The 97,167-nt window shown below is 44.2% G+C and carries 92 protein-coding genes and 1 riboswitch; of the genes, 55 read left to right on the top strand and 37 right to left on the bottom strand.

Features of this window, described 5'->3' with window-relative positions; translation table 11 throughout:
- On the bottom strand, positions 1 to 326 hold a 326-nt coding region (locus tag F0232_RS20010), incomplete at its 3' end, for an alcohol dehydrogenase catalytic domain-containing protein (RefSeq protein WP_171750665.1).
- Positions 327 to 650: 324 nt separating this feature from the next.
- On the opposite strand from F0232_RS20010, the gene F0232_RS20005 reads away from it, so the two are divergent.
- Positions 651 to 995 (top strand): multidrug efflux SMR transporter, encoded by a 345-nt coding sequence (locus F0232_RS20005; RefSeq protein WP_105058799.1) that lies wholly within the window; start codon positions 651 to 653, stop codon positions 993 to 995.
- Positions 996 to 1,087: 92 nt separating this feature from the next.
- Here the strand turns inward: F0232_RS20005 and F0232_RS25115 are convergent, their stop codons facing one another.
- Complete coding sequence (locus F0232_RS25115) at positions 1,088 to 1,621, bottom strand: helix-turn-helix domain-containing protein (RefSeq protein WP_253821974.1); 534 nt, start codon at positions 1,619 to 1,621, stop codon at positions 1,088 to 1,090.
- 906 nt (positions 1,622 to 2,527) lie between these two features.
- On the opposite strand from F0232_RS25115, the gene F0232_RS19995 reads away from it, so the two are divergent.
- The 5 genes from F0232_RS19995 to F0232_RS19975 all read left to right on the top strand — a co-directional run bounded on the left by F0232_RS19995 (position 2,528) and on the right by F0232_RS19975 (position 8,608).
- Positions 2,528 to 2,839: a hypothetical protein gene (locus F0232_RS19995; RefSeq protein ID WP_105058800.1), complete on the top strand. Its 312-nt coding sequence runs from the start codon at positions 2,528 to 2,530 to the stop codon at positions 2,837 to 2,839.
- Between the two features lie 163 nt (positions 2,840 to 3,002).
- On the top strand, positions 3,003 to 4,271 hold the full coding sequence (locus F0232_RS19990; protein WP_105058801.1) for an HlyD family secretion protein: 1,269 nt from the start codon (positions 3,003 to 3,005) through the stop codon (positions 4,269 to 4,271).
- A gap of 3 nt (positions 4,272 to 4,274) precedes the next feature.
- Complete coding sequence (locus F0232_RS19985) at positions 4,275 to 6,410, top strand: peptidase domain-containing ABC transporter (RefSeq protein ID WP_105058802.1); 2,136 nt, start codon at positions 4,275 to 4,277, stop codon at positions 6,408 to 6,410.
- 72 nt (positions 6,411 to 6,482) lie between these two features.
- Positions 6,483 to 6,833, top strand: a complete 351-nt coding sequence (locus F0232_RS19980; protein ID WP_105058803.1) for a DUF6404 family protein — start codon at positions 6,483 to 6,485, stop codon at positions 6,831 to 6,833.
- 860 nt (positions 6,834 to 7,693) lie between these two features.
- Positions 7,694 to 8,608, top strand: a complete 915-nt coding sequence (locus F0232_RS19975; protein ID WP_105058805.1) for a hypothetical protein — start codon at positions 7,694 to 7,696, stop codon at positions 8,606 to 8,608.
- A gap of 25 nt (positions 8,609 to 8,633) precedes the next feature.
- On the opposite strand, the gene mpaA is transcribed toward F0232_RS19975, so the two are convergent.
- Complete coding sequence (gene mpaA / locus F0232_RS19970) at positions 8,634 to 9,341, bottom strand: murein tripeptide amidase MpaA (protein WP_105058806.1); 708 nt, start codon at positions 9,339 to 9,341, stop codon at positions 8,634 to 8,636.
- A 173-nt stretch (positions 9,342 to 9,514) separates the two neighbouring features.
- Between mpaA and F0232_RS19965 the strand changes: the two genes are divergently transcribed.
- The 8 genes from F0232_RS19965 (at position 9,515) to F0232_RS19930 (ending at position 18,954) form a co-directional block, all read left to right on the top strand.
- On the top strand, positions 9,515 to 11,140 hold the full coding sequence (locus F0232_RS19965; RefSeq protein ID WP_105058807.1) for an ABC transporter substrate-binding protein: 1,626 nt from the start codon (positions 9,515 to 9,517) through the stop codon (positions 11,138 to 11,140).
- A 172-nt stretch (positions 11,141 to 11,312) separates the two neighbouring features.
- The gene (locus F0232_RS19960) at positions 11,313 to 12,197 is read left to right on the top strand and encodes a LysR substrate-binding domain-containing protein (protein WP_046224776.1); all 885 of its coding nucleotides are present in this window, start codon (positions 11,313 to 11,315) and stop codon (positions 12,195 to 12,197) included.
- Between the two features lie 102 nt (positions 12,198 to 12,299).
- Positions 12,300 to 13,184: a carbohydrate ABC transporter permease gene (locus F0232_RS19955; protein WP_048611732.1), complete on the top strand. Its 885-nt coding sequence runs from the start codon at positions 12,300 to 12,302 to the stop codon at positions 13,182 to 13,184.
- A 23-nt stretch (positions 13,185 to 13,207) separates the two neighbouring features.
- Positions 13,208 to 14,155, top strand: a complete 948-nt coding sequence (locus tag F0232_RS19950) for a carbohydrate ABC transporter permease (protein ID WP_105058808.1) — start codon at positions 13,208 to 13,210, stop codon at positions 14,153 to 14,155.
- A gap of 6 nt (positions 14,156 to 14,161) precedes the next feature.
- Complete coding sequence (locus F0232_RS19945) at positions 14,162 to 15,442, top strand: extracellular solute-binding protein (protein ID WP_048613018.1); 1,281 nt, start codon at positions 14,162 to 14,164, stop codon at positions 15,440 to 15,442.
- A gap of 103 nt (positions 15,443 to 15,545) precedes the next feature.
- Entirely contained in the window at positions 15,546 to 17,042 is a 1,497-nt protein-coding gene (locus F0232_RS19940) for a CehA/McbA family metallohydrolase (RefSeq protein WP_105058809.1), read from the top strand.
- A complete protein-coding gene (locus F0232_RS19935) occupies positions 17,032 to 17,775 on the top strand; it encodes an HAD family hydrolase (RefSeq protein ID WP_105058810.1) in 744 nt (247 codons plus the stop codon). Before F0232_RS19940 ends, F0232_RS19935 begins: the two co-directional genes overlap by 11 nt.
- Before the next feature lie 48 nt (positions 17,776 to 17,823).
- On the top strand, positions 17,824 to 18,954 hold the full coding sequence (locus F0232_RS19930; RefSeq protein WP_105058811.1) for an ABC transporter ATP-binding protein: 1,131 nt from the start codon (positions 17,824 to 17,826) through the stop codon (positions 18,952 to 18,954).
- 149 nt (positions 18,955 to 19,103) lie between these two features.
- Here the strand turns inward: F0232_RS19930 and F0232_RS19925 are convergent, their stop codons facing one another.
- Entirely contained in the window at positions 19,104 to 19,844 is a 741-nt protein-coding gene (locus F0232_RS19925) for an amino acid ABC transporter permease (protein ID WP_105058861.1), read from the bottom strand.
- Between the two features lie 124 nt (positions 19,845 to 19,968).
- Here F0232_RS19925 and F0232_RS19920 point away from each other — a divergent pair, with 124 nt between their 5' ends.
- The gene (locus F0232_RS19920; protein WP_105058812.1) at positions 19,969 to 20,745 is read left to right on the top strand and encodes a transporter substrate-binding domain-containing protein; all 777 of its coding nucleotides are present in this window, start codon (positions 19,969 to 19,971) and stop codon (positions 20,743 to 20,745) included.
- Positions 20,746 to 20,820: 75 nt separating this feature from the next.
- Here the strand turns inward: F0232_RS19920 and F0232_RS19915 are convergent, their stop codons facing one another.
- The 4 genes from F0232_RS19915 to F0232_RS19900 form a co-directional block, all read right to left on the bottom strand.
- On the bottom strand, positions 20,821 to 22,236 hold the full coding sequence (locus F0232_RS19915) for a fructose-specific PTS transporter subunit EIIC (protein WP_105058813.1): 1,416 nt from the start codon (positions 22,234 to 22,236) through the stop codon (positions 20,821 to 20,823).
- A gap of 13 nt (positions 22,237 to 22,249) precedes the next feature.
- Positions 22,250 to 22,690: a PTS sugar transporter subunit IIA gene (locus F0232_RS19910; RefSeq protein ID WP_105058814.1), complete on the bottom strand. Its 441-nt coding sequence runs from the start codon at positions 22,688 to 22,690 to the stop codon at positions 22,250 to 22,252.
- Positions 22,691 to 22,938: 248 nt separating this feature from the next.
- Positions 22,939 to 24,156 (bottom strand): mannose-6-phosphate isomerase, class I, encoded by a 1,218-nt coding sequence (manA, locus tag F0232_RS19905; RefSeq protein WP_105058862.1) that lies wholly within the window; start codon positions 24,154 to 24,156, stop codon positions 22,939 to 22,941.
- Positions 24,157 to 24,246: 90 nt separating this feature from the next.
- Positions 24,247 to 26,151 (bottom strand): fructose-specific PTS transporter subunit EIIC, encoded by a 1,905-nt coding sequence (locus F0232_RS19900; protein ID WP_061033874.1) that lies wholly within the window; start codon positions 26,149 to 26,151, stop codon positions 24,247 to 24,249.
- Between the two features lie 379 nt (positions 26,152 to 26,530).
- Between F0232_RS19900 and F0232_RS19895 the strand changes: the two genes are divergently transcribed.
- Positions 26,531 to 27,370: a helix-turn-helix transcriptional regulator gene (locus tag F0232_RS19895; RefSeq protein ID WP_105058815.1), complete on the top strand. Its 840-nt coding sequence runs from the start codon at positions 26,531 to 26,533 to the stop codon at positions 27,368 to 27,370.
- A gap of 17 nt (positions 27,371 to 27,387) precedes the next feature.
- Here the strand turns inward: F0232_RS19895 and F0232_RS19890 are convergent, their stop codons facing one another.
- Both F0232_RS19890 and F0232_RS19885 read right to left on the bottom strand, forming a co-directional pair.
- A complete protein-coding gene (locus F0232_RS19890; protein WP_061033872.1) occupies positions 27,388 to 28,161 on the bottom strand; it encodes a PTS sugar transporter subunit IIA in 774 nt (257 codons plus the stop codon).
- A 7-nt stretch (positions 28,162 to 28,168) separates the two neighbouring features.
- A complete protein-coding gene (locus F0232_RS19885; RefSeq protein WP_105058816.1) occupies positions 28,169 to 28,471 on the bottom strand; it encodes a PTS fructose transporter subunit IIB in 303 nt (100 codons plus the stop codon).
- 305 nt (positions 28,472 to 28,776) lie between these two features.
- On the opposite strand from F0232_RS19885, the gene F0232_RS19880 reads away from it, so the two are divergent.
- The gene (locus F0232_RS19880) at positions 28,777 to 30,642 is read left to right on the top strand and encodes a fructose-specific PTS transporter subunit EIIC (RefSeq protein ID WP_171750960.1); all 1,866 of its coding nucleotides are present in this window, start codon (positions 28,777 to 28,779) and stop codon (positions 30,640 to 30,642) included.
- A 120-nt stretch (positions 30,643 to 30,762) separates the two neighbouring features.
- Here F0232_RS19880 and F0232_RS19875 read toward each other — a convergent pair whose 3' ends face one another.
- Together F0232_RS19875 and F0232_RS19870 are read right to left on the bottom strand one after the other, a co-directional pair.
- Positions 30,763 to 31,347 carry a TetR/AcrR family transcriptional regulator gene (locus F0232_RS19875; protein ID WP_061033869.1) on the bottom strand — a complete coding sequence of 195 codons (585 nt, stop codon included), beginning with the start codon at positions 31,345 to 31,347 and terminating at the stop codon, positions 30,763 to 30,765.
- Positions 31,348 to 31,538: 191 nt separating this feature from the next.
- On the bottom strand, positions 31,539 to 31,712 hold the full coding sequence (locus tag F0232_RS19870) for a hypothetical protein (RefSeq protein ID WP_008216632.1): 174 nt from the start codon (positions 31,710 to 31,712) through the stop codon (positions 31,539 to 31,541).
- Between the two features lie 380 nt (positions 31,713 to 32,092).
- On the opposite strand from F0232_RS19870, the gene F0232_RS19865 reads away from it, so the two are divergent.
- Positions 32,093 to 34,072 (top strand): methyl-accepting chemotaxis protein, encoded by a 1,980-nt coding sequence (locus F0232_RS19865; protein ID WP_105058817.1) that lies wholly within the window; start codon positions 32,093 to 32,095, stop codon positions 34,070 to 34,072.
- A gap of 91 nt (positions 34,073 to 34,163) precedes the next feature.
- Here the strand turns inward: F0232_RS19865 and F0232_RS19860 are convergent, their stop codons facing one another.
- Positions 34,164 to 34,586, bottom strand: coding sequence for an organic hydroperoxide resistance protein (locus tag F0232_RS19860; protein ID WP_105058818.1), 423 nt, complete (start codon positions 34,584 to 34,586; stop codon positions 34,164 to 34,166).
- Positions 34,587 to 34,713: 127 nt separating this feature from the next.
- Between F0232_RS19860 and F0232_RS19855 the strand changes: the two genes are divergently transcribed.
- Positions 34,714 to 35,151, top strand: a complete 438-nt coding sequence (locus F0232_RS19855) for a MarR family winged helix-turn-helix transcriptional regulator (RefSeq protein ID WP_171731377.1) — start codon at positions 34,714 to 34,716, stop codon at positions 35,149 to 35,151.
- Between the two features lie 179 nt (positions 35,152 to 35,330).
- On the opposite strand, the gene F0232_RS19850 is transcribed toward F0232_RS19855, so the two are convergent.
- Positions 35,331 to 36,494: an amino acid permease gene (locus tag F0232_RS19850; RefSeq protein WP_105058820.1), complete on the bottom strand. Its 1,164-nt coding sequence runs from the start codon at positions 36,492 to 36,494 to the stop codon at positions 35,331 to 35,333.
- 436 nt (positions 36,495 to 36,930) lie between these two features.
- Between F0232_RS19850 and F0232_RS19845 the strand changes: the two genes are divergently transcribed.
- The 5 genes from F0232_RS19845 to F0232_RS19825 all read left to right on the top strand — a co-directional run bounded on the left by F0232_RS19845 (position 36,931) and on the right by F0232_RS19825 (position 41,779).
- On the top strand, positions 36,931 to 38,133 hold the full coding sequence (locus F0232_RS19845; protein WP_050651351.1) for an MFS transporter: 1,203 nt from the start codon (positions 36,931 to 36,933) through the stop codon (positions 38,131 to 38,133).
- Positions 38,108 to 39,094: an HTH-type transcriptional regulator YidZ gene (gene yidZ, locus F0232_RS19840; RefSeq protein ID WP_050651352.1), complete on the top strand. Its 987-nt coding sequence runs from the start codon at positions 38,108 to 38,110 to the stop codon at positions 39,092 to 39,094. The genes F0232_RS19845 and yidZ overlap by 26 nt, the downstream gene beginning before the upstream one ends.
- A 64-nt stretch (positions 39,095 to 39,158) precedes the next feature.
- On the top strand, positions 39,159 to 40,379 hold the full coding sequence (locus F0232_RS19835) for a MerR family transcriptional regulator (protein ID WP_105058821.1): 1,221 nt from the start codon (positions 39,159 to 39,161) through the stop codon (positions 40,377 to 40,379).
- A complete protein-coding gene (locus F0232_RS19830; RefSeq protein ID WP_105058822.1) occupies positions 40,380 to 40,949 on the top strand; it encodes a GNAT family N-acetyltransferase in 570 nt (189 codons plus the stop codon).
- Between the two features lie 281 nt (positions 40,950 to 41,230).
- Positions 41,231 to 41,779 carry a carboxymuconolactone decarboxylase family protein gene (locus F0232_RS19825; protein WP_105058823.1) on the top strand — a complete coding sequence of 183 codons (549 nt, stop codon included), beginning with the start codon at positions 41,231 to 41,233 and terminating at the stop codon, positions 41,777 to 41,779.
- Between the two features lie 97 nt (positions 41,780 to 41,876).
- Here the strand turns inward: F0232_RS19825 and F0232_RS19820 are convergent, their stop codons facing one another.
- On the bottom strand, positions 41,877 to 43,304 hold the full coding sequence (locus F0232_RS19820) for a PLP-dependent aminotransferase family protein (RefSeq protein WP_102425237.1): 1,428 nt from the start codon (positions 43,302 to 43,304) through the stop codon (positions 41,877 to 41,879).
- A 123-nt stretch (positions 43,305 to 43,427) separates the two neighbouring features.
- On the opposite strand from F0232_RS19820, the gene F0232_RS19815 reads away from it, so the two are divergent.
- Positions 43,428 to 44,327: a DMT family transporter gene (locus tag F0232_RS19815; RefSeq protein WP_061033858.1), complete on the top strand. Its 900-nt coding sequence runs from the start codon at positions 43,428 to 43,430 to the stop codon at positions 44,325 to 44,327.
- 62 nt (positions 44,328 to 44,389) lie between these two features.
- Here the strand turns inward: F0232_RS19815 and F0232_RS19810 are convergent, their stop codons facing one another.
- Positions 44,390 to 44,815: a DUF3010 family protein gene (locus F0232_RS19810; protein WP_004741147.1), complete on the bottom strand. Its 426-nt coding sequence runs from the start codon at positions 44,813 to 44,815 to the stop codon at positions 44,390 to 44,392.
- A 259-nt stretch (positions 44,816 to 45,074) separates the two neighbouring features.
- On the opposite strand from F0232_RS19810, the gene F0232_RS19805 reads away from it, so the two are divergent.
- On the top strand, positions 45,075 to 46,712 hold the full coding sequence (locus F0232_RS19805) for a methyl-accepting chemotaxis protein (RefSeq protein ID WP_105058863.1): 1,638 nt from the start codon (positions 45,075 to 45,077) through the stop codon (positions 46,710 to 46,712).
- 128 nt (positions 46,713 to 46,840) lie between these two features.
- Here the strand turns inward: F0232_RS19805 and F0232_RS19800 are convergent, their stop codons facing one another.
- Positions 46,841 to 47,188 (bottom strand): DUF3316 domain-containing protein, encoded by a 348-nt coding sequence (locus F0232_RS19800; RefSeq protein WP_105058824.1) that lies wholly within the window; start codon positions 47,186 to 47,188, stop codon positions 46,841 to 46,843.
- Positions 47,189 to 47,406: 218 nt separating this feature from the next.
- On the opposite strand from F0232_RS19800, the gene F0232_RS19795 reads away from it, so the two are divergent.
- Both F0232_RS19795 and F0232_RS19790 read left to right on the top strand, forming a co-directional pair.
- Entirely contained in the window at positions 47,407 to 48,276 is an 870-nt protein-coding gene (locus F0232_RS19795) for a LysR family transcriptional regulator (protein WP_008216609.1), read from the top strand.
- 4 nt (positions 48,277 to 48,280) lie between these two features.
- Positions 48,281 to 48,964 carry an endonuclease III domain-containing protein gene (locus tag F0232_RS19790; RefSeq protein ID WP_105058825.1) on the top strand — a complete coding sequence of 228 codons (684 nt, stop codon included), beginning with the start codon at positions 48,281 to 48,283 and terminating at the stop codon, positions 48,962 to 48,964.
- Between the two features lie 5 nt (positions 48,965 to 48,969).
- Here F0232_RS19790 and F0232_RS19785 read toward each other — a convergent pair whose 3' ends face one another.
- Positions 48,970 to 49,188 carry a hypothetical protein gene (locus F0232_RS19785; protein ID WP_008216605.1) on the bottom strand — a complete coding sequence of 73 codons (219 nt, stop codon included), beginning with the start codon at positions 49,186 to 49,188 and terminating at the stop codon, positions 48,970 to 48,972.
- A 186-nt stretch (positions 49,189 to 49,374) separates the two neighbouring features.
- Entirely contained in the window at positions 49,375 to 51,036 is a 1,662-nt protein-coding gene (locus F0232_RS19780) for a methyl-accepting chemotaxis protein (RefSeq protein ID WP_105058826.1), read from the bottom strand.
- Positions 51,037 to 51,311: 275 nt separating this feature from the next.
- On the opposite strand from F0232_RS19780, the gene F0232_RS19775 reads away from it, so the two are divergent.
- Positions 51,312 to 51,827 carry an RNA methyltransferase gene (locus F0232_RS19775; RefSeq protein ID WP_008216600.1) on the top strand — a complete coding sequence of 172 codons (516 nt, stop codon included), beginning with the start codon at positions 51,312 to 51,314 and terminating at the stop codon, positions 51,825 to 51,827.
- Between the two features lie 222 nt (positions 51,828 to 52,049).
- Here F0232_RS19775 and F0232_RS19770 read toward each other — a convergent pair whose 3' ends face one another.
- On the bottom strand, positions 52,050 to 53,201 hold the full coding sequence (locus F0232_RS19770) for an MFS transporter (RefSeq protein ID WP_105058827.1): 1,152 nt from the start codon (positions 53,199 to 53,201) through the stop codon (positions 52,050 to 52,052).
- Positions 53,202 to 53,363: 162 nt separating this feature from the next.
- Here F0232_RS19770 and F0232_RS19765 point away from each other — a divergent pair, with 162 nt between their 5' ends.
- The 11 genes from F0232_RS19765 to phnE (F0232_RS19715) all read left to right on the top strand — a co-directional run bounded on the left by F0232_RS19765 (position 53,364) and on the right by phnE (F0232_RS19715) (position 66,252).
- Positions 53,364 to 54,155 carry a helix-turn-helix domain-containing protein gene (locus F0232_RS19765; protein ID WP_105058828.1) on the top strand — a complete coding sequence of 264 codons (792 nt, stop codon included), beginning with the start codon at positions 53,364 to 53,366 and terminating at the stop codon, positions 54,153 to 54,155.
- A gap of 83 nt (positions 54,156 to 54,238) precedes the next feature.
- Positions 54,239 to 55,135: a LysR family transcriptional regulator gene (locus F0232_RS19760; protein WP_105058829.1), complete on the top strand. Its 897-nt coding sequence runs from the start codon at positions 54,239 to 54,241 to the stop codon at positions 55,133 to 55,135.
- Positions 55,136 to 55,296: 161 nt separating this feature from the next.
- Positions 55,297 to 56,304, top strand: a complete 1,008-nt coding sequence (dgcN, locus tag F0232_RS19755; protein ID WP_171750959.1) for an N-acetyltransferase DgcN — start codon at positions 55,297 to 55,299, stop codon at positions 56,302 to 56,304.
- A 57-nt stretch (positions 56,305 to 56,361) separates the two neighbouring features.
- Complete coding sequence (gene dgcA / locus F0232_RS19750) at positions 56,362 to 57,348, top strand: N-acetyl-D-Glu racemase DgcA (RefSeq protein WP_105057921.1); 987 nt, start codon at positions 56,362 to 56,364, stop codon at positions 57,346 to 57,348.
- A 300-nt stretch (positions 57,349 to 57,648) separates the two neighbouring features.
- Positions 57,649 to 59,622, top strand: a complete 1,974-nt coding sequence (locus F0232_RS19745; protein WP_105057922.1) for an ATP-binding protein — start codon at positions 57,649 to 57,651, stop codon at positions 59,620 to 59,622.
- Complete coding sequence (locus F0232_RS19740; protein WP_105057923.1) at positions 59,619 to 60,971, top strand: sigma-54 dependent transcriptional regulator; 1,353 nt, start codon at positions 59,619 to 59,621, stop codon at positions 60,969 to 60,971. The genes F0232_RS19745 and F0232_RS19740 overlap by 4 nt, the downstream gene beginning before the upstream one ends.
- Before the next feature lie 269 nt (positions 60,972 to 61,240).
- Entirely contained in the window at positions 61,241 to 62,461 is a 1,221-nt protein-coding gene (locus F0232_RS19735) for a glycerophosphodiester phosphodiesterase family protein (protein ID WP_105057924.1), read from the top strand.
- Positions 62,462 to 62,716: 255 nt separating this feature from the next.
- A complete protein-coding gene (gene phnD, locus F0232_RS19730; protein ID WP_102425933.1) occupies positions 62,717 to 63,757 on the top strand; it encodes a phosphate/phosphite/phosphonate ABC transporter substrate-binding protein in 1,041 nt (346 codons plus the stop codon).
- A gap of 121 nt (positions 63,758 to 63,878) precedes the next feature.
- Positions 63,879 to 64,649, top strand: coding sequence for a phosphonate ABC transporter ATP-binding protein (gene phnC / locus F0232_RS19725; protein WP_105057925.1), 771 nt, complete (start codon positions 63,879 to 63,881; stop codon positions 64,647 to 64,649).
- On the top strand, positions 64,637 to 65,449 hold the full coding sequence (gene phnE / locus F0232_RS19720; protein WP_061033843.1) for a phosphonate ABC transporter, permease protein PhnE: 813 nt from the start codon (positions 64,637 to 64,639) through the stop codon (positions 65,447 to 65,449). The genes phnC and phnE (F0232_RS19720) overlap by 13 nt, the downstream gene beginning before the upstream one ends.
- The gene (gene phnE, locus F0232_RS19715) at positions 65,449 to 66,252 is read left to right on the top strand and encodes a phosphonate ABC transporter, permease protein PhnE (RefSeq protein WP_008216584.1); all 804 of its coding nucleotides are present in this window, start codon (positions 65,449 to 65,451) and stop codon (positions 66,250 to 66,252) included. The genes phnE (F0232_RS19720) and phnE (F0232_RS19715) overlap by 1 nt, the downstream gene beginning before the upstream one ends.
- A gap of 173 nt (positions 66,253 to 66,425) precedes the next feature.
- Here phnE (F0232_RS19715) and F0232_RS19710 read toward each other — a convergent pair whose 3' ends face one another.
- On the bottom strand, positions 66,426 to 66,581 hold the full coding sequence (locus F0232_RS19710) for a DUF3012 domain-containing protein (RefSeq protein ID WP_081090369.1): 156 nt from the start codon (positions 66,579 to 66,581) through the stop codon (positions 66,426 to 66,428).
- 220 nt (positions 66,582 to 66,801) lie between these two features.
- On the bottom strand, positions 66,802 to 67,158 hold the full coding sequence (raiA, locus tag F0232_RS19705; RefSeq protein WP_008216582.1) for a ribosome-associated translation inhibitor RaiA: 357 nt from the start codon (positions 67,156 to 67,158) through the stop codon (positions 66,802 to 66,804).
- Between the two features lie 507 nt (positions 67,159 to 67,665).
- Here raiA and F0232_RS19700 point away from each other — a divergent pair.
- Positions 67,666 to 68,250, top strand: coding sequence for a hypothetical protein (locus tag F0232_RS19700; RefSeq protein ID WP_061033842.1), 585 nt, complete (start codon positions 67,666 to 67,668; stop codon positions 68,248 to 68,250).
- A 412-nt stretch (positions 68,251 to 68,662) separates the two neighbouring features.
- Positions 68,663 to 70,093, top strand: coding sequence for a YfcC family protein (locus F0232_RS19695; RefSeq protein ID WP_105057926.1), 1,431 nt, complete (start codon positions 68,663 to 68,665; stop codon positions 70,091 to 70,093).
- Between the two features lie 107 nt (positions 70,094 to 70,200).
- On the opposite strand, the gene glgC is transcribed toward F0232_RS19695, so the two are convergent.
- On the bottom strand, positions 70,201 to 71,421 hold the full coding sequence (gene glgC / locus F0232_RS19690) for a glucose-1-phosphate adenylyltransferase (protein ID WP_032498134.1): 1,221 nt from the start codon (positions 71,419 to 71,421) through the stop codon (positions 70,201 to 70,203).
- A 397-nt stretch (positions 71,422 to 71,818) separates the two neighbouring features.
- Between glgC and ompW the strand changes: the two genes are divergently transcribed.
- The gene (gene ompW, locus F0232_RS19685; protein WP_060981098.1) at positions 71,819 to 72,463 is read left to right on the top strand and encodes an outer membrane protein OmpW; all 645 of its coding nucleotides are present in this window, start codon (positions 71,819 to 71,821) and stop codon (positions 72,461 to 72,463) included.
- A gap of 199 nt (positions 72,464 to 72,662) precedes the next feature.
- Entirely contained in the window at positions 72,663 to 74,471 is a 1,809-nt protein-coding gene (locus tag F0232_RS19680; protein WP_105057927.1) for a choice-of-anchor I family protein, read from the top strand.
- Between the two features lie 118 nt (positions 74,472 to 74,589).
- On the opposite strand, the gene F0232_RS19675 is transcribed toward F0232_RS19680, so the two are convergent.
- The gene (locus tag F0232_RS19675) at positions 74,590 to 75,309 is read right to left on the bottom strand and encodes an SDR family oxidoreductase (protein WP_008216572.1); all 720 of its coding nucleotides are present in this window, start codon (positions 75,307 to 75,309) and stop codon (positions 74,590 to 74,592) included.
- A gap of 209 nt (positions 75,310 to 75,518) precedes the next feature.
- Between F0232_RS19675 and F0232_RS19670 the strand changes: the two genes are divergently transcribed.
- Positions 75,519 to 76,424 (top strand): LysR family transcriptional regulator, encoded by a 906-nt coding sequence (locus F0232_RS19670; RefSeq protein WP_105057928.1) that lies wholly within the window; start codon positions 75,519 to 75,521, stop codon positions 76,422 to 76,424.
- Positions 76,425 to 76,466: 42 nt separating this feature from the next.
- On the opposite strand, the gene F0232_RS19665 is transcribed toward F0232_RS19670, so the two are convergent.
- Positions 76,467 to 76,805: a helix-turn-helix domain-containing protein gene (locus tag F0232_RS19665; protein WP_004741127.1), complete on the bottom strand. Its 339-nt coding sequence runs from the start codon at positions 76,803 to 76,805 to the stop codon at positions 76,467 to 76,469.
- A gap of 105 nt (positions 76,806 to 76,910) precedes the next feature.
- Here F0232_RS19665 and F0232_RS19660 point away from each other — a divergent pair, with 105 nt between their 5' ends.
- Positions 76,911 to 77,678 carry an SDR family NAD(P)-dependent oxidoreductase gene (locus F0232_RS19660; protein WP_048659026.1) on the top strand — a complete coding sequence of 256 codons (768 nt, stop codon included), beginning with the start codon at positions 76,911 to 76,913 and terminating at the stop codon, positions 77,676 to 77,678.
- A gap of 143 nt (positions 77,679 to 77,821) precedes the next feature.
- Positions 77,822 to 78,475: a cupin domain-containing protein gene (locus F0232_RS19655; RefSeq protein WP_008216567.1), complete on the top strand. Its 654-nt coding sequence runs from the start codon at positions 77,822 to 77,824 to the stop codon at positions 78,473 to 78,475.
- Between the two features lie 98 nt (positions 78,476 to 78,573).
- On the opposite strand, the gene F0232_RS19650 is transcribed toward F0232_RS19655, so the two are convergent.
- The gene (locus F0232_RS19650) at positions 78,574 to 79,212 is read right to left on the bottom strand and encodes an NAD(P)-dependent oxidoreductase (RefSeq protein ID WP_105057929.1); all 639 of its coding nucleotides are present in this window, start codon (positions 79,210 to 79,212) and stop codon (positions 78,574 to 78,576) included.
- A gap of 162 nt (positions 79,213 to 79,374) precedes the next feature.
- On the opposite strand from F0232_RS19650, the gene F0232_RS19645 reads away from it, so the two are divergent.
- Positions 79,375 to 80,271 (top strand): LysR family transcriptional regulator, encoded by an 897-nt coding sequence (locus F0232_RS19645; protein ID WP_105057930.1) that lies wholly within the window; start codon positions 79,375 to 79,377, stop codon positions 80,269 to 80,271.
- Positions 80,272 to 80,402: 131 nt separating this feature from the next.
- Here F0232_RS19645 and F0232_RS19640 read toward each other — a convergent pair whose 3' ends face one another.
- Positions 80,403 to 81,266 (bottom strand): hypothetical protein, encoded by an 864-nt coding sequence (locus F0232_RS19640; RefSeq protein WP_105057931.1) that lies wholly within the window; start codon positions 81,264 to 81,266, stop codon positions 80,403 to 80,405.
- A 385-nt stretch (positions 81,267 to 81,651) separates the two neighbouring features.
- Positions 81,652 to 82,308: a 3,4-dihydroxy-2-butanone-4-phosphate synthase gene (gene ribB, locus F0232_RS19635; RefSeq protein ID WP_061033831.1), complete on the bottom strand. Its 657-nt coding sequence runs from the start codon at positions 82,306 to 82,308 to the stop codon at positions 81,652 to 81,654.
- Positions 82,309 to 82,487: 179 nt separating this feature from the next.
- A riboswitch (FMN riboswitch) is annotated at positions 82,488 to 82,638 on the bottom strand.
- A gap of 373 nt (positions 82,639 to 83,011) precedes the next feature.
- Here ribB and F0232_RS19630 point away from each other — a divergent pair.
- Positions 83,012 to 83,755, top strand: a complete 744-nt coding sequence (locus F0232_RS19630; protein WP_105057932.1) for a phosphatase PAP2 family protein — start codon at positions 83,012 to 83,014, stop codon at positions 83,753 to 83,755.
- A gap of 85 nt (positions 83,756 to 83,840) precedes the next feature.
- Here the strand turns inward: F0232_RS19630 and F0232_RS19625 are convergent, their stop codons facing one another.
- From F0232_RS19625 to F0232_RS25110, 4 genes are all read right to left on the bottom strand, one after another.
- Complete coding sequence (locus F0232_RS19625; RefSeq protein WP_105057933.1) at positions 83,841 to 84,203, bottom strand: MmcQ/YjbR family DNA-binding protein; 363 nt, start codon at positions 84,201 to 84,203, stop codon at positions 83,841 to 83,843.
- A 60-nt stretch (positions 84,204 to 84,263) separates the two neighbouring features.
- Entirely contained in the window at positions 84,264 to 84,989 is a 726-nt protein-coding gene (locus F0232_RS19620) for a sulfite exporter TauE/SafE family protein (RefSeq protein WP_061033828.1), read from the bottom strand.
- A gap of 224 nt (positions 84,990 to 85,213) precedes the next feature.
- Positions 85,214 to 86,425 carry an MFS transporter gene (locus F0232_RS19615; protein WP_105057934.1) on the bottom strand — a complete coding sequence of 404 codons (1,212 nt, stop codon included), beginning with the start codon at positions 86,423 to 86,425 and terminating at the stop codon, positions 85,214 to 85,216.
- A gap of 15 nt (positions 86,426 to 86,440) precedes the next feature.
- Positions 86,441 to 86,653, bottom strand: a complete 213-nt coding sequence (locus F0232_RS25110; protein WP_081090368.1) for a hypothetical protein — start codon at positions 86,651 to 86,653, stop codon at positions 86,441 to 86,443.
- Between the two features lie 397 nt (positions 86,654 to 87,050).
- Here F0232_RS25110 and F0232_RS19610 point away from each other — a divergent pair, with 397 nt between their 5' ends.
- Positions 87,051 to 87,665, top strand: coding sequence for a YitT family protein (locus tag F0232_RS19610; protein WP_061033826.1), 615 nt, complete (start codon positions 87,051 to 87,053; stop codon positions 87,663 to 87,665).
- 94 nt (positions 87,666 to 87,759) lie between these two features.
- Here F0232_RS19610 and sigZ read toward each other — a convergent pair whose 3' ends face one another.
- Positions 87,760 to 88,344: an RNA polymerase sigma factor SigZ gene (gene sigZ, locus F0232_RS19605; protein ID WP_105057935.1), complete on the bottom strand. Its 585-nt coding sequence runs from the start codon at positions 88,342 to 88,344 to the stop codon at positions 87,760 to 87,762.
- Positions 88,328 to 88,624, bottom strand: coding sequence for a helix-turn-helix transcriptional regulator (locus tag F0232_RS19600; protein WP_004741113.1), 297 nt, complete (start codon positions 88,622 to 88,624; stop codon positions 88,328 to 88,330). The genes sigZ and F0232_RS19600 overlap by 17 nt, the downstream gene beginning before the upstream one ends.
- A gap of 233 nt (positions 88,625 to 88,857) precedes the next feature.
- On the opposite strand from F0232_RS19600, the gene F0232_RS19595 reads away from it, so the two are divergent.
- Positions 88,858 to 89,958: a permease gene (locus F0232_RS19595; RefSeq protein ID WP_105057936.1), complete on the top strand. Its 1,101-nt coding sequence runs from the start codon at positions 88,858 to 88,860 to the stop codon at positions 89,956 to 89,958.
- 96 nt (positions 89,959 to 90,054) lie between these two features.
- Here the strand turns inward: F0232_RS19595 and F0232_RS19590 are convergent, their stop codons facing one another.
- Positions 90,055 to 91,257 (bottom strand): hypothetical protein, encoded by a 1,203-nt coding sequence (locus tag F0232_RS19590; protein WP_105057937.1) that lies wholly within the window; start codon positions 91,255 to 91,257, stop codon positions 90,055 to 90,057.
- Between the two features lie 362 nt (positions 91,258 to 91,619).
- On the opposite strand from F0232_RS19590, the gene F0232_RS19585 reads away from it, so the two are divergent.
- From F0232_RS19585 to F0232_RS19575, 3 genes are read left to right on the top strand one after another with little or no spacing between them, the layout of a single operon-like run.
- A complete protein-coding gene (locus tag F0232_RS19585) occupies positions 91,620 to 92,975 on the top strand; it encodes a diguanylate cyclase (RefSeq protein WP_105057938.1) in 1,356 nt (451 codons plus the stop codon).
- Complete coding sequence (locus F0232_RS19580; protein WP_105057939.1) at positions 92,962 to 94,278, top strand: glycosyltransferase; 1,317 nt, start codon at positions 92,962 to 92,964, stop codon at positions 94,276 to 94,278. Before F0232_RS19585 ends, F0232_RS19580 begins: the two co-directional genes overlap by 14 nt.
- Complete coding sequence (locus F0232_RS19575) at positions 94,245 to 95,318, top strand: HlyD family secretion protein (RefSeq protein WP_105057940.1); 1,074 nt, start codon at positions 94,245 to 94,247, stop codon at positions 95,316 to 95,318. The genes F0232_RS19580 and F0232_RS19575 overlap by 34 nt, the downstream gene beginning before the upstream one ends.
- A gap of 70 nt (positions 95,319 to 95,388) precedes the next feature.
- Here F0232_RS19575 and trmY read toward each other — a convergent pair whose 3' ends face one another.
- Positions 95,389 to 95,988: a tRNA (pseudouridine(54)-N(1))-methyltransferase TrmY gene (trmY, locus tag F0232_RS19570; RefSeq protein WP_004733046.1), complete on the bottom strand. Its 600-nt coding sequence runs from the start codon at positions 95,986 to 95,988 to the stop codon at positions 95,389 to 95,391.
- A gap of 255 nt (positions 95,989 to 96,243) precedes the next feature.
- Here trmY and F0232_RS19565 point away from each other — a divergent pair, with 255 nt between their 5' ends.
- Positions 96,244 to 96,768 carry a DUF3087 family protein gene (locus F0232_RS19565; RefSeq protein ID WP_061033821.1) on the top strand — a complete coding sequence of 175 codons (525 nt, stop codon included), beginning with the start codon at positions 96,244 to 96,246 and terminating at the stop codon, positions 96,766 to 96,768.
- 135 nt (positions 96,769 to 96,903) lie between these two features.
- On the opposite strand, the gene F0232_RS24955 is transcribed toward F0232_RS19565, so the two are convergent.
- Complete coding sequence (locus F0232_RS24955; RefSeq protein ID WP_367613623.1) at positions 96,904 to 97,167, bottom strand: hypothetical protein; 264 nt, start codon at positions 97,165 to 97,167, stop codon at positions 96,904 to 96,906.

The raw sequence follows: 97,167 nt of genomic DNA, 5'->3' as shown, positions 1-97,167 counted from the left end.
CAGAATTTACATTCGCCACACTCAGCTGTGTAAAGTGGGATAACGTGGTCGCCAACTTCAACGCTTGTTACGCCTTCGCCAACCATTTCAACGATACCGCCACCTTCGTGACCAAGGATAGAAGGGAAGATACCTTCTGGATCGTCACCTGAAAGAGTGAATGCGTCAGTGTGACAAACACCAGTAGCAACGATACGAACAAGTACTTCGCCAGCCTTTGGCAGTTCAACGTCAACCGTTTCACGCTTTAGCGGCTCACCTGCTTTCCAAGCGACCATTGCTTTAGATTGGATATGAGTTTGACCAGGTTTGATTTCGATAGTCATTGGATGCTTCCTTTATATGTCAGTACAGCGGATAACTTTGCAATTAAGTTCAACTCGTTAAGCGTAGTCGAGCTTAATTGTTTCCGCTCTCTCGTTTTGTTGGAGCTAGTATATGCTTGGTCATAGGTTTTGATAATCCCCTTAAATATAAAATGATTATTACCTATTTGTAATAATTGGTGAGATTTGAAGGGGGAGAGTGAAAGGAAAGGTGTTGCTAAGAGAATCTATCGAGACTCTAAACAGTAACTAAGTAGAAGGGACATTTACTGGAAATAAACAGAGCATAAGCTTGCCGCCTATTTTCTAGTTGTAGGCTTGAACATGCTTTTCTCTCTACCACCCCCTGTAATGCTATCACTCGCCATCGTGCTTGAAGTTGTCGCCACTTCTTTATTACCTAAAACGCAGCAGTTTACTTCTTTGCCCGCGACTGCCGCAGTATTGGCTGGCTACGGCTGTGCTTTCTATCTATTGTCTCTAACGGTACAAACCATGTCTTTGGGCGTAGCGTATGCGATTTGGTGCGGGGCAGGGATAGTGTTAGTCGCAGCACTGTCTTGGCTGGTCTACGGGCAAAAGCTAGACATCTACGCGATCATTGGCATCGCTTTAATTCTGGCTGGTGTGGTGATCATTAACCTGTTTTCGAGTTCGGTGAGTCATTAGTGGCTGTGATTACCGAGGGATGTTGACTGGCTACTTACTGAAGGACTCTGTCATAGCCTCATTAATAGCAGTCCACTATGACAGGTCAGCTCCTATTCGATAATTGCAGTCTCAGTACGAGTTTCCAGTAGTTCTCTTGTATTCAACTTTTCTTCAAGCCAGATATTCCTTACTGTTGAGTGGCTAATTGAGTTATAAAAACGCTTTATCATCTCACCATTGATCCTTATCGATGTTAGGTAAGGGAATTTTAGTGTTAATGAGATGGCGACATTCCGAGTCTTCTCATCGATGCGGTTACTGTGCCTTGGTTGACCATACATGCGTTTCAAAGCTAATGGACCTTGTGCTTCGAGCTGTTGACGATTGTTGTGAATGCTTTTGACAGAGCAACCGCTCTGTAGAGCAGCTTCTCTCATATTCCCTAACTTATTGGCACGCTCTAAGGCATCGAGCTTTTTCTGAACTTCTTCCCCGTATTCCTTCTTAGCACTGGGCTCAACAAGCTCATTAATTAATATTTTTCTGTCGGCAAAGTAAGCACTGAAGGCACCATTAACTTGCTTACGGAGTTCAACCTGTTGGCTTACGATAGAGTGCCTTAACGGGGAGGTAATTTGATACATGGCGTTACCATAACTGAAAGTATGGTAACACTGGTTTTTTCGATATTTTTTTGGATACATATCGCATCGAGGTTTGAGTGCTTCTGAATAGACTTATGTTCCAAACGTATCTGTGTAGCGTTGACTGTGAGGGTTCTCGCCCAATACTCCGGGATGAAAGTGTTTTATAGGTAGTCATTTTTCGCTATTCATATTAGTGACTTCCACCAGTCTCAATTCTGGAACGAGGTGATCTTGGAACGTATCAAAAGCACGTTCGATGCGTCCTTTACCTTGCGGCTAATTAGCAAAAATAATCTCTATCTCCAATTCCTCACGGGCTTTGTAACAAGGAAGCGTACAGAAATTACTTATATCCCAAAGAACTTACTTAAATAAACTCCAAAATATTTCAATATTTAATGCAAAACTTGTGAGCATCATTGTCAGATTTTTAATTTCTTTGTCATTTGGCAGAACGCGAAATGTGGAGAGTGTTGAAACAAGAGTATGTAGAGTTTGATGAATCGACAACCTTTGAACTATTTTTGCGCTTGTAGAATAATTGTATTGATAGGGTAGGTCAGTTACACATCTAATTGAACAATTTAATTGGCTGCAAAATGTATAAAAGTTACCATATATTTTTTTGGTAGTTGTTTTTAAATTTCGAGCTCATGAATGTTTTATTTAGTCAAGGGGCATTCAAGGTTTATAAGTATTATTGAGTTCTTTTTCATTAAAATGCGAATGGAAAGCGCACTTTTTATTTAATAGCAACCATTTGGGTGGGAATTGATGTGTGACTGTTTGCATATTTATTTTCTTGGTGTTAATTTGTGCTTTCCTCATTTAAAGACAGACGTGGGGAAATATATGAAATTTAAAATATTCCAGTCGGATTATAAAAATAATTAGGAAGATATTATGTACATTCTGAATAATGAAGAAGTCCAGATGATTGATGGTGGTGCGGGACGTGGCGATTCAGGTAGCGACCGAATGGAACGTTATCATAGTTCAAGTAATAGACGTAATCATAGTAATTACCCTGCATCAGAAGCTGGTATGAAAGAACAAGAAAAATCTCCAAATAAAGATTGTGTTAAAGACATCTTGAAGGGCGCAGCAAAAGGGGCAGTAAAAGGGGCAGTTAGGGGGCCTGCAGGGGCAGCAGTTGGCGGTGCTGTGGGCGGCATTAAAGGCGCTATGGGGGGTAATTGTCATTTTGACAGATAAATAGACTAGCCTCTTTAATATAAACTAATCACAGGTTAATTTATGTTGATCTGTGATTTACTTAATAATTTATTAAAATTTAATTATAAGTATATATAAATTAATTTCCTTTAAAATTAACATAATTAACTTTTAATTTTGTTAATTTCATCACGATGAAAAAATGCTATCAAAATCGAATCACTTATACCGTAATGATTTCCTTGAATCTAAAAATAATCATAACCAAGGTACTATAATTACTAATCCATCACTAAGTCAGAACGTATTTTTAGTACTATCTATTCTTGTTTTACTTTCTATTCTATCTTTTTTGGTATTTGCTGAATATACTAGAAGAGAAACATTGTCAGGAGTTGTTAGCCCGATCGGAGGGATGGTTAAAGTTAAATCTAATAAGTCTGGATATATAAGTAAATTATTTGTTAAAGAGGGAGTTAAGGTTAAGAAATCATCTCCATTATATGAAGTGAAATATGAAAGATTTGATAGTTCTGGAGTTGGATTACAAGAGAAAATTTCTATTTCAATAGATAGTAAATACAAATTAATTAAAGATAGGAAAGTTCAGGAATCCCAAAAATCTAATATGGAATTTCAATCTTACACTAAGGAAATAAATAATTTAGATAGTGAAATCAAAATTTTAGAAAATGTCATATCTCTATCAAATAAAGAAATTGAATTATCAGAAAATCTATTATTAAGACAGGGTAAATTACTTGAAAATAATTATCTTTCCGAGATTGACTATCAAAAGCAAAAATTAGACTTAATATCAAAAGAATATAAATTAGAGAATAATAACCTTAACCTACAAAAGCTTCTGAGAGAAAGAGAAAACCTTTTAGATCGTAGGAAGAGTGTTAAATTAAATCTTGAAATAAAATTAAAAGATCTAGATCGCCAGCTCGAAGATACTGAAAGGGAAAAGGTAGAATACCTGTATCAGAGTGACAGTCAGGTTCGCTCTCCTCTTGAGGGGACGATTACCTCTATACTCACTGAAAAAGGGCATTCTGTAAAAGACGGACAAGTCGTATTAACCATTGCACCAGAAAGTACAGAGACTTTTGTTGAACTCTATGCATCAAGTCGAGACATAGGATTTATAAGGTTAGGTCAAAATGTAAAGCTTCGATTCGATGCTTACCCTTATGAAAAGTTTGGTGTTCAAAGTGGTGTTGTAAAAAGTATTGCAAAATCTGCGGTAGCCCCTGAATTGATCGAAAATCGGCGATTAATTAGAAAGGAAGATATTGGTGGCCTTTATCAAATTCAAGTGCAACTAACAAAGCCAACAATCACCATATATGGAAAAGAAGAGGAACTAATTTCTGGCATGACAGTAAGTGCTGATGTGGAAATTGACACAAGAAATATTTATGAGTGGATATTAGAGCCCTTTTATTCCATTAAAGGAAAAATATAGAAAGTGGAAATTAATAATACTTTGAACTGGTGTTTCAGTAAAAAATTAGCATTGGTCCGACAAACAGAAAGTACAGAATGTGGTATTGCTTGTTTAGCTATGATAGCCGACTGGCATGGGTACAAAGTTAACTTAAGGCAATTTAGAAGTAGGTTTGAAGTAAGCCAGCATGGTATGACGCTCGCTCGCCTTATTGAATGCTCAGAAGAAATAAATCTGTCTAGTAGAGCAGTTAGTTTAGATCTTGACGATTTAGTGAATTTACAAACCCCTTGCATACTTCACTGGAATCTAAACCATTTCGTCGTACTTAAATCCGTTAATGGAAAAAAAGTAGTTATCCATGATCCTGCATGTGGGGTTATGCATCTAACGTTGACAGACTTGAATAATAAATTTACAGGCATAGCTCTTGAATTAACCCCCAATCATAACTTTGAAAAAAAAGAGCAAAGAGATGCTATAAAATTATCATCATTAATCGGTAAAACTATAGGTTTGAAAGGATCTTTAATTAAAATATTAATTTTTTCTCTTGTATTAGAGGTGTTAGCTTTATTTTTGCCGATGCTAAACCAAATAGTCATTGATGAGGTACTTGTCGGATATGATGAAAATTTACTAATTTTGATAATTATATCAATTCTGCTTGTTACGGCTACTCAAACTCTAATCGGTCTTGCAAAAGACTGGGCAATAATAACCTTAAGTATAAATTTTAACATGCAATGGACGGCAAATGTTTTTAACCATTTGTTTAGGTTACCTATTGAATGGTTTGAAAAGCGCAATATAGGTAGTATAAGTTCAAAATTTTCTGCGGTGGATGACATTCAAGCGACTCTTACCACTAGCATAATAACTGCATTACTTGATGTTTTTCTCGTAGTAGGCACTCTGATTGTAATGGTAATATATAGCCCCAAGCTCTCTATTGTAGCCATACTTGCAGCAATATCCTATGTCTTACTCCGTTGCACTTGGTTTGATGCATTTAAACGCTCCGAAGAAAACATGTGGGAAGCAAATACAAAAGAGGAAAGTTTCTTTTTAGAGACAGTCAGAGGCGTGGTTAGTCTCAGAGTTAATGGTACCTTACCATGGAGAGAGTCAACGTGGAAAAATCTAAATGTTATTAGGCGCAACACACAGCTGCATGACATGAAGCTTGATATGATATATAGCACCATAAATGTATTCCTGATTAGCATAGTATCATCATTCGTTCTTTGGATTGGTTCAGATCTAGTATTAAGTGGTAGTTTTACTGTAGGTATGCTCCTCGCATTTTTGTCTTACCAACAACGATTCTCTGGTAGTATCAGTTCATTGATTAATAGCTACTTCGAGTTCAAAATGTTATCTGTATATAATGAAAGATTAGCAGACATAGTTTTAGAGCCCAAAGAGATAAGCAATGTAAATATTAAAAAATCTTTTGCTATATGTAAGAGCCCTGATGAAGATGTACAATTAGTCGTAAATAAGCTCTCTTATTGTTACGGTAAAGATCAACCATTATTATTAAATGACATTTCTTTCAAGGTCAAAAAAGGTGAAATAGTTGCATTAATAGGTCCTTCGGGCGAGGGTAAGTCGACTATTGCAAAGCTATTGCTTGGGCTTTATACCCCTACATCTGGTAACATTGAATACTTCCGGGATCCGACCCTTTCAATGAAAGAAGTTAGACTACGTGTTGGTAGTGTTTTCCAAGAAGATCAATTATTCAGTGGTTCTATTGTTGATAATATTACTTTTTGGGGAACAAACATAGATGAAGAGTGGTTAGTCAATTGTACTAAGAAAGTGCAAATACATGATGATATAGAACGGCTTAATATGGGGTATCACACTTTAATCGGAGAAATGGGTTCAAGCTTATCTACAGGGCAAAAACAACGAATTTTGCTTGCAAGAGCTTTGTATAAGAAGCCAGATTGTTTAATTTTAGATGAAGCAACTAGTAGTTTAGATATCGAAACTGAGTCTTACGTTTGTGAAATGTTGAGGAAGACGGAGTTGCCGATTTTTATGATAGCGCACCGCCCTAAAACTATAGCTATAGCAGATAGAGTTTTACGTTTAGAAAAAGGATTACTTTCAGAAGTTAACAACCCCTATAGTGTTAGGGATTGAATTAATATAATGCAAAGATCGATAAGTTGTTAAAAATTACATGTTTTTTTTAAAATATTTCAAGAGGCTATTATGAAATTTGAAGAAAGAATTGAACTTGCGCACAAAAATCTAAGAGAGAAAGGGGTTTGGGAACTAAATTATAATCCCCCGCTAGACAGGGTATTACGTAAACTTGGATTTCGTCTTCCGCCACCTTATTATCAAAGTTTTCCTAAAAATTTTATTTTTATTTTGTTTTCTTGCACGCCAATCTTCTTGATTGTTAATTTTATGGTGGAGACAGCTTCTAGTGTAACATTTTTTTACCTTTTTTCTGAGTCGATTATAGATGGAATTTCTTTTAGTGTTATTATGTCTGCTTTCTACTTAATAAGGCGTAAACAGTTAAAATTAAAAGAGTGGAAGCCCTTATGTGATTAAAACTTAGTAAGGTTTTATAAAACATAGTCAGTGTGAACTTTTCGATTTTAATGTAGCAACAGTTGACTATTGATAACCTAGTTACAAATTCTCGGCTTTTAGAAAGCTTACATGTTATTGAGGCTCATTATGTCTAACCACTTTCCTGACTCTTGGAAAGTGGTTTTTACTTTTCTATATCCTTGGTTATCAATTAGTTACTAATCTAACAAAAAATATTGAAAAATAAATGTCAAAAAACATCATAAGCTGATTTTTACCCATGGCACTTGCTAACTCGGAAAGAGCTTATTTCAAGCTAGACCTTTACTTATTCACAACCTGTGTGTGCGGTTTTTCCTGCCTATTTAAAACGTGTCTAACGGAATAATTGTCTCAAGGAAATGTTGAGCAAGTATGTGCGCTTAGTACTAATGTCATGGGGCTCGCCACATGAATACTGGCCGGGCAATAATGATGCGTATTGGTGGGTTAAATTGGAGATCGCTCTATCGAACCTAGCTAGGGAAATGTGTTTTAAGAGCTTGATTAGGTACTTATCTATATTGTCTATCGATGAGCCAATACCTAAAGTCTTTACCCCTTTTTCACTGCCTAACTACGTGAAACGAGGTCCGGAAGCATTTTTATTTTAGGCATTGAAGCAGTATACAATTACATTGCTTTGTGCGAGTGAAAGAGAGACGCTAGAGGTCAGAACTCCCTGACCTGTGGAAAATGAAAAAGGACAGGTTTTGAGTATGTACCTGTAACAATGGCTAGCAACAGCCTGCCAAAAGTGTCACTTAAATAGCTAGTCTTAACTAGGTGCTAAATTTGTCGGCCCCTGTCTCAGCCGTTATGAATATTGAGGATTCATTATGAAAGTAACTCTCGATCTAGATAAATTGTTAAGCGAAGGGGCAGTTACTCGGGAAGAGTACGAAAAATTCAGTGCCCTTGCTGCAAAATCTACAGGTTCCCTCGCGTTTAACATCCTAATTGGATTTGGGGTTACCGCTGTCAGTAGTGCGATACTTGCTCTGGTACCCGAACCAACAACCGCAATATTGATAGGAGCATTCATTATAATCGGTGGCCTTGTGATATTAAGTAGTGGCAGCGAACAATGGAATGTACTTGCTAACATTTGCATTTTGGCAGGCGCATTGATGAACGGAGGTGGAATCACGGTTGCGGGCGAAGGTAGTCTTTTATCAATGATAACTGTCACAACAATATTTACTGTAGCGAGTATATTTGCGAGGAGTGCTCTGCTTGCTGTTCTAGCAACATTAATGTTATCAGCTTGTATCGGCGCTAGAACAGGATATTTTCATGCGACTTACTTTGTTGGTATTCAAGAGCCTACCATCACAGTCATTCTTTTTAGCCTATTGTCGATAACCCTATATCAACTATCTAAAAGACTCCCAGCAGAATACGAAAGAATAGCCATTGCTTCATCGAGAACCGGCTTTTTTCTGATTAATTTGGGTTTTTGGGTTGGTTCTTTGTGGGGCGAGCGAAACGCAACAAGAGAAATAATTATTACCGATTCTACATTTGCCTTCGTTTGGGCTGTCGCATTAATTGCGGTTGCAGTTTGGGCTTGGAAAAGAAACCGCAGGTGGGTTCTAAATACCGTTTCAGTTTTCGGGGGGATTCATTTTTTCACACAATGGTTCGAGAACTTAGGTGCAACCCCTAGCACGTTACTTGTCGCTGGTTTATTTGCCCTTGGATTTGCATTGGGACTTCGAAGTATAAATCTAAAGATGAAAAATAATGAATAATCGGGTAGGCGGAGGTATCTAGCCTCTAGCCCCCCTCACACCCCAACACAGCCACAAACGCATCCAAATACTGCTCGATAGTCAGATCCGCAGAAACCGGTGGTAGCTCTACGGTAATACACGGTAGATTTCTTTCTTGGCACCAGGTGCCGAATGAGCCTGGTGTTTCGTAGTCCACGCCTTCAACGAGCGGTAGGTTGAACTGCTTGCTTAGCCAAGTGGCAAGTTCCGATTGGGTTGGGTCGTCGACCATGGCGAGTGGTTCGTGGAAAGAGATGACGAACTTGGATTTGCGCTGCTCAATGAGGTTGATGAGTGACTGCACTTCAGGTTCAAGTTGGTTGGCTTGTCCCGTTTTCACTTTTACGTCTCTGACCGGAGTGTGAGAACTCCAGCGATAGACGGTGCCGTTTTCTGTCCAGTTTTGAGTCGGAAAGGCGCGGTTCAAATCGACTTGGTTAGCGTTGGCGCGAGTGCCTAACTGATTGCCATCTGGGTTCATCGACAGAATCACATCGTGTCGTAAATTGGCGGCTGGCAAGCTTCTCAGGGCGCAAGATAATCCTGCGATTGAAGCGGTTTCATCGCCGTGTGTACCTGCTAAAATCAGCCCGCGAGATTCGCTTTCTATTTGCGCGGGGAAATAGAGCAAAGGCGCTCCCAACATTGATTTTCCATATGACAGCGGTTTTATTGAAAACGCAGCTCTTTCCGTTCTTGGAATTAAACTCACCTTAATCTCCTGATTGATCAAGTACTATCAAGTATTCACTATTGGCTATATTAATCATTAACTAAGTCCATTAGATGAACCCCTTTAAATAAACCATAGCGTCAAAACTCGTCAACCGTCGCATTGTTAATTTTATTACTTGCTTCAAAGATAGGCTAGGAGAGCAAAAAAACATGGATTTTAAGAAACATTCAACGGCTTTACTCATTTCATCTTTATTGACCCCTTTTATATCAGTGACTGCCGTTGCTGAAACCTTACCTGCCGGTGTTTCGCTGGCAAAAGACCAACACTTAGTTCGTGCCAATGATGCAGAAGCGGCGACGCTTGACCCTGCGAAAGCAGAAGGCCTGCCGGAAATGCACATTCTACGCGACCTATTTGAGGGTTTAGTGATCCAAGATCGCGATGGCAATATCACTCCAGGTGTCGCGGAATCTTGGGAAACGGAAGACAACCAGACGTTTGTATTCCATCTGCGTAAAGACGCGAAATGGTCGAATGGCGATCCGGTGACGGCCGATGATTTCGTGTACGCGATAAGACGCGCGGTCGACCCGAAACTGGCTTCGCCAAACGTGTGGTATCTCAAGCTCACCAGAATCAACAATATTGCTGACGTGGCAGAAGGTAAGAAGCCCGTTGAAGATCTCGGTATCTCCGCTGTCGATAAACACACGGTGAAGTTCGAGCTCGATAGCAAGGTACCTTACTTTGTGGCGATGACAGGCCATACATCGATGATGCCCGTTCATAAGGCAACGCTAGAAAATAGCGATAAGCCGTGGAGTGACCCTAAGCAGTTTGTCGGTAATGGCGCGTTTGTGTTGGACGAATGGGTGGTTAACGAACGTATTGAACTGAAGAAGAATCCTAACTACTGGAACAGCTCAGATACCAATCTAACCCAAGTGACTTACATTCCTTTCGAAAACCAAAACGCTTCGATTAACCGCTATGCGGTGGGTGAGGTCGATATCACATCTGATGTGCCGACACACATGGCGCAGCAGCTTAAAACCAAATACCAAGATGCGTTTACCGCGGTGCCTCTGCTATGTACTTACTACTATGCGTTCAATACTACACGTCCTCCATTTGATGACGCGCGAGTGCGTAAAGCGGTGTCTTATTCGATGATGCGTGATGTCATCACTAATGGTGTCACTCAGGTGGGTAACCTACCGGCTTATACCTTTGCTCATGAGTACACGGCTGGCTTTGATGCGACTCAGCCTGAATACAGCACATGGACTCAAAAGGAGCGCGACCAAAAGGCAAAAGAATTACTGAAAGAAGCGGGCTACGATGCGGCTAATCCATTGGATTTCAAGTTGCTCTACAACACCAGTGAGTCGAATAAATCGATTGCTGTGGCTATCGCTTCAATGCTCAAAGGCAACCTAGGCGCGCAAGTTGAGTTGGAAAACCAAGAGTGGAAGTCTTACCTAGTATCGCGTCGCCAAGGTGATTTTGATGTGATGCGCGCTTCTTGGTGTGGTGATTACAATGAAGCATCGACCTTCTTGAGCCTACTGCGCTCTGAGTCTTCGGGTAACTTTGCCCGTTACAACAACGATAAATACGACTCTGCGATGGACAGCGCACTGGCCGCAACCAACGAGCAAGATCGCCAAGGATTCTATGATCAAGCGGAGCAGTTACTGGCTGAAGATATGCCTATCGCACCCATTTATTACTACATGCAGGCTCGCCTAGTGCGACCAAGTGTTGGCGGCTTTGCGAAGAACAACGTGGAAGGGCGCATCTATTCTAAAGACCTCTACATCAAAGAATAGATAGGCCGGATGCGAGTTCTGGCATTTCGCATAACAATCTGAAATAGAAGAAAAGGGACGGTGATCATAAATATCTGATCAACGTCCCTTCGTCATTAATCTGTAACTGGAACCGCAAAAAACTGAAACCTGATTGAAGTATTTTTCACTTTTATTTCAATCAGGTGAAGCCATGTTACCCCCTCTACGCGCTCTTGTTGCGTTCGAAGCTGTTGCTCGTCTTGGTTCCATTGGCGCGGCTGCCCGAGAGCTTTGTGTCACGCAAGCGGCGGTGAGCCAACAGCTCAAAAGTTTAGAAACCTTCCTCGATACCACCTTGTTTGAACGCAGTTCTAAAGGCGTAAAGCTGACGTCAGCGGCTCAACATTATCAACCGATTGTGGCAGGTTCACTTGCTCACCTTAAATTGCAGACTCAGATCTTGTTCGGAGAAAAAGAAACCGATGTGTTGAGCCTGCGTGTAAACCACACCTTTTGTCACAACTGGCTACTACCTCGCCTGCCATCCTTCTATAAAAAATACCCTTTTATCAGGCTTGATATTCAGCTGGTGGACTGGCCATCAACTAACCCTTGTCAGAATGTCGATATCGAGCTGACCAACGGCAAGGTTGAAAGCGAAGACACTCATTGCGAGCGATTGTTTCAAGAACATTGGCAGTTAGTGTGCAGCCCTCAATTCAAATCCGAGCATCAAGAGTTACTCAGCAAGCATGACTTTGCTGCTCTGCCGACGGTTCAGGTCAAAGGCTATCGAGAGAACTGGCTGCAATGGCTTGGGCATAACCAATTCGAGATGACATTACCTAAGGTTCTGCTCGAAGTGAGTAACTCTCTGCATGCCTTAGAAGCGGTCAAGCATGGCATTGGAATGTTACTGGTGCGTTCGCTCGCGGTGTCTGAATTACTCAAGAAAGAAGATCTTGTACTAGCAAGCGAATCCTCGATGCCAGCTGAATCTGCTCACTATTTGATTACTAAACACAGTCGCAGCGCCAAGGTGAATTTCTTCTGTGATTGGCTTTATCACCAGATGGAAGACGGTGAACTGGAGTAAAGATTTTCTTATGGATAGCCATAAAAAAAATGAAGGGCGCTCTTACTAACCTGTCATAAAAAACACTTAGTTTAACCGCATACAAATAAGGACGAGGTCACCATGAGTGCTTTCTCACAATCAATGAAAAACCGCTTAAAGGTACTGTTATTTACCGCACCGTTGTTGGTGCCACTGTTTACTTTTTGGCTCGTACCATTTGGTTATTCAATTTATATCAGCTTCACCGATTGGGATTACATCTCGCCAGATTATTCGTTCATCGGTTTAGAAAATTACGAGTACATGGTTGAGGACTACGAGTTCATTCAAGCGGTACTCAACACGTTTTGGTTCTCGGTCGGTGTGGTGATTCCAACCATCATTCTTGGACTTGTGTTTGCCATGTTGCTGCACAAAAACTTCAAGGGTAGCCAGTTCTATCGTGCGGTGATCTTCTCGCCTTGGATCACGCCAACGGTCGCGGTGTCGATTGTTTGGTCTTGGGTGTTCGAAACTAAATCAGGCTTGGCAAACCACTTATTGGAGTCGGCTGGGTTTAGCGCGATTCCATGGTTAGAGAACGGAAACACAGCCTTGATTGCGGTGATTATCGTGACGGTTTGGCAGGCGATTGGTTGGACGATGCTGTTTTACATCAGTGCGCTCAACAAGATTCCTGAGTCTCTGTACGAAGCGTCTTTGATTGATGGGTGCAGCAGCTTAACGCGTTTTTTGAAGATAACGCTGCCACTGATTTCACCAACTACGTTCTTCTTGGTGGTGGTCAACATTATCACGGCAATGCAGGCGTTCGATCAGTTCCAAATCTTAACGCAAGGCGGCCCGGGCGGAGAGACTCGTACCTTGTTGTACTTGTTCTACCAACAAGCATTTGAGCGTTACGAAATGGGACCGGCAGCCGCGACATCGTTAGTGATATTCCTGATTACTGGATTGTTGGCACTTATTAATACCTACATCGGCAAGCGCTGGGTGTACTACTAGTCGATTTTTGAAAGGACAGAATTATGACCACGCAAGTATTGGATGCCAATCAAGTCTTAACTCAAAGAGCGGCTGAATCTAAAGTCACAGCTCAAACGAAAGCGACCAAATCAGAGGTTGTGCCAAAGAAAAGCTCAGTGGATCGCCGTTCGTTTATCGCACTGGCTAAGCACCTTTTCTTAGCGGCCTGCGGAACCATTATGGTGTTTCCGTTCTTATGGATGCTGTCAGGTTCGCTGAAAACCAATGATGAGATTTTTGCTAGCCCGCTGAACTTGATTCCAGAGCAATTCCGTTGGGAAACCTTTGTCGAAACCTTCCACAGCGCGCCGTTTGGCTTATACATCTTCAACAGTTTTAGTGTGGCCTTGTTTACTACGCTGCTGGTGATTGTGAACTCGGCGATGTTTGCTTATGCACTCACGCAGTTGAGGTTTCGCTCGAAAACCGTGCTCTATTTTATCGTGATGGGCTGTTACATGCTGCCGGGCGCAGTGACGTACATTCCGTCTTACATCACCTTGGCAAGACTGGGTTTGTTGGATTCACACATGGGATTGGTGGCGTCGAACGCGGCGTCGGTTTTCGGTGTGTTTTATCTACGCCAAGTGTTTATCAAGGTGCATCCGTCGTTGATTGAAGCGGCACGAATTGATGGTGCAGGTGAGCTCAAGATCTTATGGGCAATCATCTTACCGCAATGCCGAGCAGCAGTCGCAACACTGTTCCTCATCACTTTTATTACCAATTACAACAGCTACATGTGGCCAAGCTTGGTTATTACCACTCAGGAACTCAACCTGATTGCGACCGGGATTCGTCACTACTTTATTGCCGAAGGTAACTATGGCTTGAACTGGTCGCAAATCATGGCAGCGAGCACGATTGCAGTATTGCCTTTGTTAATTCTATTCGTCATTTGTCAAAAGACGATTCTTTCAGGTATCGCCGATAACGGCGTAAAAGAGTAAACGGAAATGAAATTAAAAACTCTCGCACTAGTGTGTGCTGGCGCAGCAAGCGCGTCTATGTTCTCTAGCAGTGTTCTTGCCGCAACCGAAGTTAACTTTTGGTATTCCGGTGGTACTAAGCCACAGCAAATGATGACTAAGCTCATCGAAGAGTTCAACGCGAGCCAAGATGAGTATGTGGTGAAGCCAGCATTGCAAGGTAACTACACGGAAACCTACCAGAAGCTGCAAGCAGGTCTAGCGTCTAGAACGGCACCTGAACTTGTGCTGCTAGATTCAGGTCGTGCGGAAGCGATGCACGGACGTGGTTTGAGCCGCGACCTAACGCCGTTCATGAATGAAGAGTTCAACTTCTCTGATTTCATTGGCGCGTTTAAAGACCAAGTGACGGCAGACGACGGCACCATCATCGGCCTGCCTGCTTACGGTACAACTCAAGTGTTTTACTACAACAAGCAGGTATTGGCAGATAACGGCTTTACTGAGCAAGACCTAAACACATGGCAAGGCGTGGCTAAGGTCGCGGAGAAAGTTACCCAACGTGATGACAAAGGCAACGTGACCTTTTACGGCTGGGAGCCGATGTGGGGCCAAGACAACATGATTGACGCGGCTTTCTCTAACGGCGCGAAGATCATCAGTGATGATGGCAAAACAGTGCTAATCGATTCGGCTGAATGGGTTGAAGTGTGGGACAGTTTCCGTAAGTGGATCCACGATGATCAAATTATGCGTATTCACTACGGCGGTCAAGGTTGGGAATACTGGTACAAAACCATTGATGACGTCATGAAAGATAACGCGTTGGGTTACACCGGTTCATCGGGCGACCAAGGTGATTTGGACTTCACTAAGCTTTCAGCAACCACACAGCCAGGTTGGGGATCAAACCCTTCTGCGCCACAAGCGGGTGCGCTGGTTTACGTGATGCCAAAAGGCACAGACGAAGCAGCAGCAAAAGGTGCATTCGAGTTCGTTGAGTTCTACACCAATGCGAAGAACACGGCGGCATGGTCAATGTTTACGGGTTACATCCCAGTGCGTAACAGCGTTTCTGAAGTACCAGAATACCAAGCGTTCACTAAAGATAACCCGCAAGCTCTGATTCCTTTGAAGCAAGCGAACACTGCGACCAAAGACTTCCTAGACCCTACCAACGGTAAGATCATGGACGCTTTGAAAGTGGCAGCGGATCAGATTCAAATCCAAAACGTGCCAGCTGACCAAGCGCTAAAACAAGCGGCGAAGAAAGCACAACGTGCACTAGACCGAGCGAATCGTTCTTAATCTGTAAAGTGGTTAAAACTATCTTTGCATGCATAAAGGCCCATCTATTCGGGTGGGCCTCTTTTGACCCAGTCCTTCAATTAGGACGAACTTGGTGAAGACAATGACCCAATTTCAAGGTGAGCTGCCGTTTGGCAGAGTACGTATCCCCTTTGATGTGCCAGCAGGTTCTCACTGCGTAACCCTCACTGGTACGACGGTGAAAAAAGGATTCTTGTACGCAGCAGCCTACGATGCCAACCAAGCATTTCGTGGCAAGGTGCTGTTTGAAAAGGCACACAAGTCACTCACGATTCAACCGCAAAACTCAGGGCTAGGCGCAATTGATGGTGCGATTCCATCAGGTGAGTGGTTCTTAGAACTTTACAATCTTGAAGGTGAGTTTCGCACCGAGCGTGCGATGCAGTATCAAGTCGATGTGCTTTGCTCTGATGAGTTAGTTAATCATTCTAATGACCTAGGTACTGACGGAATTGAGAGTGATCTAGAACTGAACCCAATAGTCACAACGGATCACGATATCGAGTTTGATTACAGCCACATGCTGAGCTCTGATTCTCGTTGGTATCGTGGCGATTTACACGCTCACACTCAGCTTTCTGATGGTCACAATACTTTAGCTGCGGCTAAAGATATTGTTGAATCACAAGGGCTAGATTTCTTCTTCTTCACCGAGCACAACATTTGTCAGCCGAAGCTACCTGCATCAAACCAGTGTTTGTTCTTGCCTGCGCTAGAAGTCACAACCGATCTCGGGCACTTCAATGTGCATGGCCCGGTTAAGTCATTAGATCTTAGAGACGTTGAACACAGCAGCCAAGCGACCATGGAAGCGGGATTGAGCTTAGCTAAAAGTGGACACAGTTCCCTTGGCATTAATCACCCGATGATGAAGCCGTGGCATTGGCATTACGATCAAGTGGATCTCAGCCAAGTGTCTACGTTTGAAGTGTGCTGCGACCCAACATGGTCGACCTCGCCCAAAGCGACCGAAGAGGCGTTATTGGTTCTCAATGAAATGTGGAATTGTGGTCAGCGCATTACCGCAATTGGCGGCAGTGATTCACACCTTGAGCCCCATGAGCGTAATCCTAAATCGGATGAGCCTTCTATCTATGGTGACCCATCAACCTTCGTTTACAGCCATGGCTTAAGTGGAGAAGGAATTTTGTCGGGTCTGCGCAATGGACAAGTGTATTTAGAGCGTCGTTGCGGCTTGAAGTTTGACATCAACCTGGGTGACTTGTTGCCGGGTAACGATTCTCAAGGGCAGGCACTTAGTTATCATATTGCAGTCACTGATTCAGAAAACCCTTACTACGCGGAGTGCGTGGTGGATGGCGAGATTGTCGATCGAATCGCTTTGAGTGATGAACTGCAAAGTATCCATATTGATGAGGGCTACCGTTGGTGCCGTGTGGATATTCGTCGTGGGGAACTTTCTTCAGCATTAATGAACAGTACTCAACCTTCATCTAACGAGCATGAATTTGAAGGCTGCATCAACGCCGTATTCGACGGCAAACAACCAGAATTTAACCAACCCCTAGTGCGTACTTGGGGAGAACTAATGGAGCGAATGAGCCGTGATGAAGTTTAAGGCGATGTTATTTGATAAAGACGGCACATTGTTAGAGTTCCACAAGATGTGGCTTAACGTTTCTCGTGGTGCTTGTGAGCGTGTGAAATCTTACAGTGACCAGCACCAAGGTAATCAAACTGTCACAGCTGCTGAGTTACTCTTAGCCATCGGTGTTGAAGGTGATGTGGTTGATAACTATGGGCTATTAGCCTCAAACCCGGTGGAAGATACCGCAACAGCGTGGTTCAACATGCTGCAACCGAATGTCTCGCTCGTTGAATTCACCAAGGTGACCAAAGCGGCGTTCAATGACGAAGTGGAAGAAAACCCAAGCTGGATTGAAGCCCTACCGGGTGTGACCGAAAAGCTCGGCCTGTTCAAGCAGCAAGGCATGATTTTAGGCATCGCGACTGCGGATACCAAAGACTCAACCATCTACACCTTAGAGCAATCTGGCTTGAGCGAGATGTTTGATTATGTCGGTTATTCCGATGGTGATATCGAACCTAAGCCAGCGCCCGCACTACTCAATGCATTCTGTGAAAAATGCGGCATTGAGCCTCATGAGGTGATCATGTTTGGTGACACGGTTTCGGATATGGAATTTGGTCGCAATGCTGGCGCAAGCAATGTTGGTGTGCTGACGGGTACGGCTCAACACAGCGAATTAGAACCAGTAGCGGATCTGGTCATCGCATCGGTTGCCCATTTTGAGCTCAATCAACTGCAAGAACGTGGCTCAAACGTTTAACGACAGATTCCAAAGATAGTATTTAACGAATTGATTTAAGGACAGGTTATGGCTGAAGTCACACTGAGAGGGGTAGAGAAAACTTACCCAAATGGTTTTAAGGCCGTGCATGGTGTCGATCTTAATATTCGCGAAGGCGAGTTTATGGTGTTTGTTGGGCCGTCTGGCTGCGCAAAATCCACGACACTTCGTATGATTGCGGGTCTTGAAGATATCTCAGAAGGCGATGTCTACATTGGCGATAAACGTGTAAATGAGCTGCCACCCAAAGATCGCGGCATCTCAATGGTGTTTCAGAACTACGCACTTTATCCGCACATGTCGGTGTACGACAACATGGCTTTTGGCCTTAAACAACAGAAGCTGCCAAAGCATGAAATCAATGAACGTATTGAAGATGCAGCCAAGACTTTAGATATCGAACACCTGCTGAACAACAAGCCGGGTGAAATGTCTGGCGGACAAAGGCAGCGTGTTGCTCTAGGTCGTGCTATGGTGCGAAAACCAGATGTGTTCTTGTTTGATGAACCTTTGTCTAACTTAGATGCAAAGCTGCGTGTTTCAACGCGAGTTAGCATTGCGCAGCTGCACAACAATCTGAAACAAGAAGGGCAGAACGCCACCATGATCTACGTGACACACGATCAGGTAGAAGCCATGACCCTTGGTGATCGCATCTGTGTGTTGAATCAAGGTGAGATCATGCAGGTCGATACGCCAATGAATCTTTACCAGTACCCAGCAAACAAGTTTGTCGCGGGCTTTATTGGTTCGCCAGCGATGAACCTTATCAAGGTGAGAGCAGACGAGATCGACGGTGTGATGAACGTGGTATCGGAAAGTGGCGCACGTTGGACGCTACCACAAGACAAGCAAGCTATCGCTCAAGAGAAACTCGGTGAGTGGCTGTGGTTTGGCGTCCGTCCTGAGCACATTCAGCTGGCTAATCACGATGCGCCTTTGTCGGAGGTGAATACTCAAACGCACAAGCTTGATGTGGTCGAGTCTATGGGCAATGAGTTGTATCTATACTTCAAATTGGGTGCTGATAAGCTGGTGGCGCGCGTGCCTTTTGATGCTGACCGAATGGCGGAAAGTGGGCAAGAGACAATGCTTCATTTCAATACCTCACAATGTCATTTGTTTGACCTAGAGACAGAAGAAGTTCTAACTGAATAAGTCGATGTGTCGAATAGTCAAAACAAAGAAATCCCCGCTCAGATGAGAGTGGGGATTTTTATTACAGGGGGGAGTATCAACGGGATCTCGGGCCTGTGCTCGAGGCTTTTTGTTGGAGATAGCTGAACGATCTTGAGGGATAGCACCATTTAATGGCTCGGAATCGCAATCCTTTTTTCTAGCCAACGAACCGCTTGCGATACCACCAAAATAAGAACAAGGTACTCCAAAACCAGAAACGTATAGATCTCTAAAGGTAAATATTCGTTCACCACCAGCTCATTGGCTCGCCTTGTTAAATCACTCAAACCGATCACACTCACTAGCGAGCTCATCTTGAGGATATAAATAAACTGATTGCCCAAGGGCGGCAGTATTTGACGGAATGCCTGCGGTAGGATAACCAATCGCATTTTTTGCCAATAGGTCAATCCCAAGGATTCGGCCGCTTCATGTTGCCCACGATTAATCGCTTGAATCCCCCCACGGAACACTTCCGCCATAAAGGCGCTCTCGGCAATGGTCAATGCGATTACCCCTGCCCAGAAGTGGTTCAAAGAGACATCGAGTAATGTCGGCATTCCGTAATACACCCACAATAGCAATACCAGCACAGGGATAGAACGAATCACCTCTACGTAAAGTCGATTAATTCCCTTGAGTACTGGTGAGCTTGAAAGCGCAAGAAAGGCGACCAATAGACCGAGAGCCATGGCAAAAAACATACTCAACAACGAAACCTGAATAGTCTCGCTAAAACCAGCCATCAAAAACTGAATATTAGTTCGTCCCTGCTCCGTCGACGGGTCGAGTACATACCATCCCCATTGATAATCTGAACATCCTGTCAGAAACAGCAGAGAAACTAGCGATAAGTGACGATAGTTCACATTTACTCCCAAAAACTCCATTTGTTATTGCCATGTTAACAACCAAATCTGTTTAATGGTTAATAATTAAAAATAATATCTACATTCATCACTCAGAAATCAGCATTCTTTAAAGGAATAAAAAATGAAAAAAAGCTTAATCGCATTAGGAATGTGCCTGCTTGCTTTTACACAAATCGCACATGCCCAAAGTCGTTTGCAGGAGATACTGGAGGCGGGAGTTCTTCGCGTTGGTACAACGGGGGATTGGAACCCAATGACGATGAAGGATCCTGCAACCAACAGTTACCGCGGCTTTGATATCGATGTCACGACTGAGTTGGCTAAAGACCTAGGCGTAAAAGTGGAATACGTCGCAACAGATTGGAAAACCTTGGTGAATGGCATCACGGCCAACAAATACGACGTGACTGGCAGCGCATCGCTCAATATGTCTCGAGCAAAAGTCGCTGGGTACAGCCAACCTTACTTCTATCTGGCTTTTGTCCCTGTTGTGCAAAAGAAAGACATAGAGAAGTTCTCCGATTGGAGTGACTTTGACAAAGCAGAAATCAAAGTTGCCGCCACGCTCGGCACAGTACAAGAAAAAATGGTGAAGGACTTCTTCCCATCGGCACAACATATCGTGATTGAAGCGCCGGCACGGGATTTCCAAGAGCTTTTAGCTCGCCGCGCTGATGTCTCCGTGACTTCAAACGTAGAGGCTGCAACCTTAGTAGATAAGTTTAAACAACTCGCGATTGTTCCGGTGAAAGAGCCACGTAAACCAACTCCAATTGCGATGCTACTACCACAAGATGATCAGGTTTGGATTAACTACATTAATCACTGGGTTGAACTGAAAAAGACGCAAGGTTTCTTTAAGCAAACCGCTGAGAAGTGGGGACTGAAAAGCATGTAACGAGCTCATAGAGAAGAGAAAAATAGAGCCCTTAGGGGGAAGGGCTCTTGAGTTAGGAGCTTGCTTTAATTTGGGTTACGCGACCACTAACGTCGCTGCTTTTTTCATTGCCTCTTTGGTTGAACACTCAATCACGTTCGCATTGGCAAAGCGGTGAGCGTCTTTCACTTGAATATCGTGAGCCAAGATAACCAGTTTCGCGTTGGCGACATCTAAGTCAGTGATGCGGTTTTGAATGCCGTTTTGACCTTGTGTTTCTACCTTAATCTTAAGGCCTGCTGCCGCACCTGCTTTTTCTAGTGCTTTGGCTGCCATGAAGGTGTGTGCAACACCTGAAGGGCAACATGTTACTGCTACGATGTCGTACTCGCCTTCACCTGCTACTGGAGCGGTTTGAGCTTGTACTGGTGCAGCTTCAGCCGTCTCTTCTTCGGTTTCAACTGCGACTGGTTTCCAGAAGCCAACGATAACCGCTGTGGTTAGTGAGCCAAGTGCAATACCGACTACGTACATTGGGATGTTGCTTGAAACTGGCGCAGTGATTAGGCCGCCCCACGGTGCGTGCAGTAGAACGTCTGTCATGAAGCCAAACACACAACCAACGATACCACCGGCTACGATTGAAGGAAGTACGCGCATTGGGTCATTCGCTGCGAATGGGATAGCACCTTCAGAGATACCGATAGAGCCCATGATTGCTGCTGCTTTACCTGCTTCTTGCTCTTGTTTAGAGAACTTGTTTTTGAATAGGAAAGTCGCCAGAGCCATACCTAGAGGTGGAGTACAAATCGCGATGCCAACGCCGCCCATTAGCCAAGGTTGTGTGTCTACTTGGGTTTGAGCGAATAGGGTCGCGACTTTGTTGATAGGGCCGCCCATATCAAACGCAGTCATACCACCAAGGATTGTGCCCAGAACCATCTTAGATGCGCCAGCCATTGAAGCTAGGAACTCGTTCATTGAAGACATGAACAGTTTGATTGGTTCACCGATGCCCCACAGTACGATACCTGCAGAGATTAACGTGCCTAGAAGTGGGTAGATGAAGTACGCACCTAGTGCCGTCATGTTCGCAGAAAGTGGGATCTTCTTAAGTTGGAAGACCACACCACCGGCGATAAAGCCTGCCACGATACAACCAAGGAAACCGCCGCCCATGTCAGCCATGATGCCAGAAGAGATCATCGCAGGTGCTAGTGCTGGTTTATCTGCAATGGAGTAACCAATAAAGCCGCCAAGAATGATTGGGAAAAGAACAAGGCCTTTGATACCGATATTAGAGATGTCTGCCAGCAAGCCGTCTGCTGGTACAGCACCTTTGCCTGATGCCATGACCGCTAACGCCAACAGAACACCACCGGCTACGATGAAAGGTAGCATGTGTGAGGTTCCGAAAAGCAGGTGGCCTTTCATGGTACTAAGGATTTTTTTAAAGTCGCTACTACTGTTTTTATTATTGGTATTCGTAGCTTGAGTTGTTAGGGTGCTCATAATTTCCTACGCCTTATGAATTAATTAAAATATTAAGGATCTGTTGTTCGTCTTTTGCGTTATGGATATCTTGAATAAATTCATCGCTGAATTTTCCAAATAGTTCTTGTAGTACATAAATATGATGGTCTGCACCGTTATCGGGTGAGGCAATCATAAAAAAAACGGTTGGGTTAATGCCGTCTTCATCGCCATACTCGATACCTTGACGCTTAACACCGACAGCGATTGCCGGCTCAGTTACCGCCTTGCTTTTCGAGTGTGGGTAAGCGATGCCGTCCATCGAGGTAATACTTTGAGATTCACGAATTTCGATGTCTGCCAAAAAGGCTTCTTTACTGCTGATTCGGTTATTCTCAAATAACATGCCTGCCAATTCTTCAAACAGTTCTTTTTTATTATTTGCTTGAAGGTTGTTATTAATTAAGTTGACGTTAGTTAGCTGTGTGATCATTTATTAACTCATTCACTATTGAAGTTCTTGAATTAAAATTAATGGATTAACCTGATTCGCGAAATAGCAAATAAAAGCCCTTCACTGTACATTTGTATCCAGCAAAATTAAGTGTGATTTGCATCATTCATCCAGTGTGAGATGGGTCATATTTGATGGTGTATTTCGGTGTTGAAATAACTTTCTGTAGGAACAAAAATGCCCTGCAAAAGCAGGGCATAGATAGTGTGTGATTAGTGGTGATGGAGCTAGCTGTAAGCGCGCGCTACACGTCCAACGCAGTCGAGTTTGTAGCTCTCGGCATAAGCAGGAATAAACACCGACTGGCCTTTCTCTATCACGCAGGTTTCGCCACATTGGTGAGTGAGCACCATGGACTCGTCGAGTGGCAGTAGGATCTCTGCACCTTCGGTCGTGATCTGGCGTTGATGTGAGTTTTGCACGATAGAGAACTTAAAATCCTCAACTGGAATTTGATATTCCATCACATCACCTTGCTCAATCGGGCTGAGCAATAATCTATCCGCAGGCTTTTCATTAAATCGAGTACAAGAAACCAGTTCGTTCACGTCCATGTACTTAGGCGTTAACCCGGCACGCAGCACATTATCGGAGTTCGCCATGATCTCTAAGCCTGTGCCTTTGATGTAAGCGTGAGGGGTTTCAGCGTCCAGATACATGGCTTGCCCCGGCTTAAGCGTAATCACGTTCAATAGTAGCGGAGCAAACAGGCCGACATCACCTGGGTATTGGTTTTCCAGTTCTGAAATCAATTGGAATACACGTTTATCAGAAAGCTTGGCCTTCATGATCAACATGGTCAGCGCCATGCCTTTTTGTTCACCTTCCAAAGACAATAAGCTTGCAAAAAAGCAGGCTAAGCCATTGGGTGTTTGATCGCCCGCGAGATCGTTGACCATCGAATGCAGCTCTGGAATATCGAGGTAATGAAAATGCTCAAGGATCTCACTGATCGACCTAAAGCCATTCATTGCTGTGTAGTCGGTTAGGGCATACACCAATTCTGGCTTGTGATTAGGATCCTTGTAGTTACGATTGCCTGCGGTCATCGGAATACCTTGCTGCTCTTCAAGAGCATAGCCAGATTCCGCTTGCTGCTTGTTTGGGTGGACTTGAACAGACAGTGCCTTCTCCGCAGCTAACACCTTGAATAGGTAAGGCAGCTCGCCAAAACGACTTGCAACTTTCTCGCTTAAAAACAGGTTTAGGTTCTTAGAGATCAAGCTCGATAATGTGGTCTGCTGCCCATTGTCGTTCACCATTGAGCAACCATTCGGGTGAGCACCCATCCAGATCTCGGCTTGCGGCTCACCAGACTGGTTATCTATGCCAAACAGTTGGCTAAACGAAGAAGGGCTACCCCATGCGTAGTTTTGAATCACATTAGTCATAGGGTAGAAAAAACGTTGTACGAACGAATCGCTCGCTAAAGAAAAATCAGACATCGAAATCACCATGAAGGGAAACATGGCTTGAGCTCTATTCTTTCCTAAAGAGGACAGTAGAGGGGCTCAAGCCATTGGAGTTAAAATGGCTTAAGCCGCTGCTGTTGCTAGCTTGGCTTTGCGTAGATTTTTAAGTGCGATACAAGTAACCGCAGTTACGCCCGCACCAGACGCCATGCATACCAGTGCTAGCAGTGGGTAGTTGATTGCGCCAAGTAGAGCGACCACTGGACCACCGTGAGCAACGCTGTTGGTGATGCCAAACGAGAACGCCATTACCGCAGCAGTCATTGAGCCAAGCACGTTGGCAGGGATAACTGACATTGGATCTTGAGCCGCGAAAGGAATTGCACCTTCAGAGATACCCACTAAGCCCATCGCGCCTGCTGCTTTGCCTGCTTCAATTTCAGAAGATTCAAATAAGTCGAACTTACGGCCGATTCTGGTTGCGATAGCCATACCCAGTGGAGCGACAGGAATTGCACATGCCATTGCGCCCATGAACTGAGTTTGACCGCTGGCAATCATGCCGACTGAGAATAGGAACGCCACCTTGTTGAACGGGCCACCCATATCAAAGCCCGCCATGCCGCCCAGTACGATGCCAAGTAGAACCACGTTGCCTGTGCTCATGCTAGTTAGTAGGGCAGTAAGCGCATCCATTAGCCCCGCGATAGGTGCACCAATGACGAAGATGAACAAACCTGCGATGAATAGAGAGCCAGTGATCGGAGCGATCATGATAGGCACAAGCGGTTGAACGAACTTGTGGTAGCTAAACGAAGTAATCCATTTAACGAAGTAGCCCACTAACAGACCTGCGATGATTGCGCCAATGAAGCCAGTGCCTGCGTCAGCGCCATAGAAAGAGCCGTTGTTTGCGATCCAGCCGCCAATCAAGCCAGGGGTTAGAGCAGGGCGGTCAGCAATCGCGTAAGCAATGTAGCCGGCCAAGATTGGGATCATCAGGGTGAAGGCAACCACGCCCACTTCTAGGATTTGGTTCCACATGCTGCCAGCAGGAATCGCCATACCAGACTCACTTGGTTCGCCACCAATCGCTAGCGCTAGGGCAATCAAAAGGCCGCCTGTGACCACGAATGGGATCATGTGAGATACACCATTCATCAAGTAACGGTAAAGATCTGAGCGCGCTTGTGAGGCTTTTTCGGCAACAGATTGGTTGGTCGGTGCTTGTTCTGCTTGGTAGCTCGGCGCATTGAGTGCTTGTTTGATCAAACCTTGTGCGTCTTTGATTGGCGCTTTTACGTTGGTTTTGATAACGCGTTTGCCAGCAAAACGAGCCATGTCGACCTGTTTGTCACAAGCCACCACAATTGCGTCGGCACGTTCGATCTCTTCTTGAGTCGGGCTGTTTTTAACGCCGATAGAACCGTTGGTTTCGACCTTAACATCGTAGCCAAGAGCCGCCGCACCTTTCTCTAGTGCTTCAGCTGCCAAATAAGTGTGTGCAACGCCAGCTGGGCAGCCTGTCACGCCAATGATGAAGCCTTGTTTCTCAACGTTGGTTTCAGTTTCTGAAGGCTCAGGTTTGCTAAGCAGTAGTTCTAATGCTTGTTGTTCAGATTGAGCATTCATGAAGCTTTCGATAAAGCCTTCTTCAATCAGTTTTGAAGAAAGTTCTGCCAGTACTTCGATGTGGTGATTATCGCCGCCATCAGGAGAGGCAATCATGAAGAATAGTTTTGATGGCTGGCCGTCATCGGCGCCGTACTCGATACCCTGTTGATGGACACCGATAACAACCGCGGGTTTAATCACCGCAGCGCTTTTCGCGTGTGGCAGTGCAATACCTTCTTCAAATCCGGTATTGCCTTGTTCTTCACGAGCCTTAATGTCGGCAAGAAACTGTGCTTTGTCTGAGATTCTGCCTTGTGCGTAAAGCACGTCTATCAGCTCTTTAAATACGTCTTCTTTTGAATTGGCGCTAAGCGAAAGCTTAATCAAATCTTGATTGATCAATGTCGTGATCATAATGAACCCCTACTCTGTTCTTATTTTGTTAGGGGTATTCTGGAATCTACGGCTTACCTTCTGTAGTGAAGAAAAAATGCATTTACTGGATGATTGTTGCGTTATAAATGGAGTGTGATTTTGATCGGTCGAACGGGCGTTTTTAGCCCTTTGTTGACAAGGTTTGTCGTGCATTGAAGCTTTTATTTATAAGGGCTTCAGCGTGTTTTGTTATCTGGAAAATTACGTGCCTCATTGATTTGTGCACTGGAGATTTATTTCTACGACTGGATTTTTGTAACCTAGATCTCAAATTGTGATTTTGCTCAATAGCGCTATGTTTCAGTAACGGGTATATCTATTTCCGTAGCCTTATTGCTGCCCATAAGAGTTCGAATAAATGATATTTCATGACCTAATCTCGTCGGTATTAAATGAGCGAGAACCATTTCATAACATCTGGTTTGCGGGAGATTTTCACACGCCTTCAGCATTCAGTTATCAGGTGAACTTTCCGCGTTTAGAACTGGTGCTTGACGGTGAGTATATTAATGAAATGGAGAGTCATGATCGTAAGATCACCAATGTTGTTGCGAAAGCAGGGGATGCGATTTTCATCCCGCCTAACTGCTGGAACAAGCCGAACTGGGATACTGATTGTTCGGTACTGAGTATGTTGTTTGGACGTCGTCAGCTTGGTTTAAGCTTGGTGAGCAAGCGCAAAGGGGAAGAGAGCTTTTACGATATCCAAAAGCACAGTATTCAGACTCGCTCGGGTTTTGCGATTGATAACATTTTGGAGGCGCTCAGCTCATTAGCGCGTGAGAGTAACAAGCAGCCGATGGATGAACTGCTACTGCAAGCGCTGCTGCAATACAGTAAAACCATGTTAGATGCGCCCGTCGAGAAATCTCACAGTCGCGTGCAAGATGTGTATCAAGGGATCTGCATTTACATTCAAGAGAACTTCCACCGCCAAATCACCCGAGACAGCATTGCATCACGCTTTAGTATTTCCTCCAACCATTTGTCGCGCATGTTCCGTCAGCAAGGTCACATGACGCTGGCTGAGTACATCACACGCGTACGAGTCGACCGTGCCAAGTTCATGCTTAAGAAATACAATTTCAAGCTCAATGAAGTGTCGGCACGTTGTGGCTTTAAAGACGTGAACTACTTCTGCCGAGTTTTCAAAAACCGCACCGGAAGAACACCGACCGAGTATCGAGGATCAATCTAGCTCTAACGAGCTGGTAACTAAATAAGACGTGAAGAGATATACATCAACAAGGCTTGCAGGTCGACACTGCTTCGGGTCTTTTGCAGACGTTCATTGACCTGATCGTGAAGCAGGTTTCTGGTTAGGTTGGTAGCCGCCACAATATGCTCACGCTGTGGTTTGGTTGGCAGAACAAGAGCAATGGCTACATGCACTTCGCCGATACGTGATGCCCAGTCAATCGGGTCGTCACTGACGATAACCGCAATCGAGAGGTCTTGGGTAGATTCAAACATCACATGCGGCAGTGCGATACCTGGTGACACACATGTAGACGAGCGTTCTTCTCGCTTAATGAATGCCAGAATTAGTTCATCTGGGTTTTCTGGATAAACAAGGTGAGCGAGCCCTTTCAAGCACTCAAATTTTGTCAGTTGAGTTTGCGCCTTGGCGTGGTGCCATTTGATGTCACAAGGTGGGCATATCTGTGGCATTCGCTGGATTAGATCGTTTGAAAACTCATGGTTCACTTGCGAACCAACCATGGCGTAATGTTCGGCAATCACGTCTTTTATGACAAAACACGCGAGCTCTGCATCAATACCTACCGCGGTTATCTGGCATAAATCCCCTCGGAGTAAACCTACTTGCAGCATCGCGACAGATTTAGAGAGATCGGCGGTTCGGTTTTGAGTGATGTTGATAATGCGGATGGTACTTTTGAACTTTTTCGCTAAGCGAGCAAGCGGCTGCGCGACATGTGAGTTCGCCGTTGGATTGTCAACAAAGAAGGTGATCTGATATTCGTTCATGAAAGGCTTAAGCTCGACAATGCTTAATAAAGACTTTATCGACACTCAACAATACTTCTTCCATAGGGATGAATACGGTTTTTGCTGCGTCGAAGCGGTTTGGTTGTTCAATGTCGATGTCAGAGACGATCAATACCTTGTCTGCGAGAGTAATATCCTGTGCAGTCAGTAAGTTTTCAATACCCATAGCGCCTTGCGTCTCAACCTTGATTGAAACGTTGAATTTAGGGGCTGTTTTATTTAATGCATCAGCTGCCATATAGGTGTGCGCAATGCCTGTAGGGCACGCAGTTACCGCTACAATTCTCATTATTATTCTCGGCTTAATGTCGTCATTTTACTACCTGGTATGGGAAAACCCAGTATAGACCGGGAGCATACCGTAGGGGCGATACGTTTATGGGTTCTGTGGATTTTATGGATTGCCGTTTTTTATTCCAAGGTGAAAGTCACACTCTGAGCTCTTGGTTACAATAATCCAGTTAATGCACCTTTCGTCCTATATGATGATCAACGACACACCGCTAATCTTTTCATCCTATTAACATCGAATTTTAATTTAGGTCGGAAGAACCTAATTACTTCAGTCTGAAATCAGGCGAGGCAGAGTAAACCATGGATATCACTAACATTATAGAGCCCGAGATTATCTGCTTGGAACTACAAGCAGACTCTAAACAGGCGGTATTTGAAGAGCTTGTCGAACTACTCGATCGTGCTGGTAAGCTCTCGAATAAAAGTGAATTCCTTGATGATATCTGGAAGCGTGAGGCTATTGGCAATACGGGATTTGATGATGGTATTGCGATTCCACATGCGAAAAGTACTGCCGTTGCTAAACCTGCTGTTGCTGTAGGTATCAGTCGAACGGGGATTGATTATGGTGCCGATGGCGGTGAGCTGTCTGATGTGTTTTTTATGCTCGCTTCGCCAGACAACAATGACGATCACCATATCGAGGTGCTGGCTCAGATCTCGACCAAACTGATTGAAGATGACTTTGTTACAAAATTAAAGGCTGTCGAGTCGGTCGAAGAGGCTCAAGAGCTGTTTCTTGAAGCCAATTCCGACTCTTTCGATAGCTATGCCTCTAGCCATCATGAAGTGTACGTTGAGCCGCTCAGTCCTTGGGCGCAGTCTCTTAATCGCTTGAAAGAGCATTTGCTGTATGGCACTTCGCACATGATCCCGTTCGTGGTCGCGGGTGGTGTTTTGTTATCTTTGTCGGTGATGATTTCAGGCCATGGTGCTGTGCCTGAAAGTGGCGTGTTGGCAGATATCGCGCAGATGGGTATCGCTGGCTTAACCTTGTTTACTGCGGTTCTAGGCGGCTACATTGCGTACTCAATGGCCGACAAACCGGGTTTAGCGCCCGGTATGATTGGCTCTTGGGTGGCGGTGAACCAATACAACACTGGTTTTCTTGGGGCGATAGTGGTCGGTTTCTTTGCTGGCTTTGTGGTGAATCTACTTAAAAGGATCAAGCTGCCAGACAGCATGATCTCGCTGAGCTCTATTTTCATTTACCCGTTAGTTGGCACCTTTGTAACCTGTGGTGCTGTGATGTGGGTGATTGGTTCCCCGATAGCCCAAGTGATGCTTGAGATGAATCAAATGCTGACGGGTATGGCTGGCTCAGGAAAAATGGTACTCGGTAGTATTTTAGGCGCGATGACGGCCTTTGATATGGGCGGCCCAATCAACAAGGTCGCTACACTGTTTGCTCAAACGCAGGTGAATACTCAGCCTTGGTTGATGGGTGGCGTTGGCATTGCGATTTGTACGCCGCCACTGGGTATGGCTTTGGCGACTTTCCTTTCACCGAAGAAGTTCAAGCGAGACGAACGTGAAGCAGGCAAAGCCGCAGGTATCATGGGTATGATCGGTATCAGTGAAGGTGCGATTCCTTTTGCTGCCGCCGACCCTGCGCGAGTGCTGCCTGCTGTGGTTGCTGGTGGCATTGTCGGTAATGTGGTTGGTTTTATGTTCCATGTGGTAAACCATGCACCATGGGGCGGTTGGATTGTTCTGCCTGTGGTTGATGGCAAACTTGGCTACATTATTGGCACACTTGCGGGGGCGCTAACCACGGCATTCACCGTGATACTGCTTAAAAAGAATGTGGTAGAAGGTGACGAACTTTCTTATCAGTCTGCCGGTGGTTCGGTAACAGAAGAAGGACAAGCGGATGTGTTGGCAATTACTTCATGCCCATCAGGTGTTGCTCATACTTTCTTGGCGGCTAAGTCTTTAGAAAAGGCGGCCCATCACCTTGGAGTTCGGATAAAGGTTGAGACCCAAGGTGCCAACGGAATAGGTAATCGCATTACACAGAAAGATATTGAAAGGGCGAGGTTGGTGATCTTCGCTCACGATGTGGCGATTAAGGAAGTTGAGCGCTTTGCGAATGTGAAAATCTTAGATGTCAGCACTAAAGAAGCGATGCTCAATGCGCAGGCGTTGATCATGCGAAAGGTGTAACCCTTAAACCTTAAAGTTAATCATCTATAAAGTTAACTAGACTCAAACTAAAAAGACTCCGCTCTAGCCTTTGGCTAACAGTGGAGTCTTTTTGTATGGCTTCTAAAACAAGTTGAGCTTTTAAAAAGGATGATACTTAAATACGTCTTCAACCATAGAGTTAAGCAAATCGATGTCGTCACAGGTTTTCGCGTAGGTACGCAAGCCTGCGATCTGAACTTGAACATGTCGAGCAAGTTGAGTCGGTTCACGCTCTTTACTGATCTCACCTAGCTCTTGAGCTTCGGTAATCAGCTTAGCGAACTCACCTTCCATGATCTTAAGAGATCTCTTCGCCTCTTCTAATAATTCGGCGTGTTCGTCAGTCAACTCAGCTACCGTCTTAGCCAACATACACATGCCATTTGGCGCACTTTTTTTAGATTCAACTACTGCACGTTTTACGAAGCTTTCAAGCGCTTTGATTGGTGAGTCTGTTTCGCTGCGAAAGCGGTTTAGATTAAGAATGCCAAGTTCGGTATAGCGAGCAAGCGTCTCTTTAAACAAACCTTCTTTGCTGCCAAATGTCGCGTAGATGCTACCCGGACGCATATCAATCACGTCTTGCAGGTTACGCATAGAAGTCGCGTGAAAGCCCTTTTCCCAATATAGGTTCGTTGCTTTATCTACTACGTCTTGTCTATCGAACTTCGCGGTCTTGGCCATAACATCTACTTCATTAATCTGAACATATGTTCAATATTTTATGCTGAACGTTCGTTCTAGTAAAGGTGTGTTTTGCTCGACTTAATTGTCGTTCTTGCACCTTACTGGTGCATAAGGCGCTCTATTGAATGCAATTTATGACAAGCTTTCGCTGCTTTTACTGTGGAATATTGCTCAATGTCTGCTAAACGCTAGTCGTCGACCACTTCGACGGTTTTATGCTGTGCGCCGTAATAGGTGCCTTCATCGATAGTGTACATCAGTGTTTCTTCACACTCTGGGCAATCGAATTCTTCATTGGGTTCGATTGCTGCTTCTTCTACCCATTCCCATCCAATATGTTCTTCGCAAGCGGGACAGTCCATAAAACCTCTAATTATGCTTCTACGTTAGTTGAATTCGTAACTTTTTGAGTCCGGCATTATACATAGTTGGCGCTGAACATGTAGCGACAACTGAGGTGATAAAGGGTGTGTTTGTACCTCTTTAGGGTTATGAAAAACTGTCATTTTTCAGTCACTTGCGTCGGAAAAACGTTGTTGCACGTTTTTTGTGTTTTCTAAAGCTGCATAGCTAACAAATTTATAAATAAACCAATGAATTTTGTAAGGTTAAATGCTAGCGTTATCGATTGTCGTCCGATATGGCACGGTAATTGATAAAACTAATCAGTACAGGCACACCATTTTTGAAGTGTGTCGAATAACATGACAGATAAAGATTCGTCAGCTGCTAGGAAATAAAAATGAAATTAACCGATATGTCTTTTAAGCAAAAAATCATCGCTTTGCTTATTTTACCGATCTTAGGGTTTCTCTGGCTCAGTGTTTCTGCGATATCCAAGGGTGTAGAAACTAAGAGTGAAATGTCCTCATTAAATCAACTGACACGCCTTTCGGTAGTGTACAGTGAGTTAGTGCATGAATTACAAAAAGAGCGAGGCATGACCGCTGGCTTTATTGGATCTCAAGGAACCAAGTTTGTTAGTGAATTAGCTGCGCAGAGAACCAATGCCGACAACCGACGTAATGAAAGAAACGATTACTGGCAGTCTACCAATATCAATCTGCCACAGATCAATCGCCTGAATACAGAGATAAGCCAGAGCCTTAATCAGATCACGACGATTCGAAATCGAGTGGACTCTCAATCTATCCCACTTTCAGAGGCATTGGGTTACTACACCCAACTGAATGCTAAGCTACTAAGCGTATCGGCGTTAATTGCTGAGCTAAGTTCTGATGCCACCATCACTACAGAGACCATCGCTTACTACAACTTCTTGCAAGGTAAAGAGCGAGCGGGTATCGAGCGTGCTGTCCTAAATAACACCTTTTCTAAAAATGAATTTGGTCCGAGTATGCTGGTGAAATTCATCTCTTTGGTGACAGAGCAAAATACCTACTTCTCGAACTTTGAAGTGTTGAGCAACCCAGCGAACGTTCGTTTCTTTGAGCAACAGTTAAACGATCGCTCTGTAGCAGAAGTAGAAAAACTTCGTAGTTTGGCTGAATCTAAGATGAGTGGCTTTGATGTCGACCCTGTGTACTGGTTCTCTCAATCTACCGCTCGTATTGTTCAGCTAAAGAAAACAGAAAACCACCTTGCTGAGTCACTGATTGCGTTGACTGAGAAAAAGATGTCACAGGCGCAATCTGCGATGATGATGAGTATCGGTCTATTTGCTTTGATTACGTTGTTTGCGACTTTCGTGAGCTTTAAAGCGATCAGCGACCTGACGATGAGAGTGAAAGACTTGACAGTGATGTTGTCTAAAGTTCGTAATGACAACGATCTAACGGTTCGTGCTAAGTACGTTGGTAACAGCGAACTTGGACAGATCTCTTCGGCACTGAACGAAACGCTAGAGAAGTTTTCAAACGTTATCGACAACTTGTCTCAGTCGAGTCTGACCTTAGCTTCAGCCGCTGAAGAAACCTCACAAACTTGCCATTACAACTCGAATACGCTAGTTCAACAACAAGATCAAATCGGTTTAGTTGCGACGGCGACAGAAGAGTTATCGGCTACGGTAAATGAAGTCGCGGCAAAAACTCAGCAGACAGCCAGCTCCGCTAAAATGGTCGATGAGCAGTCACAAGAAGGTTTGAGCACTGTTCAGAATTCTTATCACTCGATTGAAAAACTGGCATCTGAAATTAATGATCTAGCGGAAAAGATCACGCACTTACATGAGAGCAGTAATAACATCAACAGTGTGATTGATGTGATTAAGTCCGTCGCTGAACAGACTAACTTGTTAGCATTGAACGCGGCAATTGAAGCGGCAAGAGCGGGTGAGCAAGGTCGTGGTTTTGCGGTCGTAGCCGATGAAGTTCGTACACTGGCGCAGCGCACCCAGCAATCGACAGCTGAAATTGAAGGCTTTATCAGCTCGCTACAGTCTGATGTGCAGACGGCGTTCAATGTTATTGATAACAGCCAGAAGATGTCGTCTAAAGCGGTTGAGGATTCAAAAGAGGTTGAGAACACCTTACAAGGTATCTCAGCATCGGTAAGCGAGATATTTAGCATGACCGAACAGATCGCTACAGCGACAGAAGAGCAAGCCGTCGTAACTCAAGATATCGCGCAAAACGTGATGGCGGTTGAGCAGAAATCGACAGAGTCGACCACAGGCGCAACTCAAATTGCAGCAACCGCCAAAGAGCAAGCTGAACTGGCGGCTTCATTGAAAGAGATCGCTAGTACGTTTAAGAGTTAATCTTTCAGAGTTAAAAGTTTTCCATCTTATATAAAAATGTCCCGCCTAATGCGGGACATTTTTTTTAGTGGGATATTTTTGGGTAAAGCGACTAAAGCGCTTGTCCGTTAACCGACAGTTTCACATCAATGTTGCCACGAACCGCATTTGAATATGGGCAAATTTGGTGAGCGGTTTTTACCAGCGTAACAGCCTCTTCTTGAGCCAAGTCGAGCTCAATCGCTAATGAAACGGTTAAAGCAAAACCACCATTTTCATTTGGACCGATACCAACCGTTGCAGTTGTTGGCGCCGATGCAATCTTGATTTTCATTTCTTTCGCTACGTGAAGTAGAGCATTTGAGAAACACGCAGAGTAGCCCGCAGCAAACAGTTGCTCAGGGTTCGTTGCTTCACCTGAACCGCCCATTTCCTTCGGGTAGCTTAATGCAACAGAAAGCAAATTATCGTCAGTAGAAACTTGGCCGTTACGACCAGCAATTGCAGTAGCAGAAGTAGTGTAGAGTGTTGTCATTTTCTTAATCCTTAAAATAGTTGTGTAAAATTAAATTGTGCGCAACTTTATTTTTAGGTGAGCTTAATTGATAAAACTTATGTGCGCAAGTATATTGTGTGCAATTTAATTTATTGATGAGGTGATCGTGAGCGACCAAGATGAATATCTAAAGTTAGATAATCAGGTGTGCTTTGCACTTTACAGTGCTTCAAATGCAATGAGTCGAGCTTATCAACCTCTGCTGAAAGCGCTTGATCTTACTTATTTACAGTACATTGTGATGATGGTGCTTTGGGAGCAACAAGAGATAAATGTCAAAGCGTTAGGCGCTAAAACACATTTAGATTCAGGAACCTTGACTCCATTACTTAAGCGTTTAGAAGCAAAAGGTTATGTGCTTCGTAAACGTAGTGCTGAAGATGAACGAGTGCGAGTAATTACGCTAACTCCTGTAGGGACTGAACTTAAAGAGCGCGCGCAAACTGTCCCAGAAGAGATATTTTGTTTGTCTAAGATGAATGAAAACGAACTTAAATCGCTCAAAGCGCAATGTGAGCAGTTGCTTGACAACTTAACTCAATAAGAACGTCTCTTTAATTCTCAGTAATAACGTTCAAATACTGAAAAAGCCAGTGAGTATCTACTGTCAATAGCAGATACTCCTGGCTTTTTGTGTTTTGATGTGAGTGTGAGGTACTTGTTTAGTCTTCACCCATAAACACATACATATCACCACGGCAGCGGTTGATACTGTGCCTCTATCTAACCCATAAACCAAGACACGAAAATTAACGCACCAAAGCCAAAGGTAGCAACAAGTGCTGTGTCGCCGCCTGCTGCAGTGTAGCTGCCTTCGGTTTTTAGGTGAGGGAAGTCAGGTCTACGAACCTTAACCACCATTGCGAGTGGTCCCCAAATAGCTAGGAACACCAACACCATGCCAGCATAGTCCAACATGCTTACGAACTGGCTAGCAAACAACTCAGCCAATACCAAAGGCAGTACAAAGGTCAGAGCGTAAGCCATTAGCTTGTTGTTGGTTACCGCGTCTTTGTTTTGGTCATACAGCGCCATGGACACGCCGAGGAAAGAAGTCACCAATGCCAGTGCAGAGAACAGAGCAATCACTACTTTTAACCAAGCAGATTGTCCGCTAAACGCAGAGATCAGTTCTGAAATGTTGTGGAACTGGCTGATCGCGTCTGTGCCAAGGTTACCGATAATCGCGAACAACCAAGTGAGGTAGCACACGAGCGGAATCACTGAACCTAACAGAATCATATTGCGGATCTGCTTTTGAGTCGCTTCACGGTTGTAGATAACCAGTGACGGGATCACCACCATAGAGGCAAAGCTGGTAAAGATAACCGCGCTGTATTGCACCACATCATTGGCCGTGTATTGGCTAGTTTGAGTGAGGTAATCAAGACGGATATTGCTAAACAGAGAGGCAATAACAATAAACAGCATCACCACCATCATGATGAATAGGCCACGGTTTAACTTATCGATATAAGACTTACCCGCTACCACAATCACACCCATAAATAGGCTGAAAACGCTATAAGCAGCAGATGCAGAGATGTTTACGCCAACATCGAGCAGTAGCTTATGGATGATGTCACCCACGCCCAAGATATAAGCGATCAGCATGCACACTAGCAGTAGGTAAAAGAGTGCATTGATAAAGTGTTTTCCTTTGCTGCCCAGAGTGAGGTAAGCAACACTGCTCATGCCACTGTTATCTTTGGTTTTGGTACACGCTTCTGCCAATAGGAGAGCTGAGTATGTGGTGCCGATAAAGATAAGTAGCATCAGCACTGAGCTGATCATGAAGCCAAATTGAGCCAACACCATGGGAATAGCGAGCATGCCAGCCCCTAATGCAGTTCCTGAAAGAATCAAAGAACTGCCGAATAATTTCATATTCAAAAAAGCAACCTCTAAGTATCCAATTAGTTTTTAGTTGGATTGTAAATATTTGTTGCCAAGCCTAACAAATTACTCAGTAAAGTTAGGGGTTAAATTCTAATTATTTTTGAATTTTTCTAAAAAATTTAAGCAGGAATTAATGGTGGGTATGAGTGGTTGATTTAAGTATTCATTCGGTGATTTTATTTATCGTTCTGATAACTTTTGTAAATTGCTCGCCGATTAATAGGCAGCGGTTTATAGCTGAAAAATCGGTGTCTTATTTTCAGCAGAATTGAGTCAAAACCTTGCTTATTGAGTGAATCCTTGTCTGTCGCCTTTTCCACATACTGACGGTTTGTCGTAAATGGAAAGATCCGTTGTCGTAGATGCCACTCGGTAGTTTGGCGTTTCGCTCTTATTATCCTCACACCAATTATGTGGGGGTGTTATGTATCGTTTTCTGTTTTGTAGTTTCGCACTTGTTCTCTTGTATCCAACGGCGATTGATTTGTATTTGGTTGGCTTGCCTCAAATCGCGGCTGATCTAAATGCCTCGGAGGCGCAGCTACATGTGGCGTTTTCTATCTATCTTGCGGGCATGGCAACTACTATGCTGTTCGCAGGTAAATTTGCCGACAAGGTAGGAAGAAAGCCTGTCGCGATTTTCGGTGCGATTGTCTTTGCTATCTCTTCAATGTTCGGTGGCATTGTGACTAGTGCGGAACCGTTTCTAGCGGTGCGCTTTTTCCAAGGTGTTGGCGCGGGTTCATGTTATGTAGTGGCATTCGCCATACTTCGAGATGTGTTAGACGATCAAAAACGCGCTAAGGTGTTGTCGATGATGAATGGCATTACCTGCATCGTGCCAGTGCTTGCACCGGTGATCGGTCACTTAATCATGACGGTATACCCTTGGCCGAGTCTGTTCACGACCATGGCCAGTATGGGGGTAGTCGTGTGTTTGTTGTCGGTGTTAGTGCTAAGAGAAACCAAGCCGAATAGCGTAGGCTCGAAAGTCACAAAAGCTTCTGTGTCTCAATCAACTTCAACCGAAACTTTTAAGGAGCACTTGTTTATCAGCCGAGTGATCATGACCAGCTTGGGCGTGACGGCGATTCTGACTTACGTGAATGTGTCTCCAATGCTGATAATGACTGAGCTTGGTTTCGACCGTGGTCAATACTCATATACCATGGCTCTCACTGCATTAGTCAGTATGCTGGTGTCTTTCTCCGCGCCGTTTGCCTTGAATGTGTTTAAACAAAAAAGCCTCATGCTGACATCTCAAACGTGCTTTGTGATTGCAGCTATCTTGTTGCTCGCATCGATTGATGGTGGGCTAGGGCATTATGTAACCCTGCTAGGCTTTGCTTTTGTGTGTGGTGGCTTCTCGTTAGGTTTTGGTGTCGCGATGAGCCAAGCATTGAGCTGTTATTCACAACGAGCAGGCGTTGCGAGCTCAATATTGGGCGTTTCTCAGGTGTGCACGTCGGCACTGTTTATCTGGTTGATGGGCGTGATTGGGCTAAGTGCATTGAATATGTTGGTATTTATACTGGCTGCTGGTGGAGTTATCAGTATTGCTCTAATACTATGGGTAGGTCCTTCCCAAGTGAAAAGTGATTATGAAGAAGCCACTAGCCCGTCTTGATCTCAACCTGTTGTTCACTCTGCAATTGCTGCTGCAAGAGCAGAGTGTCTCAAAAGCTGCCAAAAAGCTTAACGTTACGCCCTCAACGGTGAGTAAATCACTGACTAAGCTTAGAGACTGGTTTGATGATCCTCTGTTTGTAAAAACGCCAAGAGGTTTAACGCCGACACCACTTGCGCTCAGCATGGTGAAAGATCTTCAAGAGTGGCTGCAGATTGGTAGCCAAATTCTCACGACTCGTGGTGATGATGCGCCCAAAGATGTGCGATTGAATCTAGAGGCGGAATCCCCGCTGTCACTGATTATGCTCAATGAGCTGACGCAAAGCGTGTATCAACGCTATCCGAATGCGAAGATCAAAATGCGTAACTGGGATTATGACTCGATAGACTCTATTGTTCGTGGCGAATCTGATATTGGTTTTTCAGGGCGAGAAAGCCATCCGCGCTCGAAAGAGTCTCTAGACGCGCTGCCGTACTTCATCGATTTCGAGGTTTTGTTTCACGACATGCCAGTGGTGTATCTCAGAAAAGATCATCCTGCCTTACAGGAAGAGTGGAACCTTGAGGCTTTTCTCAAATACCCTCATATCAATATCGTGTGGGAAAAAAGCGAAACGTGGGCGCTGGATGAAGTGTTAACCGATCTACAACTAGACCGAAACATTGCTCTAACTCTTGCAGGCTTTGAGCAGTCTCTGTTTATGGCGGCTCAATCAAATCACTCTATGACGACGGTTGCGCCCAACTACTGCCGACGTTACGCAGAGCAACTTCACCCCAACCTAACCTGCTTACCTATTCCGTTAGACGAAGAACATGCCAATAAATTGCTAATTCCTTTCACTATGATTTGGCATAAACGCAATGCCTATAATCCGCTCGTTTTATGGCTAAAAGACACACTCAGATCGCTTTACCAGTTTGAAGGAAAACAGGTAAAAGACGTGAAAAGTGTCTAAAATTCTGTTGACCTGACTACAACTTCATAGTTTATCTTTGCTACCGAAATGAGAGGGGGAGTGCATGTATCGTATCTCTGAACTGGCCGAATTAGTTGGGCTGAGTCGTTCTACATTGTTGTATTACGGCAAGCTAGGTTTGATTGAAGCTCAGCGTCAGAGCAATGGCTATCGTCTTTATTCTGAAAAGGATCTACAACGTGTTCGCTTGTTACAGCAATTGCAAGCGGGTGGGTTGACGCTCAAAGAGTGCCAAGCCTGTTTAGATGCAAAGATCGAACGCAGCTTGCTGGAAAATAGACTCAAGCAGTTAGATGAAGAGCTACTGCAAAAACAGCGTTCACGAGATCTATTAGCAGCAATGCTAGGCGAAAGCGGATTAGAAGAGTGGCATGAGTCGATGGATAAGCTTGCGCCAGATGCACACCTCGATTGGTTAATTAAGCAGGGCTTTGATGAGAAACAGGCTCTGCGATTGAAGTGGTTATCGAAAGACATGAATGAACATGAACAATATATGGCGGATTTCGGCGCCATCTTTGAGGGACTAGAACGTTTAGGTCCCGGAACGAATGAGGACACGCTTACCGCGCTTTCCTACGTTTCGGAAGCACCGAAGCGTGTCCTTGAAATTGGTTGTGGTAAAGGTATTGCAACCTCCGTATTAACGAACGCGATGAAAAAACATCAGGCTGAAGTGCAGGTCACTGCGGTAGATAATGATCAACCGTGTTTGGATATTCTAAATCAGCAAGCATTAGAACTTGGTCTGGAAAGCAACATCAAAACGGTATGTGCAAGCATGATGGATTTACCGTTTGAAGCTAAGTCATTCGACTTAATCTGGTCTGAGGGTAGTGCTTACATCATGGGTGTCCAGAAGGCACTTAAGCAGTGGCGAAAGTTACTCGCCGATGATGGCATATTAGTCGTGAATGACTTGGTCTGGAACACCGAGAACCCTAGCGAATCAGCCGAAGTGTTCTGGCAGAAAGAGTACCCAGATATGACGACGGTTTCTGAGCGCATTAAACAGGCAAAAGCAGCGGGCTATCAAGTCCTGAATGACTTTGCGATGAGTGATGCCGGTTGGCTTGCCTACTATCAGCCCTTGCAAAAGCAAGTTGAGGCTCTGAAAGCGACGATGCCAAACTCAAAAGCGCTCGCAGATTGCGACAATGAAATTAAACAATTCTTCAATAACAGCAAACTTGTGGAAGGCTCTCAAGGCTCTGTGAAGCGTGATTTTGATTATCACTTTTTTGTGTTGAAGAAAGTACAGTAAGTGAAGAACACTATGAAATTTAGACAATACGATTCAAGCGAGATCGAAACGATCACTCAGCTTTTTACTCAAACCTTTACTGATTCAGAAGGTGAAAATGAAGGTAAAACTGTAGGTAAGCTTGCCAATGATCTTTTAACGACCACGGCTCCAGCAGAGTTACTTTGCTTTGTTGCGGAAGACGGTTCTAGTGAGTCGGATACGGATAGTACGATCGTTGGTGCGATTATCTTTACTCCGCTTTCATTTGACGATGAAACCAAGGCGTATTTACTTTCACCAGTAGCGGTGAGCACACAGGTTCAAAAGCGTGGTATCGGCCAACAACTGATTAACTTCGGCTTAGAGACTCTAAAAGAGCAGGGTGTTGACCTTGCAGTGACGTATGGTGATCCTAGTTATTATTCAAGGGTGGGCTTTGAGCAAATCACTGTTGAACAAATCCCTGCGCCATTTGAGTTGAGCTACTCTCACGGTTGGATCGCTCAATCGCTGACTGGCGGTGAAATCAAAGTGGCGAGCGAACAGTCTAGCTGTGTTGAAGCTTTGGCTCACGCTGAGTACTGGTAGTAATTCAAAAATAAAATCTTAAATGAATGAAAGCCCATCAGGTCCACTTGATGGGCTTTTTTTATTTTTAATCAAAAGGATAAGTTAACAATGACTCGATTTTGAATAGTCTATTCTTCCTTTTAATTTCCTATTCGATAGTTATATATTGAACGACTGTTCAAAATATAACTTGAACGATCGTTCTGGTTTGGTTTATATTGTTTTCACACCAACGGAGAGCAGTCACTAAATCTCCGTAAATGACCAAATTTAGAATCAGAATTGATAGGAATAGAACGATGAGCAATTTCAAAATTCACTCAATAGAATCAGCACCCGCGCAGAGCAAACCTATTCTTGAAGGCGCTAAAAAACAGATGGGGCGAGTTCCAGGTTTATTTGGTGTGTTAGCGGAATCACCGAATACACTCAAGGCTTATACTCAGCTTCATCAAGCGTTTGGCGATTCATCTTTCGATGCAGAAGAGCTGACAGTGGTTTGGCAAACCATTAACGTTGAGCACGAATGTCACTACTGCGTCCCAGCTCATACTGGCATTGCACACTCAATGAAGGTTGACCCGGCAATTACTGAAGCACTGCGTAATCGCACGGCACTTCCAACAGAAAAGCTGCAAGCTCTGCACGACTTCACGCTAAGCATGGTTCGTAATCGCGGCAATGTGCCTGCAGATGAAATGGAAGCATTCTTCGCTGCAGGTTATGGCCAACAACAAGTGCTAGAAGTGATTCTTGGCCTGTCACAGAAAGTGATCAGTAACTACGTAAACCACGTTGCTGAAACGCCAGTAGACAAAGTATTTGAGCAGTTCGCTTGGCAAGGTTAATCGCTTTTAATTAAGCCGGGAATGATAATGATGAAGGCCCCGCTCAGTTGAGCGGGGCTTTGTTATGTTCAGGGTCTAGCCTGTTTTGGTGGAGCAGTTAACGTGTATGTTTGGCGATCAACTTCGCCAGCGTCGCGACTCCTTCTTTCCAGTCCTTGTTCTCTTCAATGTTCGCGACAGTAAAGCGCAGGCAATGTTTGTATTGGTCGTGGGTGCCAAACACAGTGCCGGGTAAGATACCTAACTTATGCTTCAAACAATCTTGGTAGACGGCATAGCTGTCGAGTGATTCGGGGAGCGTTATCCAGTTTATAAATGCTCCCTCAGGTTTGGAAAGATGGTAGCGTCCTACAAGATGAGGGTAGCTATCTAAGGCTTGAATCAAAAGGCTTTGAAATTGCTTTTGGTTGGTTTGATAGAGTCGCTTCATCTTAGATAAATGACTGCGATATTTGCCAGTGGTGAGAAACTGGCCGACCGCTGATTGCATCAGGTTGGAGCTACCCATATTGTCACACAGTAGGTACTTTTCGATTAAAGGTTGATAGCGACCGGAAAGCAGCCAGCCAACACGCAAGCGAGAGTCCAAAGTCTTGGATAGAGAGTTCACGTAGATCACTCGTTCTTGGTCATCCAGTTCTTTCAAGCTCGCAATCGGAGCATCAAACGCCAAACTCCCGAACACATCATCTTCAATAATCGGCAAAGATCCGGTTATCTCTAATAATGCTTTTCGGTTGGCAAGTGGCATTCTAGATCCTGTAGGATTGGTAAAGTTTGGTGTCAGCAGCAGCGTTTTCACTTCCCATTTATCTAAGGCATTTTGTAGTGCTTGAATATCGATTCCATGGCTCACACTGCTTGGTATTTCAAGTGCTTGTAAGCCTAGTGATTCCAATAGGAGTAAGTTACCAAAGTAGCATGGAGACTCAACTACAACGATATCGCCCGGTTTGGTTAACGCGCGAAGTGCTAAACTGATCGCTTGCTGCGCGCCGTGAGTGATAGCAATCTCTTTCGACCCTGCAGGTACGCCCAGATCGTGGGTGATCTTTAACAATTGTTTTACTAATTGTTCGTCGCCGGGCGGCAGTTGGTAATAGCCAGGAAGTTGAGTCTGCAAGCGGCTGTGGCGACCAATTTCAGCGTACAGACTACGAATGGCGGGGTTGTTAATGTTTGGGTGAGCAGAGCCTGCTTGTAACTTTAAACGCCCACTGGGGCGGGAGAGTACAGATTTAGTGACAGATAAAAGGTCAACTTTTTGCGGCTGGCTCGGTGCATCCCAACTTGTGGTGTTGGGGGCTTTAACGCGATAACCCGACTTGGGAACGGAATATACCCAGCCCGTCGCTTCCAACTCTTGATAGGCACGAATCACGGTGTTTTTGCTTACACCCAGTTGCTCGCTTAGTTGTCGGATTGAGGGTAGGCGATCGTCAGGGTGAAAGAGCCCTTTATCGATTTGAGCCTTAATATGTTGCTCGGTGGCGAGATATTTATTACCGCTGACTTCTACTTCCACACTGTTCTCCCATCTACTGACTCTCAATCTGTAACCATTTAAAGTGTTATATCTGTATCTTTATTAGTTATCTGTACCCAACTAAGGTAACAGCATTGATGAAGAGTTGACCAGAGGTTTGTAATGCTGATTAAAATGATTCCGTTTGTGTTTGTAATATTGTGGTCGTCAGGTTTTGTTGGCGCTCGGCTTGGTGTTGAATACGCTGAACCCGCGACGTTACTTTCACTTAGGATGGTAGCCAACGTAGCGCTGTTCTTGGTTTTGATTGCAATCCTTAAACGTCGTATCCCTCGTGGTCGAGCATTCTTCCATGCGTGTGTTGTTGGGATATTGATTCATGGTTTTTACCTCGGTGGTACCTATCTGGCGATTGATATGGGGATGCCTGCAGGTTTGAGCTCTTTATTGGTGGGTCTGCAACCTATTCTTACCGCGCTGATCATGGTCAGCTTCACCTCACAGCGTTTTAACTTTGCGCAATGGCTTGGTTTAGCGCTTGGCTTTGCGGGTATTAGCTTGGTGTTAATGGGTAATATTGAATGGCAATCGGATGACCAAAAAGGCTTGGCGACACTGTTATGCTTAGTGTCACTGGTAGGTATTACTTGCGGCACTTTATATCAAAAGCGTTTCTGTAAGGGGACAGACATGGTGGGCGGTGCAATGGTGCAATACTTGGCTTCTGCAGCGTTGTTCCTGCCTTTTGCGATGCGCTACGAAACCATGCAAGTGAACTGGACGGTAGAATTTACGTTAACGCTGATTTGGCTGGTGGTCGTTCTATCTTGTGTCGCAATATTGTTGTTACTTTACATGGTGGAGAATGGGGCGTCTTCAAGTGTCGCATCGGTGTTTTATCTCGTACCGCCGACAACCGCAATTCAAGCGTGGCTTATCTTCGGCGAGTCGTTCGACATCTATGGCGCAATGGGTTTTGCGTTGTCAGCCACTGCGGTTTATCTGGTGGTGAAGAAGCCCGAATTGATTAGGTTCCGAAGACAAGCAGCTTTAAACCGTTAAAAATAAAAAGAGCCTGAATATTCAGGCTCTTTCTCTATCAATAACTTTCTAGCGACTATCGATTAGCGCTTCATCAAGCATGCGTAAGCCGTTGTAAACGGTGCTTCTTGGTATTGTTTTAGACCAGTCTCTTTGAACTTCATCATTAGAGGGTTACGCTTCAGGCTTTCTTTGATGTCTGCTGGAGAAACTACTTCAACGTTTAGTCCGTCGATCAATTGGATCGCTGCTTCTAGTTTGAAGCCGAAGCCACCGCCAGCAAATTTGCCTTTAGTTTGGCGTTGGCGAATCACTACTTTTTCTACTTGGTAATCTTCCATTAACTTTGCAAAAGAGAATTGAAAGTCTTTCATATTCTGTGTGTCGTTAGCGTCGCTGATAGAAACCTTAGAAACTCGGCAATCAGGAATGTTAAATACACCATCTGACAGAGAAAGAAGACAGATGACTGCATCGTTACCTTTGATTTCAACACCACAAATTTTCATGTTCTTACCTACTTATTTTAGAGCCCTATATTATGGTGTTATTTCTAACACTTCTCCAGTATTTGCGTGTATCCGTCGAAAATAAGTCTAAATCAGAGAATATCTTAGCGGCGAAAAGTTAACCTTTGGCTAATTTGTCATCATGTAGATAGGCGGTAACGTTTGCTATGGGATGAGGCTCACAAAAGCTTAGCGGGATTTCATATGTGTGCTGTATATTGCGCGCGCATCCCTATTTGAAGTGTGGTTATTAATCCCAATGAATATCAATAATCTTTCGATTAAGAGTAAAATCGCGATCCCGCTGTTGGTGATTGTGATTGTTTTTTCTACCGTTACCGTGCTCAACGTTATCAGATCAAATGCTCAAGCTGCGATTAATAACGAGCTCAACAATGTCGTTCAACCTGTTCTAGATAACCTAGAAGATGGCTACCGCGATATCTACCAAATCATCGCTTCAGCGCAAGGCTTGTTACTTGCGAAAGATCAGGCGGCGATTGACTATCAAAAGTTCGAATTCAAAGACAACGCTTATAAAGCGGTTCCACGCTTTGAAAGTGTTGAGACTTTGTATCGAGCTGGTGTGTTAGATCCTTCTTCACGTGGTGAACTGTCTAAACTGGTTAATGCGATGAGTAAGTGGGTCGCGCTACACGAACCTATGTTTGCTGACCCAGCGAATGCACATCAATACAACATTGATTACTCGCCAGCGTTAGATGCTGAGTTTGCGATTATCCGTAAACAACTGCGTGATATCCGTACCCTGATTGAGTTGAAGCAGAAAGAGCTGCGTCAGCAAGCGGGCGACTCAATTGAATCAAGCAAGTTGATCATTGAGGTTGGAATGGCAGTCGCTGTTTTTGCCGCATTGTTTGCGATGTGGTTATCGAACCGTTTCATTGTTCAACCAATTCAGAACGTTGAGAAAGCAATGAATGAGATCGCATCAGGTGATGGTGACTTATCTCAGCGCATGAAGGTGGAAGGGAACGACGAGATTGCTCGTTTAAGCTCTGCTTTCAATCAGTTTGTTGGCAAAATCCACGTTACGGTTGAGCAAGTAATTTTCACGTCAAACGCTGTTCGAGCTGAGATGGAAAATATTAAGTCGCTCACTCAAAGCGTTGCTGAATTCTCTTCAAACCAACAGCGAGAGAGTGAAGTTGTTGCGGCTGCTGTTCATGAAATGCAGGCGACTAGCGAAGTGGTGAGTGGTAATGCCCTAGATGCGGCTACCGCAAGTAACGTTGCGAATCACGAAGTGGAGTCGGCAGACACTACGCTTGGTCTAACCGTGACATCAATTGAACGTCTAGCTCAAGATATTGAGAACGCGGGTGGTGTGGTTCAGGAATTGGATACTGATGTGAAAAACATCGCCTCTATTCTTGGCGTGATCAAAGGTATTGCTGAACAAACTAATTTGTTGGCCTTAAATGCAGCGATCGAAGCGGCACGTGCTGGCGAACAAGGTCGTGGTTTTGCTGTAGTCGCGGACGAAGTACGTGCATTGGCAAGTAAAACTCAAGACAGCACTGGTGAAATCGAGGCGATGATTGAGCGTTTAGAGATCGGGGCTAAGCATGCTGTTGGCGTGATGAGCGAGAGCAAAATCAGCGGCGAGAAAACCATTATTCAAGCAGGGACTGCAGCGTCTTCTTTGAGTGAGATTCGTAATTCAATAGGTAAGATGAATGACATGAACACGCAGATTGCGACGGCAGCTTCTCAGCAGTCTCAAGTGTCTGAAGAAGTGAACAAAAATGTTCAACGTATCGCAGAAAGTACGATGCAAATGGTTGAGATGGCGAGCAGCGCTGAAAATGCGTGTATGGCTTTGGCCGAGCAATGTGAGGCGCTTGATAGCCTAGTTTCTCAGTTTGAGGTGTAATATTTAGAGCTGAGATGAACGTGGTTTGTTCTCGTTAGCCGCAAAGAAATAGCAGAAAGCCCGAACTCCATGAGTTCGGGCTTTCTTTTTAGATACATGATCCGTTGTTGACCGTGTGCTGTCAGTAATTAGCTGCTACGACCGTCTTGGTATTTGTAACGATAGTCAACTTTTACGTTAGCTTGGTAGTGAACATCGCCGTTCATGTTAGTGATTTTCTTCACTTCCATATTCGCGTCATCAATTTTGAACGAATCGTATTTTGTTGTTTGTTGGAACTGTGGCAGCTCTCTTGAAAGTTCAAACGGTGTCTTTGTGCTTAGCTCAGCCATAAGGCTCTTGCCTGCATCGTATGCTTCCGCTTCAGTAACAAAGGTATCAGACTTAAGCGTTGTTTCTTGGATCGTCGTTTTAGTTGCTGCGAACGCTGTGGTGCTGAGTACAAGAGTTGATGCAAGTATGATTAATTTTTTCATAAGAGTACCTGACTTTGTTGTGTAACCAGTGATTCGAGTTTTCAACTTAACAACAGTTGATAGGATTAATGTTAGGACAAAAACGAACTTATGTAAGAAGTTAGTCCAATAGGCACCATGAGCAGGGAGTTATGCACAAAGCATATCAAGCAAGGTGACAGAAATCGGTAACTTCAATACACTGCATGGGTATCCACAGTTCAGCACAAGGTAAAGGCATGGCCAATTGGGAAGGGGTAAGTGAGTTTGTTGCAGTCGCAGAGCGTGAGAGTTTTACAGGTGCTGCGCAGAAGCTTGCTACATCGGTCGCTCAAATCAGTCGCAGAGTAGCAAACCTCGAGGAACGTCTCGCGGTGAAACTGCTCAATCGAACGACTCGAAAGGTTTCGCTAACAGAAGCAGGGCAGCTCTATTATCAGCAGTGTAAATTGTTGGTCGAGGGCTTAGAGATTGCGGAATTGGCGGTAACACAAATGCAATCGACACCTAAGGGGCTTCTGAAAGTAACGGCTCCTGTCACCTACGGTGAGCGCCAACTAGCCCCAATACTGCACCAATTTTTAAAGCTTCACCCGCAAGTCGAGCTAGAGTTAATGCTGACCAATCAAAAGCTCGATTTGATCGACTCGGGTGTTGATGTCGCAATCCGTCTTGGTCGATTAGAAGATTCAAGTCTCGTCGCAAAAAAGCTTTCTCAACGCCAGCTCTACGTATGCGCAAGCCCTGAATATATTGAGAATTATGGTGAGCCTCATACGCTCTCCGAATTGACCAACCATCAATGTTTAGTCGGTGGCTTTGAGCACTGGCGCTTTAAAGAAAACGGTCGCCCTCGCTCCGTCCGTGTTAATGGACGTATCAAGTGCAATAGTGGTTTAGCCTTGTTGGATGCAGCGAAGCAGAGTATAGGCTTGGTGCAGTTACCTGAATACTACGTGAGTGAAGATCTTGATTCTGGTGAGTTGGTCGAAGTACTTTCCGATTACCGAGACGATAAAGAGGGGATCTGGGCGCTCTACCCGCAGAACCGTAATCTGTCTTCAAAGGTTCGTTTGCTCGTAGACTTCCTTTCTGAGCAATTGGATTGATCCTATGACCGACATTGAGCGTCATTCAGCAAGTCAAAGTGAGTTGATACTCAGTGTGTTCGATACACTCGAACAGCATTATGGCTATTTTGATTGGTGGCAAAGGAACGATCCTTACGAGATTGTTTTAGGCGCTATTTTGGTTCAAAACACCAACTGGAAGAACGCAGAGAAAGCACTCATTAACTTAGGTGAGAAATGCAATCCAAGGTCGGTTGCTGACATCGAACTTGATGAACTTGCCCAAAAGATTCGTTCCAGTGGCTACTACAATCAGAAAGCCATCAAGTTAAAGGCTGTGACGGAGTGGTTTTCGAAGTACCACTACGACATGTCTGTGGTTCGTGAACAAGACAAAGATCAGCTTCGTAAAGAGTTACTGGAAGTGAAAGGGATTGGTGGCGAAACGGCTGATGCGATTTTGGTCTATGCGATAGGTAAGCCGTCTTTCGTCATTGATGCGTACGCGCGAAGAATCTTAACTCGCAACGGACTCGATGTGCCTAAATCGTATGAGAAGTTTCGAGCCTTGATGGAGAGCGTGATCCCCCTGGATACAAAAAGGTACGGCTACTACCATGGGTTGTTGGTTGAGCATGGGCAGCAGTTTTGTAACCCCAAGCCAAAGTGTCAACATTGCCCGCTAAACAGCATGTGTATCGAAGCTAGAACTCAGACTAAAATTTAACTCGCTTAAGGCTCAATATCTCCGATGGAATACAAAACTAACTCTTCGGGGTTGTTGCCTTCTCCAAGTGTGTGAATGTCTTCACCTTCCTCTTTGAGCTGAAGAATGCACTTCATTGCTTTGCTCTGTTCAACACCAATTATGGTTTTCATCTCTGAAGCGGATACGCCAAAGCGCGTGGCGATCAATAAATCACGAACCTTCTTCTTATCTGAATTAAACATCTTATCTGCCTACCTACGAGTCAATGACCTTACAACTCACTAAGTTTAACTGACTTTTGTAAATTGGCACTTAAAGCTGATGAAAAAGGAAGAACAAAGAACGGGGGGAAGGTTTGAGTTGAGACTGAGAAATTCGGGCTTCAGATTGGGGAACCTAAAGCCCGAATTTATTTTAGAGGATAAAGGTTAGACCGTGAAACGATCCACTAGGTGGTAGAGCTCATTCGCGCGGTTATTGAGGTTTTGGCTACCAGCACGGTTTTGATTGGCTAGTGATGCCGATTGAGAGCTTTGGTCTGATATTACGACAATACGTTGAGATATCTCTTGGCCAACAATGTTCTGTTCTTCAGTTGCTGTAGCAATCAGTGAGTTCATGTCCATGATGGTATCGATCGACTCTTGGATCTTAGCCAATGCAGCCGCTGCAGCATTAGCTTCTTCTACCGTTTGAGCACTGCGGTTTTGGCTTGAATCCATCGCTTTGACTGCAGCGTCTGAAGCGGCTTTTAGCTGTTCAATCATTTTGTGAATGTCGCCCGTACTTTCTTGAGTTCGGCTTGCCAGCTTACGAACCTCATCGGCGACTACTGCAAAACCACGACCTTGTTCACCTGCACGAGCTGCTTCAATTGCGGCATTCAGTGCTAATAAGTTAGTTTGCTCGGCAATGTCTTGAATGACAGCCAACGAAGAGGAAATGTTTTGTACATCGCCTTCTAGACGAGATACCACGGTGTTGGCTTCAGATACTTCGCTCGCTAGGCCGGCTACTGAATCAGCTGCTGCGTTTACGATCTGTTGAGCTTCTTTGGCATTGCTTTCTGCAAGCTTGGCTGAATCCGCGGCTTGGCTAGCGTTGCTTGAGATTTCCTGCGCCGTTGTTGTCATCTCTGTCATAGCGGTAGCAACTTGTTCTGTTTCTTTGCGCTGACCGGTGGCAATTTCGTCGACCTGTGCCGCGCGGGAAGACATGCTGCTTGTCTCAGCCACCACTTGCTGGCCAACATCGCTTACGCTGCGAATGATGGTTTGAAGGCTAGCAACAAAAGCATTGAAGTTCTCGCTGAGCTTTGCGAATTCCGGTGCTTTGAAGGTTTCCATTCGTGCCGTTAAGTCGGCTTCACCACTTGCGAATGCGCTAATTGAATGATCAAACTGTTCTAGCGGCTTCATGATGGTACGGTTCACAGCAACAGCGAACACGGCAACCACTAGGGCGATCAAGCCACAGAAAAGGGCGATCGCAGTCAATGAACTTTGAAGGGCTGCGTTTGAACTCTCTTTCATCTCGGCAATGACTGCATCAATATCGTCAGTATAAAAACCAGTGCCGAGCATCAAGTCCCATTGTGGAATGAATATCGAGTAGCTGAGTTTTGGTAGTGCTTCAGATTGACCAAGTTTCGGAAAATAGTAAGTCGTGAATTCGCCAAGCTTTGAGTTCTTGATGAGGTCACGAATCAGGTAATTGCCTTTTTTGTCTTGTAGGTCGTAGTAGTTTTTGCCAATGCCATCCGTATTCTGTCCGACGACCACTCTCACACCTTTAGAGTCGTAACCAAAGATATAGCCCGATTCGCCATACTCGAGTGTTCTTAAGGTTGGCAAGGCCTCTTCTAATGTTGCACCTCTTTCTAAGAACGGGCTGATAGAAGACTGGGCCATTTGCAGATACGCTTTGAGTTCCTTTTCTTTCATCGCCATCATATTGCTACGCGTCGATTCTACTTGTTGTGCGGTTAGCTCGGTGCTCTTCATATACGTCACACTCATCATCCCGATTGCCATCAGCAGCAGTGGAATGAAAGAGAGAATATAAAGGCGGTTTTTGATGGTTAGGGTCATGTCACGCTTCCTGTGTGATTGTCTCATGCAATTTTCAACACATTATTAATGTGGTTTCAAAATGTAAATGGGCTTGTTGTTTAATTGTTACCCTAGAGTGTTTTTGTTTTATAAATATGATGGCGGTTAAATTTTTGATGTGACACCCCTTGCAACTAGGGGCTTAAAGGAGATGCGACTCATCTGTTTCGATGCTTTTGAATTCGACGTTGCTTTGTTAGAATGCGACGCTTTGTAGCACCCTGCTATGTCTATTCGTTAAGTGAGAAAGATTCATGAACAAAAGCCATGTGACTATTGGTTTAACTAACCCGAAGAGCCCGACAAACGTTGGTGCTGTTATGCGTGCGGCTGGTTGTTATCAGGTCGATGAAGTTAAATACACAGGGCAACGCTACGAAAAAGCCGCTAAATTCCACACCGATACCAAGAGTGCAACGCGCACCATCCCACTGACCGGTGTCGAGTCGTTTTTAGATAACCTTGATCCTGAAACCAAGATTGTTTGTGTGGAACTTGCGGAAGGTGCTACACCACTACCACGTTTTAAACACCCAGAAAATGCGATTTACATTTTCGGCCCAGAAGATGGTTCTATTACTCAAGACGTTGCCGATAGAGCAGATCACGTGGTGTACGTTCCAACGGTGGGTTGCATGAACTTGGCCGCAACCGTGAATGTGCTGCTTTATGATCGCCTTGCTAAGTCAGATGAAATGGACGAGAGCAACGAGCTGATTAAGAAAAGCCGTGATAATCGCAACCATTTAGTGATCAAAGAGAAGTGCTAATCTGACGCTCGTGGTTAGATATTTTTAAAACTCAATATCGCTAAAGTCGAAGAGAAACAGGTTTAAAATATATTTAGCGATGGCAAATATGAAGAAGATGGCCGCAATAGATAACGCGATATAAAGTAATGTTGTCATTTGAGTTGCCTTTATATTAGTTAATGTATGTCAGTAATAAAAAAACCACCTAAAAAGGTGGTTTTTTTGTTTTAAGAGGTAAGGCTATTGACGCTTCATCTGATGCAGTGTGTGCATGACAACCAATACAATGGCGACAATTGCGCAAGCCAAAAGCGTCAATGCTAGGTCGGCGAACTCGGCTGCTCTGTGTAAGCCAAAGCCAATAATCAAGTAATAAAACAGGCCTAATAGAGCTCCGGCACTGCCTAAATGGTCGTGATATTTAGTCAAAGCGCCACTGAGCAAATTAGGTAACGCAAGGCCAAATGATAACGATACAAATACCATTGGGATGAAGAACCAAACGGATTCCTGCATGATAAACACACCAATGCCTGCAATCAGTAATAGGCAAGACGCAAACGCTACAATTTTGTCATGGCTTAAATGCATGCGAATTAGCTTCATATTAATAACAGAGCCTAATACTGACCCCATCGCAAGAATAAAACCGGTATTACCAAAAAAGTTCACACTTGCCCCTAATTGCTCAAACATAAACGGGGCAATACTGTAGTACGAGAATAGCGCTATATTAAATAGCCCAACCATTAACGTTACGTACCAGATGTGTGCATCGGTAAGCATTTTTATAGCAACAGAGATTAGGCTGTCTCTTTTTGTATTTGCAGGCTTTGTTTCTGGCAGTTTACCTAGTGACCAAATCAGTAAGATAGCCACAAGTACCACCATCGCCATGAATACCCATTTATAGCCACCCACAGACGTCAACCAACTACCAGCCAACATCCCAACAACAGGGCTGATCCCAATAGAGGTACCCACAATCGAGAAGACGTGGCTGAGTTCTTTACCTTGATAACCATCACGGATAATAGTCTGTGTGCAAACAGAACCAACAGCGGCACCAAAAGCACAGCAGCCAAAGCCCGTGAGCATTAAAGTGAATGTCGGCGCTAACATGGTAAACAGAGCTGCAACGATAAAGACGACTAACCCCAGTAAGGTAGAGACTCGTCTTCCTAATACATCACACATGCGCCCCCAGAATACGACTCCGAATGCAAAAGCAATGAAGAATATAGACATCGCTTGTGCCGCTTCGCTACTGCTAACCCCAAAATGGTTTTTTACAGAAGTCAGAGCCGGGCTATACATGGTTTCTACTATTTGTGGAAACATCAGCAACACAACCGCTAATGGGATAGAAATTTTTCCAATAATCTTGTTCATTTTTTGTTTTCAAATACCTCTAATTAACATCGTAATGATTTAGTTATTTCCTGAACCTCTTAATCAGAGGGATAACAGAACAGGTACTATTCTAGGCATGATGTGCTAATGTCTTATAATGAGATTTGGACATAAAACATCGAAATAAGGACAAGCTGCTAAATGGCATTGATTTCAGAACAAGATGACTTTTGTGCAGACGACCATAACGGGTTAGTGGTTGGTGTTGCTGCTGAGGTTTCTAATCACGCTTCCGGCATACATTTTCATGAAAAAGACCAGTTACTGTTTTCGAAGCACGGATGCATGACAATCACATTGGAAGATGTGAAGTATGTCTTACCCCCAATGAGGGCGGCATGGATCCCGAAAGGCGTTCAACACGATGCTCAGATGACCAACATTACTCAGTATCGCTCGCTGTACTTTGATCAATCCTTGTCAGAGCGCTTACCAAGAGGTGTGATGATTTTCGATATCACGGCGTTAATGAGAGTCTTGATAGAGCGAATGGCATTTTGGGCATTCGATAAGCCTAATAGTGAGCAAATCAATACGTTGAATTTGTTTATCGAAGAGCTGAACGACTCGCAAGAGGTGTATCTGTCTTTGCCGTTACCTCAAGATCATCGCCTAAAATCTTGGTTATCTGATATTGATAATCAAGATTTTATGGCACCGTCGTTGGCACAGTTGAGTGAGGTTGTTGGAGCGAGCGAAAAGACGATCACTCGGATCTTTAATAGGGAAACCGGAATGCCATATCAAAGTTGGCGGCAGCAGTGGCGCTTGTTGGGCGCGATTGAATTGCTGTCGAGTGGCATGCGCATATCGGATGTCGCCGATAGGTTGGAGTTCTCCAGTGACAGTGCATTTATTCATTTCTTTCGCCAGAAAACAGGCATGACACCAATGAATTACATGACCAACACATCCAACGCGGAGACTATGTAACCTTCGTTTATGTCAGCCTTTAATAGCAATGTATATGTTAGTCTAGTGGCTTAATTGCGCTCGAGAATCACAAGGACATCAATTTGAACCTAAGACAACTGGAAGTCTTTTACGCCATTATGCAGACCGGAACCGTATCTGGAGCCGCACGAAGCTTGCATGTGTCCCAGCCTAATGTGACGCGTATTTTGGCGCACACCGAGCAGCAGCTGGGGTTTGGCTTGTTCGAGCGTGTCAAAGGGCGATTGGTGCCAACGGTTGAAGCGAAAACCTTGTTACCAGAAGCGGAGAAGGTCTACCAACAATTAGGCCAATTTCGGTCTTTGACCAACAAAGTGAAGCAAGGCCATCAGCACTTACGTATTGGTGCGCCGCCGATTCTAGCGACCAAATTGCTGACTCCGGTAGTCGCCCAAATGTCTCGTGAGCAATATTCCAGTAAACAAGAGCTTTCTTTTGAATTGCTGACTGCCAACCGTGACGAACTATGTGCTGGGCTATTAAAGCATGAGCTTGATATTGCTATCGCATTTGGAGACGAAGCACCGCCAGCGATATTGTCAGAAACGCTATTAACCAAATCCCTTCAGGTTCTAGTTCCATCTAACACTGTAGAGCATCTACCGACAGAGTTAACCCTTGATGACTTAATCAATTATCCGTTACCAATCATCGGGCTTGATAGTCGTGACCCTTTGGGTTTGCTGCTCCATCAAAGCTTGATTGCGCGAGATGAGCATTATCATCATCCAATATCGGTACGCGGATACAGCGCTGCAGCGGAGCTGGTTAAGCACCAAGCAGGGTTTGCGATTGTTGATCCGTGGACGGCAGAACAGTATCAAAATGACGATGCAGTCTGTGTGTTGCCGCTTCAACCAGCTATTACTTTCTCAGTATCGACTCTATGCGCAGAACATACGCCACAGTCGATTGCAGCTAAACAGTTCATTTCAGCACTGCAGCGCTCATGTTATTAGCTAAGTGCTGTTAGCTGATTAGTTTACCGTCTCCAATTACTACCCATAACATCAGCTACCCATAACATCATGTTATAGGCACGCGATAAATAGGCATTCGGCAGGGCTCAACTTCTTAATTAAGGTAAATCCATACAAGGACTTCTTAATTAGGAATACACATGTCTATCGCTCAACCTTACCTTCTTTTTCTTGGGGATGTTACTGACCCTCTGGCTGCAAAAACTGCTCGTGGTATTCATCAGTGGCGACCAGAAATCTGCCTTGGTCAATTACGTTTAACAGAAGAGACCGTTTCTCTTGGCTTGACGGATCTGACCTTGCAACAGGCACAAGCGCAGGGAGCGAAAACGCTCGTGATTGGCACTGCAAACCCGGGCGGCGTTATCCCTGACTCATGGCAACCTACGATATTAGCCGCTGCAGAAATGGGATTTGAGATTGCATCCGGCATGCACCAGCGCTTGAGTGAATTCTCACCGCTTGCTGACATGCAGCTGCGAGGATTGACTAAGCTTCATGATGTGCGCCATTTTGATGGTGTTCTAAACGTTGGTAATGGCAAGCTTCGCCAAGGCAAGCGTCTGCTCACTGTCGGAACCGATTGCTCGGTAGGCAAGATGTTTTCTGCATTGGCGATAGAAAAATCGCTTAAAGAAGCGGGAATATCTGCTCAATTCAAAGCGACAGGGCAGACTGGCATCTTGATTGAAGGCAGCGGTATTTCGATTGATGCAGTGGTGGCAGATTTCATCTCTGGTGCGGTTGAAGCGATTAGCCCAGATTTTAATGATCACGAATGGGACATCATTGAAGGGCAGGGCTCTTTATTTAACCCTTCTTTTGCAGGCGTGAGTTTGGGTTTATTGCATGGTGCGCAAGCTGATGCGTTGGTTTTATGTCATGAAGTCGGGCGACCACATATTCGCAACCTTCCGCATGCCAAATTGCCAACGATAGAACAGACGATTGACGCTAATTTACAAGCTGCGCGACTGACAAGTCCAGATGTGAAGCTGGTGGGTATCTGCCTGAACACATCGGCGATTAGCATTGAAGAGGCTGAGACATTGTGCCAAGAATGGACCACACTTTATCAAGTGCCCGTGACGGATCCGGTGCGATTTGGTGTACAACACATTACTGATCATTTGCGACATTCACTTTAACGATTTCATCATTTCTACGTTTCCATTTGTTAAAGCGAACATCAACCGAGTGAAATTATGAAGATTACTGCAGAACCTATTACTATCGCGATGCAAACGCCTTTTCGCATCTCTCGAGGCAGCCGAACAGAGTGTCATGTTGTTCGCGTTTACATCGAGCATAATGGTAAACAAGCGCAAGGTGAGTGTACACCTTACCCACGTTATGGTGAGTCACCCGAGTCTGTGTTGGCGCAAATTCAACAAGCTTCTAGCTCTCTTGAAACGGCTTTTGAGCGTGGTATGACCGATCCTGAAGAATTACGAGATTATCTTCAGTCTTTATTGACTGGAGGGGCTGCGCGTAATGCTATCGATTGTGCGCTTTGGGATTATCAATCGCAGCAGAACGACCAGATCTTTCCGAATAGCTTGTTCGAGTTACCTAAGCAGATTGTTACCGCAATGACAGTTTCGATTGGCACACCAGAAGCGATGGCAACACAAGCTCGAGATTATGTGGCGAACGGTGCGAAACTTCTAAAAGTGAAGCTTGATGGTGAGCAAGTAGTAGAGCGTGTGCGCGCTGTCCGAGAAGCGGCTCCTGGGGTTAAAATTGTACTGGATGCCAATGAAGCGTGGGCAGGGCTGAATCTTGAAGAACTGTTTAACCAATTGGCTGAGTTTGATATGGCGATGATAGAACAGCCGCTACCACAGCAGCATGATGCCTCGTTGGCACACATCAAGCATCCTATCCCACTGTGTGCTGATGAAAGCTGCCACACCACGTCGCAGCTTTCGTCGCTATTGGGCAAGTATGAAATGGTCAACATCAAGCTTGATAAAACCGGTGGTCTGACAGAAGCGTTAGCACTTGCCGAAGAAGCGCAAAGGCTTGGCTTCACTCTTATGTCGGGCTGTATGCTTGGCACTTCATTGGCCATGCGTGCAGCGCTGCCAATCGCTGTGCAATCTGAAATTGTCGACCTCGACGGCCCTGTATTACTTGGTCAAGACGTGTCGCCAGCACTGACTTATCGAGATGGGATGATCATTCTTTAACTCGTTGAGTCTCGGCTATTAAATTGACGTGATATTGATGAAATCGCATAGGTGAAAGCTTATGCGATTTTTTTAATATGATAGAGTAATCACGTTTCTGTCGGTGAAGTCACCTTCTTCTCTCTCAAAACAGACAGTCTGGGGTTTATAAAATACTTGTTATGGTGTTTTATGTGAAATGTTAATGATTACTCTTGTTTTCATAGTTTCACTAAAACTATTTGAAGTGGCTTTAAGTCGGGCTAACCACCTAACTGATTGAATCATTGACCTTTACTACTGGTTTTTGATGAGAAGAAGGTGGGGCGAGTGAGTAGTCGTGTCTCAGAGGTGATAGACAACAAGGACCGTTTTGAACGTCCATTTCCGATCAAGATTCCGCGTCGTAAGTGGTTTGGCTGGAAAGGCATAGAGCTGCGTTTGGTGCTGGCGTTAGCCATGTTATCGATGACTACAATCTTCCTCTCGGTAGTCTCCAGTTTCACCTTTGATAACCTAAATCAACGCCTTGTTGAGCTAAAAGAGAGTGAAATCCCCGCTTTAGATAACGCAGCTCGCTTAAATGACATGGTGCGTGTCATTATCACAACCTCATCTCAACTCAGTGATGCGGAATCCAATTTAGAGCGTAAACAAGCGATGCTTAAAATTGAAGATGCTATTTCAGTTATGAATAGCGTTATGGTGCAATTTCCGGATTATCACTCCTATTTTAAAGATCTTATTGCTCAAGTTAACAATAGCCTCAGTCTGTTGTACCAAAGTGAGATTGAATCTGAACAGCTCAACCAAGAACTTCGAAATCTACTCGAAGGCTTTTACCCGCTATTGCAGCAAGCCAGTGATTCACTCGATAGCTTGCCTGATTCAGCCAAAGAGCAGGTTCAATTCACGCAATTAAAATCCCTGCTGTACTACCAATTAGGCTTGGTAGAAAAACTGTATAACGACGCCAGTTTTAATGAGCTGGATTACACCAGTTTACGACTTGAGCAGGTTGGAGAAGAATGGTGGCAGCTATGGGTAAGTGGCGATCTAAGAAGTGATTTTCCAACATTGGACAATCAACTTACCGTGATTTACAACCTAGCCTCAAGTGATAGCAGCTTGTATGGGCTGAAAAACAAAGCGCTCGATCATCTCTATCAAGAGCAATATTTCTTACAAAACAGCCGTGAGCATTTGAATCAGTTAACGGTACAAATCGAACGTAACACTAGCCAAGTGAACCGCAATATTGATCAGTCGATTCAGCAGGCGCAACACTCTTTGCAATCGAACCAACGTTTGTCACTTTTTCTCTCTCTTTTTAGTGTGTTAGCTGCCGCGGCTATCTCATGGTTCTATGTGCGCAAGAGTATTTTGGAAAGGCTATTACAGCTTAAAGACAACATGTTCGCGATTTCTACGGGCCATTTAGATACCGAAGTCGCGATTCGTGGCAAAGACGAAGTGACGCAAATGGCTAAGTACTTAAAGGTATTTCAAACCACCGCCAAAGTCGTCAAGCAAACCAACCGTAAATTGGAGGCAGAGGTGGAAGAACGTACCTTAGCCGAGGCCAAGCTGCGTGTTACTCAGGATGAGCTCATTCAAGCTGGAAAACTGGCCGCGTTGGGGCAGTTAAGTGTCGGCATTACTCACGAGATCAATCAACCTCTGACCGCAGTAAACAGTCACGTTCGAAGTGCTCAATTATGGTTAGGTAAGCAAAGGCCAGACAGAGCAGAAGAGAACCTGAAAAAGATTGAGATCTTGTTAGATAAAGTGGCTGCGATTACACGTCACTTGAAGGCATTTTCGCGTAAGAGCGATGGCAAAATTGATAATGTCGAGTTGGATAAGGTGATTGATGACGCGATCGCTCTCTTTGAAACTCGGCAGAGTAGGGTGTCAATTCAGTATTTCCCACAAAGCGATCAAATGGTTCGAGCCAACAGCATTCGCTTAGAGCAGGTGCTGGTTAATTTAATCAGCAATGCGTTGGATGCCGTTGAACACAGGGAGCGGCCCCAGCTCAGCATCTCCACTCAAGAGTATCCGAACACTATTCAAATTGCAGTTAAGGACAATGGATTAGGAATACCCGAAGAGGACATTCCTTATCTGTTCGACCCATTTTATACCCGTAAGACAACCGGTAAGGGGCTCGGGCTCGGTTTGTCTATCGCATACAACATAATTAAAGACTTTGGCGGCTCGATTCACGTCGAATCGGTTGAACACCAAGGCACCACGTTTATCGTCACTCTACCAAAAGGCACAGACTCATGACTTCAGAAAAACACATAGTTCTTATCGACGATGAAACCGACGTCGTTGAAGCCGTGAGTGAAATGTTGGAACTCGAGGGTTTTCGTGTCACTAGCTTTACCGACCCAAACCTTGGTCTAAAGTCCCTGAACGCAAACAGTCAGTCGGTGGTGTTGTGTGATGTTCGGATGCCACAAGTGGATGGGCTTACGTTGTTGAGTTCAATCCAACATCGCGCAGCCAATGTTCCTGTATTACTGATGAGTGGGCATGGTGATATTCCGATGGCAATCGAGGCTATGAAATTAGGAGCGTTCGATTTTCTGGAAAAGCCCCTCAATGCCAGTGAGTTGGTAGAAAAGCTCGACTTGGCGTTGGCACAGTGTCAGCAAAACAGCCCTGCAACGTTAGACGACGATCAGGATACAGAACTACCGATTGAATCTGTGGTTATCGGTCAATCGCAAGCGATGGATACCATACGTAAGCAAGTGCTTGCGCTCTCTCATACTGGCGTCGATACCATCATTAACGGTGAGACAGGCACTGGCAAAGAGGTGATTGCTCGCGCCTTGCATCAGTTTAGTCGTCGTAAGACAAAGCCGTTTGTCGCAATAAACTGTGGTGGCATGACAGAGAGCATTATTGAGAGTGAGCTGTTTGGTCATGAAGCGGGCTCGTTTACCAGTGCCAATAAGAAACGCATCGGAAAAATAGAACAAGCCAATGGCGGCACTCTGTTTCTTGATGAAATTGAAAGTATGCCGATTGCAGTGCAGATTAAGTTGCTACGCGTGATTCAAGAACGAGTGATCGAGCGTGTGGGCGGTAATGAATTGATACCTGTCGATATTGTGGTGGTTGCCGCGAGTAAAGCTGACCTCGCAAGCCTCAGTGAATCTGGTGAATTCAGAGCCGACCTTTTCTATCGCTTAAATATTGCCAGCCTTAGCCTCCCGGCACTCCGCCAACGCAAAGAGGACATTCAGGTGTTGTTCCGCCACTTTGTGATTCAAGCGAGCCACAAATACAAGACGCGTCCTTCGACGATTTATCCCGAACAGATACAACAGTTGTGCCGACATGAATGGCCAGGAAATGTGCGTGAGTTGCGTAACGTTGCCGACCGATTTGTACTCGGTATTGTCGGCGATGGCTTTGATCTTCAATCACCGATTTGTGAATCGACTGGGGAAGATTTCGCCTTTGAAAAGCAGATGGATCAGTACGAGAGAAATGTATTAACCGAAGCCTTGATAGAGAGCGCAGGCAATATCAATGAGGTATCAAGCAAGCTGAATCTGCCCCGAAAAACGCTTTATCGAAAAATGAAGAAACACCAGTTGGATAAAGAGAGCTTTAAAGCCTAACTCATTAACTTGGTTCTTGAGGAGCAAAGAGCAAACATAAACCAAAAGACAAAGCGGAAGAAAAAGCACAAGACAATAATGACCCATTTATCATTTAGTCGAATGATTAACTGTTTCAAGTAATTGTAATAAAAGAGTTTTAACATTTGGCACAAAGCGTGCAATCCCAACATTGTGGCATCAGCCCACATGAGGTCATATCAGAAAAATAGAAATGACCGGATTAAGGAAATTAGAAAAATAATTGCTTGTTGCAAGGAGATACAAACATGAAGCAAATACTGAAAGGTTCGATTGCTCTGATACTCGGCGTTAGCTCAATAACAGCATGGGCGGCGACAGAGTCAGCAAACCTAGGTCCTCGTCCCCTCTTTTTAGTCAACAATATGGACGAGAGCCCTTTGAAAACCAAGCTGCTCAGTTGTAGCGAAGGGCCTTTTCATCGTAGTAATTTTTCTATTGGGCATCGTGGAGCTGCAATGCAGTTTCCCGAGCACACTAAAGAGTCTTACTTAGCGGCGATTCAGATGGGAGCCGGTGTCGTAGAGTGTGATGTTACTTTCACTAAAGATAAGGAATTGGTGTGTCGACATTCTCAAAGTGACCTGCACACCACAACCGATGTATTGGCTCACCCAGAGCTTGCTAAGAAGTGTTCAGTTCCATTTAAACCGGCGAACCCTGCGACAGGCGAAGATGCTCAGGTTGAGTGTCGTACTTCCGATTTCACGCTAGCGGAGTTTAAGACGTTAAAAGGAAAAATGGATGGAGCGAACCCGAAAGCAACCACAGTCGAAGAGTACATGAACGGCACTCCGGGTTGGCGAACGGATCTATACAGCCAGAGCGGGACGTTAATGACGCACGCAGAAAGTGCGGCGCTGTTTAAAGAACACGGTGTGAAAGTGACACCTGAATTGAAATCGGCAGCGGTTGAGATGCCTTTCAATGGCTTCAGCCAAGAGATGTACGCGCAAAAGCTGGTGGATGAACTAAAAGATGCGGGCTTTGCACCTTCAGAGACTTACTTGCAATCGTTCAACCTAGATGATGTGAAGTACTGGATCAAAGCAGCACCCCAATTCGGTAAACAAGCCGTTTATCTTGATGACCGTGTTTACGAGCAAGCGGACTTTGTCGCTTCTGTTGAGAACATGAAAGAGCTGCACGATGCGGGTGTAAACATCATCGCGCCGCCCCTGTTTGCTCTGGTTGATTTAGATGAGAACAATGAACTGGTTGCGTCTAACTACGCCAAACTCGCTAAAGATGCAGACCTCGAGATTATCGCATGGACTCTGGAACGTTCAGGCCCACTAGCGCAAGGCGGCGGTTGGTACTACAAGAGCGTGAAAGATGGCATCAACAATGATGGCGACATGATGAAAATGCTCGATGTGTTGGCACAAGATGTAGGTGTGATGGGCGTATTCAGCGACTGGCCTGCAACGGTAACTTACTACGCAAACTGCATGGACAGCGACGCCTAAGTTATCTGGATTATTGAAGAATACTAAGAGAAAAAGTAGTGAACCAAAGAGCCTTCGGGCTCTTTTTTTACCGTTAAAATTGATGGGACATAAATGACCCAAATGTAAGCTTTTGGGTTGGACATGAATGACTCAAAATAGATTGTTGAATTTGATATTTTCGTTAAGTTGTTGAATTTAAAAGAATAAAAATATGGCATAAAGGCTGCAATAGTGAAGGCGACTTTCAACAATAAGTAAAAGTAAGGTTTGAATATGAAAATCAGTGTTAAAGGACTGTTAATCGCTAGCTCATTACTACTTCCTTCAATGGCTATGGCAAGCGACTGCTCTAGCCGTGGTGTGTTAGACGATCGATACTGTGATGAAAACCAAGATTTGGTGGCAGACTCACCAAAGAACCCAGATGAATGGAATGATCCAAGCACACTTGTGTTTACCTACACACCAGTAGAAGACCCAGCGCTATACAAAGATGCGTTTGCCGACTTCCAAGCTCACCTAAGTAAAATCACAGGTAAGCGAGTGATCTACTACACCGTGCACTCGAACTCTGCACAAGTAGAAGCGATGCGTTCTGGTCGTTTGCACGTTGCTGGTTTCTCTACGGGTCCAACTGGTTACGCGGTTAACCTAGCGGGTTACGTTCCAATTGCAGTGAAAGGCGATGAGTCTGGTTTCCAAGGTTACAATCTGATCACCATTGTGCGCAAAGACAGTGGCATCAACACCATGGCTGATCTAAAAGGTAAAAAGGTTGCACACACTTCTGCATCATCAAACTCTGGCAACCTAGCTCCTCGTGCGTTATTCCCAGCTAAAGGGTTAGTGCCAGATGAAGACTACAAAGTGCTGTACTCAGGTAAACACGACCAATCTATCCTAGGTGTCTTCAATGGAGACTATGATGCAGCACCTGTGGCATCTGACGTGTACGATCGTATGGTAGCTGCAGGTCGTGTTGATGATTCTGAGCTTAAGATCATCTACCGCAGCCCACGATTCCCTACGTCTGCTTTCGGTTACGCTTACAACCTAAAACCAGAGCTAGTTGAGAAGATCAACGAAGCCTTCTTCAGCTACCGCTTCACACCAGAGATGAGTGCATCATTCAAAGGTGCAGACCGTTTCTCGCCAATCAGCTATAAGGAAGAGTGGGGCGTAATTCGTGATATCGCTCATGCGACAGGCACGGCTTACACCAAAGCAGGTTTGAAAAAACTGGCTGAAAAAGACGCTGCTAAACGCGCAAAGAAAAAAGCCGCTGAGTTAGCGAAACAAGCAAACAACGGCTAACCCTTAGTTCTCTGAACACTTACCTCAACCAATACTAGTTACTTACTACGATTGGTACCAGTATCTATGCCCTCGCGGGTAGGGCATAGATCATTCTAAAATTCGCACAAGGAAATGCAGTATGGCCGTAGCAAGCTATGACGGAATAAAGATCAACAACCTATTTCATGAATATGTGGCAGGCAAGCCAATCCTTAAAGGCATTAATATTGATATCGACGAGCCTGGTATCATCGCGATTATCGGACCGTCAGGTACCGGTAAAAGTACGCTTCTACGTTGTATTAACCGTCTTAATGACCCTAGCCAAGGGGAGATCATTTTTGATGGTGCCGACCTGACTCAACTAAAAGGCCAAGCACTTCGTAAACAGCGCCGTCATATCGGCATGGTCTTTCAAGAGTACAACTTGGTAGAGCGTTTAACGGTTATCGAAAACGTGTTGAGTGGGCGTTTAGGTTACATGACCGCTTGGAATGCGTGGCGCCGTAACTACTCAGAACAAGACTTAGCAAAAGCGTTTGAGTTACTGGAATTTGTTGGTCTGCAAGATTTTGCAAACCAACGTGCCGACAGCTTATCTGGCGGTCAAAGGCAGCGTGTTGGTATTGCTCGTGCAGTAATGCAAGACCCTTATATCCTTCTTGCTGATGAACCAACCTCATCACTTGACCCGAAAACCGCGGTTGAGATCATGGAGTTGATGGAAACCTTTGCCGAACAGAAAAACATCCCGGTGTTGGTGAATATCCACGATGTGAACTTAGCCAAGCGCTATGCCAAACGTATCATTGGTATGTGTAATGGCAAGGTGCATTACGATGGCAGCCCAGAAGGCATCTCAGAGGAAGATCTGAAAATCATCTACGGAGGTGAGTCATGGCTGGATTAAACCCAAGTTCGTCGCCAAGTCTTTCGCAAGCTAACCGTGAAAACCCGTTTAAAGCGTCGTGGACGAACCGTGCGATCATTGCTGGTGTTATCGCTTATTTGTTCTATAGCTTTTCGACTTTGGGGCTGACGTTTGAGCGTTTGATCATCGGCTTTGGTGAAAGTGAACGATTACTATCTCGAATGTTCCCGCCTGACTTTTCACGTACCAGTTTGTTATTGAGTGGTCTCGCAGAGAGCTTGCAGATTGCGATTATTTCGAGCTTCTTTGGCATTGTGATTTCATTATTCCTTGGTCTACTTGCTGCAAGAAATATGATGCCAGCGATCGTCTCAACGCCGGTCCGTGCTTTTATCGCCTTATGTCGCTCTTTTCATCCAGTGATCATCGCCATCTTATTTGTAAAAGCGGTGGGCTTTGGGGCGCTAGCTGGCATCTTGACCTTAGTGTTTGCGTCGATAGGCTTCATCGCTAAGCTTTTCGCTGAAGCGATTGAAGAGATCTCTTTTAAACCGGTTGAAGCAATTAAAGCGACAGGCGCTAGCTTTGTTAGTGTCATTCTGTATGCCGTGATGCCGCAGGTTTTCACGCGATTTATTGGCTTTGCAAGCTATCAGTTGGATTCTAATCTGCGTAATTCGACTATGGTGGGCATTGTGGGGGCGGGCGGCCTTGGCGGCACACTCTTCTCTGCATTCCAACGTTTCGACTATGATTTCGTTGCCGCTATCTTGCTCACCATTATCGCACTGATTCTTGTCGGTGAATTCCTTTCCAACATTGTTAGGAGAATCTTCTAATGACAACTGCATCTATCGATAGAGAGTGGCAGCGTTTTACACCTAATGAACGTGTGGCTCGATTCGCCGTTTACCTTAGCCTAGTGTGTGCCATTGTTTGGTCTTGGCAGACGGTGGAAGTGATTCCTGAATTTCTTTATGACGCGCCTGCTCAGTTCGCTGATATGTTTCAGCGTATGGTGCCAATGGATTACGCTTTTTACCCACAAACGATCCATGCCGCGATGATTGAAACGTTGCACATCGCGACCTTGGGTACGCTGTTTACTTTGGTGTTCGCGATTCCTTTGGCGTTGTTGAATGCACCAAACATTACTCCCAATAAAGCGTTGAACTGGTTTGCTCAATTTTTCCTTGTGTCTTCACGTTCGGTGAACTCACTGGTATGGGCATTACTGTTTATCGCACTGTTTGGCCCCGGTGTTCTCGCCGGCATCATGGCAATTGCAATTCGCAGTATCGGCTTTGTAGGGAAGCTGTTAGCGGAAGCCATTGCCGAAGTGAACATGGGGCCTATTGAAGCCTTACGCGCAACGGGTGCTTCGTGGATGAGTATCTTGTTGAAAGGGTATTGGCCACAAGTGATGCCAGCGTTCTACTCAATCGTGTTATTCCGTTGGGACATCAACGTTCGTGAATCTGCGGTATTGGGTTTGGTGGGCGCTGGTGGTATTGGCGTGGTGCTTAACGATGCGCAAAACCTTTTTGAATGGCAAAAAGTTTCGATGGTATTAGTGAGTATTTTTGCGGTGGTTATCGTTGCAGAAGCGGTGGTTATCCACATCCGTAACAAACTGATTTAATCGGTGTGTTGTGTTCACTTTGTTTTTTATGACATGTGTTTCGTTTGAAAGTTGAGAGCTTGCCTATCTAGCATTTTAAAGCTCAAACGACCCTAGGTAATTCGGTCTACCTAGCGGTCGTTATTTTATGCGGTGTGTTCTGTATTAAACTGTATTTAACGGAGAGCGAGCGCTTAGAAAATACAGTGTTTAGCAAAATCACCCGCTTCATTCGCCGTCCAGTCACCTTTTGGTTTCTCTTTCATATCTTCACACCAAGCTTCACTGCCAACTTCTGTACAAGCCATTAATTGAGTGGCTAGGAAAAGGATCAACGTGACTTTCTTCATAACAAATATTCCGTTTGGGCTAGATTTCGGATAACTCTATCAAATACTACTGATGATTGTCATAGCTATCAGGGGCCGGCGATATAGATTTGAGCTGAAGTCGCGATTTGGTAACGAGAAGGGATGACGGAGTCTCAAGATCGAAAAAGCCAGCAACATGTGCTGGCTTTGAAATTCTTAATAAGCTTCTTTTATCGGTAAGCTTTGACTACTTGAGGAGTTATACCAGTTTCATCTCTTGGATGATGTCCGAAGCAATCTCTGGCTTGGTACTTGTTGGTTTCTCGTGTAGGTCTGCTTTTAATTGTCCCTTACGGTTACTTAGGCCTGCTTCTAGCTTCTTGATTGCTGAAGAAATAGCTGGGTACATTACGTCATCTGTCGCTTTTGCGTTTACACGCACACCTTCGTAGTTGGTGAACACTTCAACCTGATGTTGACCATGTTCTTTGGTAATGATGATGTCGCAGCTGATCAGTGATGGAAAATGGTTAGATATCTTTTCGAACTTACCTTCGATGTCTTTACGTGAGTCGTCGTTAATTGATACGTGATGTGTTTGAACGTTTATTTTCATAAATCATACCTTTCCAATGACTGTGTCATTTAAACGTAGCAAACATCGGATAGATTAACCAATAGAGAAAGTACACATGTGTGATTGACTTCAGTGTTATCAAATAATCTCTACTTACTCCCTTGAAAGTCCGAATAACTGATCGCATATTATGTTTCGTGTTTTCGAGACATGTTCAAAAATACTCCATCCTTGATGATTTGCTCTAATTATGAGCGTCACTCTAGTGAATATCTCTTCATCGGCTTTATAATTCCGAACTTGTCACTTGGCTAACTTCTTTCGTTTTTGATAAATAAGTTACCACTAGACTCTAATTTATAGACACTCAACAGCCCACTCCATATTGAAACTTGCTTCAAAGCTCCGACAGATCTGAGTAACGCACTAACTATTTATGCATTCGTCACTCAATATCACAATTACCATCAAGGACTGCGGTAGTTTATTGAGATACCTGTTAGTACGGGATACCATAACACCGTCGTTAAATTTGGATCCGTTACCATGAAAATGCCTGTTAAATTGGCTGCTGTTGCAGCTTCACTTTCTTTCGCTTTTAATGCTTTTGCTGCGCCTGTTGAGTTTCAGAAAATTCCAGAGATCATGCAGCAATTTGAAACTGCAGAGCTGTACGTTAAAAAGTCTGTGACGCTAGGCCGTTTGCCTGCTGAATCTGAAATAGGCACTGAATTCCCGACCTACGTTTCTGACGGAAAGGGTGGTTACAGCTTAGAAACCAACAACGTGATGACGGATGATGTAGTTATTGCAAGCATGCCTAAGGCGATTGTTGATGATGTTTTCAACCAATGGTTGGTACCAAAAGAGACGTGGATCAGTAGCTATGGTTCACTGCCAACGTCGACCACTGAGTTCAAGCCGTTTAAGCGAATTAAAACCATCAAAGCGATTAAGATTGATGCTGAAATGCTTGAACTAATGGGCAGCGAAGATGGCAAAACAGCCGTGATTAAAGTGAGTTGGGATGAAAAAGGGATGAAGGTTTATAAGGACGGTTACTTAGCGGATTATGAGTACGGTATTGCCCCTCATGAGATGCAAGAGAACTACGAGCTAGCACCTAAGTAGTTTTATTCCATTTCCGAAAAGCGCTCTGGTTTGCAGGGTGCTTTTTATACCCCCCCACCAAAACATGACTTAACTCACACTTTTCTGACATTTTACTGCTCGTTATGCTAGTATGCGCCGCTTGTCTTTGTAATTGATAAAAAACGCATTACCCAAACAGTCTTTTTCTGTTTATCTGCTTGTAATGACCTCATTCAGTTTGGCCTGACTTGGCCGAACATCTGCATTTTGCTCGGACGCAAAGAGAGTAGTTCTCACTACTTCACTATGTACATTTGAGAGCACCATCTATCAAAGGCCTTTTAGAAACAGCCTAGTTAGCGCGAACTATGTTCTGCGTGAAGGGTTTCGTTTTTCCAAAAATCCCCCTGGCGCCAAGTATTGCTTGGTTGCTGACAAGTAAGGAGTCTATATGACGTCTACGGTATCTACATCCGTACCTACATCTCCAGCTGGTAATACAGCTTCGACAGAGAAAGAAGTAAACCATCCATTTCTTTCTTTGGTCATCATGGTAATCGTTGCAGCAATCGCAACCTACTTTATCCCTGCAGGCGAGTTTGAACGAGTGGTTATGAATGGCCGCACGGTGATCGACCCAGACAGCTATACACTATTAGCAAGCAACCCAACAACATTAGCCTCTTTTTTCGAATCATTTTTTAAAGGCTTCAAATCCGCTTCTGGCGTGATGGGTGTTGTGGTATTTGTTGGTGGTGCTTTCGGTATCATCAAACACATGGGTCTGCTAGACGCATCGGTTGTTGCGCTCACCACTAAGCTTAAGAAACAAGGCTTATATGTGATCGCGCCAGTGATCATGACGGCGATCTTCTTCAACGTGACCTTCACCGGTATGCGTGAACTGGATGTTATTTTCATCTCATTGATGATTCCGATCTGTATCAAGCTTGGATACGATGCGATTACAGCGTTAGGCGTTGTTCTACTGGCAAGTTGTGCAGGTTTTGCTGCGGCGTTGGCAAACCCATTCTTCACGGGTATTGCACATACTATCGCTGAACTGCCTTTGTACTCAGGCATGTGGTATCGCTTTATTGTCGGTATGTTTATGCTGCTGACTGGTGCTTGGTATGTGTTGAATTACGCAAGAAAAGTAAAACAAGATCCAACCAAAGGTTTGTTGCATGGCACAGGCTACCATTACGAATCGAATGTTGAAGCGAAGACTCTAACTCTACGTGAGAAGCTAGCGGGTATCGCGTTCTTGGGTGTGTTCGCGTATATGATCTTCGGCACCCTGACGATGGGCTTTGGTTTTACTGAGATTGCAGGTGCGTTTGTGGCAATGGCGATCATTCCGGGCTTAGTGGCGGGACTGTCTCCAAACAAGGTTTGTGAATATTGGACCAAAGGTGTCAGCGATGTATTGGTCGCTGTATTGATCATCTTCTTTGCGCGTTCGGTGTTGACCATTATGGAAGACGCGAAGATTGTCGACTCGATCATCTACTATCTTGCGCAGATCATTTCAGGCAGTTCTAAGCTTGTTGCTGCGGCGGGTATCTACTTCTCACAAGCGGCGATTAACCTGTTTATTCCGTCGGGTAGTGGTCAAGCGGTGATCACCATGCCAATTATCATTCCATTGGCAGACATTGGCGAAGTGACTCGTCAAGTTGCGGCGTTGGCATCGCAATTGGGTGACGGTATCTCGAATTACATTTATCCAACCAACGGTGGCTTGCTGGCGGTACTAGCGATTGCCAAAGTACCCTATGGCAAGTGGGTACGTTTTTTCTTACCACTGTTCTTGTTCTGGTCGGTAGGCGCTCTGATTTCAGTCGTGATTGCTCAAATGATTGAGTTAGGTCCATTCTAAGGCTCGGGCTTTAGTCGGATAAGTTTTGCTTGAAACAATCCAATAACTATAAAGGCAGCGAATTCGCTGCCTTTTTCGTTTGAGGTGAAGTTAACCGAGATAGAGCATCACTCTTCAAACTGATAAGAGGAGGGGACGACGATGACACCTTGTTTCGAAATGTGGAAACGCTTGGCGTCAGCAAGGCTATCAAGACCAATTTGGGTTCCATCTGGTACTTTCACATTCTTATCTATAATGCAGTTTTGAATGTGGCAATTTTTTCCAATCTCAACATCTTCAAACAGAATACTATCAATCACAATCGCGGCATTGCTGACTTTTACCTTGGGGAAAAAGATAGAGTTTTGCGCTGAACCACCTTCAATCACTACGCCATTTGCGATCATCGAGTTGATGAAAATCCCTTGATTCCCCTCTACCGAAGCGATGGTGCGTGCGGGCGGTAGTTGCGGCTCATAGGTGCGAATCGCCCAATCTGGCTGATACAAATCGATTGGCGAAGTTGGCTTTAACAAATCCATGTTCGATTGATAATAAGAGTCGATCGTACCCACATCTCTCCAGTAAGCATCTTGGGTTACGCGCCCTTCTTCGTCACCAAACTTATACGCGTAAACACTGTTGTTGCCGACTAACTTGGGAATGATGTCTTTACCGAAATCGTGGCTTGAGTCTGGATCTTCTGCGTCTGCCAATAATGCCTGTGTCAGTACTTCTTTATCAAAGATGTAAATTCCCATTGAAGCCATGCTTCGGGTCGGTCTACCGGGTACACACGCGGGGTAACGTGGTTTCTCGGTAAAGTTATTGATTTGTAGAGACTCATCTATCTCCATCACACCAAATTCCTTGGCTTCATCAATCGACACTTCCATGCAGGCTACCGTTAAGTCGGCTTCATTTTGCTTATGTTGCTTGAGCATTGGGGCGTAATCCATGCGATAGATGTGGTCGCCAGATAACACCACTACATGCTTAGCTTCACTGCGAGACAGCAAATATAAGTTTTGATAAATCGCATCAGCCGTACCGCTATACCAGCTATCACCTGTCCGCATTTGCGGGGGAACATTGGTGATGTATTCGCCGAGCTCGGGGTTAAGCACCGACCAACCATCACGTAAGTGTTTCTGCAAAGAGTGAGACTTGTACTGAGTCAGCACCAGAATTTGGCGAAGCCCGGAGTGTAGGCAGTTCGCGAGCGTGAAATCGATGATTCGATATTTGCCACCAAAAGGCACCGCAGGCTTTGCGCGGTTATCGGTTAGGGGAGAAAGCCGAGAGCCAACACCGCCGGCCAGAACGATTGTTAGAGTGTCTTGCATAGTCAGAACCTCAATGTATTTATGATTATGCATATGGTCCTGCAAGCACTGAGCCAAATGTAACTCATTGAATATTAAACAAGGTGGCAGTGAATTTTTCGGGACTGCACCAAATTGATGCGTACGAGGTATTGGCTTGCTCTATTTTGATCCAAAGAGATCCGAGCAAAGTGAAAAGGTAGAGTTAACAAAATGATGCACGGAAAAGTCGCATTACAAAACTGTCAATAAAATGAAGGAATAAAGTGATCGGGTCGATATAAATTTACACAAATAATCATAACCTTTCACAAATTGATTTCCATCAATAAAGTAGGGGTATTCTGTGATAACTTGCACGCAAAATAAGAAATGATTACTCATTCACCAATAAAATGAAGCCCTCAAGGAAATAATAATGAAAAAAACAGTATGTGGTATTGCGGTTATTGCGGCTCTTATGTCGACGAATGTTCTTGCTCATAAAGAAGGTGATTTCATCATCCGTGCAGGTGCAGCAACAGTATCTCCAAACGACAGCAGCGGCGCTGTACTTAATAACCCTGACCTAGAATTCTCAGTTGATTCTGATACTCAGCTTGGCCTGACTTTCGGTTACATGTTCACTGACAACATCAGCTTTGAAGTATTGGCAGCGAGCCCTTTTTCTCACAGTATCTCTGTTAATGGTCTAGGCAAAATTGCCGACACGAAACACCTCCCGCCAACGTTCATGGTTCAATACTACTTTGGTGAAGCGAACAGCGACTTCCGTCCTTACGTAGGTGCAGGCCTTAACTACACAGTGTTCTTTGATGAAGGATTGAATGCTAACGGAAAAAATGCAGGCCTAACGGATGTTTCTTTGGATGACTCTTGGGGACTTGCTGCGAACATAGGTATCGATTACATGATCAATGAAGATTGGTTCCTAAACGCATCGGTTTGGTACGCTGACATCGGTACTACAGCTAAATATTCTGATATTAATGGGAACAACTATTCTACAGACGTTGATATTGACCCATGGGTATTCATGATCGGTGGTGGTTACAACTTCTAACCTACGATTCAGTTTATTAAGGCGCTCAAGCACCAGCCAGCTTGTGCGCCTTTTTTGTGTGCTTGTTAATGAAATGCTCATTCTAACCTTCTGTTGTTATGGGTAAAAGAAACCGATTGTCGTCACCTATTGTTAACAAAAGGGAAAGATAACTGTCATAAGCGGCCTCTATGATCGCGATTCAAATTATGGAGGATATATGAATCGTAAATTTAATAAGCTGACTTTATTACTACCTATCGCAGTAAGCTCGGCTCTAGTTGGTTGTTCTCAATCAACTTCAAAGCCGGCAACATCATCTCAAACATCACTTGATGCTTTTAGCCTTCAATGTCAATCCAGCCAACAGCTAATCGCAAGCGATGCTGAGGTCACCGGGCTTACTCTGGTTGGCAGTTCCATTGCCGACGCTCCGTTTGATACGTCTGCAGCCGAAATCGTCAGCTACGATTCATGTACCGATAAGCTTTATGTGGTTAACGCTCAAGCTCAGAAAGTCGATGTGTTGTCGATGAACGCTGATAGCGCACCGACATCTGAGGGTTCTATCGACCTTCAATCAGCCGCTACAGCTTCGGGTATCAATATCGGAGCTGCGAACAGCGTGTCGACTCATCAAGGATTAGTTGCGGTTGCGATTGAAAATGCGGACAAGCAACAAAATGGCATTATTGCTTTGTATCGCTCAGACACACTAGAGCTTATCACCACTTACACAGCTGGCGCACTGCCAGACATGGTGAGCTTCTCGAAAGACGGTCGCTACATTGCTTCTGCAAATGAAGGTGAGCCGAATGCGGATTACAGCATTGATCCTGAAGGTTCGGTGACATTGGTGGATTTAGCGAATGGGCCGATGCAAGCGAAGGTCACTCAGATTAATTTCAAGGCATTTAACCAAGGTCAGCCTCGTCACCAGGAATTAACCGATAAGGTTCGAATTTCAGCTCCCGATGCGACCGTCGCTCAAGACCTAGAGCCTGAATACCTAACGTTTGCTGACAACGGCAAACTCTACGTTGCCCTGCAAGAGAACAACGCACTAGCAGCGATTGATGTCGCAACGGCAGAGGTGGATGCGATTCTTGGTTTAGGCGGCAAACCTTGGGATAGCGCGCAATTAGATGCGTCGAATAAAGACAAAAATATCGGCAACCTACAAAACTACGCGATGTTAGAAGGACTTTACATGCCAGACAGCATCACTAGCTACAGTGTCGATGGCAACACCTACATCGTGACGGCGAACGAAGGTGACGGCCGCGAGTATGGCATCAAGACGACGCAACAAGTGTGTGACGATAAAGGCTTTGAGTGGGATGGCGATGACTATAAAGGCACCGAAAACTACACCACAGAGAAAGACTTTTGTATCGCTTATGTTGATGAAGTGCGTGGCAAAAAGTTAGATGTTGAGGCTAACCACCCATTGGCTGGTGCATTGAAAGACAATAAGCAACTTGCACGTCTTAAAGTGATCAAGCCACAAGGCACGCTTGCTGCTGACCAAAAGGTTCAAGCATTCGGTAGCCGCTCTTTCTCTATTTGGGATAAGTCTGGCGAGCTAGTGTTTGATAGCGGTGATGATTTCGCTCGAATCGTTCTTGATCAAGATCCTGCAAACTTCAACAGCACCAATGATAACAACCAAAGTGGTGACGATCGCAGCGATGATAAAGGGGTAGAACCTGAAGCTATCGAAGTGGCTGAGATTAACGGTAAGCACTATGCCTTTATCGGCCTTGAGCGCCAAGGTGGCATCATGGTTTACGATGTAACACAGCCTAAGAACGCAAGTTTTATCAGCTACTTGAACAACCGAGACTTTACACAACCAGTGTGCACTAAGGTTGATGAAGACGGTGATTGCGACAACGATACTTACAACTTTAAAGCGGGTGACCTAGGTCCAGAGTCAATTAAGTATTTCACTCGTTTTGGTAACCACTTTATTGCGGTTGGCAATGAAGTGAGTGGTAGCACATCAGTTTACCGCGTTGAGTTCTAACCTGGCTTATTACTTGGTATTTGATTGAATCCAAACAAAAGCGCCACGATTTGTTAAGTCGTGGCGCTTTTTAGTTCATAGCTTATTAAATCGCTGATTTAGTCGCGATAACAAAAGCCTATGGCTGTTGCTTAGTCGGAGCTAGAGCGATTTCACGGATACATACGTTTTGTGGTTGTTGGTAAGCGAATGATACTGCGCGAGCAATGTCGTCAGCTGCCAATACACCGCCCATGTCTTCTTTCCAAGAATCGTAACCGTCTTTGATCTCTTGAGATGTAGTGTGAGACAGAAGCTCAGTCTCAACAGCACCCGGTGCGATAGTAGTAACACGAACATTTGAAGCGGCCACTTCTTCACGAACGTTCTCAGAAATAGCATGTACCGCGAACTTAGTGCCACAGTAAGCTGCGTGGCTTGGGAATGTTTTCTTACCCGCGATTGAGCTGATGTTGATGATAGTACCTGTGTTGCGTTCCATCATTGGAGCAAGTACAGATTGCATGCCGTTTAGAAGACCAATCACGTTCACATCGAACATTGTCTTCCACTCTTGTGCGTCTTGAGTATCGATTTGACCAAGAAGCATTGCGCCAGCGTTGTTGATAAGCGCATCTACAGGGCCGAATTTCTCTTCACCTTGTGCGATAGCTGCGTCAAAAGACGCTTTGTCTGTTACGTCTACTTTCACTGACAGTGAATTTGGTAGGTTCAGTGCTTCAAGGCGGTCAATACGGCGAGCTAAAAGTAGCAGAGGGTGACCTTCATCGCTTAGACGACGAGCGATTGCTTCACCAATACCAGAGCTTGCACCTGTAATTACGATTAGTTTTTTCATTTTATTTCCTCTGTACTTTTATTGCGTCGGTTGGCTACGACGTATTGTTTAAGTGCATTCGAATCAAGTGTTTGTTGTCTTGCTTCGTTGCGATGGAGGTATATTAAGGAAAATAGCATTGTTGATATATAGCGCTTTACTTGAAACACTGTTGCTGTAGTGCAACAATAAAGCGTCTATCTCATAACTCCATTAGTAAGCTGGCGACTATGCTTAATCAAATTAACCTGTCTGATATTCGTTCTTTTGTGCTGATCGCTCGTTTAGGTAATTTCACCAAAGCGGCGGAGGAGTTGGATGTGTCGCGTTCCCACGTATCACGCCAAGTAAGTAGCCTAGAAAAGCAGATGGGTGTAACGCTGTTTATCCGCACTACTCGAACCTTGAGGCTGACTCACGCAGGGCAAGATTTGTACACGAGATGTGAACAAGCCTTAGATAATATAGACCAAGCGCTGATTGCTGCGGTTGATGATGTCGAAGAGGTACGCGGTGACATCAAAGTCAACTGTGTTGGCGGTTATTTAGGCGAAGTGATCATCGCGGATCTGGTCAATGAGTTTATGCAGCTCTACCCAGATATCAGCATCAGCCTTGATTTCAGTAGTAACCGAGTCGACTTGATTGAAGACGCGTTCGATATCGCTTTTCGTATGGGGAGCCTTGAAGATGCGGGCTTCATTGCGAGGAAGCTATTGGACATAGAGATGGGAACACTCGCGAGCCCTGAGTATTTTGCTCGCAAAGGAAAGCCTAACCACCCTAAAGAGTTGATCCATCACGACTGCTTAACCGGCTCGGTGCGTAAATGGAGTTTTCAGGCGCTTGATGACACCAAGAAAACACTCGATGTGCATGTGACGGGTAGGTTGCAATGTAAAAATGGTCGAGTGTTGGTACAAGGTGCGAAGTCCGGGAACGGGATTATTCGTGTACCTACTATCTATTGCTTACAAGAACTTAATGATGGGCAATTAGTTCAGGTGTTTGACGACTGGGTGGTACCTAAAGTGGACTTTTCAGCGATCTACCACCGAGACCGCTATCAACCAAGCCGGATTAGAACCTTTATTGATTTTGTGAAAAGTCGCTTTGAACAAATGCCAGTGAGCTAATCGTGCTTTCTGTATTTTGCTAATAGTGTGACCGGCTTGAGCTTACATCTCGTCGATTTCGTTTTGTAGGCTTTCTAGTTGATCCAGAATCAGTAAGAACTTCTCACCAAATGGAGTGACTTGGTATTCCACTCTTGGTGGCAGTTCGTTGAACATTTGCTTATCTAGAATCCCAAATTCTACATTTCGCTTTAAACATTCATTCAAGACCTTGGTCGATAACCCTTCGACCGAGCGTACCATTTCACCGGGACGATTGATGCCATTTGCCAGTAATTGGTAAACCGTGAGCGACCATTTACAACCGTAGATGGTCTCTACCATGCGAGCGGAACGCTCTGGCGCTGATTTTCTTGAAAAAAAGTTTTCCTGATTTTTCATAAAGATGTACCAATAAGTACCTACCTAACCGATTTGTACTTACTATTCATAGTGTTAGTTCAAAGCCTAAGATTACCACGTTCACATGACTTAGGAGATAACAAAATGAACTTCACTAAAAATGGTATTGCAGTAGTAATCGGTGGCACAAGTGGTATGGGCTTTGAAACAGCGAAGCAGTTGGTCGCTCAAAACATCCATGTGCTGGTTGTCGGCAATAACCCAACTAAGTTAGATAAAGCTGTATCAGAACTTCAGTCGCTGGGCCACGCTACTGGCTGGCAAGCTAATCTTTATGATGATGCAAGTGTGTCGAATCTTATTGCGCATCTAGAGTCACTTGAAGAGGGTATTGGTTACCTTGTTAATGCGGCTGGCTACTTTAACCCTAAAGCGTTTATCGAGCATCAGGAGTCGGATTACGAGCAATACATGCAGCTTAATAAAGCGACTTTCTTCATCACTCAAGCTGTCAGTAAGTTGATGATCAAAAACGGTGGCGGAAACGTGGTAAATGTAGGCTCTATGTGGGCGAAACAAGCTATTAAAGCGACGCCATCTTCTGCGTATTCAATGGCAAAGGCAGGACTACACGCTTTAACACAGCATATGGCGATGGAGCTTGCAGACCACAACATTCGCGTGAATGCGGTGTCTCCAGCGGTCGTTAAAACACCGATCTACGAATCATTCATTAAGCCAGAAGAAGTGGACCAAGCGCTAGAAGGCTTCAATGCTTTTCACCCAATTGGTCGAGTGGGTCAACCGAAAGACATCGCAAACAGTATCTCTTTCCTACTGTCTGACAGTGCCGATTGGGTAACGGGTGCAATCTGGGATGTTGATGGTGGTGTGATCGCAGGCCGCAATTAATCGAGCCGAGTTTTTAATATGGGGGATGCTTTGTTAGCAATTAGCAATTAGCAGCGAAGTCTCCCCCTCGCTCGTTATTCGCGTAGAATAGACATTAGCAAGACAATAATAATTAAAACAATATTTAGAGTAAGGTCGTCATTATGCTCAACATGGACTTTTCAAAGAGATTGGTTATCGAAACCGATAAACTAGATTGGGTTGCAAGCCCTGCCAAAGGAGTGTGGCGTAAGCCCCTAGAAAGAGAAGAGAAAGAATCAGGTCACACGACTAGCGTGGTGAAATACGACCCTCAATCTTCATTCTCTGAACACCCACATCCGCAAGGAGAAGAGATCTTCGTATTAGACGGTGTGTTCTCAGATGAAACTGGCGATTTCCCCGCTGGCACTTATATCCGTAATCCGCCAGGCAGCGCGCATTCCCCATCGAGTAAAGAGGGCTGCACGATCTTAGTTAAGCTTAATCAGTTTGATGCGAGAGACTTAACGCAAGTTCGAGTCAATACGCTCGAAACGGAATGGCTACCTGGTATTGGCGGGTTACAAGTCATGCCATTACATGAGTTTGAGCACGAGCATGTCGCTTTAGTTAAGTGGCCTGTTGGCGAACGTTTTCAGCCGCACCGTCACTTTGGTGGAGAAGAGATCTTTGTGTTGTCGGGCACCTTTAAAGATGAACATGGCGTGTACCCGAAACATACTTGGATGCGTAGCCCTCACATGAGCGAGCATTTCCCTTATGTGGAAGAAGAGACGGTCATCCTAGTGAAAACAGGTCATTTGCCACTGATATGATGATTATCTCGATAAGTAAAATAGAAAGCCGCTTACTAAAAGTCAGCGGCTTTCTGCTTTCTAGTGCCTATTGAGCTTACCTAATACACATTTGAGCATTAGTAAGCAACACCAATGCGTTGGCGCGGGAACTTGCCAGCTTCGAGCTCATCAATCATCGCAATAGCGTAATCGCTGACTGAAATTTTGCTGTTACCATCTTCGTCGGTGAGCAGTTGATCGCCACCAGTGCGGTAGGTCGATAGTTTCTCGCCCGGGAATATTTCTGCGGCAGGGCTAACGAACGTCCAGTTAACTTCGCTATTAGATTGCTTGAACACTTCAAGAGCTTCGCCCTGTGCTAGCGCTTCGTTTTTGTAATCCGCAGGGAAGTCAGGAACAGCCACTAGCGGTACGTTTGGCGCTACTTCTAATGAGCCAGCTCCGCCAACCCAAAGTAGGCGATCGATACCGATGCTCGGTAATGTTGCCAGCAATTTAGTCGCTGTGTTTTTTACGATGTCGTGATTACCCAGAGCACGTCCGCCAATCGAAGTAATGACTGCATCAACGCCGGATAGTGCGTTTGCTAGACTTGCGGCTTCATCTTGTAAATCAAATGAACGAACTTCAATGCCTTTGGTTTCCACCCGGCTTGCATCTCTTACCACAGCAACGACCTCGTGACCACGAGATTGAGCTTCTTGAGCGATGTGACTACCAATCCAACCTGATGCACCTAATACTGCAATTTTCATAATCTCTCTCCAATTATCTAATTTATTGAGTCGTTTTCTCGACAGCCATTGCAGTCTAATAGCTCACTAGGTTGCGATAAATATCGTAAAATGATGTAGATTGTATCTATATAGTGATCTAATAAGATTCGATTAGCTGCGAAATAGTTCAAGGAGAGTGTGATGGATAGGTTGACGGCAATGCGTAGCTTTGTCGAAGTTGCGAATTGTGCCAGCTTCACCCAAGCAGCTGAGCATTTGGACATGAGTCGGTTGCAGGTTTCACGTCATGTTCAAGAGATAGAAGGGTGGCTGAAGCAGAGGCTATTACATAGGACGACTCGAAAGGTGAGCTTGACGGCGGCAGGGGAAATCGCTCTGCAACGCTGTGAGAAAATCCTTCATGAGACCGCTGAGTTAGAAGTTACGTCACTCAATCAAACCGATGATCTTTCTGGAACCATTCGAATTGCCGCACCCATCGGGTTAACTCAGCATATGTTGTTGGACGTGGTCGAGCAGTTCACTGAGCGCCACCCTAATATCACGGTTGAGCTGTTTGCCTCAGACCGCTTTACTCAGCTGGTGGATGAGAGGATCGATATTGCACTTCGCTACACTGATCAACCTGACGATAGCTTGATTGCACGAAAGCTAATGGTCATTGATTCAGTGGTGTGTGCCTCGCAAGCCTACTTGGACAAACATGGTGAACCTGAAACGGTCGAGGCGCTTCGACAACACAATTGTTTTCGTCACTTGAATGTTTCTAAGTGGGATTTTGTTAAGGACAATCAACACTATTCAGTTGAGGTGTCTGGCACCATCAAGGCTAACGATGTTGGAGTGCTAACTCGCGCTGCACAGCATGGAAAAGGGGTGGTTCGTTTACCTTGTGATTTAGCCAACCCACTGATTGCGAATGGTAAACTGATACGAATATTGGATGAGTTTGTTTCGCCCAGCAGCGTTCTGTGGGCAGTGTATCTGTCTCGCAGTTATCAGCTTCCAGTTGTTCGTCAGTTCATTGATTTTGCGGCACAAGCTTGGGCTAGCGATATCAAGTCCGGTGATGTTTGAAACTTCATAGGCAATGATACATAGCGATAGAAATTTAAAAGCCCATAAATACAAAAATCCGATATCAATGGTGATATCGGATTTGAACTCAATAATTCAGAGTTCCAGCACGCTCTCCTCTCACGAAGTCTTTACATGTAATGGTGTACAGATAATCGGGTATTTATCACCTTTTCGTTGATGTCTGGTAAAGGCTGATACAGGCTTCTCGTAATGTCGGATAATACTTGGTCGTAAACTTGCGACACGATACTAGAGATGTCACTGGTTAATTCGTACATGCTATCTGCCGGTTGGGTCGCTTCGTTACTTGATGCGATCTCTGAGAGTGCATGCATCGCTCGCGTACAAACCGGTGACCCACTACTAAGAGGGCAGATAATCGATAACTGGTTGAGTTTTCTGTGTGTCTGAGAGGCGTAGAATTTGAATCTCAAATACTCCTCAGGCTTCTCCATATCCGCCTTCTCTATTCCAGGGATACACATTCGTAATTTGGTCAGGATCTCCATGCAATCTAAGATCTGTTGCCAATTCATGTGGTACTCACGGCTCATGTCTTCACGCTCAGACTGAATTAGCCAGATGATCATTACTTCATCCATCAAGAACATGCTATGGCGAATTGTTTTGCCATGAATCGATTGGTTACGCACCAAGCTACGGTTTTGCCAGTCGCTGTGCATAGCGATGAGTTTAAGGTGATAGATGCGATACATAGGGCGGCTATCAAACGACACATGGGATTGAAGCAGTTCAGATACCTCAAGTATGTTGTCGTAAATCTCATTCACTTTGCGAATCGAGTCGCTAGACAATTTATACGCCAGAGCGTAATGCGTTGCCGCGCGGTGTTTGCGTGATAACAACAATAACTCTCTAAGCAGAACTAAGGTTTCAAACCTGTGTGATAGCGCTGTTTGTCTCTTCCTTGAGAAATGAAACAGGGCTGCAAGTACTAATAGGGATAAACCCACCGAAATAACTACAAACATATTCAACTCCTAATATTTGTATACCTACTTAGTGGTAGTGCAGACACCATGCCAAAATAAATAAGTGTTATATTTCATTGGGTTATGATTTTTCTAAAATTATGGATGATCAATTATGGTGCATGACTTCACCATTCGAGTGAATGTTTCTCATATTTTGCAGGATTTTTTGAGAGGTTACGCTTTTCTAACGATAGGTTGGGGAGGTTTCGGTAAGTAGAGACACTTTGGCGATCCATTTCAGGCTCGTTTCAAGCTACGCAAATTAAAAAGGCCTCACCCTTATATGCTTTTACTCTAAAAGCAGTAAGAGTGAGGCCTTTCAATGTTCACGTCGCAGTGTAGTTGACTTAACTACTAAGTGTTTAGCATTGAGGGCTAAACGTTATGCAAGCTTAAGGTCGAACTCGTTGCGGTACATCACCATATCTTCAATGGTCAGTACTGGCATGTTATGTAGTTTACCGAAAGCAACGATCTCTGGCGCTTTTGCCATTGTACCGTCTGGGTTGGTTACTTCACACAGTACACCTGCCGATTGAAGGCCTGCCATTTGCATCAGATCCACAGTACCTTCTGTGTGGCCGCGGCGAGCAAGTACACCACCTTTACGAGCACGCAGTGGGAATACGTGACCAGGGCGAGCTAGATCTGAAGGCTTAGCCGTTGGGTTTGCCGCTGTCTTGATCGTTGTTACACGGTCAGCAGCAGAAACACCGGTCGTTACACCGACTTTCGCTTCGATAGTTACGGTAAACGCAGTTTGGTTTGCGCTGTTGTTATCAACAACCATAGGCGGAAGTTCAAGTTGGTTTGCTTGTTCGTCAGTTAGACACAAGCACACGATGCCGCTGCATTCACGGATCATTAACGCCATTTGAGCATTGGTTAGGTGTTCTACTGAGTAGATGATGTCGCCTTCGTTCTCACGATCTTCATCGTCAAGTAAAAGTACGCCACGACCTTCGCGTAGAGCTTGCAGTGCGTTTTCAACACGAGTGATTGGTTCGCCAAATTCGGCAAGTAGTGAAGACTGATTCATGGTTAAACTCCTAAAATATCACCAGAATCAGGGCTGTATGAGGGATCTCAACGAGCACAACAAAGCCAACTCATTACCAGTCGGTTCATCATGGTCTTATCCAAAACGAAATGCACACGTCTGAGTTGGAGGCATGAACCCAATAAACAGGTACGCCTTTCCAACTTAAACGAGTGTCTTTCCATTCTCTCTCATCCGGACTATAACCGTCGGCTCTGGCATCTCACCAGATCTGCTGACCTCGACGAATCGAGCGCTCGCGGGCTTATCTTTAGGTTTTGCTAAGGACATACCGCCGGTGGGGAATTTCGCCCCGCCCTGAGAATAAAAATTAATAATCTGTTTTGCTTTGAAAGCAGACCAGATGTTAATCCTTTCAATAGTGGATTTAAAGGACTGACAGCAAAGTTTTTTAGATTCTGGCCTTATAATCCGGTAAGTGTTCACTTTATCGGCAGACCTTGGCGTGTGGTGTTTAGCCGAGCGCAGGTTATGTTTAGCGGGTTTTGATGTCTATATGTGCACAAGTGGATGGTCTGTATTATTGGTGATGAAGTGACAGTTCATCAGCTCAATACTTAAGAGGCCCTTTAATCGATTATTGTTACACCATGACGGCTTACTGACCGTTTTGACATAAAATTGATATTGGCGATGCTAAGCTGCGATAGCATCCGACCACTTTATCTCAAAGATCTTAGCCATGACTTCTCTGTTCTCTAACAAATCCAAAGGCTTATTACTGCTCGTTTTAAGCTTGTATTCTCTAGTGCCTTTTTTGATCTTTGGATCTGACTTCGACCTTGGAAGCGCCGTTCTGCCTTTCTACGGTGCTTTTATGACGTTCGTGACTTACTCGGCGGGTAATCAAGGGTTCTTGGTCACGCTCGCTGTTTTGTCTTTAGCCTTGCTCACGATGAAGTTTTCTAAAGCTAAGTTAGTCAGCCTTTGTCTGCAGCTCGGTATCTTATTGGTGCTCAGCTTTGCAGCGAAGACCTTCTTAAAGCATTCAACAGAGAGCCCACGTCCTTATTCTGAGTATTTGGTGACGCAAGAAGTGGTTGAAATGCCCGAGCTATTTTATGAGCTGCCTTTGGTAGAAAAAAATGCCGCGATTGAATCTGTGCAAGATAAGGTCAGCGAGTGGCGCACTCGTCATTGGCATGGCGAAACGGACTACTCTTTCCCATCTGGACACATGATTTTTGTCGGTGTGTGTTTGGCATTCTTTGGCGGGTTGTTCTTAGAGGCGAAACGCTTTTATTTAGTCGGCGGTTTGTTGGTTTGGGCTGGTGGTGTCGCCTATAGCCGTGTTTGGCTTGGCATGCATCGACCTGAAGACTTGGCGGCGTCTATCGCCTTTGCGGGTTTAATTTATTTATTGGTGCCACTGATTCCAACGCAAAAGATAGAACCTTTATTGCCTAAATTTTTAAGAGTCACCTAAGTTTTTAAGAGAGGCTTAAGGTTTTAAGAGCGGCCTAAGTTTTTAAGACGAGCATAAATCTATATTTAACAAGTAGATATTCTGGCTACTGATTGAGCCCGAGTTCTGCTTGTTTCTTTTTGGTTAGACCTAAAGACACAATTCGGTGTGACTCCGTGAGGTAGTATCTTAGTTCCTCATCCCTTTCTGATGTGCTCTCAAAAAGCTGAATCCACTTCATGCCACGAGAAGCAAAGTAGGGGGCGGGTTTATAGCCCGGCTCTTCTTTGAGAAAGTCGAAATTCTGATCGGACGCCTTGAAGATAAACGCAGGCTCATCTTTCGGTCCCCAACCACCAATCGCAAACACCTTGCCACCCACTTTCCAAACGTGAGAGTTATTCCACTGCATCACGTAGCTGGTGGCTGCTTGTGATTCACAGAATGCATTGAACTCGTCGTATGTCATAGAGCGCCCTTTCAATAGTTTGGTGTTGGATGGGGTGTTTATTGCCGATACCGCTAGAAGTTAACCAGCTAAGCCTTGCCAAATAGCCGTCAAGCCACTGATAGAACATAGCAGTAAAGAAGCGATACGTATCTTCTCTTTTGAAATCGTTTGAGTGGTTATCATAGCCACTTTGTAGCCTAACCAAGCAGCGGGTAACAAAGGTATTGTGATGATCAAATGGTGGAGCGTGAAGAAGCCAATTGGGATCTGCACGACTAATGAAATGATTGAGCTAAACACAAAGAAAGCAGAAAGGTTACCACGAAGCTGGTTAGCATCTTGGTGTTGAAGCAGTAACGCCATCGGCGGTCCCCCAATACCCGAACTTGTCCCAAAGAACCCTGAGAAAAATCCTGCAATCCCCATCTTCGCGGGTGTTGGCTCCAATCTAAATGGTAGTAGGCTTACAATCACAGCAAACACTACCAGTAAACCTAGCCACAGGGATAATACGCTTGTAGAAACCATCACTAGTAAAGCCCCGCCAGCCAGTGAGCCAGGGATTCGGCCTAGCAGTGCGACTTTGAGTCCGCCAATAGAGATGTTTGCGCGGTGTTTTAACGCATTAAATATTGAGATAAATAGGCCAATGAGGCAGATAGGCGCAGGGACATAGTCTGGCGAGACCAAAAACAGCAATGGTGCGGCGACAACAGCCAAGCCAAAGCCGATGGCGGTTTGTACAAACGAACCAACAAAAATGAGTGCCATTGCGATAAGGGCAGTCTGATTTAGGTATTCCATAGGCCTGCGAGTAAGTTCTAAAGGAGCGAATGGATACTATAAATTAAAACGGTAGAAATAGTCTTAATATTCAGTGAGCTTTATGCAAGTTTCGTTAGTTGCGTAGTCAGTTTTTGCGGCCAATAAAAAAGAGAGCGGATATCTCAGGAACTAGTCCATTCAATATCCACTCTCTCATTGGATTGCTTATCGCTATAACTGATTGGGGGAGTAAGTATTAAACGTTAAGCCATTGCCAATTTCAGACGCTCAATTGGCTTGTCATTGATCGGTAAATGGATAAGCGCAGCTGCAAATGCTAATACCACCGTTGACCACCAGATTGGTTCGTAAGATCCGTAGTAATCGTAAATACGACCGCCAACCCAAGCTCCTAAGAAGCTACCTACTTGGTGAGTGAAGAACACCAAACCGTACAGAGTCGATAGGTAACGAGCTCCAAAAATTTGACGAACTAAACCAGAAGTCAGTGGAACTGTACCAAGCCAACAGAAGCCAATTGCAGCACCGAAGATCGCTGCGGTTGATTCCGTGACTGGTAGAGTGACAAACGCACCGATAACCACCGTTCGAACTAAGTAAAGTGCAGACATCACATGACGCTTGCTGAACTTGTCTCCCATTACGCCCCAGAAGTAAGAACCGAAGATGTTGAAGATACCAACGTAAGCCAATGCCATTGCTGCGCTGCTCGCTGGTAAGTTTTTGTCAGCTAGGTAGCTTGGTAAATGCGTAGCAATAAACATCACGTGGAAACCACACACGAAGAAGCCTGCGTGAATCAACCAGTAACCTCTGTGAGAGAAGGCTTCTGATAGTGCTTCTTTCAATGTTTGATTGTCTTCAACTTGCACTTGTTTGTTTGAGGTTGCTTTTGGCGCTCGCATGAACAGCGCAAAAGAGATCATCACGCAGCACAGCACGCCAAACACCTGCATCGCACTCTGCCAATCAAATTCGTTCAACATGTATTGCGCGCCCGGAATCACCGCGAACATACCAAATGAACCGGCAGCTGTGGTTAAACCGAATGCTTTAGCGGCGTGTTCTGCAGGTACCACTTTCGCTACTGCACCTAATACGATCACATAGCTTGTTGCACTCAGTCCAAGGCCAACCAATGCTCCCAATGAAATGTAAAGCATGCTTGATTCGGTAGAAATTGAGGTAAGAAGTAAACCCAAACCGTAAGCACATGCGCCTGCAATAATGATGCGTCTTGCTCCCCATTTGTCAGCGGCCATACCAACAAAAGGTTGGAACACACCGAACAATAGGTTTTGTAGAGCAATAGCGAAGCTGAAAAACTCTCGACCCGTGCCGAAATGCTCTGAAATTGGCATCATGAAAATGCCGAATGATTGTCTGATCCCTAGACTGATAATAAGTGTGCCGATCCCAAGCCATACCAGTAAAGGAAAACGGAAAATGCTCATTCTAATACTCTTAAATTAATGGTGGTGATGTGAGTGGTCTTGCGCAGACATGTTTTGTTCAGTCATATGATGGTGATGCTCGTGTCCTGATTGCTGGTGGCAGCCACTACTCACGGCGTGCTGAGCCAAAAGATCAATCAGTGGCTGACTGTGATGCACAATAACCAAACTAATGACGAGGAATAACGTCATTCTGGCTAGTTGAGCAAAAAGAGATTGTGAAAACATAAGGTGTTTACATGCGCTCTATGTTGTAAGAAGTCGCGCATCATAATGATGGGTGGGATATGTATCAAATGACTATTTGTGATTTAGTCTATGCGTTTTATGCATAGACATATACGTTGCCGGGCTGAGGGTAAAACGTGACAAAAATATGAGAAAACTCGGCACTCATTAATTCCGACGTAAAAGCCTGCAATTCAATATGGATACTTAGTATCGTGTCTGTAACTGTCTGCTTTAGTGAGCTTTTTCACAAAACTGTAAAAACTAATATACAAACTAGTCACCTAAGAAGATCGGCTGTTCGCTCGACTTATCTGTTAAACATCGTAAATTTGGGCCTAAATCGTTTCAACATGACTGAAACGCGATATAAAAAGATTCAGGGAGAGTCATTCACATGGATAAAGATCATAACTTTCGCGAAAACTTGCTCGCATTGGTCTTAGGAAGCGCACTGGTTTCGCTTGGCGTTATCTTTTTCAATCAAGTCGGTTTGCTCACCGGAGGAACCGCTGGTCTAGCGATCTTCATCACCAAAGTGACAGATCTAAGCTTTGGCCAAGTGTTCTTTGCACTTAACTTACCTTTCTATATTTTATCGGTCGCTCGTATGGGCTGGCGTTTCACTATTAACACCTTTATTGCCGTTTCGATAGTTTCGTTCGCAGTGGACCACTTATATCACGTGATTCAAATTGCGGAGATTCATGCACTGTATGCAGCATTACTGGGCGGCGGATTAATTGGTACCGGTATGTTGGTGATTTTCCGTCACAAGATGAGCTTGGGCGGCTTTAATATTCTGGCGCTGTTTTTACAGGAGCGTTTTGGGATTCGAGCAGGCAAGGTTCAGATGGCACTGGACTGTACTATTGTGGTGCTTTCACTGTTTATCGTTGATGCGCCACTGATACTATTGTCTGTATTGGGGGCAGTAGTCACCAACTTGATTCTCGCGATGAACCACAAACCTGGGCGCTACCAACCCGTTGTAAAAGCGGAAGCGGCTTAGTCAGTTTGAGTTTAAGCTTATATTGCAAGCCGTAGAAAACAACAAAGCCAGCATCAATTGCTGGCTTTGTTTTCTGAAAATAGTCATTCAACGCTTAGCAGTTGCCGCAACCGGATTCCGGTTTGAGATCGCAATCAATCACATTACCTTGTTTGTCTAGTGACAAGTTGCAGCACTGTTCAAATAGATTCTTAAGATCGCCACGACTTTTCTGAACGCGAGATTTCACCGTTGAATAGCTGATGTTTTGTGCCTCTGCGATCTCTTTCTGGCTCTGACCCTTGATATCAACGGCAAGCAATAGTGCAGCACTTTGCTCGGGTAACGCTTGAATGAAGGGTTCAATGCATAAAGACAAGTTCTGTTTGAACTCTTCATTGTGGTCTAAATCTGCAAACCACAAATCGTCTGCATCAATTTTACTATCACGTTGTTGGCGAGCGTGTTTACGATAGAAGTCGATAATTGTGTTATTGGCTAATTGAAATAACCACGATTTAACACTGCTCGCATCTTGCACCTTGTGTAGGTTCTGAAAAGTCTTAATTAAGATCTCTTGCAGCAAATCATCTACATCGGCGGAATTACTTACTTTAGAGTGAAGGAATGCTTTTAATGTCTGCTGATATTCAGCCCAAACCTGCTCTAAGTCTAAAGATGTGCTATTTGCACTGTTCATTTACGCAACACTCGTCTTGTAAGAAACCAATAACCCCTTCTAGGCATTCATATTCTGCGACACAAAAGAGAGTTCTGCCTTCACGTCGTTGGCTTATAAGGCCTGCTGATGCAAGGCTTGATATGTGGTGAGATAAAGTAGAACCGGGGATACCGAGTTCTTCTTGTAGGCCGCCAACCGCAATGCCTTGGTAGCCAGCTTTAACGACACTTTTATAGATACTAAGGCGAATAGGGTGGCCCAGCTCTTTCAGTGCTTTTGCTACGACTTCTAAGTTCATATTAACTCCTCAAGATTTAATTTCGATAATAGTCGAAATGTTTGTCGAATTCAAATATAAAAACAGTGAATACGTAAGTCATTGAAAGTTTGTTGATTTGAAAATTAATTCGATTTTTATCGAAATAAATCTTGATCTGTAACTATTTATTTCTATAATTCGAGAATATTCGAAATTAAGGGTCGGGTACTTTCCTCATAGAGTTCGACCTTCAATCCTGTTTGGAGTTAATTATGAGCAATGAAATGTTAACAATGCTAAAAGACGCGCTTGATATGTTTGCTTTCTTAGCAGTAGAGCTAATCATCCTTTTCTTGGCAATTAGCTACATTGTTGGGATTCTGCAAGAGTTCCTTACGCCTGAGAAGATTCAATCTATCTTGAGCTCACGCAACGGTAAGGGCTATGTGATTGCCGCACTACTGGGGGCGATTACACCTTTCTGTTCATGTTCGACGATTCCTTTCCTAAAAGGTTTGCTGCGTGCACGAGCGGGTTTTGGTCCAATGATGGTGTTCCTATTTGGTAGTCCACTATTGAACCCAGTGATCATTGGTTTGTTTGTGATTACCTTCGGCTGGCAAGTTGCAGCGTTCTACTTCTTAGTGGCAATGACGGTATCAGTAGTCGCAGGTTACACACTGGAAAAACTAGGTTTTGAGCGTTACGTGAAAGCAGAAGCGTATGAATCAACGGGGTCATCTTCAAGTTGCGGTACTAGCTGTGGCGACTCTGCACCTAAAAAAGCAGCACCAGCAAAAGCGGAACCTTCTTGTGCTACAAGCGCATGTGGTGAACCTGCACCAGTAATGGCAAAAGAAAGTGCATGCTGTGGTACTAAGAAAGAAGAGCCGAAAGTAGAAGTATCATGCTGCTCAGCTGATGGCACAGTGACAGCAACAGTCGTTGAGAAGAAAGAGCCTAGCCGCTGGATGAGAATCTGGTTCTCGACTTGGAAAGACTTCAAACAAGTTTTCCCTTACTTGATGATGGGTATTGCAATTGGTTCATTCATCTATGGCTTCATTCCAACTGACTTGATTGCTGAATATGCAGGTGAAGGCAAGTGGTACGCGATTCCAATCGCAGCAGTAATTGGTATTCCACTGTACATCCGTGCTGAAGCTGTGATTCCACTGAGTGCAGCCCTAGTGCAAAAAGGTATGGCCTTGGGGTCAGTAATGGCATTGATCATTGGTAGTGCGGGCGCAAGTTTGACAGAAGTTATTCTGCTTAAGTCTATCTTCAAAAATCAGATGATTGCGGCTTTCCTATTCGTAATATTAAGTATGGCGATTGGTGCAGGTTACCTATACACCTTCATCTTTGGTTAATCTTAGATAACACCATCGATACGAAAATATAGCTAATAAAAAAGAGCTCACCTTGTTGAGCTCTTTTTGTTTTTAAAGGAAAGTAGCAGCGAAATATCACACAGGGTTTGGCAGTGCAGAAGAGGTGCCTTGAGTCGCGAAAGCATTGGTTGCCAACACATCGCAGTGGTGACGATTAATTGCATCGCCATAGTTGTTGGTGATACCGGGAAATTGAAAACGATACATTGGAATACCAAAGCGACGCTCTCTCTGCTGCCCGATTCGGTCTTTGCTTGTCCAAAGCAGTCGATTCTTCGCGGTGTAAGTCATGCCGTGCATTTTATTGAAGTATTCTTCGTGGCTACGCATCTGTTCGTACAACTCAATAATACGCTGTCTAGAAAAGTTCAGTGTTGAGCTGCTTTTAAGCTTGGTTCCCCATCCTGTTAATACCTTTTCCATAAAGTCTCGTGTGACGAGGCCAGGGCCTGTGAGCAACCCTGCACCTTTGCTTCCGCCAGAAGTATTGGCATTACCAACTAAGGTACCGTGTCGACCTGGCATATAGGTGGTGTAATATTGGGTTGAGCGAGATAGGCGGGGCATTCTTGCTTTGAATGCTAGAGAACGTTCGTCTTCCGCAAATACGCAAACGATCTGTTTTACGTTTTTACCAAGTGACTTGTAATCCTTGAAAGCGTTCATTCCACCTGGCACAGGATCGCAAGCAAAAATGTTGACTGGGATATGGCTAAGTTCCGGGTCTTTGAGCATACGGCTTGCCAATTCAAAGCAACTGACACCACCCCGACTCCATCCAACAATGTTCACTTGGCTGATCGGTTTACTCTGGCGCTCGATCGCTATGTTTTGTTGACGAGCGGCAATACCGTGTTTTAGATCTGCGGCTAACTCTTTTGAATCTTTGAGCCAATCTTGATATTTGCGGTTGGTTGCAAAAGGCCAAGCAGATTTCTCTGGGCGGGATTCACTGAGCAACCCCTTAGCTCGTTTGAGGTAATCATTCTTGTCTTGTTGGTTACCGCGTATGATGTTCAATACATGGCGCATATTGCTATCGATACCTTTGCCTTGCAGAGTCCCTCTAATCGCAGAGTATGTATCGTCCTTGCCTTGCTTTAACCATTCGTTTTGGTTTCCGCTGCCAACGCCGTCTACCTGGATATAGTCAATCATGTCTCGCCCTGTAGTATTCTTCGCCAATGTTGATATCAGCTCGCCAGACACATAGTTTTTATGGTTATTATCTTCTGAGTTGGATCCTGTTCCACAGAAGAATACGGTTAATACGCTCATCCTTTGCCTTTAACACCAATAATTAGAGATTAGAATCAGTATAGATGTTATATGAGAAATTTATAAGATTTAATGAGTTAGAGAAGCGCAGTTCCGAAAGTTGATGTAATTAGCCTGGGAAATATATCACTATTCAATTCTAGCGTACTTTTTATCTATAACTTTAAAGTTATCACTGATACTTATGTTTTTGTATTGTTAATGCAATGATGTCGATATTTTATATCGTAAGTTAATAATTGGATTGTTTTTACATTGATATCTAGTATTTGTATAAGGTCGATCAATCCAATAGCATTCATTAATATTCAGAATGTTACGTTTATTTGACGGTGGAAGTGTCAAAATTATGGAGTTAATGAATGAGAGATAAATTAAAAATTTACTGTCTTGGTGCCCCAATCGTTGATACGGAAGACCGATTTGATATTGAACAAGTAAGTGATATTGACCAACTACCAGAGTTGTTAGGTGGTGTAGTTGTTATAAATACAGAAGCCAGTGTACAAGATGATGCATTAAGTCAACTTCATCGTTGCAGAAAGTTTTGGTCTTGGAAGATCTATGTCTTTGAAACTAGCGAATTATCAGCTTGTTTATCTGATGGAGTTTTAAATCAAGAGACTATTGAAGAAGAACTGCTCCAACATAATAGAACGTTGAACAGTGTTTCTGAATCGATGGACGCTTTAGACCCTTTAATTGGGTGGTTAGGGTTAGAGCAACATCGACGACTGGTCCCTCATCGGTCCCTTGCTCTGAAATCGATATATTCATACCCTCTAGTCGACTTATATTATCCAGAGTTAAGTTCTACATATCGTTTTGTTTTGTCAGAGACCAAGCGTGATACGTTTGAATATGATGAGTTGATCAACCGAGTCCGTGTATGTTCTGACTGTGCTAGCGCTCACTTGAATTACATCGAAGTGTGCCCTTCATGTAAAGACATTGATATTACCGAGCGTGTCTCACTACATTGTTTCACCTGTGGTCATGTAGCCGAGCAAGGGCAATTTAAACGTAACCATAAACTGGAATGTCCTAAATGTTTAACTCAACTTCGTCATATCGGTGTGGATTATGATCGCCCGTTGGAGACTCATTCATGTAACGTCTGTTCTCATTCCTTTTCTGAAGCAGAGACTCTGGCTGTTTGTTTTAGTTGTGACGCCAAAAATGATGTTGCTCAGTTGGTTGTCAGAAAAATCTATTCATTAAAATTAGGTGTGCAGGGCGAGTATATATTCCGTCACGGAGTGAAATTATCTGCACCGGAACTTACGTTGCGCGGCAAAGTAGACAGTGGGTATTTTTCAAATCTCCTTGATTGGGTAAATCGTATCGCTATCCGTCATCAAGAAGAGCACCTTCTCCTAGGGCTACACCTGCCTGATTTAGCTCAATATGTATCTAAGAATGGTGATGCAAAAATGTTTGCATTGATCGAGCAAATTACTGAACGCCTTAACGGTTTGTTTCGAGACTCAGATATTTGTTGTCAGTACAAAAGTGATGTTCTTTTCGTATTTATGCCCAAAGCTAAGATGGAACACATCAATGTTTTGCGTGAAAAAATAGAAGCCCTTTGTCTACTTATTGAAGACGATGATTTCACATTGAATGTGTTCGCTTGGAGTCTTCCTGACCCTATGGTTAAAGAGGACGTAGGGGCATGGTTAGAGAGTAAGGTCGGCGAGATTTATGCTGTCGAATAGTCTCAATCTTCAACAATATTTTTGGGGGATGTTACTCGAAAATACAGAGCTATGGCTCATGTTGTTCCCCATGATGGTTATTATTGAACTGCCACTTTTTTTACTCGTGTTAACAGGCGTATTTCGTTGGTCTTATTCAGAGAGTGATATTGAGATAACAGAATACCCGAGCATATCTTTCGTTATTACTTGTTATGGCGAAGGGGATGCAATTGGAATTACGATAGACACACTAGTTGAGCAACTGTATCCCGGAAAGATTGAAGTGTTAGCGGTAGTTGATGGTGCAGCTCAGAATGAAGATACTTATCAAGCTGCGATTCGAGGTGAGCTGAGACATCAATCAGTAAAAAATCGCAATGTTCGAGTTATACCCAAGTGGCAAAGAGGAGGAAGAGTATCAACGTTGAATGCTGGTTTAGATAATGCCACCGGCGATTTTATTATAAATGTTGATGGCGATACTTCTTTTGATAACGATATGGCACTGCAAATGATGAAGCAATTTACTGACAAGAATGTGATTGCTTCGGGTGGCGCGTTGCGTGTGAGAAATTGGCAGGACAACTTACTTACTCGTATGCAATCTTTAGAGTATATGTTGTCTATGCAAGCAGGGAAAACAGGCCTCTCAAATTGGGGAGTGCTAAATAATATTTCTGGAGCCTTTGGTGCATTTAGAAAAAATGTATTAAAACAAGTTGGAGGTTGGGATACGCATACGGCTGAAGACCTCGATTTAACGATGAGGCTTAAGCAATATAAGAAACGCTACCCAAATAATAGATTGGCTTTTGCACCAAGAGCTGTCGGTCATACTGATGTGCCTCATACCTTGAAAGGATTGGTACAGCAAAGGCTTAGGTGGGACGGAGATTTATTGTTTCTGTTTTTGAGGAAACACAATGAAGGACTAACTCCCCGTTTATTGGGTTGGGGGAACTTCATCTTCACTCTCGTTTATGGTGTCTTGCAAAATGTATTGCTGCCGATTCTAGTATCAGTATTCATGTTCTATATATTTTTGGTCTACTCAATTGATTTTATTACTGCATTGATGATTCTAATTTATTGCGTGTATTTGTTTACCGTAATTCTATTTTTTACTGTTTACATTGGTTTAGTTTCTGAAAGGGAGAAAGAGGATCTTAGAATGGCTAAATGGCTACCCCTGTATCCTTTTTATCAGTTTTTTATGCGCTTGATTACTGCGTTCTCCATGATTAATGAATTATTTAGAAGAAGTCACGAAGAGTCGAGTATGGCTCCTTGGTGGGTATTGAAAAAAGGCAAAAGGTTTTAGCAATGAAAGTAAAGTTTCATCTGGATAAAAAAAACAAGCCTCAATCGGATGACGGTGTAAAGGTTGCTTACGGACAAGCCAAAAGAGGGGGCTATCGCTTTCGTTGGTATTTGATATTGAGCTTGGTAATAAGTCCGCTTTTATTCGTGGCTTATTTTTTCTTGAAGACAAACTTTCTCGTGATTGCTCCGGCTATTGTTACATCATATCCAGTTACTCTAACTGCTAAGGTTGCAGGCATTGTTGGGCCGATTCCGATAGAAGACGGAACTCAAGTGGATCGAGCACAGACTGCAATTCAATTGACGAATTTGGAAATTGAAGCACAGATTGAGTTTATACATGCGGAACTTTTGGGACTAAATGATGATTTATCAAGCGAAATGGAAGCATTACACTTGAATGGTATGGCAGAAACACGTCGGAATCTAATTAAAGTACAGCAGATTCAGAAACGCTATGAAGAATATCGTAAAAAAGGTCAAGTATCTGATGTTGACTATGCGAGCATTGTAGGGATGGGTAATTCGCTAAATAATCAACTGAACCAACAAAAGCTTGATTATCACAATGCTAAATTGGCCGAAAAGGAGCGAAAGTTGGCAGGGCCTGTAAGTATGGCTAGACGATCATTAATGAAAGACCTTGCGCTCAAGCGTGTTGAAGAGCAAGAGCTTTCAATAAAGTCGCCATATGCAGGACGTGTTGTTGATATACATGTTGTCGAGGGGCAGCGTGTTTTTGAAGGCGATGAGCTAGTGACAATAGCCCAAAATAACGTTCCTCATATCGTGGCTTACTTAGACCCTAAATATTTAGAAGACGCGGTAAAAGGAGCAAATGTGTTGGTAAAGTTTCCTAACGGTAGCTCTTTTGAGGCTGAAGTGTCCGATTCGGTGGAAGTTGTGAGTAAATTACCAAGCCAGTTAGTAAGCCCGTTTGAAGGTCAGCCTGCGTATTTGAAAGTTGTATTGGACTTTATTACAGCACCGCCAGAAGAGTATTGGGTTGAAGGGATGACTGTTGAAGCTCGTTTTTAGTCACGACAGTAACTAGTTTGAATAGTAAAATGGAGCTATGAACGCTCCATTTTTTTAGCATTCCGGTGGTTTAGAAACCGCGAATATCAAGCTCATTGTTGATCAACACGACACACTGAGAAGCGAACAACATGTTTGGACCTAAACTGATTTTCTCTGTTCCCAGACGCTTTAAGCTGTTGTAGCTCTTCTTCGGCATAGGGATGTGGTCAGTGAGAAGGAAACATGGGTTTTCAGCAATCTCTGCATCACGGATAAAGTCACCTTTCTTATCCATCATGTACAGCTGGTGGTCTTCAGCTAGCTCTTTAACCAGCTTTTCAAAACTCATAGTACGAACAGTGATGCCCGGCTCAACCTGACGCGTCTGTTCTTTAGTCATACCTTGAGAAGCGTCAACCGCTCTTACTACCGCTGATAACAATGCAGACTCGTGGAAGCCACCAATGTTGGTGATCTCGTTTGAATCGAATGTAATCGTACGTGAAAAGTCTTTAGTACTTTCTAATACAAGGTGCACGGTGACATTCTCACGGTGAGATTGAGCAACGAAGATCGTGTTCATCAGAGTATGAGCCAGAATCTCAGTATGAGCATCTTGCCCAACACCTTCTAAGATAAGTTTGCTCTCTGTAGGGGCTGCGCGAGCGCGTAATACGAATGAACGCATGGAATGTACCTTGTCAGTATGTGATAAAACGAAACGGCCTTATCAACATGAATTGATGAATAACCAAAATTGTGGCGGTATGTAACTCTTTTCTATTAATGAAGTCAAATAGAGTTGCGTATAGTGACAACCAGAAGAACTCTGCTTATTAAATAGATAATGACCACATTACAAGATGGTTAAGGTTGAAGCGACCCAATGTTAACGTAGATAGTATGTGCAAATTATTAGGTAGCTTGCAAAAGGAAGTACTCAATGAAGTTACAGAAGATCAATAAAGAAGAATATAGAAAGAAGATGAACCTGTTATTGGTTTCATTGGTTGGTTCACTCGCCGTGTTCGCCATTGTATTCGGAACCATACTGATTGAACTATTCGGTTCAGGGCAATCAATCGCGGGTGAATCGACAGGTAATTTCCACTTGAACGTATTAGGTGTGATCTTATCTGTTGCATTGAATGCATTTATCGCGAATCGTGTGAAAGGGCATGATTACTTCAAAGAAGCGCTTTATGTATGGAACCTTAAACAAATCCATAATCAAATCTATCGTAAGCTCAAGCGTATTCAACCCAAAGCTGAACAAGGCGACCGAGACGCGCTGACCATCCTTTACTTCTATTACACCACGCAAAAACAGGTATACGACCTAGACAACAACACATTGACGATAAAAACAGTTCAGCAATCGCTAGATAAGATCTTAGAATTGAGCGAGAGATGGAGTATTGAACTAAATATAGAGGCTTTTTCGAAAGATCTAATCGCAAAGTTTTAAGTAATATGCCCATTATTGTATGAGCTTTGAACGAGGAAAGAGCCTTTTGACGCAAAAGTAGCCACTTAAGAAGGTTTTTTGAATTTTTATCAAAAAAGGGGTTGCCATGTTTTCGATGATCTCTATAATGCCGCCTCACTGACACGGCAGACGCCACAAGGCTTCAGCAGTAATCAGTAAGACGGAAAGTTCGAAAGAAATTAATTTTAAAAAGTGTTTGACACTTAAGATTAAATCGCTAGAATTCACGTCCGCTTTCAAGGGTTTCTTTTTAAAAAGAAAGTTTTGAGAAGCAAAGCTCTTTAACAATTTAAACCTATCAATCTGTGTGGGCACTCGTTGATGAATATCAAAACGTTTTATCGTTAGATAAAACAGATTCTTCGGAATCAAAATGAT

Origin of the sequence: Vibrio sp. T3Y01 (assembly GCF_013114525.1) — a bacterium.
GTDB lineage: Bacteria > Pseudomonadota > Gammaproteobacteria > Enterobacterales > Vibrionaceae > Vibrio > Vibrio chagasii_B.
This window is presented reverse-complemented; position numbering and strand designations above follow the sequence as displayed.

Coding starts and splice junctions, on each gene's coding strand:
- F0232_RS19850 (WP_105058820.1), bottom strand. CDS start 36,494: ATGAAATTATTCGGCAGTTCTTTGATTCTTTCAGGAACTGCATTAGGG.
- F0232_RS19565 (WP_061033821.1), top strand. CDS start 96,244: ATGAAGTTACAGAAGATCAATAAAGAAGAATATAGAAAGAAGATGAAC.
- F0232_RS19910 (WP_105058814.1), bottom strand. CDS start 22,690: ATGATCACACAGCTAACTAACGTCAACTTAATTAATAACAACCTTCAA.
- F0232_RS19650 (WP_105057929.1), bottom strand. CDS start 79,212: ATGAAAATTGCAGTATTAGGTGCATCAGGTTGGATTGGTAGTCACATC.
- F0232_RS19955 (WP_048611732.1), top strand. CDS start 12,300: ATGAGTGCTTTCTCACAATCAATGAAAAACCGCTTAAAGGTACTGTTA.
- F0232_RS19835 (WP_105058821.1), top strand. CDS start 39,159: ATGTATCGTATCTCTGAACTGGCCGAATTAGTTGGGCTGAGTCGTTCT.
- F0232_RS19875 (WP_061033869.1), bottom strand. CDS start 31,347: ATGGCCAAGACCGCGAAGTTCGATAGACAAGACGTAGTAGATAAAGCA.
- F0232_RS19845 (WP_050651351.1), top strand. CDS start 36,931: ATGTATCGTTTTCTGTTTTGTAGTTTCGCACTTGTTCTCTTGTATCCA.
- F0232_RS19800 (WP_105058824.1), bottom strand. CDS start 47,188: ATGAAAAAATTAATCATACTTGCATCAACTCTTGTACTCAGCACCACA.
- F0232_RS19615 (WP_105057934.1), bottom strand. CDS start 86,425: ATGAGCATTTTCCGTTTTCCTTTACTGGTATGGCTTGGGATCGGCACA.
- raiA (WP_008216582.1), bottom strand. CDS start 67,158: ATGAAAATAAACGTTCAAACACATCACGTATCAATTAACGACGACTCA.
- F0232_RS19785 (WP_008216605.1), bottom strand. CDS start 49,188: ATGTTTAATTCAGATAAGAAGAAGGTTCGTGATTTATTGATCGCCACG.
- F0232_RS19960 (WP_046224776.1), top strand. CDS start 11,313: ATGTTACCCCCTCTACGCGCTCTTGTTGCGTTCGAAGCTGTTGCTCGT.
- F0232_RS19995 (WP_105058800.1), top strand. CDS start 2,528: ATGTACATTCTGAATAATGAAGAAGTCCAGATGATTGATGGTGGTGCG.
- F0232_RS19885 (WP_105058816.1), bottom strand. CDS start 28,471: ATGAGAATTGTAGCGGTAACTGCGTGCCCTACAGGCATTGCGCACACC.
- glgC (WP_032498134.1), bottom strand. CDS start 71,421: ATGCAAGACACTCTAACAATCGTTCTGGCCGGCGGTGTTGGCTCTCGG.
- F0232_RS19645 (WP_105057930.1), top strand. CDS start 79,375: ATGGATAGGTTGACGGCAATGCGTAGCTTTGTCGAAGTTGCGAATTGT.
- F0232_RS19765 (WP_105058828.1), top strand. CDS start 53,364: ATGGCATTGATTTCAGAACAAGATGACTTTTGTGCAGACGACCATAAC.
- F0232_RS19780 (WP_105058826.1), bottom strand. CDS start 51,036: ATGACCCTAACCATCAAAAACCGCCTTTATATTCTCTCTTTCATTCCA.
- F0232_RS19660 (WP_048659026.1), top strand. CDS start 76,911: ATGAACTTCACTAAAAATGGTATTGCAGTAGTAATCGGTGGCACAAGT.
- F0232_RS19950 (WP_105058808.1), top strand. CDS start 13,208: ATGACCACGCAAGTATTGGATGCCAATCAAGTCTTAACTCAAAGAGCG.
- trmY (WP_004733046.1), bottom strand. CDS start 95,988: ATGCGTTCATTCGTATTACGCGCTCGCGCAGCCCCTACAGAGAGCAAA.
- F0232_RS19790 (WP_105058825.1), top strand. CDS start 48,281: ATGACCGACATTGAGCGTCATTCAGCAAGTCAAAGTGAGTTGATACTC.
- dgcA (WP_105057921.1), top strand. CDS start 56,362: ATGAAGATTACTGCAGAACCTATTACTATCGCGATGCAAACGCCTTTT.
- F0232_RS19975 (WP_105058805.1), top strand. CDS start 7,694: ATGAAAGTAACTCTCGATCTAGATAAATTGTTAAGCGAAGGGGCAGTT.
- F0232_RS19665 (WP_004741127.1), bottom strand. CDS start 76,805: ATGAAAAATCAGGAAAACTTTTTTTCAAGAAAATCAGCGCCAGAGCGT.
- F0232_RS19630 (WP_105057932.1), top strand. CDS start 83,012: ATGACTTCTCTGTTCTCTAACAAATCCAAAGGCTTATTACTGCTCGTT.
- F0232_RS19655 (WP_008216567.1), top strand. CDS start 77,822: ATGCTCAACATGGACTTTTCAAAGAGATTGGTTATCGAAACCGATAAA.
- F0232_RS19825 (WP_105058823.1), top strand. CDS start 41,231: ATGAGCAATTTCAAAATTCACTCAATAGAATCAGCACCCGCGCAGAGC.
- phnE (WP_061033843.1), top strand. CDS start 64,637: ATGGCTGGATTAAACCCAAGTTCGTCGCCAAGTCTTTCGCAAGCTAAC.
- F0232_RS19795 (WP_008216609.1), top strand. CDS start 47,407: ATGGCCAATTGGGAAGGGGTAAGTGAGTTTGTTGCAGTCGCAGAGCGT.
- phnC (WP_105057925.1), top strand. CDS start 63,879: ATGGCCGTAGCAAGCTATGACGGAATAAAGATCAACAACCTATTTCAT.
- F0232_RS19900 (WP_061033874.1), bottom strand. CDS start 26,151: ATGATCACGACATTGATCAATCAAGATTTGATTAAGCTTTCGCTTAGC.
- F0232_RS19670 (WP_105057928.1), top strand. CDS start 75,519: ATGCTTAATCAAATTAACCTGTCTGATATTCGTTCTTTTGTGCTGATC.
- F0232_RS19590 (WP_105057937.1), bottom strand. CDS start 91,257: ATGAGCGTATTAACCGTATTCTTCTGTGGAACAGGATCCAACTCAGAA.
- F0232_RS19585 (WP_105057938.1), top strand. CDS start 91,620: ATGAGAGATAAATTAAAAATTTACTGTCTTGGTGCCCCAATCGTTGAT.
- F0232_RS19610 (WP_061033826.1), top strand. CDS start 87,051: ATGGATAAAGATCATAACTTTCGCGAAAACTTGCTCGCATTGGTCTTA.
- phnE (WP_008216584.1), top strand. CDS start 65,449: ATGACAACTGCATCTATCGATAGAGAGTGGCAGCGTTTTACACCTAAT.
- F0232_RS19625 (WP_105057933.1), bottom strand. CDS start 84,203: ATGACATACGACGAGTTCAATGCATTCTGTGAATCACAAGCAGCCACC.
- F0232_RS19880 (WP_171750960.1), top strand. CDS start 28,777: ATGGATATCACTAACATTATAGAGCCCGAGATTATCTGCTTGGAACTA.
- F0232_RS19580 (WP_105057939.1), top strand. CDS start 92,962: ATGCTGTCGAATAGTCTCAATCTTCAACAATATTTTTGGGGGATGTTA.
- F0232_RS19640 (WP_105057931.1), bottom strand. CDS start 81,266: ATGTTTGTAGTTATTTCGGTGGGTTTATCCCTATTAGTACTTGCAGCC.
- F0232_RS19865 (WP_105058817.1), top strand. CDS start 32,093: ATGAAATTAACCGATATGTCTTTTAAGCAAAAAATCATCGCTTTGCTT.
- F0232_RS19680 (WP_105057927.1), top strand. CDS start 72,663: ATGAATCGTAAATTTAATAAGCTGACTTTATTACTACCTATCGCAGTA.
- F0232_RS19595 (WP_105057936.1), top strand. CDS start 88,858: ATGAGCAATGAAATGTTAACAATGCTAAAAGACGCGCTTGATATGTTT.
- F0232_RS19740 (WP_105057923.1), top strand. CDS start 59,619: ATGACTTCAGAAAAACACATAGTTCTTATCGACGATGAAACCGACGTC.
- F0232_RS20005 (WP_105058799.1), top strand. CDS start 651: ATGCTTTTCTCTCTACCACCCCCTGTAATGCTATCACTCGCCATCGTG.
- F0232_RS19775 (WP_008216600.1), top strand. CDS start 51,312: ATGAACAAAAGCCATGTGACTATTGGTTTAACTAACCCGAAGAGCCCG.
- F0232_RS19935 (WP_105058810.1), top strand. CDS start 17,032: ATGAAGTTTAAGGCGATGTTATTTGATAAAGACGGCACATTGTTAGAG.
- F0232_RS19965 (WP_105058807.1), top strand. CDS start 9,515: ATGGATTTTAAGAAACATTCAACGGCTTTACTCATTTCATCTTTATTG.
- ompW (WP_060981098.1), top strand. CDS start 71,819: ATGAAAAAAACAGTATGTGGTATTGCGGTTATTGCGGCTCTTATGTCG.
- F0232_RS19890 (WP_061033872.1), bottom strand. CDS start 28,161: ATGAACGAATATCAGATCACCTTCTTTGTTGACAATCCAACGGCGAAC.
- F0232_RS25115 (WP_253821974.1), bottom strand. CDS start 1,621: ATGTATCAAATTACCTCCCCGTTAAGGCACTCTATCGTAAGCCAACAG.
- F0232_RS19915 (WP_105058813.1), bottom strand. CDS start 22,236: ATGAGCACCCTAACAACTCAAGCTACGAATACCAATAATAAAAACAGT.
- ribB (WP_061033831.1), bottom strand. CDS start 82,308: ATGAATCAGTCTTCACTACTTGCCGAATTTGGCGAACCAATCACTCGT.
- F0232_RS25110 (WP_081090368.1), bottom strand. CDS start 86,653: ATGTTTTCACAATCTCTTTTTGCTCAACTAGCCAGAATGACGTTATTC.
- F0232_RS19710 (WP_081090369.1), bottom strand. CDS start 66,581: ATGAAGAAAGTCACGTTGATCCTTTTCCTAGCCACTCAATTAATGGCT.
- F0232_RS19920 (WP_105058812.1), top strand. CDS start 19,969: ATGAAAAAAAGCTTAATCGCATTAGGAATGTGCCTGCTTGCTTTTACA.
- F0232_RS19895 (WP_105058815.1), top strand. CDS start 26,531: ATGATATTTCATGACCTAATCTCGTCGGTATTAAATGAGCGAGAACCA.
- F0232_RS19980 (WP_105058803.1), top strand. CDS start 6,483: ATGAAATTTGAAGAAAGAATTGAACTTGCGCACAAAAATCTAAGAGAG.
- F0232_RS19940 (WP_105058809.1), top strand. CDS start 15,546: ATGACCCAATTTCAAGGTGAGCTGCCGTTTGGCAGAGTACGTATCCCC.
- F0232_RS19700 (WP_061033842.1), top strand. CDS start 67,666: ATGAAAATGCCTGTTAAATTGGCTGCTGTTGCAGCTTCACTTTCTTTC.
- F0232_RS19860 (WP_105058818.1), bottom strand. CDS start 34,586: ATGACAACACTCTACACTACTTCTGCTACTGCAATTGCTGGTCGTAAC.
- phnD (WP_102425933.1), top strand. CDS start 62,717: ATGAAAATCAGTGTTAAAGGACTGTTAATCGCTAGCTCATTACTACTT.
- F0232_RS19770 (WP_105058827.1), bottom strand. CDS start 53,201: ATGAACAAGATTATTGGAAAAATTTCTATCCCATTAGCGGTTGTGTTG.
- F0232_RS19930 (WP_105058811.1), top strand. CDS start 17,824: ATGGCTGAAGTCACACTGAGAGGGGTAGAGAAAACTTACCCAAATGGT.
- sigZ (WP_105057935.1), bottom strand. CDS start 88,344: ATGAACAGTGCAAATAGCACATCTTTAGACTTAGAGCAGGTTTGGGCT.
- F0232_RS19870 (WP_008216632.1), bottom strand. CDS start 31,712: ATGGACTGTCCCGCTTGCGAAGAACATATTGGATGGGAATGGGTAGAA.
- F0232_RS19735 (WP_105057924.1), top strand. CDS start 61,241: ATGAAGCAAATACTGAAAGGTTCGATTGCTCTGATACTCGGCGTTAGC.
- F0232_RS19695 (WP_105057926.1), top strand. CDS start 68,663: ATGACGTCTACGGTATCTACATCCGTACCTACATCTCCAGCTGGTAAT.
- yidZ (WP_050651352.1), top strand. CDS start 38,108: ATGAAGAAGCCACTAGCCCGTCTTGATCTCAACCTGTTGTTCACTCTG.
- dgcN (WP_171750959.1), top strand. CDS start 55,297: ATGTCTATCGCTCAACCTTACCTTCTTTTTCTTGGGGATGTTACTGAC.
- F0232_RS19600 (WP_004741113.1), bottom strand. CDS start 88,624: ATGAACTTAGAAGTCGTAGCAAAAGCACTGAAAGAGCTGGGCCACCCT.
- F0232_RS19945 (WP_048613018.1), top strand. CDS start 14,162: ATGAAATTAAAAACTCTCGCACTAGTGTGTGCTGGCGCAGCAAGCGCG.
- F0232_RS19990 (WP_105058801.1), top strand. CDS start 3,003: ATGCTATCAAAATCGAATCACTTATACCGTAATGATTTCCTTGAATCT.
- F0232_RS19620 (WP_061033828.1), bottom strand. CDS start 84,989: ATGGAATACCTAAATCAGACTGCCCTTATCGCAATGGCACTCATTTTT.
- manA (WP_105058862.1), bottom strand. CDS start 24,156: ATGTCTGATTTTTCTTTAGCGAGCGATTCGTTCGTACAACGTTTTTTC.
- F0232_RS19675 (WP_008216572.1), bottom strand. CDS start 75,309: ATGAAAAAACTAATCGTAATTACAGGTGCAAGCTCTGGTATTGGTGAA.
- F0232_RS19805 (WP_105058863.1), top strand. CDS start 45,075: ATGAATATCAATAATCTTTCGATTAAGAGTAAAATCGCGATCCCGCTG.
- F0232_RS19810 (WP_004741147.1), bottom strand. CDS start 44,815: ATGAAAATTTGTGGTGTTGAAATCAAAGGTAACGATGCAGTCATCTGT.
- F0232_RS19815 (WP_061033858.1), top strand. CDS start 43,428: ATGCTGATTAAAATGATTCCGTTTGTGTTTGTAATATTGTGGTCGTCA.